At 39.4% G+C, this 115343-nt stretch carries 114 protein-coding genes, 2 tRNA genes and 1 pseudogene (2 of these 117 cut by a window edge); 72 read left to right on the forward strand and 45 right to left on the reverse strand.

Annotation, left to right across the window (positions count from 1 at the left end):
- Positions 1-1133 carry the beginning of a methionine synthase gene (gene metH / locus VB715_RS01385; RefSeq protein WP_323299404.1) on the reverse strand. 2449 nt of this gene lie to the left of the window's left edge, so only the first 1133 of its 3582 coding nucleotides appear in the window; it begins with the start codon at positions 1131-1133; the stop codon falls past the left edge of the window.
- 140 nt (positions 1134-1273) lie between these two features.
- Between metH and VB715_RS01390 the strand changes: the two genes are divergently transcribed.
- Entirely contained in the window at positions 1274-1690 is a 417-nt protein-coding gene (locus VB715_RS01390) for a DUF29 domain-containing protein (RefSeq protein WP_323299405.1), read from the forward strand.
- A 183-nt stretch (positions 1691-1873) separates the two neighbouring features.
- Positions 1874-2434 (forward strand): PEP-CTERM sorting domain-containing protein, encoded by a 561-nt coding sequence (locus tag VB715_RS01395; RefSeq protein ID WP_323299406.1) that lies wholly within the window; start codon positions 1874-1876, stop codon positions 2432-2434.
- Positions 2435-2556: 122 nt separating this feature from the next.
- Here VB715_RS01395 and VB715_RS01400 read toward each other — a convergent pair whose 3' ends face one another.
- Both VB715_RS01400 and VB715_RS01405 read right to left on the reverse strand, forming a co-directional pair.
- Positions 2557-2952 (reverse strand): type II toxin-antitoxin system VapC family toxin, encoded by a 396-nt coding sequence (locus tag VB715_RS01400; RefSeq protein ID WP_323299407.1) that lies wholly within the window; start codon positions 2950-2952, stop codon positions 2557-2559.
- Positions 2949-3173 carry a hypothetical protein gene (locus VB715_RS01405; protein WP_323299408.1) on the reverse strand — a complete coding sequence of 75 codons (225 nt, stop codon included), beginning with the start codon at positions 3171-3173 and terminating at the stop codon, positions 2949-2951. Before VB715_RS01405 ends, VB715_RS01400 begins: the two co-directional genes overlap by 4 nt.
- A gap of 214 nt (positions 3174-3387) precedes the next feature.
- Between VB715_RS01405 and VB715_RS01410 the strand changes: the two genes are divergently transcribed.
- The 7 genes from VB715_RS01410 to VB715_RS01440 all read left to right on the forward strand — a co-directional run bounded on the left by VB715_RS01410 (position 3388) and on the right by VB715_RS01440 (position 10520).
- Positions 3388-4059 carry a PEP-CTERM sorting domain-containing protein gene (locus tag VB715_RS01410; RefSeq protein WP_323299409.1) on the forward strand — a complete coding sequence of 224 codons (672 nt, stop codon included), beginning with the start codon at positions 3388-3390 and terminating at the stop codon, positions 4057-4059.
- Positions 4060-4186: 127 nt separating this feature from the next.
- The gene (locus tag VB715_RS01415) at positions 4187-4390 is read left to right on the forward strand and encodes a hypothetical protein (protein WP_323299410.1); all 204 of its coding nucleotides are present in this window, start codon (positions 4187-4189) and stop codon (positions 4388-4390) included.
- Positions 4368-4706: a type II toxin-antitoxin system PemK/MazF family toxin gene (locus VB715_RS01420; RefSeq protein WP_323299411.1), complete on the forward strand. Its 339-nt coding sequence runs from the start codon at positions 4368-4370 to the stop codon at positions 4704-4706. Before VB715_RS01415 ends, VB715_RS01420 begins: the two co-directional genes overlap by 23 nt.
- A 561-nt stretch (positions 4707-5267) precedes the next feature.
- Positions 5268-6035, forward strand: a complete 768-nt coding sequence (locus tag VB715_RS01425) for a DUF3887 domain-containing protein (protein ID WP_323299412.1) — start codon at positions 5268-5270, stop codon at positions 6033-6035.
- Positions 6036-6067: 32 nt separating this feature from the next.
- Positions 6068-7357: a phosphopyruvate hydratase gene (gene eno, locus VB715_RS01430; protein ID WP_323299413.1), complete on the forward strand. Its 1290-nt coding sequence runs from the start codon at positions 6068-6070 to the stop codon at positions 7355-7357.
- Between the two features lie 245 nt (positions 7358-7602).
- Entirely contained in the window at positions 7603-8916 is a 1314-nt protein-coding gene (gene rimO, locus VB715_RS01435; RefSeq protein WP_323299414.1) for a 30S ribosomal protein S12 methylthiotransferase RimO, read from the forward strand.
- Positions 8917-9077: 161 nt separating this feature from the next.
- The gene (locus VB715_RS01440; protein ID WP_323299415.1) at positions 9078-10520 is read left to right on the forward strand and encodes a DEAD/DEAH box helicase; all 1443 of its coding nucleotides are present in this window, start codon (positions 9078-9080) and stop codon (positions 10518-10520) included.
- Between the two features lie 86 nt (positions 10521-10606).
- Here the strand turns inward: VB715_RS01440 and VB715_RS01445 are convergent, their stop codons facing one another.
- Positions 10607-11503 (reverse strand): glycosyltransferase family 2 protein, encoded by an 897-nt coding sequence (locus VB715_RS01445; RefSeq protein WP_323299416.1) that lies wholly within the window; start codon positions 11501-11503, stop codon positions 10607-10609.
- A 303-nt stretch (positions 11504-11806) separates the two neighbouring features.
- Here VB715_RS01445 and VB715_RS01450 point away from each other — a divergent pair, with 303 nt between their 5' ends.
- The 6 genes from VB715_RS01450 (at position 11807) to VB715_RS01475 (ending at position 18402) form a co-directional block, all read left to right on the forward strand.
- Positions 11807-14824, forward strand: coding sequence for a plasmid replication protein, CyRepA1 family (locus VB715_RS01450; protein WP_323299417.1), 3018 nt, complete (start codon positions 11807-11809; stop codon positions 14822-14824).
- A 21-nt stretch (positions 14825-14845) separates the two neighbouring features.
- A complete protein-coding gene (locus VB715_RS01455) occupies positions 14846-15715 on the forward strand; it encodes a DNA adenine methylase (protein WP_323299418.1) in 870 nt (289 codons plus the stop codon).
- Positions 15716-15793: 78 nt separating this feature from the next.
- Positions 15794-16054: a hypothetical protein gene (locus VB715_RS01460; protein ID WP_323299419.1), complete on the forward strand. Its 261-nt coding sequence runs from the start codon at positions 15794-15796 to the stop codon at positions 16052-16054.
- 91 nt (positions 16055-16145) lie between these two features.
- Positions 16146-17069: a bifunctional riboflavin kinase/FAD synthetase gene (locus tag VB715_RS01465; RefSeq protein ID WP_323299729.1), complete on the forward strand. Its 924-nt coding sequence runs from the start codon at positions 16146-16148 to the stop codon at positions 17067-17069.
- A 121-nt stretch (positions 17070-17190) separates the two neighbouring features.
- Complete coding sequence (locus tag VB715_RS01470; protein WP_323299420.1) at positions 17191-17397, forward strand: cytochrome c biogenesis protein CcdA; 207 nt, start codon at positions 17191-17193, stop codon at positions 17395-17397.
- A gap of 78 nt (positions 17398-17475) precedes the next feature.
- Positions 17476-18402 carry a MoxR family ATPase gene (locus VB715_RS01475; protein ID WP_323299421.1) on the forward strand — a complete coding sequence of 309 codons (927 nt, stop codon included), beginning with the start codon at positions 17476-17478 and terminating at the stop codon, positions 18400-18402.
- 247 nt (positions 18403-18649) lie between these two features.
- Here VB715_RS01475 and VB715_RS01480 read toward each other — a convergent pair whose 3' ends face one another.
- Positions 18650-19123, reverse strand: coding sequence for a TspO/MBR family protein (locus VB715_RS01480; RefSeq protein ID WP_323299422.1), 474 nt, complete (start codon positions 19121-19123; stop codon positions 18650-18652).
- A 215-nt stretch (positions 19124-19338) separates the two neighbouring features.
- Between VB715_RS01480 and VB715_RS01485 the strand changes: the two genes are divergently transcribed.
- Positions 19339-20475 carry a GatB/YqeY domain-containing protein gene (locus VB715_RS01485; RefSeq protein ID WP_323299423.1) on the forward strand — a complete coding sequence of 379 codons (1137 nt, stop codon included), beginning with the start codon at positions 19339-19341 and terminating at the stop codon, positions 20473-20475.
- 63 nt (positions 20476-20538) lie between these two features.
- Here VB715_RS01485 and VB715_RS01490 read toward each other — a convergent pair whose 3' ends face one another.
- The 7 genes from VB715_RS01490 to fabG all read right to left on the reverse strand — a co-directional run bounded on the left by VB715_RS01490 (position 20539) and on the right by fabG (position 27633).
- Complete coding sequence (locus tag VB715_RS01490) at positions 20539-22329, reverse strand: ABC transporter ATP-binding protein (RefSeq protein ID WP_323299424.1); 1791 nt, start codon at positions 22327-22329, stop codon at positions 20539-20541.
- Positions 22330-22352: 23 nt separating this feature from the next.
- Positions 22353-23462 (reverse strand): transporter substrate-binding domain-containing protein, encoded by a 1110-nt coding sequence (locus VB715_RS01495; protein WP_323299425.1) that lies wholly within the window; start codon positions 23460-23462, stop codon positions 22353-22355.
- 72 nt (positions 23463-23534) lie between these two features.
- Positions 23535-23621 (reverse strand) — tRNA-Ser (locus VB715_RS01500).
- 64 nt (positions 23622-23685) lie between these two features.
- On the reverse strand, positions 23686-24840 hold the full coding sequence (locus VB715_RS01505) for an ATP-dependent 6-phosphofructokinase (protein ID WP_323299426.1): 1155 nt from the start codon (positions 24838-24840) through the stop codon (positions 23686-23688).
- 102 nt (positions 24841-24942) lie between these two features.
- Positions 24943-25953, reverse strand: coding sequence for a dihydroorotate dehydrogenase-like protein (locus VB715_RS01510; RefSeq protein WP_323299427.1), 1011 nt, complete (start codon positions 25951-25953; stop codon positions 24943-24945).
- A 371-nt stretch (positions 25954-26324) separates the two neighbouring features.
- Positions 26325-26813 carry a universal stress protein gene (locus VB715_RS01515; RefSeq protein ID WP_323299428.1) on the reverse strand — a complete coding sequence of 163 codons (489 nt, stop codon included), beginning with the start codon at positions 26811-26813 and terminating at the stop codon, positions 26325-26327.
- 64 nt (positions 26814-26877) lie between these two features.
- Positions 26878-27633, reverse strand: a complete 756-nt coding sequence (fabG, locus tag VB715_RS01520; protein ID WP_323299429.1) for a 3-oxoacyl-[acyl-carrier-protein] reductase — start codon at positions 27631-27633, stop codon at positions 26878-26880.
- A 158-nt stretch (positions 27634-27791) separates the two neighbouring features.
- Here fabG and asnS point away from each other — a divergent pair, with 158 nt between their 5' ends.
- Together asnS and VB715_RS01530 are read left to right on the forward strand one after the other, a co-directional pair.
- Complete coding sequence (gene asnS / locus VB715_RS01525; RefSeq protein WP_323299430.1) at positions 27792-29183, forward strand: asparagine--tRNA ligase; 1392 nt, start codon at positions 27792-27794, stop codon at positions 29181-29183.
- A 60-nt stretch (positions 29184-29243) separates the two neighbouring features.
- Complete coding sequence (locus VB715_RS01530; protein ID WP_323299431.1) at positions 29244-29618, forward strand: nuclear transport factor 2 family protein; 375 nt, start codon at positions 29244-29246, stop codon at positions 29616-29618.
- 147 nt (positions 29619-29765) lie between these two features.
- Here VB715_RS01530 and VB715_RS01535 read toward each other — a convergent pair whose 3' ends face one another.
- On the reverse strand, positions 29766-29981 hold the full coding sequence (locus VB715_RS01535; RefSeq protein WP_323299432.1) for a hypothetical protein: 216 nt from the start codon (positions 29979-29981) through the stop codon (positions 29766-29768).
- A 53-nt stretch (positions 29982-30034) separates the two neighbouring features.
- Complete coding sequence (dxr, locus tag VB715_RS01540; protein WP_323299433.1) at positions 30035-31231, reverse strand: 1-deoxy-D-xylulose-5-phosphate reductoisomerase; 1197 nt, start codon at positions 31229-31231, stop codon at positions 30035-30037.
- 107 nt (positions 31232-31338) lie between these two features.
- Between dxr and VB715_RS01545 the strand changes: the two genes are divergently transcribed.
- The 7 genes from VB715_RS01545 to uvrA all read left to right on the forward strand — a co-directional run bounded on the left by VB715_RS01545 (position 31339) and on the right by uvrA (position 39418).
- Positions 31339-31866, forward strand: a complete 528-nt coding sequence (locus VB715_RS01545) for a pentapeptide repeat-containing protein (protein WP_323299434.1) — start codon at positions 31339-31341, stop codon at positions 31864-31866.
- 136 nt (positions 31867-32002) lie between these two features.
- Positions 32003-32755 carry a pentapeptide repeat-containing protein gene (locus VB715_RS01550; protein WP_323299435.1) on the forward strand — a complete coding sequence of 251 codons (753 nt, stop codon included), beginning with the start codon at positions 32003-32005 and terminating at the stop codon, positions 32753-32755.
- Positions 32756-33100: 345 nt separating this feature from the next.
- Positions 33101-33382, forward strand: a complete 282-nt coding sequence (locus VB715_RS01555; RefSeq protein ID WP_323293257.1) for an HU family DNA-binding protein — start codon at positions 33101-33103, stop codon at positions 33380-33382.
- A 17-nt stretch (positions 33383-33399) separates the two neighbouring features.
- Complete coding sequence (cobD, locus tag VB715_RS01560) at positions 33400-34467, forward strand: threonine-phosphate decarboxylase CobD (RefSeq protein WP_323299436.1); 1068 nt, start codon at positions 33400-33402, stop codon at positions 34465-34467.
- Between the two features lie 263 nt (positions 34468-34730).
- Complete coding sequence (locus VB715_RS01565; protein ID WP_323299437.1) at positions 34731-35948, forward strand: ABC transporter permease; 1218 nt, start codon at positions 34731-34733, stop codon at positions 35946-35948.
- Positions 35949-35973: 25 nt separating this feature from the next.
- Positions 35974-36285, forward strand: a complete 312-nt coding sequence (locus tag VB715_RS01570) for an AtpZ/AtpI family protein (protein WP_323299438.1) — start codon at positions 35974-35976, stop codon at positions 36283-36285.
- A 244-nt stretch (positions 36286-36529) separates the two neighbouring features.
- Positions 36530-39418 (forward strand): excinuclease ABC subunit UvrA, encoded by a 2889-nt coding sequence (uvrA, locus tag VB715_RS01575; RefSeq protein WP_323299439.1) that lies wholly within the window; start codon positions 36530-36532, stop codon positions 39416-39418.
- A gap of 192 nt (positions 39419-39610) precedes the next feature.
- On the opposite strand, the gene VB715_RS01580 is transcribed toward uvrA, so the two are convergent.
- Genes VB715_RS01580 through ndhC form a run of 3 tightly spaced genes read right to left on the reverse strand, consistent with a single transcriptional unit; the run spans position 39611 to position 41306 of the window.
- Positions 39611-40144, reverse strand: coding sequence for an NAD(P)H-quinone oxidoreductase subunit J (locus tag VB715_RS01580; protein ID WP_323299440.1), 534 nt, complete (start codon positions 40142-40144; stop codon positions 39611-39613).
- A gap of 1 nt (position 40145) precedes the next feature.
- Positions 40146-40889, reverse strand: a complete 744-nt coding sequence (ndhK, locus tag VB715_RS01585) for a photosynthetic/respiratory NAD(P)H-quinone oxidoreductase subunit K (RefSeq protein WP_323299441.1) — start codon at positions 40887-40889, stop codon at positions 40146-40148.
- A gap of 54 nt (positions 40890-40943) precedes the next feature.
- Entirely contained in the window at positions 40944-41306 is a 363-nt protein-coding gene (gene ndhC, locus VB715_RS01590) for a photosynthetic/respiratory NAD(P)H-quinone oxidoreductase subunit C (RefSeq protein WP_323299442.1), read from the reverse strand.
- Positions 41307-41728: 422 nt separating this feature from the next.
- Between ndhC and dnaK the strand changes: the two genes are divergently transcribed.
- Together dnaK and VB715_RS01600 are read left to right on the forward strand one after the other, a co-directional pair.
- On the forward strand, positions 41729-43957 hold the full coding sequence (gene dnaK, locus VB715_RS01595) for a molecular chaperone DnaK (RefSeq protein ID WP_323299443.1): 2229 nt from the start codon (positions 41729-41731) through the stop codon (positions 43955-43957).
- A 91-nt stretch (positions 43958-44048) separates the two neighbouring features.
- Positions 44049-44933: a J domain-containing protein gene (locus tag VB715_RS01600; RefSeq protein ID WP_323299444.1), complete on the forward strand. Its 885-nt coding sequence runs from the start codon at positions 44049-44051 to the stop codon at positions 44931-44933.
- On the opposite strand, the gene VB715_RS01605 is transcribed toward VB715_RS01600, so the two are convergent.
- Positions 44930-45337, reverse strand: a complete 408-nt coding sequence (locus VB715_RS01605; protein ID WP_323299445.1) for a hypothetical protein — start codon at positions 45335-45337, stop codon at positions 44930-44932. The genes VB715_RS01600 and VB715_RS01605 overlap by 4 nt on opposite strands.
- Before the next feature lie 145 nt (positions 45338-45482).
- On the opposite strand from VB715_RS01605, the gene VB715_RS01610 reads away from it, so the two are divergent.
- From VB715_RS01610 to VB715_RS01655, 10 genes are all read left to right on the forward strand, one after another.
- Positions 45483-46685, forward strand: a complete 1203-nt coding sequence (locus tag VB715_RS01610; protein WP_323299446.1) for a response regulator — start codon at positions 45483-45485, stop codon at positions 46683-46685.
- Between the two features lie 141 nt (positions 46686-46826).
- A complete protein-coding gene (locus VB715_RS01615) occupies positions 46827-47189 on the forward strand; it encodes a response regulator (protein ID WP_323299447.1) in 363 nt (120 codons plus the stop codon).
- 27 nt (positions 47190-47216) lie between these two features.
- Positions 47217-47795 (forward strand): chemotaxis protein CheW, encoded by a 579-nt coding sequence (locus tag VB715_RS01620; RefSeq protein ID WP_323299448.1) that lies wholly within the window; start codon positions 47217-47219, stop codon positions 47793-47795.
- Between the two features lie 102 nt (positions 47796-47897).
- Complete coding sequence (locus VB715_RS01625) at positions 47898-51287, forward strand: methyl-accepting chemotaxis protein (protein ID WP_323299449.1); 3390 nt, start codon at positions 47898-47900, stop codon at positions 51285-51287.
- A 13-nt stretch (positions 51288-51300) separates the two neighbouring features.
- Positions 51301-51930 carry a DUF3365 domain-containing protein gene (locus tag VB715_RS01630; RefSeq protein ID WP_323299450.1) on the forward strand — a complete coding sequence of 210 codons (630 nt, stop codon included), beginning with the start codon at positions 51301-51303 and terminating at the stop codon, positions 51928-51930.
- A gap of 96 nt (positions 51931-52026) precedes the next feature.
- Positions 52027-55398 carry a methyl-accepting chemotaxis protein gene (locus VB715_RS01635; RefSeq protein ID WP_323299451.1) on the forward strand — a complete coding sequence of 1124 codons (3372 nt, stop codon included), beginning with the start codon at positions 52027-52029 and terminating at the stop codon, positions 55396-55398.
- A gap of 53 nt (positions 55399-55451) precedes the next feature.
- On the forward strand, positions 55452-58823 hold the full coding sequence (locus VB715_RS01640; RefSeq protein ID WP_323299452.1) for a hybrid sensor histidine kinase/response regulator: 3372 nt from the start codon (positions 55452-55454) through the stop codon (positions 58821-58823).
- Between the two features lie 56 nt (positions 58824-58879).
- Complete coding sequence (locus VB715_RS01645) at positions 58880-59404, forward strand: chemotaxis protein CheW (RefSeq protein WP_323299453.1); 525 nt, start codon at positions 58880-58882, stop codon at positions 59402-59404.
- A gap of 156 nt (positions 59405-59560) precedes the next feature.
- Positions 59561-60811: a polysaccharide biosynthesis/export family protein gene (locus VB715_RS01650; protein ID WP_323299730.1), complete on the forward strand. Its 1251-nt coding sequence runs from the start codon at positions 59561-59563 to the stop codon at positions 60809-60811.
- Positions 60812-60940: 129 nt separating this feature from the next.
- Positions 60941-63142 carry an ATPase gene (locus VB715_RS01655; protein WP_323299454.1) on the forward strand — a complete coding sequence of 734 codons (2202 nt, stop codon included), beginning with the start codon at positions 60941-60943 and terminating at the stop codon, positions 63140-63142.
- 9 nt (positions 63143-63151) lie between these two features.
- Here the strand turns inward: VB715_RS01655 and VB715_RS01660 are convergent, their stop codons facing one another.
- On the reverse strand, positions 63152-64780 hold the full coding sequence (locus tag VB715_RS01660; protein ID WP_323299455.1) for a CocE/NonD family hydrolase: 1629 nt from the start codon (positions 64778-64780) through the stop codon (positions 63152-63154).
- Between the two features lie 40 nt (positions 64781-64820).
- Positions 64821-65282: a YbjN domain-containing protein gene (locus VB715_RS01665; protein WP_323299456.1), complete on the reverse strand. Its 462-nt coding sequence runs from the start codon at positions 65280-65282 to the stop codon at positions 64821-64823.
- A 148-nt stretch (positions 65283-65430) separates the two neighbouring features.
- Between VB715_RS01665 and VB715_RS01670 the strand changes: the two are divergent.
- A pseudogene (locus VB715_RS01670) lies at positions 65431-65544 on the forward strand (TetR/AcrR family transcriptional regulator); the annotation flags it as partial.
- A gap of 47 nt (positions 65545-65591) precedes the next feature.
- Here VB715_RS01670 and accD read toward each other — a convergent pair.
- The 6 genes from accD to VB715_RS01700 form a co-directional block, all read right to left on the reverse strand.
- Positions 65592-66536 carry an acetyl-CoA carboxylase, carboxyltransferase subunit beta gene (gene accD, locus VB715_RS01675; RefSeq protein ID WP_323299457.1) on the reverse strand — a complete coding sequence of 315 codons (945 nt, stop codon included), beginning with the start codon at positions 66534-66536 and terminating at the stop codon, positions 65592-65594.
- Positions 66537-66579: 43 nt separating this feature from the next.
- Positions 66580-66807, reverse strand: a complete 228-nt coding sequence (locus tag VB715_RS01680; RefSeq protein ID WP_323299458.1) for a hypothetical protein — start codon at positions 66805-66807, stop codon at positions 66580-66582.
- A 68-nt stretch (positions 66808-66875) separates the two neighbouring features.
- On the reverse strand, positions 66876-67685 hold the full coding sequence (locus tag VB715_RS01685) for a prepilin peptidase (protein ID WP_323299459.1): 810 nt from the start codon (positions 67683-67685) through the stop codon (positions 66876-66878).
- A 7-nt stretch (positions 67686-67692) separates the two neighbouring features.
- Positions 67693-67935: a hypothetical protein gene (locus VB715_RS01690; protein WP_323299460.1), complete on the reverse strand. Its 243-nt coding sequence runs from the start codon at positions 67933-67935 to the stop codon at positions 67693-67695.
- A 212-nt stretch (positions 67936-68147) separates the two neighbouring features.
- Positions 68148-68303 carry a hypothetical protein gene (locus VB715_RS01695; protein WP_323299461.1) on the reverse strand — a complete coding sequence of 52 codons (156 nt, stop codon included), beginning with the start codon at positions 68301-68303 and terminating at the stop codon, positions 68148-68150.
- Between the two features lie 238 nt (positions 68304-68541).
- Positions 68542-68613: transfer RNA gene (locus VB715_RS01700), tRNA-Val, on the reverse strand.
- Positions 68614-68667: 54 nt separating this feature from the next.
- Here VB715_RS01700 and VB715_RS01705 point away from each other — a divergent pair.
- A complete protein-coding gene (locus tag VB715_RS01705; RefSeq protein ID WP_323299462.1) occupies positions 68668-69222 on the forward strand; it encodes a metal-binding protein in 555 nt (184 codons plus the stop codon).
- 40 nt (positions 69223-69262) lie between these two features.
- Here VB715_RS01705 and nuoK read toward each other — a convergent pair whose 3' ends face one another.
- The 8 genes from nuoK to VB715_RS01745 form a co-directional block, all read right to left on the reverse strand.
- Complete coding sequence (gene nuoK, locus VB715_RS01710) at positions 69263-69574, reverse strand: NADH-quinone oxidoreductase subunit NuoK (RefSeq protein ID WP_323299463.1); 312 nt, start codon at positions 69572-69574, stop codon at positions 69263-69265.
- Between the two features lie 36 nt (positions 69575-69610).
- Entirely contained in the window at positions 69611-70237 is a 627-nt protein-coding gene (locus VB715_RS01715) for an NADH-quinone oxidoreductase subunit J (protein ID WP_323299464.1), read from the reverse strand.
- Positions 70238-70377: 140 nt separating this feature from the next.
- On the reverse strand, positions 70378-70962 hold the full coding sequence (gene ndhI, locus VB715_RS01720; protein ID WP_323299465.1) for an NAD(P)H-quinone oxidoreductase subunit I: 585 nt from the start codon (positions 70960-70962) through the stop codon (positions 70378-70380).
- Between the two features lie 41 nt (positions 70963-71003).
- Positions 71004-72122 carry an NADH-quinone oxidoreductase subunit NuoH gene (gene nuoH / locus VB715_RS01725; protein ID WP_323299466.1) on the reverse strand — a complete coding sequence of 373 codons (1119 nt, stop codon included), beginning with the start codon at positions 72120-72122 and terminating at the stop codon, positions 71004-71006.
- Between the two features lie 218 nt (positions 72123-72340).
- Positions 72341-73576 carry an NAD(P)/FAD-dependent oxidoreductase gene (locus tag VB715_RS01730; protein WP_323299467.1) on the reverse strand — a complete coding sequence of 412 codons (1236 nt, stop codon included), beginning with the start codon at positions 73574-73576 and terminating at the stop codon, positions 72341-72343.
- Positions 73576-75033, reverse strand: a complete 1458-nt coding sequence (locus tag VB715_RS01735; RefSeq protein ID WP_323299468.1) for an MBOAT family O-acyltransferase — start codon at positions 75031-75033, stop codon at positions 73576-73578. Before VB715_RS01735 ends, VB715_RS01730 begins: the two co-directional genes overlap by 1 nt.
- An 86-nt stretch (positions 75034-75119) precedes the next feature.
- Entirely contained in the window at positions 75120-75524 is a 405-nt protein-coding gene (locus VB715_RS01740; protein ID WP_323299469.1) for an acyl carrier protein, read from the reverse strand.
- Positions 75493-77301 carry an acyl-CoA dehydrogenase gene (locus VB715_RS01745; RefSeq protein WP_323299470.1) on the reverse strand — a complete coding sequence of 603 codons (1809 nt, stop codon included), beginning with the start codon at positions 77299-77301 and terminating at the stop codon, positions 75493-75495. Before VB715_RS01745 ends, VB715_RS01740 begins: the two co-directional genes overlap by 32 nt.
- Positions 77302-78166: 865 nt before the next feature.
- Here VB715_RS01745 and VB715_RS01750 point away from each other — a divergent pair.
- From VB715_RS01750 to VB715_RS01765, 4 genes are all read left to right on the forward strand, one after another.
- Entirely contained in the window at positions 78167-78364 is a 198-nt protein-coding gene (locus VB715_RS01750) for a toxin-antitoxin system, antitoxin component, Xre family protein (protein ID WP_323299471.1), read from the forward strand.
- Positions 78351-78692 (forward strand): type II toxin-antitoxin system PemK/MazF family toxin, encoded by a 342-nt coding sequence (locus tag VB715_RS01755; RefSeq protein ID WP_323299472.1) that lies wholly within the window; start codon positions 78351-78353, stop codon positions 78690-78692. The genes VB715_RS01750 and VB715_RS01755 overlap by 14 nt, the downstream gene beginning before the upstream one ends.
- Before the next feature lie 12 nt (positions 78693-78704).
- Complete coding sequence (locus VB715_RS01760) at positions 78705-78944, forward strand: DUF4926 domain-containing protein (RefSeq protein WP_323299473.1); 240 nt, start codon at positions 78705-78707, stop codon at positions 78942-78944.
- A gap of 127 nt (positions 78945-79071) precedes the next feature.
- The gene (locus VB715_RS01765; RefSeq protein WP_323299474.1) at positions 79072-80118 is read left to right on the forward strand and encodes an LD-carboxypeptidase; all 1047 of its coding nucleotides are present in this window, start codon (positions 79072-79074) and stop codon (positions 80116-80118) included.
- A gap of 82 nt (positions 80119-80200) precedes the next feature.
- Here VB715_RS01765 and VB715_RS01770 read toward each other — a convergent pair whose 3' ends face one another.
- A complete protein-coding gene (locus VB715_RS01770) occupies positions 80201-80656 on the reverse strand; it encodes an ABA4-like family protein (RefSeq protein ID WP_323299475.1) in 456 nt (151 codons plus the stop codon).
- A 127-nt stretch (positions 80657-80783) separates the two neighbouring features.
- Here VB715_RS01770 and VB715_RS01775 point away from each other — a divergent pair, with 127 nt between their 5' ends.
- From VB715_RS01775 to VB715_RS01785, 3 genes are read left to right on the forward strand one after another with little or no spacing between them, the layout of a single operon-like run.
- On the forward strand, positions 80784-81218 hold the full coding sequence (locus tag VB715_RS01775) for an NfeD family protein (RefSeq protein WP_323299476.1): 435 nt from the start codon (positions 80784-80786) through the stop codon (positions 81216-81218).
- A gap of 33 nt (positions 81219-81251) precedes the next feature.
- Positions 81252-82223 (forward strand): SPFH domain-containing protein, encoded by a 972-nt coding sequence (locus tag VB715_RS01780; RefSeq protein WP_323299477.1) that lies wholly within the window; start codon positions 81252-81254, stop codon positions 82221-82223.
- Between the two features lie 34 nt (positions 82224-82257).
- Complete coding sequence (locus VB715_RS01785; protein ID WP_323299478.1) at positions 82258-83616, forward strand: mechanosensitive ion channel family protein; 1359 nt, start codon at positions 82258-82260, stop codon at positions 83614-83616.
- Here VB715_RS01785 and VB715_RS01790 read toward each other — a convergent pair.
- Positions 83613-85097 (reverse strand): site-2 protease family protein, encoded by a 1485-nt coding sequence (locus VB715_RS01790; protein WP_323299479.1) that lies wholly within the window; start codon positions 85095-85097, stop codon positions 83613-83615. The two genes, VB715_RS01785 and VB715_RS01790, sit on opposite strands and share 4 nt — an antisense overlap.
- A 96-nt stretch (positions 85098-85193) precedes the next feature.
- Between VB715_RS01790 and VB715_RS01795 the strand changes: the two genes are divergently transcribed.
- Together VB715_RS01795 and VB715_RS01800 are read left to right on the forward strand one after the other, a co-directional pair.
- The gene (locus VB715_RS01795; protein ID WP_323299480.1) at positions 85194-85874 is read left to right on the forward strand and encodes an MBL fold metallo-hydrolase; all 681 of its coding nucleotides are present in this window, start codon (positions 85194-85196) and stop codon (positions 85872-85874) included.
- 118 nt (positions 85875-85992) lie between these two features.
- A complete protein-coding gene (locus tag VB715_RS01800; RefSeq protein WP_323299481.1) occupies positions 85993-86373 on the forward strand; it encodes a hypothetical protein in 381 nt (126 codons plus the stop codon).
- Between the two features lie 89 nt (positions 86374-86462).
- Here the strand turns inward: VB715_RS01800 and VB715_RS01805 are convergent, their stop codons facing one another.
- Complete coding sequence (locus tag VB715_RS01805; protein ID WP_323299482.1) at positions 86463-87026, reverse strand: metal-dependent hydrolase; 564 nt, start codon at positions 87024-87026, stop codon at positions 86463-86465.
- Between the two features lie 220 nt (positions 87027-87246).
- Between VB715_RS01805 and VB715_RS01810 the strand changes: the two genes are divergently transcribed.
- Both VB715_RS01810 and gnd read left to right on the forward strand, forming a co-directional pair.
- On the forward strand, positions 87247-88311 hold the full coding sequence (locus VB715_RS01810) for an LOG family protein (RefSeq protein WP_323299483.1): 1065 nt from the start codon (positions 87247-87249) through the stop codon (positions 88309-88311).
- A gap of 355 nt (positions 88312-88666) precedes the next feature.
- On the forward strand, positions 88667-90088 hold the full coding sequence (gene gnd / locus VB715_RS01815) for a decarboxylating NADP(+)-dependent phosphogluconate dehydrogenase (RefSeq protein WP_323299484.1): 1422 nt from the start codon (positions 88667-88669) through the stop codon (positions 90086-90088).
- Between the two features lie 197 nt (positions 90089-90285).
- On the opposite strand, the gene VB715_RS01820 is transcribed toward gnd, so the two are convergent.
- Both VB715_RS01820 and VB715_RS01825 read right to left on the reverse strand, forming a co-directional pair.
- On the reverse strand, positions 90286-91770 hold the full coding sequence (locus VB715_RS01820) for a carotenoid oxygenase family protein (RefSeq protein WP_323299485.1): 1485 nt from the start codon (positions 91768-91770) through the stop codon (positions 90286-90288).
- Positions 91771-91839: 69 nt separating this feature from the next.
- On the reverse strand, positions 91840-93297 hold the full coding sequence (locus VB715_RS01825; protein WP_323299486.1) for a folate/biopterin family MFS transporter: 1458 nt from the start codon (positions 93295-93297) through the stop codon (positions 91840-91842).
- 117 nt (positions 93298-93414) lie between these two features.
- Between VB715_RS01825 and VB715_RS01830 the strand changes: the two genes are divergently transcribed.
- From VB715_RS01830 to VB715_RS01845, 4 genes are all read left to right on the forward strand, one after another.
- Positions 93415-94848, forward strand: a complete 1434-nt coding sequence (locus tag VB715_RS01830; protein WP_323299487.1) for an FAD-binding domain-containing protein — start codon at positions 93415-93417, stop codon at positions 94846-94848.
- 43 nt (positions 94849-94891) lie between these two features.
- Positions 94892-95665, forward strand: coding sequence for an SDR family oxidoreductase (locus VB715_RS01835; RefSeq protein ID WP_323299488.1), 774 nt, complete (start codon positions 94892-94894; stop codon positions 95663-95665).
- A gap of 64 nt (positions 95666-95729) precedes the next feature.
- Positions 95730-96260: an SH3 domain-containing protein gene (locus VB715_RS01840; RefSeq protein WP_323299489.1), complete on the forward strand. Its 531-nt coding sequence runs from the start codon at positions 95730-95732 to the stop codon at positions 96258-96260.
- 43 nt (positions 96261-96303) lie between these two features.
- Positions 96304-97071 (forward strand): GDSL-type esterase/lipase family protein, encoded by a 768-nt coding sequence (locus tag VB715_RS01845; protein WP_323299490.1) that lies wholly within the window; start codon positions 96304-96306, stop codon positions 97069-97071.
- A gap of 301 nt (positions 97072-97372) precedes the next feature.
- Here VB715_RS01845 and VB715_RS01850 read toward each other — a convergent pair whose 3' ends face one another.
- From VB715_RS01850 to VB715_RS01860, 3 genes are all read right to left on the reverse strand, one after another.
- The gene (locus tag VB715_RS01850) at positions 97373-97588 is read right to left on the reverse strand and encodes a PEP-CTERM sorting domain-containing protein (protein ID WP_323299491.1); all 216 of its coding nucleotides are present in this window, start codon (positions 97586-97588) and stop codon (positions 97373-97375) included.
- A gap of 119 nt (positions 97589-97707) precedes the next feature.
- Positions 97708-98892, reverse strand: a complete 1185-nt coding sequence (gene lhgO, locus VB715_RS01855; RefSeq protein WP_323299492.1) for an L-2-hydroxyglutarate oxidase — start codon at positions 98890-98892, stop codon at positions 97708-97710.
- 116 nt (positions 98893-99008) lie between these two features.
- On the reverse strand, positions 99009-99323 hold the full coding sequence (locus VB715_RS01860) for a DUF1825 family protein (RefSeq protein WP_323290324.1): 315 nt from the start codon (positions 99321-99323) through the stop codon (positions 99009-99011).
- A gap of 197 nt (positions 99324-99520) precedes the next feature.
- Here VB715_RS01860 and VB715_RS01865 point away from each other — a divergent pair, with 197 nt between their 5' ends.
- The 13 genes from VB715_RS01865 to VB715_RS01925 all read left to right on the forward strand — a co-directional run bounded on the left by VB715_RS01865 (position 99521) and on the right by VB715_RS01925 (position 111336).
- Positions 99521-99940, forward strand: a complete 420-nt coding sequence (locus VB715_RS01865) for an NINE protein (RefSeq protein WP_323299493.1) — start codon at positions 99521-99523, stop codon at positions 99938-99940.
- 22 nt (positions 99941-99962) lie between these two features.
- The gene (locus tag VB715_RS01870) at positions 99963-100502 is read left to right on the forward strand and encodes a ComEA family DNA-binding protein (RefSeq protein WP_323299494.1); all 540 of its coding nucleotides are present in this window, start codon (positions 99963-99965) and stop codon (positions 100500-100502) included.
- Entirely contained in the window at positions 100502-100960 is a 459-nt protein-coding gene (locus VB715_RS01875) for an SRPBCC family protein (protein ID WP_323299495.1), read from the forward strand. Before VB715_RS01870 ends, VB715_RS01875 begins: the two co-directional genes overlap by 1 nt.
- 381 nt (positions 100961-101341) lie before the next feature.
- Positions 101342-101599: a hemolysin XhlA family protein gene (locus VB715_RS01880; protein WP_323299496.1), complete on the forward strand. Its 258-nt coding sequence runs from the start codon at positions 101342-101344 to the stop codon at positions 101597-101599.
- Positions 101600-101886: 287 nt separating this feature from the next.
- A complete protein-coding gene (gene topA, locus VB715_RS01885; protein ID WP_323299497.1) occupies positions 101887-104538 on the forward strand; it encodes a type I DNA topoisomerase in 2652 nt (883 codons plus the stop codon).
- Between the two features lie 107 nt (positions 104539-104645).
- Positions 104646-105092 (forward strand): DUF29 domain-containing protein, encoded by a 447-nt coding sequence (locus VB715_RS01890; RefSeq protein WP_323299498.1) that lies wholly within the window; start codon positions 104646-104648, stop codon positions 105090-105092.
- A gap of 64 nt (positions 105093-105156) precedes the next feature.
- Positions 105157-105519: a hypothetical protein gene (locus VB715_RS01895; RefSeq protein ID WP_323299499.1), complete on the forward strand. Its 363-nt coding sequence runs from the start codon at positions 105157-105159 to the stop codon at positions 105517-105519.
- A gap of 6 nt (positions 105520-105525) precedes the next feature.
- On the forward strand, positions 105526-106053 hold the full coding sequence (locus VB715_RS01900; protein WP_323299500.1) for a hypothetical protein: 528 nt from the start codon (positions 105526-105528) through the stop codon (positions 106051-106053).
- 58 nt (positions 106054-106111) lie between these two features.
- The gene (locus VB715_RS01905) at positions 106112-106765 is read left to right on the forward strand and encodes a Uma2 family endonuclease (protein WP_323299501.1); all 654 of its coding nucleotides are present in this window, start codon (positions 106112-106114) and stop codon (positions 106763-106765) included.
- Between the two features lie 116 nt (positions 106766-106881).
- Positions 106882-108126: an ATP-binding protein gene (locus tag VB715_RS01910; RefSeq protein ID WP_323299502.1), complete on the forward strand. Its 1245-nt coding sequence runs from the start codon at positions 106882-106884 to the stop codon at positions 108124-108126.
- Positions 108123-108635, forward strand: a complete 513-nt coding sequence (locus tag VB715_RS01915) for a hypothetical protein (RefSeq protein ID WP_323299503.1) — start codon at positions 108123-108125, stop codon at positions 108633-108635. The genes VB715_RS01910 and VB715_RS01915 overlap by 4 nt, the downstream gene beginning before the upstream one ends.
- A gap of 80 nt (positions 108636-108715) precedes the next feature.
- Positions 108716-111070: an arylsulfatase gene (locus VB715_RS01920; protein WP_323299504.1), complete on the forward strand. Its 2355-nt coding sequence runs from the start codon at positions 108716-108718 to the stop codon at positions 111068-111070.
- 50 nt (positions 111071-111120) lie between these two features.
- Complete coding sequence (locus tag VB715_RS01925) at positions 111121-111336, forward strand: hypothetical protein (protein WP_323299505.1); 216 nt, start codon at positions 111121-111123, stop codon at positions 111334-111336.
- A 385-nt stretch (positions 111337-111721) separates the two neighbouring features.
- Here the strand turns inward: VB715_RS01925 and VB715_RS01930 are convergent, their stop codons facing one another.
- From VB715_RS01930 to VB715_RS01940, 3 genes are all read right to left on the reverse strand, one after another.
- A complete protein-coding gene (locus VB715_RS01930; protein WP_323299506.1) occupies positions 111722-112072 on the reverse strand; it encodes a DUF5615 family PIN-like protein in 351 nt (116 codons plus the stop codon).
- A complete protein-coding gene (locus VB715_RS01935; protein WP_323299507.1) occupies positions 112066-112404 on the reverse strand; it encodes a DUF433 domain-containing protein in 339 nt (112 codons plus the stop codon). Before VB715_RS01935 ends, VB715_RS01930 begins: the two co-directional genes overlap by 7 nt.
- 165 nt (positions 112405-112569) lie before the next feature.
- Positions 112570-113046, reverse strand: a complete 477-nt coding sequence (locus tag VB715_RS01940; RefSeq protein ID WP_323299508.1) for a PEP-CTERM sorting domain-containing protein — start codon at positions 113044-113046, stop codon at positions 112570-112572.
- A gap of 280 nt (positions 113047-113326) precedes the next feature.
- On the opposite strand from VB715_RS01940, the gene VB715_RS01945 reads away from it, so the two are divergent.
- The 5 genes from VB715_RS01945 to VB715_RS01965 all read left to right on the forward strand — a co-directional run.
- Entirely contained in the window at positions 113327-113479 is a 153-nt protein-coding gene (locus VB715_RS01945) for a DUF4160 domain-containing protein (protein WP_323299731.1), read from the forward strand.
- Positions 113433-113747 (forward strand): DUF2442 domain-containing protein, encoded by a 315-nt coding sequence (locus VB715_RS01950; RefSeq protein WP_323299509.1) that lies wholly within the window; start codon positions 113433-113435, stop codon positions 113745-113747. The genes VB715_RS01945 and VB715_RS01950 overlap by 47 nt, the downstream gene beginning before the upstream one ends.
- Before the next feature lie 633 nt (positions 113748-114380).
- On the forward strand, positions 114381-114656 hold the full coding sequence (locus VB715_RS01955) for a BrnT family toxin (protein ID WP_323299510.1): 276 nt from the start codon (positions 114381-114383) through the stop codon (positions 114654-114656).
- Entirely contained in the window at positions 114646-114921 is a 276-nt protein-coding gene (locus tag VB715_RS01960; RefSeq protein ID WP_323299511.1) for a hypothetical protein, read from the forward strand. The genes VB715_RS01955 and VB715_RS01960 overlap by 11 nt, the downstream gene beginning before the upstream one ends.
- Before the next feature lie 256 nt (positions 114922-115177).
- On the forward strand, positions 115178-115343 hold the beginning of the coding sequence (locus VB715_RS01965; protein ID WP_323299512.1) for a glycine zipper family protein. 320 nt of this gene lie beyond the right edge of the window; 166 of the gene's 486 nt are visible here — the first part of the coding sequence; the start codon lies at positions 115178-115180; the stop codon falls past the right edge of the window.

A 115343-nucleotide genomic window follows, 5' to 3' on the forward strand; every position in this document is an offset into this window, starting at 1 on the left:
CCTTCTTTTACTTGAGATTTAGCTAAAGAGACTAAACTATCCCAATCTTCTTTATTTAATAAAGTACGGCATTTTTTAGAACCACTGGCGTTTAATCTTTCACCAATAATTAAGAAGGAATTATCTTGAATATAGGGTTGTGTGCTATAAATTGAAGCAGCAGAAGGTTCATAAATCGGATGACGTTCTTTGGGCGTTAATTCTTGAGAAAGTTCTGATAATGCTTTAATATGATCAGGACGAGTACCACAACATCCCCCAATAATTTGTACTCCCAAATCTTCAATAAAGTGCATTAACGCCATCTTTAATTCTATCGGCGTTAAACGATAATGAGCTTGTCCCCCAACATTTTCAGGTAAACCCGCATTAGGAATACAAGAAACAATAAAAGGACAATGTTCCGATAAATATTTTATATGTTCCTTCATTTGTTCGGGACCCGTTGCACAATTGAGTCCCAAAATATCAATATTATAAGGTTCTAAAATAGCAACTGCTGCACTAATTTCTGTTCCTACTAACATCGTTCCCATCGTTTCCATAGTAATAGAAACCATAATCGGTAAGCGATCACCTTTCTTCTCAAAAACGGCTTCTACTGCGTTTAAAGCTGCCTTAATTTGCAGTACATCTTGACAAGTTTCAATGATTAATAAATCTGCACCCCCATCATATAACCCCTCTGCTTGCTCTATATATGCGTCTCTAAGGGTATCAAAATCAATATGACCTAAAGTTGGTAACTTTGTCCCTGGCCCCATAGAACCCGCCACAAAACGGGGCTTTTCGGGGGTAGAATATTCTTGGGCTAGTTTCTTCGCTAATTCTGTCGCTTTTTTGTTGAGATAATAAGCCTTATCAGCTAAATCATACTCTGCAAGGACAATAGATGTTCCCCCAAAGGTGTCCGTTTCAATCACATCTGCACCTACGTCCAAAAACCCTCTATGCACCTTCTCCACCGCTTCTGGTTTCGTATGCACTAAATATTCATTACATCCTTCATATTCGGGTCCCCCAAAGTCGTCTGCGGTCAAATCTTGGGTTTGTAAGGAGGTCCCTGTTGCACCGTCAAACACGAGTACAGGGCGTTTAGGACTTTTTAAGTAGTTGAGGAAGGTACTATTCATGGAGGTGAAAGAGTCGCAGATTAAGGATTGAGGTTTATTATAAAAAATATCTTAACTTAAGAAAAGCAGTTACATAAAATCGTTCTCTTATGTCCAACTAGAGGACATCAGAAAAAATAATTCTGACAGGAGTTTAACTTATGAGTCGAGTGATAAAAACAGAAACCTACCAAAAAGATTACTATCAATGGACTATAGAGCAAGTTAAAGCGTTAAGAGAGCGAAATTTAGACAATTTAGACTGGGAAAACATTATCGAGGAGATTGAATCTTTGGGACGTAGTGATTATAGTGCTGTGTCTAGTCTTCTGATGAGACAGATTGAACATCGCCTTAAAATCGACTACACCCCTTTAGAGGAATGTTATAAAAAATGGCAAGTTGAGATACAAGCTTTCAAAATCGGCATAAAACGCAAGATTTCACCCAGTATGAAACCTAAACTCTCACAAGACTTAGAGGAAATTTATCAAGATGCTGTTAGTCTAGTTGCCTTGGAATACGGTATTGATTTACCCGATCACTGTCCCTACAATCTCGAAGAATTGCTGTATTGATCAGATTTTCAACCTACATTATAGTATCTTTCCCTCTAACTATTGCGCTATAGTAAGACTCCCAAAAAGTCCTGTAAAACCCAGAAATTGGAAGTATTTATTAAGAAAACTGAATAAAGCTTGACAAAATGAGCGGGAGGGGGTGGGATTTGAGAGATTTTTTGGTAATTTCTCAAGAATTTCATGCTTAACAAACTTTTTCTGTCAACTGCCTTTGCTGGTGCAACTGTATTGTCTGTTGCTTCGGTTTTTGGTTCTGCTAATGTGGCCAATGCGGCAACCTTTGGGTTCTCTTTCAGTAATGTTAATGGTGCTGTTAACGGTATAGTTGAAGGAACCATTGAATTACCTGATGGGGATGGAACTTTTGCCGCTACTTCTGTTTTCGTTACTTCAGCACCTGCTGCATTGGGATATACTACCCCCTTTGATGTTTTGGCAAACTTTCCCTCAGTAAATGCAAATAGTTTTACTGTCGCTGGTGGCACAATTGATGCCTTAAACAGTTCATTTTTGGCTAGAAGTGCTACAGAGGCACTCGTTTTGAATTTTCCTGGTGTTGGTACTTTCTTAAACGTTGTCGGTACTGCTAGTACATTGAGTGGTGTTAATGACTCCAATAGTTCAACCCTTACCTATTCTGCCGTTCCCGAACCCCTAACCATTTTAGGTGCAGGTGCTGCTATTAGTTTTGGTACCGCTTTCAAGCGTAAATTAGCTCAAAAGAAAAATAAAGCAGCTTAGAGTTAAACGGGTTAAACGGGGTTAGATCCCCCTAAATCCCCCTTACAAAGGGGGACTTTGACTATTATTGGTGGGCATAATGGTATTATGCCCCTACGGAATATCCAAAGGATAATTCGTACTTAAAATGACATAAGATAATTCTTTAGTTCGGGATATTGGGGAAATAAGCCATCAATACTAGCTAATTTTGCTTGATATTCTAAGGCCGTACTCATAATTATGCGATCAAATGGGTCTTTATGAATAGGAGATAAATTAACTGCTCTCACTGCAATTTCTGGTGTCAAGCGTAACAATTCAATTCCTGAAGGCTCTAAAGAATCTATGAGCCATTGTTGAACATCCATATTGATTTCTAAACGACCTTTGTTATGAGCTAAAACAATTTCATAACAAGAAATTGATGACACTCCTACTCGCTCTGCTAATTGAATTTTCTCTATCCATTCTAAAGGAAACTGGTCAAAGCTTTCATTAATATACCAAAACCAAATATGAGTATCAAGAACAATCATTTAAGACATTCCCAATCTTCTTGATCCACTATAGGACTAACAATATCCCCTAATGTTTTCCCTTGACCGATTAAATGAGCAGGGGTTGTTCGCTTGGGAGTTGAGGACAATAAGCTTTCTTCTTCAATCACAATAATGGCACGAGTTGCCCTTACTTTGGGTTTTTCACCTAGCCACTTAATGTGATCGCCTTCTATGGTAACGTCATAACTTTTGAGCATGGCTGTTATTTCTCTTGTTAATACCTAGTGAAGTTAATTATAGAAGGTATAGTCGAAATTTCTGTCTCATTAACTATTGCGCTATAGTAACACTCCCAAAAATCCTGCAAACCACAGAAATTGGAAGTATTTATTAATAAAATTGAACAATACTTGACAAAATGAGCGGGGGGGTACAGTTTAGGGGCTTTTTCGGTAAGTTCTCAAGAATTTCATGATGAATAAACTTTTTTTGTCAACGGCTTTGGCTGTAGCCACCCTTGGGGTAAGTGCAATCGCTCAATCTGCCCAAGCAGGGGTAATCGTTCAACCTACTAGCGCATCTTCAAGTGGTATTGGCTTTGGTAGTCTTCCTCTATCAAATAGCATCAATCAGAGTGGTTTATCTTCGGGTTATGTCAATGGTATAACTGATTTTGATACTTATATTGCAGGTAATCCCACTCATTCAGGTTTCGGTAATGTAGCGCAAAGTTTTTTCAATCAAACAACAGGTGTTCTGACTTACGATCTTGGTAGTGTTTTAACAACCGCAAGATTAGCATACTGGGCAGGTGTTACTGCTAATGAGAATATCAGTAGTTTTGAGTTATTTTCCGATGATGATGGAAATTTTGGTAATGGGGGAACAACCTCTCTCGGAACTTTCAATCCCTCTACTGCAATCGATGGATCTGTTCAAGTTATTGATTTTACCGATGCGACAAGTCAGTTTATTCATTTGAATATTCTTGCTAATAATGGCGCCGTCTTCACTCAAATAGGTGAAGTTGCATTTGATCAAGGAGTTGCCCCCTCAGCGACAACCCCTGAACCCAGTACCATTGTAGCTTTAGCAATGGTCGGTAGTGGTTTATTATTGAATAAGCGGGTTAAACGGGGTTAGATCCCCCTAAATCCTCTTTACCAAGGGGGACTTTAATGATTATTAGTGGGCATAATACCATTATGCCCCTACGGGTTTTGGGAGATATGTCATAATAAATCAGAAATAATTGAACCTTAAATAACCCATGTTACAAACGATTTGGGCAACAGTAAAACAAGGAAAAATTGAACTATTAGAACCCTTTGAACTGCCTGAAGGGGCAAAAGTGATTGTTACTTTATTACCAGACGAAGATCAACAATTTTGGACAAATACCAGTCAAGTTTCCTTAGATGCTATTTGGGATAATTCAGAGGATGACATCTATGGCGAGTTACTACAAAAATGAGGTTATTCTCGTCCGTTATCCCTTTTCTGACTTATCTAGCACGAAAATTAGACCAGCAGTAGTTGTTAGTGTCTCCCATTCCTCCCAAGATGTTTTTATAACTCCCTTAACCAGCAAAACTCACTCCCTTCTTGATGGAGAATTTATCTTATCTGACTGGAAAAATGCTGGATTAAATGTAGAAACTGCCGTTAAAAGAGGAATTTATACTATTCATCAGAGTTTAATTATTAAAAAAGTTGGTCAATTTGTGAATGCTGATACAGAAAAATTAGAACAATCTTTGCGTATCTGGTTAGGGTTATCGTTGTCTTAGGGATGGTGGGGTAGTTTGTTTTTGAGTTAGGGAGTTAAGGGTTAATTCCTGTTAGTTTGGGGGCATAATGGTATTATGCCCCTATGTTTTTTTTGTAGGGGTTTAACACTGTTAAATCCTATCAAATTTCTTCTGGATTAATGCCTAATTCTCTTAATTTTACTGCTAATTGTTCAGCCCGTTGATGTTCATTAACTGAACCGTATTATCCGACAGAGGATTGCCATCTCTTTCAGGATAAATAATTTCTGATTTATTAAGGCTTTCTAGTTGAGAAACCATAGAATTAATTATTAAGCATTTAAACGGCTTGCTTTCATATTAACATAAACGAAATTAAGGCGATCGCCTGTTGTAACTATTGCGCTATAGTAACACTCCCAAAAATAAGCGATCGCCATTACCCCGACAAATCTGAGTCAATTGTTAAGGAACTTGGATAAATCTTTTTTCGTTCTAGAACTCAGGGACAATCCCCCGTAAAATAGACAGGGGCATTCCTAACCAGACAAAAACTGGGTTCAATATGATAACCGGATGGTTGAGGAGTATAAAAGTTAGATGAATTGGTCTTTAACACTAAAGCAAACAGGACTTCCCTTATTGGTTTTAACCCTAGTGAGTACCATTAGCGCATTACCAGCGAAAGCACAAACCAAGCTAAACCCTCCGCCTCCTGTTCAAGTGGTGCAGTCCGGTGATAAAGTAGATCAGGAGGCCTTAAAAAAGAAATCTGCTCAAGTCATTGAATTGTTGACTCAGGAAAAGTACGAAGACGCAAGACGTTTATTGAGCCGCGATTTGGCGATTGAATTAACGGCCGACCAGATGGCAGAGATTTGGGCGAATTTAATTGAGGTAACAGGCCCCGTCAAAAAAATTGTCGGTTATCGTGTCATTCCTACTATTAACGCCAATATTGTAGTAGTGGAAACGCAATTTAATAGTAAAACCGATGAATTTATCATCACCTTCAATCAACAAGGGGATATTGTCGGTGTTAATTTTCCCAATGTAGCCTCCGTTGATGAAATTGCCCAAATTGTTGTAAATGCTGTAGCCGCCAATGATTTTGCTCGGGCCAGAGGATACTTACACCCTACCCTCAAAACAGAAATTCTTCCCACGCGACTCCAAACCTCTTGGCAAAAAATTCAACAGGAAAGTGGACTCTTTGAACGCATAGACAACATAGATGTGCTTTCTAGTTCCAGCGTTGATCAATCAAATATTGTGGTGGTTGAGGCCAAATTCCAAAAGGGAATTAGAACATTTTTCTTTATATTCGATAACAATAGTCGAATTACTGGTATTGATCTTGCTCAGTAGTCTTATTTCCCTATTTTGGAGATAGTTAATCCATGCTAAACAAACCCGTCGTTTCCATTGAAGCCATTACCGCTAGAGAAATCTTAGACTCTCGCGGCCGTCCCACCATTGAAGCTGAAGTGCTGCTTGAAACAGGCGCGTTTGGTATCGCCCAGGTTCCCAGTGGGGCATCTACAGGAAGCTTTGAAGCCCACGAATTGCGCGATGAAGACCCCAAACGCTACGGTGGTAAAGGGGTTTTAACTGCGGTTCGTAACGTCAAAGAAAAAATTGCCCCCGAAGTCATCGGAATGGATGCTTTTGATCAAACCTCCATTGACCTGAAAATGATTGATCGGGATGGTTCTTCTAATAAGAAAGAATTAGGGGCCAATGCTATTTTAGCGGTTTCCTTAGCTACTGCTAAAGCCGCCGCCGATGAGTTGGCACTTCCTCTTTATCGTTATCTCGGTGGCCCCTTAGCCAATATCTTACCCGTTCCCATGATGAACGTGATCAACGGGGGAAGTCATGCCGATAATAACGTAGACTTCCAAGAGTTTATGATTATGCCTGTGGGGGCTGATTCTTTTGGCGAAGGACTCAGATGGGGTGCAGAAGTCTTTGCTTCCCTCAGTAAAGTGTTAAAAGAACGGAAATTGCTGTCTGGGGTGGGTGATGAAGGGGGTTATGCCCCTAACTTGGGATCAAACCAAGAAGCCCTAGATTTACTGATTGAAGCCATTGAAAAGGCAGGTTACAAACCAGGGGAACAAGTCGCTTTGGCCATGGATGTCGCCTCTAGTGAATTCTACAAGGAGGGACAATATGTTTATGATGGTTCAGCCCATTCTCCTCAAGAATTTATTGATTATCTAGCGAAATTGGTGGATCAATACCCGATTATTTCCATTGAAGATGGCTTACAAGAGGATGACTGGGATAGCTGGAAAATTCTCACGGATACTTTGGGATCTCGCATTCAGTTAGTGGGCGATGATTTATTTGTCACTAACCCCACTCGTCTGCAAAAAGGCATTGATATGGGGGTGGGTAATAGCATCCTGATTAAACTTAACCAAATTGGCAGCTTAACGGAAACCCTGGAAACCATTGCGTTAGCGACTCGTTATCAATATCGTTCGGTGATTTCTCATCGTTCTGGGGAAACGGAAGATACGACTATTGCTGACTTAGCAGTGGCCACTCGCGCCGGACAAATTAAAACAGGTTCTCTGTGTCGTAGTGAACGGGTTGCTAAGTATAACCGACTGTTACGCATTGAGGAAGAATTAGGCGATCGCGCTGTTTATGCCCCTAAAGTTGGACTAGGGCCTCAATAGTTACAGATTCATCATTTTTATGAGTATAACCCGCCTTTTCAGGTGGGTTTATTTTTGGTTCGCTCAAATTCTCAAAGAATTTTCCTCAAGGGCTTTTCTTCGGGAAGAAAATCTGTTAAGATAATTTAAGAGTACAAAAGGGGCAAGCCAGTATCCGACTCATTATTCTTAGCCAAAAGGCTATGCCAGAGGATTAGCTTGGTTTTTCGCCCCAGTGGAAGACAAGGGGTAAAACCAAATAATACATGGGCAACAAGCCAATTATAGCGATTTCCCACCTCGGTTGTGAGAAAAACCGCATTGATTCAGAACATATGCTAGGCTTGCTAACGCAAGCAGGATATTCGGTAGATGCTAACGAAGAACTAGCTGATTACGTCATTGTTAATACCTGTAGCTTTATTCAGGAAGCCAGAGAGGAGTCCGTTCGGACTTTAGTGGAACTAGCAGAAGCCAACAAAAAGATTATCATTTCTGGTTGTATGGCTCAGCATTTCCAAGGGGAATTACTCGAAGAGTTACCCGAAGCTGTGGCCTTGGTGGGAACAGGAGACTATCAAAAAATTGTTGACATCATTCAACGGGTGGAGACAGGGGAAAGAGTCACAGAAGTCTCTCAAAATCCCGAATTTATTGCCGATGAAACCATACCCCGCTACCGTACCACTAACGAAGGGGTGGCCTATTTAAGAGTCGCTGAAGGGTGTGATTACCGTTGTGCCTTTTGTATTATTCCCCATCTCCGAGGAAATCAGCGATCACGTTCCATCGAATCCATTGTCACAGAAGCCCAACAACTGGCCGAGCAGGGAGTTCAGGAAATCATTCTCATCTCCCAAATTACCACGAATTATGGCTTAGACCTCTATGGGGAACCGAAACTGGCCGAACTCATTCGGGCTTTAGGAAAAGTTGATATTCCTTGGATTCGCATTCATTATGCCTATCCCACGGGATTAACCCCCAAAGTCATCGCAGCCATTCAGGAAACGCCTAATATCCTACCCTATCTTGATTTACCCTTACAACATTCCCATCCTGAGATCTTAAGAGCGATGAATCGTCCCTGGCAAGGACAGGTCAACGATAAAATTATTGAACAACTCAAAACAGCAATTCCTGATGCCGTTTTGCGAACCACATTTATTGTCGGATTTCCAGGGGAAACTGAAGCACATTTTGAGCATTTAGTCAACTTTGTCGAACGTCACGAATTCGATCACGTGGGAGTCTTTACCTTTTCCCCTGAAGAAGAAACCCCAGCTTATGGGATGGCCAATCAAGTGCCGTCAGAAATTGCTCAAGAAAGATGTAATTATTTAATGGAAAAACAGCAACCTATTTCCCTTAAGAAAAATCAAGCTTATGTTGGTCAAACTGTGGAGGTATTAATTGAACAAGAAAACCCAAAAACAGCACAATATATTGGGCGTTCAGCCCGATTTGCTCCTGAAGTTGACGGGCTAATTTATGTGGAGGGAGAAGCCCAGTTAAATTCAATTATCCCCGTTCAAATTACCGATGCCGATATCTATGATCTGTATGGAAAAGTTGTCTAAATGACAAAATATCCGTCAGTAAAAACATCAGTGGAAACAAATCGTAACTTATGCTAGAATAAGCCAAAATATTAAGCAGTTTAAGGACCCTGTATCCTGATTCTAACTGCATTGCACTGATACTATTAACTTCAAAGTAAACTTACAACGTAACATTTCTTATGACCATTTCTTTCCAAGACCTAGGCTTATCTGATGTCCGCGCCAAGCAATTAGAAACCCTAGGGTTCGAGCAACCTACCGAAATTCAAACAAAAGCAATTCCTTTAGTTTTAGAAGGCCATGATATTTTAGGGCAGTCTCAAACAGGAACAGGAAAAACCGCAGCTTATTCCTTGCCTATCCTTGAAAAAATTGACATCAAAAATCCCAATGTTCAGGCCCTAATTTTAACCCCCACCCGTGAACTGGCCCAACAAGTAGCAGAAGCCCTCAAAGACTTTTCTACAGAACGCCGACTCTATATCCTAACGGTTTATGGCGGTCAGTCCATTGAACGGCAAATTCGCAGCTTAGAAAAAGGGGTGCAAATTGTTGTGGGAACCCCAGGACGGGTTATTGATTTATTAGAACGGAAAAAACTGGTCTTAGATTGCCTGCGTTGGGCCGTTCTCGATGAAGCAGATGAAATGCTCAGTATGGGCTTTATTGATGATGTCAAGACGATTTTAAAGAGAACTCCAGACAGTCGTCAGACAGCCTGTTTTTCTGCCACCATGCCCAGAGAAATTCGGGAATTAGTCAATCAGTTTCTTAAATCTCCTGTTACCGTTGCCGTAGAACAACCCCAAGCGGCCCCCACCAAAATTGACCAACATCTCTATGCCGTTCCCAGAGGATGGTCAAAACTCAAAGCTTTGCAGCCTATTCTCGAAATAGAATCCCCTGAGTCTGCCATTATTTTCGTACGGACGAAGCAAACCGCCTCTGAATTGACCAGCAAATTACAAGAAGTGGGTCATAGCGTTGATGAATATCATGGCAACCTCAGTCAGTCCCAACGGGAACGGTTAGTGCATCGCTTCCGAGACGGAAAAATCAGGTTAGTCGTAGCGACAGATATTGCAGCGCGGGGCTTAGATGTAGAAAACTTAAGTCATGTCATTAACTATGACTTACCCGACAACAGTGAAACCTATATTCACCGCATTGGTCGGACAGGACGGGCCGGGAAGACAGGAACCGCTATTTCTATCATTGAACCGATTGATCGTCGCATGGTGCGTCAAATTGAACGGCGTGTGCGTCAACAGTTAGAAACCAGCCAAATTCCCAGTCGTTCTCAGGTAGAAGCAAAACGTCTAGAGAAACTGCAAAAACGCATTAAAGATTCCTTGGCCGGGGAACGGATGGCTTCTTTCTTACCCTTAGTCCGAGAATTGAGTGCGGAATATGATCCCCAAGCGATCGCCGCTGCCGCCTTACAGATGATTTATGATCAAGATTGTCCCAACTGGATGAAGACTGATTGGGAAGTGCCAGATGCAACTGCGCCTAAACCCTTGATTAAACGTAAGTCTAACAAAAATAGCTCAAAGTATAATCGTAATCCTGAGCGGAGTGGCAGCGATCGCAAAATTGTCACCCATCAACCAGGACGTTAGGCAGTGAATTAAACGGCTGAAGTCCCTCAGACCTCCTGTTAGAATTGCAATTCTGGCAGGAGGTTAATTTATAACCAAAATTGGCACTACAAAGATAAGGATTCTGATTGATTAGAAGGTTCTTCCGTATTAGGATATTTAAGAGAATTAGGATAGGGTGACTCTAGATTTGTTTCCCTTAATTCATCGACTTTTAAGAGGATCAGATATTCATAAAAAGCTTGTAAGGTACACCAAGCAAATCCTGCTTTTCCGTCGAAAATTCCCCCTAAAATAAAATACATATAAAACCAACGAACAATCGGACGAAAAGGCATTCTTAGGGATAAATCTTTGAGGGCCCGTCGTCGTTCAACTTCGGTAGACCCAAAAAGTAATTGTTTCCAATTAACCCCTCCTTGTTGTAATTGATAAAGGGTTTCTTTCGCTTCATCAGTAGAATAACGATTATGTTTTTCTATCCAACGACTTAACCCTTTACCACAGGTATAATGAGGATAAGTTTCTTTGAGAAAACTCACAGGGCCGGTGTAAACTTCCCGTTCAGTGTGGCCATAGTCGGCAAACCAGACCTTTCCTTTCTCAAACAAACGCATTTGATAACGGGGATATTGGGTACTACGACGAATCCATTGACCCATGAAAATAACCCGTTCTGCCACATAATAACCTACAGCTTCTTTATGTTGACTCGCAGCGACACATTCAGCGAATAATTCAGGGGTCATGCGTTCATCTGCTTCGAGAATATAAACCCAGTTATGTTTGGTGGGGATGGTTTTTAGCATCCAAGTTCGTTGTTTTCCATGACTTTCAAACTTATGTTGTACAATTTGAACCGGATAACGTGAGGCAATTTCTAGAGTGCGATCGCTGCTAAAGGAATCGACGACAATGATATCATCCGAGAGGTCAATGACGGACTCAATGCACTCCGCAATATCAACTTGTTCGTTATAGGTGAGAATGTAAATAGAGATCATTAATGGTATGGCCAAAGATAATTAAGCTTAAGGGTTGGTTTTAAAAGATTTTACTGACAATCAGCCTATAAGTTTAGTGTATCAAGGTATTTAAAGTTTGTCTCCCAATTCCCTATGGATGTTTTCTATCCTTAACAGAACCCTCAGCAATTACCAGTATTTTCGATAATATCAACGGTAAGTCAATGAGCTAAGCAAAATAGTTCATTAGTATCTTCCATATTTAGAGTCTTTCTTCTAAGATAAAAGATCCAAACGCTACATATAGAGTTTGCCCTAATTTAATTGGAAGGAGAAGGAAGTATGAACCATCAACAAGAATGGTTAAATAGTTGTGTCGATGCACAACTGATCGCACTTAACGTCACCGCTTTAGCGGGGACTTCTCCTTCCGAATATTTGCTCTATTCTGAGGCACTTCCTCGACGAAATGATGGCAGAGTTAATGATACCATCTTAAAGCGTTATGAACACACAGAACAAGGGGGTTGGTGGTGTTCCGGTGTTGATGTGATCACAGGAAATGAAGACCTATGGGGGTGTTTTAAACCCGATCAGCCTCGTCTGAGTTATGATGCCCATAAACCGATTAAGTATGAACATCCGCCCCAAACTCCGACAGGAATTTTTGCCTTAAAAGTTCCATTGCACCTATGGGAACAATTAGGACAAAGGCATCAGGTTAATTTTACCTCAGAAATCATCGATGAGACACAAACCGATTTAGGATTTTGGCAATGGGTCATCGATCATCCTACTATTCCCCTTTGTATCACAGAAGGGGCCAAAAAAGCGGGAGCTTTATTAACGGCAGGTTATGCAGCGATCGCCCTTCCTGGGATTAATAATGGTTATCGTACCCCCAAAGATGAGGCAGGAAATCGCATTGGTAGGTCTCATCTTATTCCCCAATTACAAAAGTTGGCAACCCTTGGACGAACTATTTATATTATTTTTGATCAAGATAGTAAACCAAATACAATGAAAGCGGTTAATGCTGCGATTAAAAAATTAGGTTATTTATTAAATCAAACGGGGTGTCAAGTTAAAGTGATTACTTGGAGTCCTGATCAGGGAAAAGGGGTTGATGATTTTATTGTTAATCAGGGTCAAAAAGCTTTTGATGAATTATATCAAAAAGCCTTGCCTTTAGAGACTTGGAAAGCCAGAGAATTAACTCAATTAACTTATCCTGCTAATCTTGAGGTAAACTGTCCTTATCTTCAGCCTTTTCCTATTCCAAATACTGCGAAACTAATTGGCATTAAATCAGGGATTGGCACAGGAAAAACCCAAGTTTTAGAAACTATTGTTAACCAAGCGATCGCCCAAGATCAAAAAGTTTTAGTGATTGGTCATCGTATTAAACTGGTTGAGCAAATTTGTCAACGATTTGGCTTACCTTATATTACAGAAGTTCTGGAAAAGCCCTTAAGTAAAGAATTAGGTTATGGGTTATGTATTGACTCTTTACATGAAAATTCTCAAGCAAATTTTAATCCTAATGACTGGCAAGATGCCTTAGTTATTATTGATGAAGTTGAACAAGTAATTTGGCATGGTTTAAACTCGGAAACCTGTAATAATTATCGTGTTCCGATTCTTAAATCCTTGAAAACTTTAATACAAAATGTCTTAGGTGGTCAGGGAAAAATCGTGATTGCTGATGCAGATTTAAGTGATATTTCTTTAGACTATTTAATGACTTTATCTGGTATTAATTTACAACCATTTATTGTCAAAAACGATTGGAAACCCAAGCAAAAAGAAGCATGGGAAGCTTATAGTTATCCAGAAACAACCCCAAAACGATTTCTCAAAGATTTAGTTGAACATATTCGTCAGGGAGGTAAACCTTTTGTCTGTTTATCTGCCCAGAAATTAAGCAGTAAATGGGGAACACAAACCTTAGAATCTTACTTACAAAAACAATTTTCAACAGCTAAAATTCTTCGCATTGATTCTGAATCTTTAACCGATCCTACTCATGGTGCTTATCAATGTATAACTAACCTTAATGATGTGTTGGGTAACTATGATATTGTCTTAACCAGTCCTTCCATTGAAACAGGAGTTAGTATTGATCTCAAAGGACATTTTACCTCAGTTTGGTGTTTAGCTCAAGGAATACAAACTCCTACCTCCATCTGTCAATCATTAGGGAGAATTCGGGAGAATATTCCCCGTTATCTTTGGTTAGCATCTTATGGGTTTAATAAAGTAGGAAATGGCTCAACTTCTATTCCTAATCTTTTAACTTCTGGTCATCGGTTAACTCAGTTAAATATTCGGCTACTTCAACAATCTGATTTAGAATATTTAGATGATTTAGATACAGGATTTCAAGCAGAGTCTCTACTCTGTTGGGCAAAAATGGCCGTCAGAGTAAATGCTCAAATGATTAATTATAGAGACTCCATTTTAGGTATTATTCAATCATTAAATCATCAGATTAACCCACCCCCCAAAATCACAAAACTGTCGCAAAAACAAGATAAGAAACATGATTTGGTTAATGATTTAACCGAAACTATTGAGCAAGTACAAGAACAAAACTATCAAGCAGAATGTGAAGCAATCTCCAAAATAAAAGAGTTGAGTGATCAACAATATCAAACCTTAAAAAAACGGCTAATCAAAACAAATAAAGAACGTCGTGCGCTTAAAAAATATGATTTACAAAGACGATATTGTGTTCCTGTTACCCCTCAATTAGTGGCCTTAGATGATGATGGTTGGTATCAAAAACTCAGAATTCATTACTTCTTAACAATGGGACGTAATTATCTCGCAGATAGAGATACAATTGTGGCCAGAAAATTAATTGAACAAGGCCAAGGTGGCGTATTTTTACCCGATTTTAATGGTTGCCAACTGGGAGCAATTATTGGTACAATGGAGGTGTTAGGTATTCCAATTTTATTAAGGGATATTCAGCGACGACTAATTAATAGAGATCCTGATCTGATTAAACTATCAGAAATCGCTATTAATAACCGCAGTGATATCAAAACGATCATGGGAATTGGTATTGCCAAAAATGCCAGTCCCATTACAATTATTAGACGTTTATTAGATAAAATTGGTTATGGTTTGACCGGAATTTGTACTCAAAAGATTGAGCAAAAACGAGTTCGAGTCTATCAAGTTGTCACCCCCAATGATGGCCGAGAGGAAGTCTTTCAACAATGGTTATTAAGAGATCAAAAATCCCCAGGAAGTTCCGAACCTTGGTTTGAAGAATATCTTAACTTAAAAGTCAAAATTCAAGACTCAGAAACGTCAGTCAATCACATTCAATTAAGTTTAGACTTTTCTTAATAAATATTTTTGTAAAACACTATGATTAAAAGTCCTTTACGTTATCCTGGTGGAAAATCAAGAGCAATTAAACAAATTGAACAGCAACTTCCTCAAAATTTTACTGAATATCGAGAACCTTTTGTTGGTGGGGGTTCAGTCTTTATTTATCTAAAACAAATTAAACCTGATCTTAAGATTTGGATTAACGATTTAAACCCAGAATTATACTTGTTTTGGAAATTTGCTCAATCCAATTTACAAGAATTAGTAACAAACCTTCGAGAAATCAAATTAACCCGTACAGATGGCAAAAAACTGTTTGCAGAATTAACCAAGGTTGACGTAACAGAATTATCCGATTTTGATAGAGCAATTCGTTTCTTTATTTTAAACAGAATTACTTTTTCCGGTACGGTTGAATCAGGAGGATTTTCTCAATCAGCGTTTCATACAAGATTTACTGAATCATCAATAAACCGCTTAGAAAATTTAAAAAATATTCTCCCAGATATCTACATTACTAATTTAGATTATCGTGAAGTTATTAAGGAAAAAGTCAAAGATGTCTTTATTTTTTTAGATCCCCCTTATTTAGCAGCAACCAAATCTAGACTTTATGGAAAAGATGGAAACTTACATACTTCCTTTAATCATGGAGAATTTGCCGAGGCAATGGCAAAATGTTCACATCAATGGTTAATTACTTATGATGATTCTCCAGAAATCAGAAATTATTTTGAAAACTTTATGATTATCCCTTGGCAATTACAATATGGCATGAATAACTATCAACAAAAAACCGCCAGTAAAGGCAACGAGCTATTTATCAGAAATTATCAACTTAATGAGCACTTATCAGTTAAATTACCAGAGATCCAACAATTATCTTTAAACTTAAACAGCCATTAAAAAATGTAAATATTTAACAACCCTTCAATCTAGTTTGTTAGATTGAAAAGAGTCTTTAAAATCCCTAATTGAATTCCTATGTCGAGAATTAATCCCCATACCTTACAAATGCAGATTTCCCAAATGTTCGACCAAGGACAATCCTTTTTTTGCGCCATCAAAGTACAAGATTGGTTACGGGAACAAAATGAAGATCCCAATGCTTACGAGATCCTATTTCATCCCCAACCCACCCCCCCCAATGCTAAGGTCAAAACCCTGATTAGTATTGAATTACGGCGACGAGACGGACAAGAAGTTGATCCTTGGTTACAGGAAGAAATCAACCGCAGTTGTTAGTTAATTCTGTGAGATTTGGTACGATACGGGAAGCGATCACCAAAGCGGACGCTAAACTTGTAACTCCGAAACCATGTACAGTCAATCCAATCTGTGGGTAACTTCATCAACAACTGACGTATTCACCCCAACGGCGATCGCCCTAGGGAACTTTGACGGTATCCACCTTGGACATCGCCAAGTCTTGCAACCAATTTTGCAACGCCCAGAAGCTGAAATTTCCACCGTTGTGACTTTTACACCCCATCCCCAGGAATTTTTTAGCGGAAAACCGCGTCTACTGCTTACCCCCCTCACAGAAAAGGTTAAATTACTTCAATCTCTAAGTATTAAACAATTAGTACGATTACCTTTTGATCGAGAGTTAGCGTCCCTGAGTCCCCAAGAGTTTGTGGCCAATATTTTAGTCAAACAACTCCACGCCAAATATATTAGTGTAGGGCAGGATTTTCGCTTTGGTCAGGGACGTACAGGAACAGCCGACCAATTGCAGGAATTAGCCGCTAATTTTGGCGTATCCGTTCATATTACGACCCTAAAGACTTGTTCCCCCCTCGTTGATGACACCCTTCGTATTAGCAGTTCCCGCATTCGCCAAGCATTGGCCAGTGGGGACGTAATTCAAGCCAAAGAGATGTTAGGCTATCCCTATACCTTAAAAGGCATGGTAGTAACAGGCCAACAGGTAGGCAGAGTCATAGGTTTTCCTACGGCTAACCTGCAACTGCCCCCCGATAAACTCCTTCCCCGTCGTGGCGTTTATTGTGTTAGGGTTCAAGGAGAAACCGCCACAGAGATCAAGGGAGTGATGAATATTGGTAGTCGTCCCACCGTCAATGGTCAAGTTCCTACAGTTGAGGTTCATTTATTAGACTGGTCAGGGGATTTATATGGACAAACCTTAACTGTAATGTTAGAAAAATTTCTACGGCCTGAACAAAAATTTCCCTCTTTGGATGCACTGAAATGTCAAATACAAGAAGATTGTTTATTAGCTAGAGAAATTTTCGGATAGTTTACCCCATTTCATCAGAATTAACCCTTAAATGAACAATAATGATGATTGTTTGGAGACTGAACTAGATTTATCTAACTTCAAGGGAATTCTCATGTTGTCCTCAGTTTTCTGAATTTTAATGATTAACAGCTCATTGACAATGATTAGCTATGCCCTAGGTTATACTATGCTGATTTTCCTAGCAAGCTTGTTTACAGGACTAGCAAAACAAAGCAAACAGTTGTTACAACATTCCGAGACTATTATTCGCTTGGGTAGTGTGGCAGTGATTATGACAGGATTATATTACCTGTTTACCGGAACTCAATGGTTTGTGGGCGGTTAAATTGTCAACTGGTGAAGCTCTTGAGAGAAAATTGGGCAATCTAAGAATGAACCCTCAAACCAATGCAAGATAATTCCCATGAGAGATAGAATTGTTGCCCTCACCGATAATCTAAGTCGCACCATTGTGGGCAAAAAAGAACCTATTCGCCTCGTTCTCATTGCCCTATTAAGTGGGGGACACGCTCTCCTAGAGGACGTTCCTGGGGTGGGAAAAACCCTGTTAGCGAAATCCTTGGCCCGTTCTATTAATGGAAGGTTTCAGCGGGTTCAATGTACCCCCGACTTACTCCCCAGTGATGTCACAGGAACCAATATTTGGAACCCCAACAGTCGAGAATTTGAATTTTTGCCGGGGCCGGTTTTTGCGAATGTCCTCTTAGCGGATGAAATTAACCGCGCAACCCCTCGAACTCAGTCGGCCTTGTTAGAAGTGATGGAAGAAAAACAAGTTACCGTTGATGGTGAGGCCCGACGAGTTCCCCAACCTTTTTTTGTTATTGCCACCCAAAACCCCATTGAATATCAGGGGACTTTTCCCTTACCCGAAGCACAGATGGATCGCTTTACCATTTCCTTAAGTATGGGCTATCCTACTGCTGACGAAGAACTGAAAATGTTACAGAAACAACTTCATCGGGTGAGTACGGATGATTTAGAACCCTGTATTTCCTTAGAAGACGTACAAGAATTGCAAAGGTTAGCGAGTCTGGTTAAGGTTACACCCTCTCTACAACAATATATGTTAGATTTGGTGCGTGCAACCCGCGCTGATGATGATATTAGTTTAGGGGTGAGTCCTAGGGGTACAGTGGCTTTACAACGGGCAACCCAAGCTTTAGCCTTCCTCGAAGAACGGGATTATGCGATTCCTGATGATGTTAAATTTGTGGCCCCCCATGTTCTTTCCCATCGTCTGATTGTGGCCAGTGGCCGTCAACCGAAAGCGATCATCGAAAAATTGTTGCGATCGGTCAGTGTAGAACCGGAATTGATCGCCGCTTGATAAAGTAAAGGGGTGAGGATAAAATCTTCTTCTCACTCCACACTCAGGTTAATTAATCGTAAACAGATTTACGATGTCCGACTTTGATTACCAAAACGGTTAATTCATTATCAAATAACTCACAAATGATTCTATTTCAGGTGATAAATTAGTATTTTTATTCATAAACATATACTAGAATACTAACAACATGGTAACATAAAAAAATAATGAAAAGTGATCGCCCCATCACCCCATCACCCTCTCATCACGCATCCATCGGATTAAGGGCAATCATTTCCCAAGTAACATAAGTACCAATGGGACTCCACAATAGATAAGGCAATAATAAACCTACGGCCCATCCAGACACCGGCCAAATTAAACACGCTAACATTAACCCCCAGAAAAAACCCGTCCCCCCAATGATTGTCCCTACCTTTAAACTACGCAGTTTACACATCACAGGGGTATAGGCCATAATTAATACTTCTAAAAATAAATATCCTGCCATTAATAACCAAGTTTGAGGAGTTCCTGGATTTGTGATCCACACGACATAAGCAGAGTAGGCACCACAAATAAAAATAAATGTCCAAATAAAGGGAATTGCCCACTCAAAGGTTAACCATTGAGGACGACGTAAACGCATAAACCAGCGAATATCACTTGATGATAGACGATTGATTAAAATAGCAACTAAAAAGGTAATACTTCCAATTATTAACCAAGCAGGAATCATGATATCTAAACAATTAATGTGACAGAATGGGTTACATTGAGAGGAGCAGTCTCGCTCTGCGAGTGCGAAAGCATCGCCGCTTTAACTTGAGTAATGGCAATCATTAATCCATGAAATTCTCAGGTTCTTAATCTCGATTTTATCCATCGGTCTTAAGATACAAATTGTTTAAACAGACAACCCATATTTAGTCCTGTAAAATTGAGAGAAGCATAATGACTCAACCTAATCAGTCTAACGCAACCAGCACCAAGTTAGTGAAGGTGTTGAAAAAAACCATTAAAACTGTGATGACAAAGCAGGGGGTTAACCCATCAACTCGTAAGGGAAATAAAGAGTTAGATATTTTGGTTAAGCAATTGGCTAAACAACCTTTTCCTTCTGAAGAAGAAGCCAAAACTGCCGCTGAAAAACTGGGACGAAGTTTAGTTGAGTTGTCCCAAAAAAACGGGAAAACTTATTTAGACAAAGGAGTTGTGAAAAATTTTTCTTTACTCGGTATTTCATCTATTTTAGCTTCCTCTTCTCCGACAGAAGAAACACACACTATCACTAAAGTCTCTGTTACTCCCGTTGAAGCAGTAGAAGAAACCACTGATAAAGTTCCTGAAACTGCAGCAGAAATTATCTCGGAAACAGTTGAAACTGTGATTGAAGCAGTAGAAGAAACCACTGATAAAGTTCCTGAAACTGCAGCAGAAATTATCTCGGAAACAGTTGAAACTGTGATTGAAGCAGTAGAAGAAACCACTGATAAAGTTCCTGAAACTACTACAGAAATTATCTCGGAAACAGTTGAAACTGTGATTGAAGCAGTAGAAGAAACCATCGATGAAGTTCCTGAAACTACTACAAAAATTATCTCGGAAACAGTTGAAACTGTGATTGAAGCAGTAGAAGGACTCAAAGAAAGACTCACAGAAGATATTAAATTAGCCATGAAAGCGAGGGATAAAATTCGCTTAGAAACTGTGAGAAGTATCAAAAAAGTTGTTCTAGAAAAAGAGGTTGAAGTTCGTCCCAAAGGACAAGAAAAATTAACCCCAGAGCAAGAATTAGAAGTGTTATCACAACAAGCAAAACAGCGTCGGGACTCGATTGAACAATATCGTCAAGGGGGTAGAGATGATTTAGCTGATAAAGAAGCTCTGGAATTAGCAATTATTGAAACCTACTTACCTGCTCAACTTTCTGATGAAGAAATAGGGGGAATTATTGACCAAATTATTGCTTCATCTGGAGCAACTTCTCCTAAAGATATGGGAAAAGTTATGGGGCCAGTCATGAAAGAATTGAAGGGTAAAGCTGATGGCAAGAAAGTTCAAGAAATGGTAAAAGAAAAACTCAGTTAAATCCTGTTTAGTAGAGACGTGATATACAACGTCTCTACTAACTTTGACAGTTTTTTGATAATTTTAATGGATCATACCTGTTTGAACTTGCCACAAACCCGCATAAATTCCCTGCTTTTCTAATAGTTGTTCATGGGTTCCTTGCTCAACAATTTGACCATATTCCATCACATAAATACAATCAGAATGACGAATTGTAGACAAACGATGAGCGATGGCAATGGTTGTTCTATCCTGGGTAATATGTTCTAAAGAACGAGCGATCGCCGCTTCCGTTTCATTATCAACGGCTGAAGTCGCTTCATCTAAAATCAAGATCGGAGGATCTTTTAAAATTGCTCTAGCAATGGCAATTCTTTGTCTTTGTCCCCCTGATAATTTCTGTCCTCTTTCTCCGACAATTGTCTCATAACCTTGGGGTAATTTTTCAATAAATTCATGAGCTTCTGCGATATTTGCTGCTTTGATAACTGCCTCAAAATTGGCTTCAGGATTTCCATAGGCAATATTTTCTTTGACGGTTCCATGAAACAAAAAGACATCCTGACTAACTAACCCAATTGCTCCCCGTAAATCCCATAAAAAGATATCTTGAATATTGATACCATCTAAGGTAATTGTTCCTTTTTGAATTTCATATAATCGCAAGAGTAACTTAACTAAAGTGCTTTTGCCTGACCCCGTAGACCCCACAATACCAATGGTATGACCTGCGGGAATTTCTAAGGATAAATTTTTGATAATTGTATAATTTTCATGATAAGAAAAAGTAACATTTTTGAGAATTATTTCTCCTTGAATTTCGTCACTAGGCAGAGATAAATTGCCCGAATGAATTGTGATAGGTGTATCTAACAAATTCATGACCCGACTGGTGGAAGCCATTGAGCGTTGATATAGGTCTAAAGTTTGTCCTAATCTTGTTAAAGGCCATAATAAGCGTTGAGTTAAAAAGACTAAAACACTATAGGTTCCGACCGCTAATTTCCCATCGACTACTTCCATTCCGCCATACAACAAAATAGCAGTAAATCCCGCTAAAATAATAATACGAATTAAAGGAACAAAGGCAGCACTAAAAGTAATTGCTTGTTGATTACTGCGACGATAAGCTTCACTATCTTCCCGTAATCTTTCAAGTTCATAAGCTTCTGTTGTAAAGCTTTTAATGGTTGTAATACCACTTAAGTTATTAGATAAACGACTATTTAATAAACCTACTTTTTCTCTCACTTCTGCATAACGAGGAGCTAATAATTTTTGAAAAGTAATTGATCCCCATAAAATAAAGGGAATAGGTAACATAGCCATCCATGCTGTTCCTGGGGTTAAAATAAAAAAGGCAGCCCCAATAATTATAACTGTGGTGATAACTTGTAATATTTCATTAGCACCTACATCTAAAAAACGCTCTAATTGATTAATATCATCATTTAAAATTGATAATAACATTCCCGTATTACGTTCCTCAAAATAAGCTAACTCTAAATCTTGAAGATGACGATAAGCATCGAGTCTTAAATCATGTTGAATATTTTGTGCTAAATTACGCCATAAACGTTCATAAGTATATTGAAATAAAGATTCTAAACCCCAAACAATAATTGAGAGCAACGTTAAGACTAAAAGTTGTCCAAAAACATCTTTAACCCCTAAATGAGCAATCAGGGAATCTTGTTGTTTAACCACGACATCAACCGCAGCACCAATTATAGCAGGAGGAGCTAAATCAAAAATTTTATTGAAGACAGAACAAATAACCGCTTGCCAAATTAAAAAACGATACTTTTTTCCGTATTGTAAGAGACGTGGTAAAGGATATTTAGGGAGGTGATTTTTTCTCTGTTTTGACATTGTGTTTAATTTACTAATAATGTTTATTCTTGAGATACCCCTTGAATTTCTCTCTCGATAATTTCCTCAACTCTACCTGATTCTTTTAACTGAATTAGGGCAAGATTAATCTCTCGAACTAATTGACTATTTAAGGGTAAAACAAAGCCATAATCCTCCAAGGATATCGATAGATTAGCAATACGAAATGCTGCATCAGGATGCTGATATAAATAATACTTTAAAGCAGGAACATCAAACATAACGCCCTTAGCTTTACCCGATTTTAACCGTTCAATTGCTCCCTCTAAATTAGGAGATTCTAATAAACGCGCTTGATAATTTTTTGCCCATTCCGCCCCTGTTGTTCCGGTAACGACAGCAATTTGTTTTCCTTGAAGATCTTGCAGTTGAGTAAATTGTTCGGTATGATCTTGTGATAATAATAATGTCATCACAGTGGCAATCCCTGCTGTTAGAGAAGAAGCTGCCACCATAGTAATCAACATCCAGATACTCGTGACGGCTTTACCTGTTTTAGTCACAGGGGCTTTATCGCCATAACCCACAGTCGTTAAAGTTACTAAAGCAAACCAGATCCCATTACCAACTCCCCGAAAATAAGACTTAGGAAACTGTTCTTCATTGCGACGAGATTCTGCTATCCAAATTAAATTACCCACAATAAAAAGAATAACAAATAAACCACCCACAGAAGAAATTACTGCTACTTGAAATAAAGGTTTAATGCGATTCCAAACCGAGGGACTTTCCCCTGAAACTAATAAGCCAATTTGTGCCTTAAAATAGGGCTGAGTAAAGGTAACTCTTTTAAACCGAGCCGCCGTAATACTGATCGGCCCAATCAGAACATCTAGTTCCCCACTGGTAACGCGATTAATCCCCGTCTTAACTCCTGGTTGGGCAATGAATTGGTACTTAAGATTAGTATTGGCTGCCAATTCTTGCCACAGTTCAACACTAATACCTTTAAAGGTTTGATTTGTATAGCTCGAAAAAGGTGGAGAACCCACAACACCCACTTTTAGAGGGTATTTTACAGGAGGAGACTCAGATTGCACAACGGCCAAAGTTGATCCTGTTAAGGTCAGCCATAACGCCAAAGAGAGTAAACCCGTAGGAAACATGATCATTTTCAACTAAAAAGTGCGCTCTCTTATTGTGCCAGGAGAGTCTTGATATTTGAATTGTCCTGTAACGGGCTACGGAGAGGGAGGGATTCGAACCCTCGTTAAAGTTACCCCTAAACAGCATTTCCAGTGCTGCGCCTTCAACCGCTCGGCCACCTCTCCTAATGGGGTCACGAATATTGATTATACATCAAAGGTTATCTAAATTACCAGAGTTTTAAAATTTTTAGGGATCACCGAGATAAATTCCCAGCGATCGCGCGGTTTTCACCAGATAGTCTTGGGGGTCTACAGGTGATGTACACTGCTTTTTCTGGCGGCGTTCTTTAATGGTGGTCATAATAAATGATAGGCATTTGCTACTAACCTGGCCTTTTTGCCAAACGACCAAACGATCATAATGATTGCTTTCAATTAATTCAACGGCTTTAATGCCGAAAGCGGTTGCTAATAAACGATCCCAAGCTACAGGAGGATGACTCCGTTGTAAATGTCCTAAGACGGTGACTCGCATATCAACGTCTTTTAAGGTACAAAAGTCCTGATGTTTTTCATGACACAGAATCTGACTATATTCTTTGATTTGTTGCAGGAGATAATCCCCAATGTAAGACTCTTTCCGTTGATCTTGGGTTTTAACCCCTTCGGCAATGACAACTAGGGCAAAATGACGGCCAGACTCTCGTAATTTCAACAGGTGATGACAACAATCATCAATAACGTCTAAGGTTAAACAAGGGGTCAATTCAGGAATGAGGATAATATCGGCCCCGCCAGCAATCCCCCCCCGCAGGGCTAAATGGCCCGCATCTCGCCCCATTGCTTGCACAATCATAATCCGTTCGTGGCTGGCTGCGGTAAAGGTAAGATCGTATAATGCTTGAGTGACAATCTCGACAGCAGTGGTAAAACCGACAGAGAATTCTGTGGCCGGAACGTCATTATCAATGGTTTTAGGAATCGCTACAATATTCCAATTACCTGCTTTGGCTAAATCATAAATAATATCGAGACTGCCATCACCCCCAATCACAATTAAGGCATCGAGTCCTAAAATGTCATACCCTTTGAGAATATTGGCCTTAACGTCTGGGTTTTCGGGGTGGCCTTTACTGATTGAGCCTAAGACACTACCACTAAAAAATTGTAAAACATCTAATCCTCTAATTCTGCCTGGTAATTGATAACATTTCCCTGTGAGGATCAGATCATCTGGTAAACATTCCTCTTGGGCAATGTGCATAAAGCCATCTGTCCCGTAAGGAATGCCATAAACTGTCCATCCTTTTTGTTCTGAGGCTTTTACCACTGCCCGAATTACGGCGTTTAATCCAGGACAGTCGCCCCCACTGGTTAGGATACCGATACGTTTCGTTTGCATATTTTTTTCCTTAAGGGAAGGTTAAGAAAATTAACAAAATGGTTTTCGATTGCCAAAAGGTTAATCAGGGAAACGGCCATCCATGCTATCAAGTAAATAGGCTTAACGGACTTGCCAAATAGGGGCATAGGTTTGTAAGGCTTTCATATATTGGGCCCGTTCAAATGCGGTAGGATCAGGACAATGAAGTTGACTTAAACTTCCTTGCATTTGTTCGATAGACTCATATTCGTTTTCTTCCATCCAGTTCTGCATTCCTTCTTCTAGGGTGCTTAAATAGTGAATTCCATGGCGTAATAAAGCACTGACAACTTGGGTGATTTTTGCCCCTGCCATGACCATTTTTAGCACATCGGTTGCATTGTGAATACCACTGGTAGCGGCTAAGTCTATGTCAATTTTTCCGTATAAAATAGCAATCCAACGCATGGGAAGACGCATTGCTTGAGGGGTACTTAAAAGGACATTGGGATAAACTTCAAGGTTGCTTAAATCAATATCGGGTTGATAGAAACGATTAAATAACACTAAACCATCGGCCCCCGCTTCACTGAGGCGTTTTGCCATATTAGCGGTATTACTAAAATAGGGACTAATTTTAACGGCAACGGGAATATTTACCTCTGCTTTAACGGCCCGTAAAATCTCTAAATAATTCTGTTCAATTTCGCCCCCAGGAATGTCTAAATCTGTGGGAACATAATAAATATTTAATTCTAATGCGTCGGCCCCTGCTTGTTCAATTTGTTTAGAATAGTCTAACCAACCTCCCAAGGTAGAACCGTTAATACTCCCAATAATTGGCATATCTACCATTTCTTTTGCTTTGCGAATATGGTCTAGATATTCTTGGGAACCGACATGAAAAATTTCGGGTTCAGGAAAATAGGTTAATGCTTCTGCAAAGCTTTCGGTTCCATAGGTTAAATGATGATGTAATTCGAGTCTTTCTTGTCTTAATTGTTCTTCAAAAAATGAGTGAAGAATTACAGCAGAGGCACCGGAATCTTCCATGCGTTTAATATTATCAACATCTTCGGTTAATGGGGCGCAAGAACCTACGACAAGAGGCGATTTTAGGGTTAATCCCAGGTAGGTTGTTGTTAAATTCATTGTGAGTCTCCTGATGCAAAAATAATTTATTTTGTCTGATTTCGAGGAAAATTAAACTACAAAACTTTGGGCTTTTTTATGTATAAAAAGCTTGGTTTTACTAATTTTGTTTACAAGGCCTCATGACTATCTTATCAGTTTGTATGAGTCTTTTTCTCTTAGTTTATTTTCTTGTAAGATTTTGCAATATTTACTTAACAATATGTAGCTTTATTTTTTGTGGGGACAAGGCATTATTAACGAAGTCAGAAGTTTGTTTTTGTAACGGGTATTTATGTATTATAATCTATATTTTTATCTCTACTAACATTATCACCACTACCAGAATGGTGTTGAATATAATTATAATTAATAATTGTATCTTCTACTTTTTAACGAGAAGGTTGCACAATTAACGCAGAACAAGCGGCATGATGTAACACATAATTGCTGACACTTCCTAACAAAAATTCTTGCAGTCCAGAACGTCCTCGATGACCAATAACAATCACGTCAGCTTGCCATTCATGGGCAGTTTTACAAATTGTTGAACCAGGAACCCCCATAATCTGTTTAAATTCAGTTTTAATCCCGGCATCCGTAGCAATTTTACCATGAGATTCTAACATTTCAATACCAGACTTTTCAAAAGCTGTCCATTGTTTTCGCCAACTTTCTAAGGTTAAATCATTACCAGTAGCGGGATATAATTCTTTTAAATCAGAGGGAATAGGTAAGGGACTATTTTCTTCTTCACCTGACAGAACATGAAGCAAAAATAATCGAGTATTATCTTGCTGTTTTGCCAAAGATAACCCATGACTAAAGACAATTTCTGCCATTTCTGACATATCCAAAGCAACAAGAATTTTTTGATACATTGATTTATTCCCTCTGATAAATTTAAGTTTCTAAACTGATAGAAAAATCCTAGTTTTACCTTCCCTAAGCCATCACCATTCCCCCATCTACATTAAACACTTGTCCGGTAATATAAGCAGCAGCAGGGTCAGTGGCTAAAAAACGCACCATTCCGGCCACTTCGTCAGCAGTTCCCAAGCGTCCCAAGGGGATAAACTGAAGTAAATCGTCAGTTTTGACCTTTTCCGTCATATCTGTGGCAATAAACCCAGGGGCCACCGCATTTGATGTTATCCCACGACTGGCCAATTCTTTGGCCACAGTTTTGGTTAAGCCAATTACTCCAGCTTTGGCCGCGCTATAATTAGCTTGACCAGGGTTGCCCATTTGTCCCACCACTGAGGCAATATTGATAATCCGTCCACATTTTTGCTTTAACATGGGTTTGGTAACGGCTTTAATACAAAGGAAAACCCCTGTCAGATTAAGATTAATAACGGCTTGCCAGTCTTCGGGTTTCATCCGCATTAATAACGCATCACGGGTAATTCCGGCATTATTGACTAAAACATCGACCCGGCCAAACTTCTCTAAAGTTGTTTTGATTAGGGTATCCACATCTTCAGCGAGAGAGACATCTCCTTGAACGGCGATCGCGTCTCCACCCCCTTCTATAATTATTTTAACGACTTCTTCGGCGGCGGTACTAGAACGGGCATAATTCACTACAATTTTTAACCCTGTCTTAGCCAATTCTAAGGCCACTGCCCGGCCAATGCCCCGCGATGCTCCTGTAACGATGGCCACTTGTTCGGTTAAGGGGGGCTGAGTTTCTGCCATAATACTTCCTTTTTATCTTATCTACAAAACACCATCTTACGGGAAAACCTGACACCCCTTAATTTTATTGTGGAGGCGAACAGCCGTTCGCCCCTACTTTAACAGCTTATACCTGATAAAATAGCCATACAATGACTTCCTAATCATCCTAAACCACGATGCCAACGAAACGAATTCGAGACATTTTACGTCATGGTCAACCTGATGAAACCGTTACTATTCAAGGTTGGGTACGCACTAAGCGAGAATTAAAAGAATTTGCTTTTATGGAAGTCAATGATGGGTCTTCTTTGGGCAATTTACAGGTTGTGCTTGACACCAATCTTCCTAACTATGAAAATGTGGTTAAATCCCTTAATACAGGGTCTTCTGTGGAAGTTTCGGGCAGTTTAGTCCCCTCTCCAGGAAAAGGACAAAGAATTGAGTTAAAAGCTTCTACAATTCAAGTATATGGGGAAGCTGACCCCGAAACCTATCCTCTCCAGAAAAAACGCCATTCCTTTGAATTTTTACGCACCATTGGACATTTGCGATCGCGGACGAATACCATGGGAGCAGTGATGCGGGTGAGAAATGCCTGTGCAACGGCTATTCATAACTTTTTTCAAGAACGAGATTTTTTGTGGGTTCATACCCCAATTATTACGGCGAGTGACTGTGAAGGGGCAGGGGAATTATTTACCGTTACTAATTTTAATTTAAACAAACTTCCTCGTAATAAACAACAAGAAGTTGATTATGTTCAAGACTTTTTTGGTAAACAAGCTTATTTAACGGTTAGTGGTCAATTGGAAGCGGAAGTTATGGCCATGGCTTTTCAAAATGTATATACGTTTGGGCCAACTTTTCGGGCAGAAAATTCTAACACTTCCCGTCATTTAGCTGAGTTTTGGATGGTGGAACCAGAGATGGCTTTTTGTGACATTGAAGGGGATCAAGATTTGGCTGAAGAATTCTTAAAGTATATTTTTAAATATGTTTTAGAAACTTGTCCCGAAGACATGGAATTTTTTAACCAACGGATTGATAAATCTGTCTTAGAAACAGCTAACAATATCATTAATAATGAATTTGAACGCATTACTTACACCGAGGCGATTAAGTTACTGGAAAAATCCAGTAAACAGTTTGAATATGCCGTAGAATGGGGGATAGATTTACAGTCAGAACATGAACGTTATTTGGCGGAAGAATTGTTTAAAAAACCTTTGATTGTTACGAATTATCCTGCTGCTATTAAAGCCTTTTATATGCGTCTGAATGATGATCAAAAAACCGTAGCAGCGATGGATGTATTAGCCCCAAAAATTGGGGAGATCATCGGCGGTTCCCAACGGGAAGAAAGATTAGATGTGTTAGAAAAGCGCATCGCAGAAATGGGCATTATTTCTGATGATCTTTGGTGGTATTTAGACTTACGTCGTTATGGTACTGTTCCTCATGCCGGATTTGGTTTAGGCTTTGAAAGACTGGTACAATTTATGACAGGAATGGGCAACATTAGAGATGTTATTCCTTTCCCTCGTACGCCTTTGAGTGCTGAATTTTAAATCATAATTCCTAAGGTGGGCAATGCCCACCCTACATCTTGACTTACTATGGAGAAAATTATGTCAATAGAAGCCACAATTTCCGATTATTATAACAGTTTAGCATCCATGAATCCCCAAGGTTGGTTAAATACATTAGCTGAAAATGCGACTATTTATGATCCTGTAGGTAAACCCCCATTAAACCCTCAAGAAGACTCCCAAAAATTGTTTACTATTCTCACAACTTTTTACAGCAAATTTGATATACTCAAAGAGTCATTATTTGTTGTTAATAATGAGGCCGCCGTTAAATGGAAAATGACCGTTATTTCTAAAAATGGTAAGGAAGCAACTGCCGAAGGAATTACCACATTTAAACTCAACGAAGCTGGAAAAATTACCCAAGTTAAAGCTTATTGGGATGAAAACCAATTAAAATCACAATTAATGTAGGAGAGACGTTACAATGACAGAACCACCGAAAGAAAAGAACATTATTCCTATTAGTCCACAAACGGCGGTTTTAATTATTAGTCTTTTGATTTTGTTGCCTTTATTATTAACGGGATTTTTTGCCCATTAAAAATTTAGCCTAAAACATCATTTCTGAAAAAGTTGCTGAATACTTTGGGGGAGACTGGTAATTTCGTTCCATAATTTTTGGGGGCTAATACCAAATCCTAATTGTAATAATAAGACAATAACTGCAATAGAAATGGCGGTAGTCGCACTTGATTTAATAACTGTAAATAACCAGCGAAATACAAGAAAAGATACTAACAACGCTGCAATTAATAAAATTAGATTTGTTGGCATATTATTAAATCAAAAATTATAGAATAAGGGCATAATATATTATGCCCTACAGGTTATTTTAAAGAAACCACTTTAGGGACTTTTCCTAACCCCTCAGCCGCTATTAAAACCGTTTTTCTGGCCCATTGATCAGCCTCTAAAATGTCCGCTAAACTAGGACTTGAAGAATTATGAGAATTAAAGCGATCGCAGGTTATTTCAATAACGCGAGGAATGTCTAAAAAGGCAATTTTCTCTGCTAAAAATAAAGCCACAGCTTGCTCATTTGCTGCATTTAAAACCGCAGGCATCGCGCCCCCTATTCTTCCGGCTGAGTAGGCTAACTGCATACAAGGGTACTTATCATGATCTGGTTCTCGAAAGGTTAAACTACCCGCTTTTACCAAATCTAATCGTTCCCAATCAGTATAAATTCTTTCGGGCCAAGACAGAGCATATAATAAAGGAAGACGCATATCCGGCCAACCCAATTGAGCCAAAACTGAGGTATCTTGTAACTCAATTAAAGAGTGAATAATACTCTGAGGATGAATCACAATATCAATGTTATTGTAATCCATGCCAAACAAGTAATGGGCTTCAATAACTTCTAACCCCTTATTCATCAAAGTTGCAGAATCTACCGTAATTTTTTGACCCATTGACCAGTTAGGATGTTTGAGAGCATCTTGAACCGTAACATACTTTAATTGTTCCACCGGCCAATCTCGAAACGCGCCCCCAGATGCCGTTAAAATAATCCGTCTTAACCCCCCATCACGAACCCCTTGCAAACATTGAAAAATGGCAGAATGTTCCGAGTCTGCGGGTAATAATTTCACCCCATGTTTTTCAATTAAGGGTAACACCACTGGCCCGCCAGCAATCAGAGTTTCTTTATTAGCTAAAGCAATATCTTTTCCCGCTTCTATAGCAGCAATGGTGGGTAATAAACCCGCACATCCCACAATTCCGGTGACGACACTTTCTGCATCTCCATAGCGGGCCACTTCAGCCACCCCTTCCTCTCCGGCAAGAAGTATAGGAGAATAGTCTAGGGAAGCGATCGCATCTTTAAGATTTCCTAACTGACTTTCATCACAAATAGCCACAATTTCCGGGCGAAACTGCTTAATTTGGGTTGCCAATAAGTCTATATTAGAACGAGTCGCTAAACCCACCACTTGAAATTGTTCAGGGTATTGATTGACAATATCAAGGGTTTGGGTGCCAATAGAACCAGTAGAGCCGAGAATAGAGATTTTTTTCACAATGCCGCATCACTGAACTGGGGATCACCTCTCACTATAGGATTTTCGGGGCCATCTGCAAAGTCCAAGTATAATTGTATTAGCTAGGGGAATGAGCGCAGTAAACCATGAATTCTCAATATTTTTTGCTTTTTATTTGTTTAACCACTTTATGTTTAGGGAGTTGTTCTCAAATCGATCAAAATTTATATCGTCTGGAATTAGAAAGAGAATGTGTGAAGTGCAATTTAGCAGGGGTTAATTTAGCCAGAGAAAATCTTGGGGTTAAATATCGCATTCCTCGCAGCAATCAACCTTTGTCTGTTACACCTTTTGGGTTAGAAGAAGCAAAACCTGTTAATTTGACTCAAGCAAATTTGCAAGAAGCTAACTTTTTCCAAGCAGATTTATCGGGGGTCATTTTTTATGAGGCTAACTTACAACAGGCAAATTTAGAAGAAGCAGACTTGGAAAAAGCCCAATTAAAAGGGGCTAATCTTCAAGGAGCTAACTTACAGCAAACCAATCTCAAAGGAGCTAATTTAGAAAACGCCAATCTCAAAGGGGCTAATTTACAGGGAGTTACCCTTGAGGAGACTAATTTAAGGGGAATCATTACTGATAATCAGACACTTTGGTATGAGAAGCAAGAATAAGCAAGCATATATTTAACATTAAGTCTAGATTAAAAATCACCGCTTGACAGAGAGTTTTATCACAGTAATTTAAACCACTCCGTAAGTATACTGAGAGACATCAAGATCAAGTTTTTTAAATTCAGGAATACTTATCATGGCAAATCAAGAACAGTTAAGACTTTTAACAAAAAGTGTAGAGAACTGGAATCAATGGCGCGAACAAAATCCAGAGATTGTTCCTGATTTACAAAATGCCGATTTGAGTTATTTCGATTTAAGTCACGCTAATTTGAACCAAGCGAATCTAGAACAAGCAATTTTATTTCACACAAATTTAAGCAGTGCTTGTTTAGAAAACGCTAATTTAAGCTACGCTAATTTGACATCTGCTGTCTGTTTTAAAACCGTACTTTTTCAAGCAAATTTAAGTCATAGTTTATTAATTAATTCTGATCTAAGTAAAGCAAATCTTAGGGAAGCAAACTTAAGCAAAGCACAAATAATTAATGCTTATTTAGTTAATACCAATTTAGTTGATGCCAACCTGCAAGAAACTAACTTAACGCACAGTTATCTAACAGGAGCTAATTTGACCGGAGCTAATTTAGCACGTGCCGAGATTTGCGATGCAGAATTGACAGCCACCCAGATTAATAATATTAATATCACGACTATAATCCGTAATGAAGACTCTATAATCCCTAAAGTAATCGAAGAAATTTATCCTACAGTTACTGAAATTAGTAAACCAGTTGTTAACCGTCAAAAATCAATGTTAATGGTGGGAGATTTGGTCAATTCCTTTAAGGAAGAAAATTCATCCTGTTTTAGCATTTCAGAGCAGTTAAAATCATTAGAAATCCTTTGGATAAGAACTCAATTAGAGGCACTTTATCACGCTTCTTAATCAGGAAGATGTAGGCGTTAGGTATCATAAAAATTGGACAGTTTAGAAGCCACCCACGAAGTAGTTAGTTAAAGTAGTACAGAAAAATCATTCACACCCCTCAGAAAGATCATAAAAATTAAGAATCTGAGAAATATCTACATAAATTAAAGGTTACAGCGATCCATAAGAGACAAATTGGGCTTAGAATAATGCAGTGAAATATTTAGCCGATCAGGATTTGAGCGATCTACCCCAAGAAAGTTTCTCTGACAGGCTCACCCAACCCCTCTTTTTTATGGGCATCATCTCAGCAGAGAGACGGGGTAAAATACCTTACGATTAAGTAAATTAGGAGATTATCGGATGAATAAAGGCGAATTAATTGATGCAGTTGCTATGAAAGCGAATGTCACGAAAAAGCAAGCTGATGCGGTGATTAGTGCCACCATTGAAACCATCATGGAAGCCGTCTCAGGAGATGATAAAGTGACCTTAGTCGGGTTTGGTTCCTTTGAATCCCGCGATCGCAAGGCACGAGAAGGTCGTAACCCAAAAACTAATGAAAAAATGAGTATTCCTGCGACAAAGGTGCCTGCATTTTCTGCCGGAAAGTTGTTTAAGGACAAAGTCGCCCCTAAAGAGTAAATTATTAATCTCTCAGCATGAAACGACCTGTTCATGGTGGAAATTTAGTCTGGGCAGCCAAGCAAATTGGTTGTCCGGCTTCCTCAATCCTAGATTTTTCTGCCAGCATTAATCCCTTGGGGCCACCCCAAAGCGCATTAACAGCCATTCAAGAGGCTTTAAACAACCTTAATCATTATCCTGACCCTAACTATCAGGAATTGCGTCAAGCCCTGGCAGAATGGCATCAACTCTCGATTGAGTGGGTTTTACCCGGCAATGGGGCGGCGGAATTATTGACTTGGGTAGGTCGTCAATTAGGGGAACTTGATATCACTTACCTGATTACGCCAGCCTTTCAAGATTATTGGCGAACCTTACAAGGGTTTGGGGCGAAGATTAAAACTTATGAATTTAATTGGCAAGATCTCGCCCCGACTTTAACGTTCACAACCCTTCCCACAGCATCCGCCGGAATTATTATTAATAATCCCCATAATCCCACGGGAAAATTATGGAATAAAGCTGCTTTATTGCCCTTACTAGAACAATTTAAGTTAGTGGTGGTAGACGAAGCTTTTATGGACTTTGTACCACCAGATCAACAACAAAGTTTAATTCCTTGGGTGTCTCAATACCCTAATTTAGTGATTGTGCGATCGCTGACTAAGTTTTATAGTCTTCCTGGACTACGTTTAGGGTATGCGATCGCTCATCCTGATCGTCTCCAACAATGGCAAACTTGGCGCGATCCTTGGTGTGTCAATAGTCTAGCTGTCGCCGCAGGGATAGCAGTGATTCAAGATCAGGAATTTGAACAACAGACCAGGGAATGGTTATTATCGGCCCGAACCGCTTTATTTCAAGGTTTATTAGAGATTTCATCCCTTAACCCTATAGTGAGTCAGGCTAATTTTTTATTAGTAGAAACGACCTTGCCAAGTTCTCAATTACAACAAAAATTACTGCAAAACCATCGTATTTTAATCCGCGACTGTTTAAGTTTTCCCGAATTAGGCGATCGCTATTTTCGGATTGCTGTTCGTACCCAACCGGAAAATCAACGACTTATTGACGCTTTAACGCTTGAAAATTCAGAGGGCTGATGTTAATATGACATCGTGTCTTTGTGTCACTTCATCAACTTTTATACGGCTATCAACAATCCATCAATTCAGTAGTTCCCTAAACCCCGACTGAAGATGACTCTTATTGACTCCCACGCCTTTCACAACTTTGCGATCACTGTCGGCACTTCCCTTTTTATTGCCCTTTTCGCCTGGGCGTTGTGGTATGCTTCACGCATGGATTAAATTAAAATTAAACAAAACCCCTACACTAGACAATTGGGAAAAATTAGGGATCTGTTATGGAAATTGTTGATACCTGCAAAATGGCGATATCTGCTCTCCTATCCAATAAACTTCGGAGCAGCTTAACCATGTTAGGGATTACTATTGGTAATGCCTCTGTTATTGGGATGGTGGCAGTGGGACAAGGCGCACAAAAATTAACCGCAGCACAATTTCAGGCTTTGGGGCCGAATGTCCTCTTTCTCAGTTTAAGTTCTGCTCGTGTTCGTCGCAATCTTTCGGCAGAATCTAAACCCTTATTACTCGAAGATGCTCAAGCGATCGCTAAATTAGTCCCAACTTTAACCCATGTTGCGCCGGAAATTCACACCAGTGAATTGATTGTTTATCAAGATAAGATCTTTCAAAATTCTATTATTGGAACGACACCGCAATATCTCTTTGTTAGAAATTATCAACTATCTCAAGGACGTTTTCTCAACGAAATTGATGTCGAGCATAGTAAGCGCGTGGTTGTCTTAGGTGCAGACATTGCTCAGCGACTTTTTCCTCATAAAAACCCTTTGGGACAACCAGTTAGAATTAAAAATATGAGCTTTAATGTGGTTGGTGTTTTAGCCCCAAAAGGTTCGTTGTTTGATTCAGATCAAGACAACAATGTGATTGTTCCTTTAACGACTGCTCACACTCAACTACGAGGATGGCGTTCCCCTTATGGCATTAATCTAAATCTTATTGCGATGTTAGCAAAAGATCAAGATACAGTAAGGGCGGCTGAGTTTCAAGTTAAAAATTTAATTCAGTTGCGTCATTCCTTGAAAAATAGTAACGATGTAAAGCTTTTTTCGCAAAATGCTCTCTTAGAAACCGCTGATAAAACTAATGCTGGTTTGACTCAAATGTTAGGGGCGATCGCTGTTATTTCTTTGTTGGTGGGAGGTATTGGGGTGATGAATATTATGTTAGTTTCTGTCACAGAAAGAACCCAAGAAGTGGGATTAAGAAAGGCATTAGGCGCGACTGAACAAGATATTTTAGGACAATTTTTATTAGAAGCCATTTTATTAACAACCTTGGGCGGAGTGATCGGTATTGGGGTAGGAATTGGCGGTACTATTATAGCGAGTTCTTTCTTTTCTTTAGCCACCAGTATCTCCGTTGAATCCATTATTTTAGCAGTGGGAGTATCAGGAGGAATTGGCTTATTTTTTGGGGTATTTCCCGCTAAACAAGCGGCTAAACTTGATCCAATTGTGGCTTTAAGAAGTGCTTAATTTAGTTAATAGTTGGTTAATTAAAATGGATAAATCTGAGCTAGATAAAAAAGAAGATAGGACAAATTTGAGTCAATTTTATCAACAGGTTGAAACGAAGGCTAAACGAAAAATTAAGGCACGACACACTAAAAAAAGTATTTGGTTTGTGTTAGGAATGTTTGGTATGGTAGGATGGTCAGTAACTATTCCTACTTTAATGGGAATTGCGATCGGGGTTTGGATTGATAGTTCATTTAAAAGCCCTTATTCTTGGACATTAATGTTATTATTTGTTGGGTTAACAGTGGGGTGTTTTACCGCTTGGTATTGGATTGAAAAAGAAACTAAAACATAAAGAAAATTTGCTACAATTAACCTGATTAACTGCTAAGCCATCATGAGGGTTGATTTTTCTGCTTATTTAAAAGTTTCAAGCATCAATAAAGGTTAAATGATTTTAATTTTAAAAGTTAAGCGATTAAATTAATAATTTAAAGTTATCAATAACCCATCATCAGTCTTTTATCGAAGATAGTCGGAACTCTAACTCCCATTAAAAAAAGCGTTATTATAGTTAAGGATTGTTAAGCTTCGGGGATATGTCAGACAAAAACACCATTCGCATTCGTGGCGCAAGACAACATAACTTAAAAAATATCGATCTCGAACTGCCCCGCGATCGCCTCATCGTTTTTACAGGGGTTTCGGGTTCGGGGAAGTCTTCTTTGGCCTTTGATACCATTTTTGCTGAGGGACAACGGCGTTATGTGGAGTCATTAAGTGCCTATGCGAGACAGTTTTTAGGACAATTAGATAAACCTGATGTCGATACAATTGAGGGGTTAAGTCCTGCTATTTCTATTGACCAAAAATCAACCTCTCATAACCCCCGTTCAACGGTGGGAACGGTAACAGAAATTTATGACTATTTACGGTTATTATTTGGCCGAGCAGGTGAACCCCATTGTCCCCATTGCGATCGCTTAATTTCTCCCCAAACAATTGATCAAATGTGCGATCTGGTCATGGAATTACCTGATCGGACTAAATTTCAAGTTTTAGCCCCCGTGGTTCGTGGTAAAAAAGGAACCCATAAACAATTACTGTCTAGTTTAGCATCCCAAGGATTTGTGAGGGTGCGAGTTAATGGTGAAGTTCGGGAACTTTCCGATAATATTGAATTAAAGAAAAATCATTATCATAACATTGAAATTGTTGTGGATCGCTTGATAAAAAAAGAAGGAATGCAAGAAAGATTAGTAGATTCCTTAAGCACTTGCCTTAAACATGGAGAAGGATTAGCCACTGTTCACATTTTAGCAGAAAATGAGGAAAAAAACCAGGAAAATCTAGAAAATATTCCTTCAGAAATCATGTTTTCTGAGAACTTTGCCTGTCCCGAACATGGGGCAGTAATGGAAGAATTATCTCCTCGTTTATTCTCCTTTAATTCTCCTTATGGGGCTTGTCCTAATTGTCATGGATTAGGAAGTTTACGTCAATTTTCCCCTGATTTAGTGGTACCCGATCCCAAAGCTCCTTTATACGCTGCGATTGCTCCTTGGTCAGAAAAAGACAATTCTTATTATTTATCTTTATTCTATAGTATTGGACAAGCTTACGGGTTTGAAATTCAAACGCCTTGGAATAAATTGACTCAAGAACAACGAGAAATTTTATTATACGGCAGTGATGAACCTATTTGGTTTGAGCAAGATTCTCGTTCCGATGAAAGCAAAGGTTATTATCGTCATTTTAAAGGAATTTTAGCGATCTTAGACAATAATTATCAAGAAACTAGCTCAGAAGTTATTAAACAGAAGATGGAGAAATATATTGTTGATCAAACCTGTGATGTTTGTCAAGGAAAACGGCTAAAACCAGAAGCATTATCTGTTCGTTTAGGAGAATGCAGAATTAATGAGTTAACCAGTGTTTCTATTGATAAATGCTTGCAGAGAATTGAACAATTAAAATTAACTTCAAGACAACAAATAATTGGAGAATTAGCCTTAAAAGAAATTAAAAATCGTCTCCAATTTCTCTTAGATGTGGGACTAGACTATTTGACATTAAATAGAGGAACCGTTACCTTATCAGGAGGAGAAGCCCAAAGAATCCGTTTAGCGACACAAATTGGTTCAGGATTAACAGGGGTTTTATATGTTTTAGATGAACCGAGTATTGGATTACATCAACGGGATAATGGACGTTTATTAACTACTTTAAAAAAGCTCAGAGATTTGGGCAATACCTTAATTGTAGTCGAACATGATGAAGAAACTATTCGCATGGCCGATCATTTAGTTGATATTGGCCCCTTGGCAGGAATTCATGGGGGAGAAATTGTTTGTCAAGGGGATTTAAAGACCTTATTGAAATCCAAAAAATCTTTAACTGCTGATTACTTATCCGGGAAAAAAGTAATAGAAACCCCTGCCAAACGTCGGAAAGGAAACGGAGTTTCTTTAGGCTTAAAAAAATGCAATGCTAATAACTTGAAAAATATTGATGTAGAAATTCCTTTAGGAAAATTAGTCTCTATTACCGGGGTTTCCGGTTCAGGGAAATCTACTTTAGTCAATGAATTATTATATCCTGCTTTGCAACATCATTTAACTAAAAAAAATCCATTTCCTAAACATTTAGATGAGATGAAGGGACTCAATGCAATTGATAAAGTAATTGTCATTGATCAGTCACCTATTGGGAGAACACCTCGTTCTAACCCTGCAACTTATACAGGTATTTTTGATGGGATCAGAGAGCTTTTTTGTCAAACTGTAGAAGCAAAAGCAAGGGGTTACAAACCTGGGCAATTTTCCTTTAATGTTAAAGGAGGAAGATGTGAAAATTGTGGGGGTCAAGGGGTTAATGTAATTGAGATGAATTTCTTACCGGATGTCTATGTTCAATGTGAGGTTTGTAAGGGTGCAAGATATAACCGAGAAACCTTACAAGTTAAGTATAAAGGTCATTCTATTGCTGATGTTTTAAACATGACGGTAGAAGAAGCATTAAATGTCTTTGAAAATATTCCTAAAGCAGTTAGTCGTTTGCAAACTTTGGTTGATGTTGGGTTAGGTTATATTAGATTAGGACAGTCTGCTCCTACCTTATCAGGAGGGGAAGCACAACGGGTAAAATTAGCTTCAGAATTATCCCGTAGAGCAACAGGAAAAACCTTATATTTAATTGATGAACCCACGACTGGATTATCTTTTTATGATGTTCATCATCTCTTAAATGTCTTGCAAAGATTAGTGGATAAAGGTAATTCTATTTTAGTGATTGAACACAATTTAGATGTGATTCGCTGTTCAGATTGGATTATTGATTTAGGGCCAGAAGGAGGAGATAAAGGGGGAGAAATTGTTACTTTTGGCACCCCTGAAGAAGTTGCTAAAAATGCTAACTCTTATACAGGACAATATTTAAAAGAAGTTTTGAAACAATATCCTATTCAAGGGTCAGAAATTGCTAGTTAAAATAGCGTTAAATAATACTAATTTGCTAAAGTAGGGGTCAACGGCCGTTGACCCCTACAACATCAATATCTGTAGTCCAAGTTGATGAAAATGGTATAAAATAATTAATCCCTCAACCCTAAATTGTCCCCCCAAAAAATTCCCCCCAAACCAAAAACAGTTGAGGGGAATAATTATTAGTAAAAACCGACTTTAATAAGCATCTTGTAACTCGTAAAAATCGGGGGAAACATAATCTTTCCGCAGGGGCCAACCAATCCAATCTTCCGGCATTAAAATGCGTTTTAGATCAGGATGTCCGTCATAGACAATGCCATACATATCATAGCTTTCCCTTTCCTGCCAGTCTGCTGCTTTCCAAATCCAGTAAACTGAAGGAAGATGGGGGTTATCTCTGGGCAAAAACACCTTGACACGCACCTCTTCAGGGCGATCGCTATTATCTCCCACCTTAATCAAATGATAGAAGCTAACTAACTCTTTCCCTGGCCCCAAATCATAGGCCCCCTGACATTGCAAATAATTAAATCCATAAGCAAACAGGGCCGTAGACAAAGGAATCAGAAATTCTGGTGCAACCTTAATTAACTCTACCCCTAAATGATCCGGTTCCAGCAAATCATGATCAAAACCATTTTCCGTCAACCAACTAGAAACAGGACCAGCTTGAATAATGGCGGTTTCTTCCGTTTCTGGGGCATTTTCGGGAGTATTTTCATCAACCACTTTACACTTCCTCCTGCTGTTTTTGGGATGCTAAAGCGGGGGGAACTTCCATGCCGATCGCTTCGGTCAATTCCTTGGGAGGAGCTTGACGGGTTGCTGTGGCCAAATATTTCCCGGTCAAAATGGGAGGCACTGCCTTCATTTTGTGGGGGGTGCTATAGTAACGGTGGGTTTGTTCCATGACCGTGGCCCGTTCCTGAATCGTCTCATTAGAGACCTTTTTCCGCAGTTTGACGATCGCATCAAAAATTGCTTCGGGACGGGGAGGACACCCAGGAATATAGACATCCACCGGAATTAATTTATCGACCCCACGCACTGCGGTAGTTGAGTCGCTGCTAAACATTCCCCCAGTAATGGTACAAGCACCCATAGCGATCACATATTTGGGTTCTGGCATTTCTTCATAAAGACGCACCAAAGCGGGGGCCATCTTCATGGTAATCGTTCCCGCAGTAATGATTAAATCCGCTTGTCTGGGGCTAGAACGAGGAACTAGACCAAAACGATCAAAATCGAAGCGAGAACCGATGAGGGCGGCAAATTCGATAAAACAGCAAGCCGTTCCGTACAACAAAGGCCATAAACTGGATAAGCGGGCCCAGTTGTGGAGATCGTCAACGGTGGTTAGGATAATATTTTCTGACAAATCTTGGGTCACTTGGCTACGAGCAGCCGGGTTGAGGATTTTTTCGGTTTGTAGCTGCTCTAAGGCGGATAAATCGGAGGTTGGGTTCGGACTCATGAGAGATTAATGATAATCAATGTACAACAATTCTCAAGGGATAATTGCTAAGTTTCACGACCATTCTAACGCGCCTTTTCGCCAGGCATAAACCAAGGCGACAACGAGAATAGCGATAAAAATTAGGGCTTCTACGAAGGCTAACAACCCTAAGCGACTGAAAGCAACGGCCCAAGGGTATAAAAAGACGGTTTCCACATCGAAAACCACAAATACCAGGGCAAACATATAATAACGGATGTTGAATTGAATCCAAGCTCCGCCAATGGGTTCCATGCCACATTCATAGGTGGTGCGTCTTTCGGGGCCACCACCACTAGGACGCAAGAGTTTAGATGCCGTTAGTGCGAGAATAGGGACTAAACTACAGGCGAGTAAGAAGCCGAGTAAATATTCGTAACCGTTGAGGACAAACACTGTTTTTTACTAACTCCTCTAAAGATATGGATGATCGTACTCTATTTCTAGCTTCTATTAAACCGCAAACCTTGGCAAAATAACCCTAAGAAAGTGTTGTAATCATTACTTCTGTCTATAGCAAATATTAAATGTCTCAATGAAAAGACCATTTTTCTTATGAGTGATGATCGGGTTTATGTTGAATATATTTTAGGACATATTATTAAAAATCTGAATGTAGATGATTTTATCAAAAACAAATGTCTCATTAAGACTGAATAAAACTTTGCAATCACGCCCCCAGAGCTTCTGACTTTGAACGAAGCGATAACAACCCCACACAATTCGATACAATATTGTCAATGAGACACAATCAAGTTAAACTCTCGAAACGAACACCACCCACAACTGAATTGGAGTAGTTGGAGAAAAAAACACACATGGGCAAAGTAGTCGGCATTGATCTGGGGACAACGAATTCTGTCGTCGCCGTAATGGAAGGCGGAAAGCCAGTCGTTATCGCCAATTCAGAAGGAATGCGTACTACCCCTTCTGTGGTTGGTTTCAATAAAGATGGGGAATTAGTCGTGGGACAAATGGCAAGACGACAAGCTGTTCTTAACCCTCAGAACACATTTTATGGTGTCAAACGTTTCATGGGTCGTCAATATGCGGAACTTACCCCCGAATCAAAACAGGTTCCCTACACCATTCGTCGGGATGAATATGGCAATATCAAAATAAAATGTCCCCGTCTCAAAAAAGACTTTGCCCCCGAAGAAGTCTCCGCCATGATTCTCCGTAAGTTAGCAGAAGAAGCAGAACGCTATTTAGGAGAACCGATTACCGGGGCAGTTATTACCGTTCCCGCCTATTTTAACGACTCCCAACGACAAGCCACTAGAGATGCCGGAAAAATTGCCGGATTAGAAGTTTTACGCATCATTAACGAACCCACCGCCGCATCCTTGGCCTATGGGTTAGATCAAAGGATTTCTCAAAAAATCCTGGTATTTGATCTAGGGGGAGGAACCTTTGATGTCTCTGTCTTAGAAGTGGGTGACGGAGTATTTGAAGTGAAATCTACCAGTGGCGACACCCAATTAGGGGGAGGAGACTTTGATAAGCGTGTTGTAGACTGGTTAGCAGAACAATTCCTAGAAAAAGAAGGAGTAGACCTCCGCAAAGATAGACAAGCCCTACAACGTCTCACAGAAGCTGCTGAAAAGGCAAAAATTGAGCTATCTGGGGTCAGTGTCACCGATATTAACCTCCCCTTCATTACCGCCACAGAAGACGGGCCAAAACACATTGAAACCACCCTCACACGCCCTCAATTTGAAGAACTCTGTGGAGAATTGGTGAGTCGTCTGCGTCGTCCTATTAAACGGGCCTTAAACGATGCTAGATTAACCCCAGTGCAAATTGATGAAGTCATTTTAGTGGGAGGGGGAACCCGAATGCCCATGATTAAAGGGTTAGTTCGTAGCTTCATTGATAAAGAACCCAACGAAAACGTTAACCCAGATGAAGTGGTAGCTGTTGGGGCCGCCATTCAATCAGGTATTTTAGGGGGACAAGTGACAGATATCCTCCTCTTAGATGTGACTCCCCTCTCTTTGGGGTTAGAAACCATTGGCGGTGTCACAAAAAAATTAATTCCCCGTAATACAACTATTCCCGTCCGTCGTTCCGATATCTTCTCCACTGGGGAAAATAATCAAACTATGGTAGAAATTCATGTGGTACAAGGAGAACGGGAAATGGCCAGTGATAATAAATCCTTGGGACGGTTTAAACTGACAGGTATTCCCCCGGCCCCTAGAGGTATTCCTCAAGTCCAAGTGGCCTTTGATATTGATGCAAATGGTATCTTACAAGTTACTGCCCGCGATCGCACTACCGGAAGAGAACAAAGTGTTACGATTCAAGGGGCCTCAACCCTCAGCGAAGGGGAAGTTAACCGCATGATTCGAGATGCCTCTGAATTTGCGGAAGAAGACCGACAAAGACGGGAACGGGTCGAAAAACGCAATCGGGCCAAAGCCTTGACCGATCAGTCCTTACGACGATTAAAAGAAGTGACCCTAGACTTTGGCACTCAATTTACCAGTTCCTACCGTCGTCAAATCGAAGCCCTTAATACTGAAATTCTTGATAGTTTAGAAAAAGATGATGAACGCCGTTTAGATCGGGCCCAAGCCGACTTACAAGATGTTCTGTATGAACTCAATCGAGAAGTGCGTCTACAATACGATGACGAAGAAGATGAAGGCATCTTTGAATCCATTCGTCGTACCTTTACGGGTGATCCCGAAGACGACTTACCCTACAACCCCCGTCGTACAACCTATCGAGAGGATTACGGTTCTCCCCGTTATAATGAGCGTCAAGATTACGGTTCTCCCCGTTATAATGAGCGTCAAGATTACGGTTCTCCCCGTTATGAAGAACGTAGGGACACCCGTTCCCCCCGTTATGAGAAAAAATACGATGATGAATACGATGATTGGGGACAAGAACAGGTTTCTCGTTCTCCTTCCCGTCGCCCCCCTGCTGAACCCGAGGGATATTCCCAAAAAGACTCTGGGAGTTATTATAGCCGCGATCGCTCCCGTCGTATTCCCGCCGAAAATCAATGGGATGAAGATGATGATGATTGGTTCTAAGTATGGGACATCACCCTTTGTCCTTGTATGATAAGAATAATTGCTTAGACTGCCACCCTGACTATTTCCTATTCCCTTTGAAAACTGATATATGCAGCAAGTCCGTAACTATTATGAGATTTTAGGGGTTTCTAGAGATGCCACCAGTGAAGAGATTAAAAAATCCTTTCGCAAACTCGCTCGGCAATACCATCCTGATGTAAATCCAGGGGATAAAACAGCGGAAGAGAAATTTAAAAGTCTCAATGAGGCCTATGATGTTCTCTCCGACGAAACCAAACGGGCCGATTATGACCTCAAGCGGTTTGGCAAAGGGAAACGCCGTCCCTCTCGTGTACAGGAGAGAATTCCCCGTAACGGCAACCGCAACAATAACAATTATCGTCAAGAAGGGGATTTTTGGAAATTCCAAGACTTTGACCCTGGGAATACCAAACGGGCCAAAGTAGTCAACCCCTCGCGTACTGCACGAGATGTAGAAGCAAAATTAAATATTCCCTTAGAAAAAGCCTATCGAGGGGGAAGGGAACGCATACGCTTAGAAGATGGGCGATCGCTAGAAGTGGATATGCCCCCAGGCATGATCAGCGGTCAAAAAATTCGCTTGAAAGGACAGGGCCTTGATGGGGGCGATCTCTATCTTAAAATTACCATTAATCCCCATCCCTTTTTCGAGTTACAAGGCACTGATATCGCTTGTCAAATTCCCTTAACCCCCAGTGAAGCTATTTTAGGGGGGGCGATCGAAATTCCGACCATTGACGGATTAGTTAAAATGACCGTTCCGAAAGGAGTCCGCATGGGACAACGTTTACGGTTAGCCAATAAAGGCTATCCTGATGGATCGGGTAAACGGGGGGATCAGTTGGTAGAAATTCAGATTGTGATTCCCCCAGATCCCAGTGAAGAAGAATTAGCCCTTTATGAGCAAATTCGTGCTAAAGAACAATTTAACCCCCGTCAAAACTGGATTTAATAGCCACAATCGGCGGGATTAACCCGAATATTGGCCAAAGACTGACCGCCATTGCCACGATAATTAAAAGATAAAGCGACACCGTTTTCCAGTAATAATCCTACGGATTGATCACGACAAGTGTTAGAAACCAGGGCCATTTGTAGTTGTTTGAGTTCGTTGGCATTGGGTTTATTAGCAGAAACAATCGTAAAATTGTAATTGAGAAGTGAGCCAGGGCCGGCTGACACTGAATCCCAACGGGCCAGATCATTAATCATCATTGGTAAATTTTGATTAAGTTCTTGAGTCATTTGCTGCAACATCGCCTCAGAAATCAGCAAATTTTCGGCATAAATAGGCATAGCAGGAGTTGCGACAACACAAGCAGTCATTAAGCCAAAGATTGAGAGAATTTTTTCCATGGAAAAATTGCCTAGAAATTAACAGCACCATCTTTGAGATTAGGTTGCCCAAAAATCAGCCAGAATCTTGCAAATGTTATTTTTCTGGAAATTGGGGGAACCCTAGAACTGTAACTCTGAGATTGGTCACGCAACCGGATATGCAATGATGACTGCTCAATATCCCTCTAATAATCCCATTTCCATCCATGAATTTACAGCCTCTAAACAAGCTGGATTTTTTGACACTCTGAAACAACCAAGATTTAGCGGTCAATTAATATTGACCAATAGTAAAGGGGAACAATGGTTCTTCTATCTATATCTAGGGCGCATTATGTACGCCACTGGGGGTTCTCACCCCGTCAGACGATGGCGGCGACATATTGCTATGTATCTACCGCAAATTGCCTCCCAACTGTCTTCGTTACAACTAGATATTGCTAGTTTAGGAAATCAAGATTTCCGTCTCTGTTGGGAATATCAACTGCTGTGTTTGTGGGTAGAACAACAAAAAGTCAGTCGAGAACAAGCGGCCAGAATGATTCGTTCGGTCATTATCGAGGCATTATTTGATATCACCCAAACCATGGAAGTTACTTGTGAACTACGACAAGATAACTTACTCTCCACCCGATTAGTCTTAATTGATGCCGATCAACTAATTAATGAAGCCCAAAAACATTGGCAAGCTTGGCAAGGGGCCAAAGTCGCCGATCGCTCGCCTAATTCTGCTCCCATTATTCGACAGGCCGAACAATTACAACAGCGCACCTCCCCCCAAGTTTATCAAACCCTACGACAACTCCTCGACGGCAATCAAACCTTAAGGGATTTATCCGTGCGGATGAAGCGAGATGTCGTAACCGTTACCAGTTCCCTCTTGCCCTATATTCAAATGGGATTAGTGGAATTGATTAACATTGATGATCTGGCCCCTCCTGTTTCACCCCCCTCTACTGGATCTTTAGCGACGGGAGAAACTGCCATCGGGCCCCTGGTGGCCTGTGTCGATGATAGTCCCCTGATGTGTCAAACCTTGGAAAAAATCCTCACCGGAGCTAATTATCAATTTTTGGGCATTAATGATCCTCTAAGAGCGATCGCCATTTTGTTAGCCCGTAAACCTGCCCTGATCTTTTTAGATTTGGTCATGCCCAATGCCAACGGCTATGAAATTTGTGGCCAACTCCGCAAACTTTCCTTTTTCCGCAATACACCGATCATCATTTTGACAGGCAATGACGGCATTGTGGATCGGGTTAGGGCCAAAATGGTTGGTTCCACGGATTTTATGAGTAAACCCGTCAATCCTGAATTGGTACTCAGTGCCATTCGTAAACAGCTGAAACAAGAAAGTCCGACTTAAACCAAGTCGATAAATTGTCCTTTTGTAAATTTTATGCACCCAATCCATCAAAGCTGTTACTTTCCTTGAATTTCAGGGAATTCTAAAACTAGACAACCTGAATCTAAACATCTAAATAATTGGTTAAATGAGGTAAAAATTATGGGAACTGCCCTGGTTGTAGAAGATTCTTTGACAGAACGAGAAATTATTACTCAATATTTGAAACAAGCTGGCATTACGGTGGCTATTGCTACCAGTGGCGAAGAAGCCTTAGAAAAGCTTCTGGGCGATCTCCCTGATCTCATTGTCCTCGATGTGGTGTTACCGGGTCGCAGTGGGTTTGAAATTTGCCGAGAACTAAAAGCGGAAGCCCGGACTAGCAAAATTCCTGTCATCATCTGTTCCACCAAAAACACCGATATGGATAAGTTTTGGGGAAAAAGACAAGGGGCTGATGCTTATATTCCCAAACCCATCGATCAAGATATCTTTCTTAGCACCATTAAACAATTAATTCTCTAATCCTTTCCTCACCAGGAGTATTCCGTTGTGGTTTTTAATGGACTTCCCAAACCAACTTCCTCCAACTCCCTCCTAACTAGCCAGGCCTACAGCCAGAAGGTTTTAAGTGAACGCAACCAATTAGAACAATTCTTGCGATTTCATCTTGTACCGGACACGACCCTTCTCTTACCAGTGTCCCAACTAACTGAGGTCTTGAGCATTCCCCTGGGTCAAATTGTTCCCATTCCCCAGATGCCCCCTTGGGTGATGGGGGTGTATAACTGGCGGGGCGAAATTCTTTGGATGGTTGATTTAGGCGCATTACTAGGTCTTACCCCTCATGCTCGCCAAACTCAAGTCACTCCCATTTATCGGGCGATCGTTTTACAATCTGTGGCTGATTCCTCCACCGTGGCTAAAGTCCATCGCCAACTTTTAGGGGTGGTGGTAAGTCGCGTCGAAGATATTGAATGGTGTAACCCCTCAGAAATTCAATCCCCAACAGGTGCCTCTGTGACAGCTAACTTAGCCCCCTTTTTACGGGGCTATTGGTTACAACCTCAAGGAGATATGCTCATGGTTCTTGATGGGGAATCAATTCTCGCTGCTATGCCTAAACCCTAGATTCTATTAAAAGTGATTATGTAAAACGGTGAGGGAGTAAGGCGAAAATTTGCCCATTACCCCATTACCCCATTCCCCTGAAATTTTATTGAGGTTAATTTTATGTCTTCCCCGAATCCTAATCCTAGTTCTCTTGAGAACGAATTAACGCTGGAAAATAAGGAACTATCTACCATCCAGATTGAAACCGAGGTTTTTCCCCAAGAGAACGAATTGAAGCTTGAGGATGAGAAACCTTCTTATATTCAATCTCTACAATCTACCATCAAAAGAGACTTGTTTCCAGTGCAATGGTGGCGTAATCTTACCCTGCGGTCTAAAACTTTATTTGCTGCTACAGCCCTCAGCGTTAGTCCCGTTATTTTAGTTGGTTCTCTCGCTTATGGCGTGGCCAACCAGGTGATTCTCCATCAGACAAAACAGATGGAAACCATCCATGCTGTCGAATTGACAGAAAAAGTCAATCGCTTTATGAGAGATCGCTATTTTGATATTCAAGTTTTATCTAATTTAGAATTCTTGACCAATGCTCAATTAAGAAATACGATTAGGCCCCAAGATAAACAAAGGGCATTGGATCGGTTTATTAATATTTATCAAATTTATGACAGTATTGCTGTCTTTGATCTTCAAGGAAATGTGATTGCTCAATCTCAAGGCACTCCCCTTAAAAATCATCGAGATCGCAGCTATTTTCAACAAGTTATTAAGACAAATTCTCCCACCATTAGCCAACCCCTAATCTCTACCACAGAGGGAACATTTAATGTTTATTTGGCGGCTCCTGTGAAGGAGCAAGCCACAGGAAAAACCATCGGAGTCATTCGCGCCCGAATGCCCGTTGAACAGCTTCAACACATTGTTAATCACCATATTGTTCCTGGACAAGATTCTTATCTTATTAATAGTAATCAAGAAGTTTTTCTAGCCCCTGATGGAATGCAAGTAACTCAAATGAATACGGCGGGTAAAGTTGATGACAGACGCAAAAAATTTGAACATCAAGCTGTTAGTGCTGCGTCTCTATTCCCAACCTATGCAAAATTTACTAACAAAAAAGAACCCCTCGCTGCCCAAAGTTCAGATGAAATTATTGCCTTTGCTCCCTTCACTCCCCTAGAAAACCTACCCGACTTGGGCTGGAGTACCGTAGTTACCCTAGATCAAGCAGTTGCCTTTGCCCCTCAACGTCAACTACTATCAGCCCTCTTTTTCGGTACATTATTAACCGCAGGGGTCGCTGGAGCCATAGCCATCTTGCTCTCAGAACAACTCACCCGTCCCATTCGCCGCATTGTGTCTGGGGTTAAGCAAATTGGCGAAGGGGACTTAACCGTACAGATACCCCTCAAAGGTCATGACGAATTTGCCATCCTGGCAGATAATGTCAATCTTATGACCCGGCGGATTCATACCTTAGTCGAAAAACAAACCAATTCTACCAAACAAGCCAACCTCTTAGCAGAAATTGCCAGTAGTTTAATTGCTGATCGAAGAGCTTTAGAACTGATTTTAAATAACGCTTTGGACGGGGTGAGAGAAATTCTCAAAGTTGATCGAGTTGTGATTTATCAATTTAATCTTGATCAGACTGCCGTTATTTCTCATGAATCTAATAATCCTAGTTATCCTAGTGCTATAGAATTACAAATCAGCGATCGCTGTATTCCCCAAGACTTAATTAATGAATACAAAAAAGGGCGGTTTGTCGCTACAGACAATGTCCATGAAGCCGGATTCCATCCCGATCACCACCGCCTCATGGAACAGTTACACATCCATGCTAACTTAGTCGTTCCCATTCTCAGACAAGGGGATGTGTTCGGTTTGTTAATTGCCCATCATTGTACTAGCCCCCACCCATGGGAAAGCCAGGAAATTGGCTTTCTGCAACAAGTTGCTGAACAATTAACGATTACCTTAGATCGTCTTAGCTTGCAGCAACAAAGACGGGGAGACGCGAAACGGGCCCAAGTTTTGAGAGATATCACCGTCAAAGTTGCTGCGGCCTTAACCACCAATGATGTCTTAGAAATTGCCGTGGGAGAAATGCGTCGCGCTCTCAAAAGCGATCGCGTCATGGTTTATCGTTTTGATCCTAACTGGAAAGGAACAATTATTGCTGAATCTGTGGCCAACGAATATCCCGTGGCTTTAAACGCAGAAATTCTCGATCCTTGTTTTGCCGAGAAATACGTTGAAAAATACCAACAAGGCCGGGTTCAAGCTACTCCTGATATTTATAATGCTGGACTGACTGAATGCCATCTTAAACAACTTAGTCCCTTTAAAGTTCGCGCCAACCTAGTCGCCCCTATCATCTGTAAGGGCCAACTCATGGGGCTATTTATCGCTCATCAATGTTCTGGCCCCCGTCAGTGGGAACCTTCGGAAATCAACTTCTTCTCTCAAGTTGCAGCCCAAATTGGCTTTGCCTTAGAACGGGCAGATCTACTGGAACAACAACAAAAAGCGGAAGCAGAACAACGACAAGCCAAAGAACAATTACAACGACGGGCATTAGAATTATTAATGGAAGTTGATCCCGTGAGTCAAGGGGATCTGACCATTCGGGCCAAAGTTACCGAAGATGAAATTGGCACCATTGCCGACTCCTACAACGCAACCATTGAAAACCTGCGGAAAATTGTTACCCAGGTACAGAATGCCACAGGTCAACTATCTGATACAACCCATTCTAACGAATCTGCCATTCGCGGACTATCTCAAGAAGCCTTTAATCAGGCACAGGATGTTTCGGCAGCGTTAGATAAATTACAAGTCATGAACGAGTCTATTCGTGCCGTTGCTGCCAACGCGGAATTAGCTGAGGCCACCGTACAACAAGCCACCCATACCGTAGAAGTGGGAGAGGAAGCCATGAACCGTACGGTAGATGGCATCATGGCAATCCGCCAAACCGTTGCAGAAACAGCCAAAAAAGTCAAGCGTTTAGGGGAATCATCCCAGAAAATTTCTAAAGTCGTTAACCTAATTAGTAGTTTTGCCGATCAAACCAACCTTTTAGCCTTAAACGCTTCTATTGAAGCCGCCCATGCGGGGGAAGAAGGACGAGGCTTTGCGGTGGTTGCCGATGAAGTGCGATCGCTTGCCCGTCAGTCAGCCCAAGCAACGGCAGAAATTGAAACCTTAGTAGCCAGTATTCAAGCAGAAACCAATGACGTTGTCGCCGCGATGGAAGCAGGGACAGAACAGGTGGTGACGGGAACAAAATTAGTGGATGAAACCCGTAAGAGTCTCAACCAAATTACGGCGGCGAGTCTGCAAATCACTGAATTAGTTGAAGCCATCACCAAAGCAGCCATTGAGCAATCTCAAACCAGTCAGACTGTGACACAAACCATGACCCAAGTGGCGGCGATTTCCGATAAAACCTCTACCGAAGCGGCCCAAGTTTCTGACTCCTTTAAACAATTACTGGAAATCGCTCAATCCTTACAAGAAAGCGTCCGTCAGTTCAAAGTTAAATAAGGAGTCTCCTAAGATGATCCACACAATCATAACCCATATTCGACGATTTAAACTGCCTCTGCGCTTAGTTGCCCTGATGTTATTAGCTGTCACCAGTTGGTTTGTTGTTGTCTCTTGTAGTAGCCTCCAGGCAGGGCAAGGGGGAGGAAACTTAGCCCCAGATGTGATCGCTGACTATATTTATCGCATCATTAAATCCGAACGCACGGTTTACGGAAAATATGTGGTTCAGCGACTCAAAGATGAAAATGTACTGCGGGCCTCGGAACATTGGCAACAGGATAAATCTTTACCTCTACCCGCTCAAATGTTTCGCATGAGTTCTGAATTAGCCTCTGAAAATAGTCCTTTTAGCTATGGTGCTATTTCTCCTTGGAGTCTCAATGAAAACAACCAACCTAAGACTGAATTTGAGAAAAAAGCAATGGATTCGATCTTGCTCACAGGATTACCTTTTAAAGATTATCAAACCAAAGATGGTAAACGCTATTACTCAGCCCTCTATCCCGATAAAGCGATTTCTGCTGCTTGTATTGATTGTCATAATCAACATCCTGTTCACAAACAACGTTATCCCGACAAAGTCTTTAAAGTTGGAGACGTAATAGGAGGGATTGTAATCAATTTACCTTTAGATCAGTAAGTAATCATAAGTAATAAGTGTAACAAGTACAAAAATTATTACTTATTACTTATCACCTACCAATCATTAATTATCAAATAATCACTATCAACTATTATGCAGACTCCAATTATACCCACCTCTTCTTCAGAACCCACGCCCCCAACTTCGAGATCCCCCAACCCCCATCTAATGGCTACCGACAAGGCTAGTCAAGCAAAAACTACCATCAGCCAGGTGAAACCCCTCAAAAAGTTTTACGATTTGCCAGTCAATTGCAAAACCCAAGTCATTACCGCTTTAATGTTTGCCGCTTTAGGGGGTTTAATTGGATTAGGATCAACAGCCTTAGTGGGAAGTTTACGGGCCCAATTATTGAATCAGACTAAATCTCAATTGGCTGTCACCGAGCTTAATTATAATAATAATTTACAAGAAACAGGGTTAGTATTTAGCTCCCAAGCAGAAAACCCAACCATTATTGAAGCAGTTAAAACCTTAAACCAAGGACAGTCATTACCTCCCGATGTTCGCCAACAAATTAACACTATTCTCAAAAATGAACAAGAACTCCGTCAACTAGAATATGCCACCTTTGTCGGCAAAGATTTACGCATTATTGCCAATGGAAATGGTAAAAATATCGGACAAACTTTTAATCCTAATAACTTAGTCAGTCAAGCTATTGAACAGCAAAAGCAAATTCGTACCAATGAATTAATTAGTTGGGATGAACTCACAAAAGCCAAAATCCCCTTACCAGCAGGAATCACTAGCCAAGATGCCCTAATTCTCTATACTATTACCCCAGTTAAACTACCAGGCAGTCAAACCGTGATCGGAGCCTTAGTCTCAGGGGATATTGTTAACGGAAATTCAGACATCGTTGAGAAAACCGTTGAAGCGTTCCAAGGGATAGGCTATAGTGCTGTGTATCTCTACAATCCCGACAGAGATGAATTTACCGTCGCTACAGCTTACGAGGGAACCGAACTCAGACAATCCAGTTTTAACTTACCCCTTCTTAATAAATCCATCTTAAAAAATGCTGTAGAAGCCAAAGGACAAACCGTTTACCAGCGCACTCATTTAGATGGCCATGCTTATACCCTGGCGACTAAAACTTTACCAAATTACAATGGGCAATCAGTCGCCGTTTTAGTTTACGGTGATCCGGAATTTGATTTAAACCAGATTCTCAAACAAGGCTTAATTTTGCAATTGGAGCTATCACTTGCTATCCTCACCCTAGTTGTGGTGGTAGTAGCAGTTATTGTCCAAGCTATCACAAAACCCCTGCAACGACTACAGCGAGTCACTAAAGAATTTGCTGAAGGCAACTATTGCGCTAGAGCAGAGGTTGTTTCTGAGGATGAAATCGGACAATTGGCGACTTGTTTTAATCAGATGGCCGACAATATTGCTGCTAATGATCGTCATCTTCGCCAAAAAACGGAAATGTTTCGCTTTTTAGCCGAACTTTCTCCCCCACAAACCATTGAGCCAAAATCCCTAGAAGATTGGTTTAATCAGGCCTTGACCGAGGCCAGACATCTCATTAAGGTTGATCGTTTATTGATTTATCGTTGGGACAATGAAGACAAGGGGCGTATTGTTAACGAGTCCGTAGCTCCTGGTTATTATTGTCTTAGAGAGCAAAAAGAGGACTATGCTCTAGTCCCTTCAGCCTTGTTAAAAGAAAATTCAGCAAATGCTTTCGATGGCACTGAGATAACCTCAGAACCTGAATTCAAGCAATTGCTGGAACGTTTAGAAGTCCAAGCTAATCTTATTATTCCTATTTTCAATCAAAATAAACCCTTTGGCTTTTTAGTCGCTCATCACTGTGCTAATTCCCATCAGTGGCAAGAAACCGAAGTTGACTTCCTTAAACAGTTTGTTAACCAAATTCAAGTCACCTTAGAGCGGGTAACGCTTACCCATCAAGAATCCTTAGAATCAGGATTAGCTCATGCTTTAAAAAATATTACCCTGCAAATTGCCAAAGAATTTTTAGCGGATAATTTGTTTGATCTTGTTGTTCAAGGCAGTCGAGAAGCCCTCAAAACAGATCGGGTCATTATTTATAGTTTTGATGAACATTGGCAAGGAACGATTATTGCGGAATCCGTTAACCCCCTTTATCCCCAAGCTTTGGGCAAACAAATCCCTGATCCTTGTTTTGCCAAGTCTTTTGTTGAACAATATCGTCAAGGTCGTGTCAAAGCCCTTGATAATATTCATAAAGTGGGGTTAAATCCCTGTTATCTGAAACAGTTAGATGCTTTAGAAGTTCAGGCTAATTTAGTTACTCCCATTTTAATGGCCGGGGAACTCATCGGCCTCTTAATTGCCCATCATTGTGAAAGTCCTCGTCCTTGGCAACAATCAGAAATTGATTTCTTGACCCAAGTTTCTCTACAAATTGGGGTAGCCTTAGAACGGGCTAACCTCTTGGATGAACAAACAATGGCACAACAACAACAACGGGTTGCCAAAGAACAATTACAAGCAAGGGCCCTGGAATTATTGAAACAAGTTGAACCCATTAGTCAAGGCGATTTAACCGTTCGGGCCCAAGTGACTGCCGATGAAATTGGGACGATCGCTGATTCTTATAATTCTACGGTGGAGAGTCTACGGCGCATTGTTCGTCAGGCCCAAACTGCTGCCCAAGAATTCTCTCAAACTACGGAAAATAATGATAGTTTAATTCAGTCTTTGGCGGGTGAAGCTTTGCGTCAAGTTGAACAATTGACCTTAGCGGGCGATCGCTTAACGGCCATGACTCATTCTATTAATTCTGTGGCGGAAAATGCCCAAGCCACTCAAACCGCTTTCCAGCAAGCCAGTCAAAGCGTGGTAGCAGGGGAAAACGCCATGAATCAAACTGTTGCGGGGATGATGGCTATTAAAGAAACGGTGGCAGAAACAAGTAAGAAAGTACAACATTTAGGAGAATCTTCCCAAAAGATTTCTAAAGTTGTTAGTTTGATTGGTCGTTTTGCGGCTCAAACCCACTTACTCGCTTTGAAAGCCTCCATTGAAGCGGCTCGGGCCGGAGAAGAAGGACGAGGTTTTGCGGTGATCGCTAATGAGGTGAGAACCTTGGCCACAAGTTCAGCCGAAGCAACTGCTGAAATTGAAACCTTAGTTAATAGTATTCAATCAGAGACAAAAGAAGTACAAGAAACGATGCAAACGGGAACTCAACAAGTTTTAATGGGAACCCAATTAGTGGAAGAAACTCGTCAAAGTCTCAATCAAATTACTGTCGCCAGTCAGCAGATTAATCAGCTAATTAAGTCTATTTCTCAAGCTGCGATCGAACAGTCAAGCAATTCTGAATCAATGAATGCGGTGATGGTGGAAGTTTCTTCTATTGCCGAAAATACTTCAGTTTCTGCAACTCAATTATCTGATTCTTTCCAAGAAGTTCTTTCCCTGGCGAGCCAACTTCAATCGAGTGTAGAGCAGTTTAAAGTTTAGTTATTATCAATCCCTTAACCCCTAAACCCCGTCCCCTATTCCCCATCCCTAAAATGCTGAATCCTGACATCCGCGATCAAGCTTATCAATTTTTTATCGAAGAAGCCCCTGAACTTCTCCAAATCATTGAAACAGGTTTATTAACCCTAAAAGAAGAGCGTAGCACACCCAAAGTCCATGAAATTATGCGGGCGGCTCATTCAATTAAGGGTGGGGCAGCGAGTGTCGAACTAAATACCATTAAAATCCTGGCTCACCGGATTGAAGATATTTTTAAAGCTTTATATGATGAGACGGTTGAGATTGATAATGATGTAGAAAGTCTTTTATTACAAGCTTATGATTCTCTAAGAAATCCTCTCATCCAGCAAATCGAGCAGGGCAGTTTTGATGAAGAAGCAGCCATAACAGCAGCAATGCCTATCTTAGAAGCCCTTGAAAGCCTTTTAGGGGATAGCATGGCTCAAGGGGATCAATATATGCCATCTTCGGCAGATTTAGGGATTGATATTGTTTCTTCGCTGTTTGAGGTGGATGTAGCCCAGGGGTTAGAACAGTTACAGACGGCGATCGCTACTAATAATAACGCACAAATTGCTCAAGAATTACGCAATCAGGGGGATGTTTTTCAGGGATTTGCCGAATTATTGGGTTTACCAGGGTTTGGGGCGATCGCGCAAACTGCGCTCACAGCCTTAGATAATAATCCTGAAGCGGCTTTAACCATTGCGAATTTGGCCTTAAAGGATTTTCAAGAGAGTCATCATTTAGTCTTAGTAGAAGGCGATCGCATTTCTGGGGGTCAACCTTCTGAGGATTTACTAACATTAGCCCAAGGACAAATCCTCAATCCAGTTAATACTACCCCAACTCAAGTACATACCGGACAAATTTTCTCCTTAGATGATTTATTTCAGGATGATTTTGAGGACAATGCAACAGCTTTCCCCTATCAGATAGTAGAAAATAATCTAGAATCTTTGGAAGTCACGGAGGAAGAGTCTTTCCCTTTAACTGCTTTAGAAGAAGAATCGAATTTCTTCGATGCACCGCCGTTAGATGATGTTTTTGGCGGAACCTTAACCAGTTTAGAAGAAGAAGACTTTTCTGATGTTCCTCTCTTAGATGATGTATTTGGTGAGGCTATTTCCCTCACAGAAGCATCTGATGATTTTTCTTTTTCCTCTAATTTAGATGATGTATTCGGTAATCTTGAAGAAACCTCATCAGAATCTTTATCATTAGATTTAGATGAGACTGAAAGCCGAGAAAATATTGATAACTTCATCGAATCTGTTGAGGATATTTTTGATAAATTACCTCCTTTAGAAGAGCAATCTATACCGTCTAGCCCAGTTCAAAAATCAAAATTTACCACATCTAGCAAGTCTTTTCATTCCACCCGCTCAAAACGCACTTCAAAAAGCCGTTCAGGAACAACAACTAATTCAGAAAAAGATGGTTCAGAAAAACAAAAAGCAGCCGGATCTAATCTTTCCGTTAGGGTTGATTTTAACCGAATCGAAAAGATGAATAATTTGGTTGGTGAATTAGTAATTAATCGTAATAGTTTATCCCTACAGAATGATCAGTTACAAGGAAGAGTTAAAGAATTACTTAATCGGTTTAGTTATTTTCAAAAAATTACAGGAACCCTACGACAACTTTCTGATCAAATGTTAGTTGCACCTGAACGTTATGGAGCAATGAATGTCCCGTTAAAACCGACAAAACAAGGAAGTAATCTAGCAACAGATTTTGATTCTTTGGAGATGGATTCTTATGGCACTGTTTATTCTATTGTACAAAGTTTAGTTGAAGAAATGATGCAATTAGAGGAATCAGTCGATGATATTGTTTTATTTGCGCGGGCCTCTAATCAAACCTTAGAACAACAGCGTCAAATGCTCACTAACCTCCGAGATGAATTAATGTGGGCAAGAATGCTACCATTAGGGGAAGTGTTAAATCGCTTTCCTAGGGTGTTACGAGATCTCTCTAATAATTATCATAAACCCGTTAAATTAAAGTTAACAGGGACAGGCGTATTAGTTGACAAAGCTGCTTTAGAAAAATTATATGATCCCTTACTTCATTTATTACGAAATGCCTTTGATCACGGCATTGAACCCCCAGAAATTCGGCGACAATTAGGCAAACCAGAACAGGGACAAATTGAAATTAGAGCTTATCATCAAGGCAATCAAACCATTGTGGAAATACGAGATGATGGGAGCGGTTTAAATTTAGAAAAAATTGCTAAAAAAGCGGTAACTGTTGGTTTAGTAACACCAGAACAAGTGGCGGTGATGTCTAAAGAATTCCTACAAAACTTAATTTTTGAACCAGGATTTTCGACAGCTACTCAAGTAAGTGAATTATCAGGGCGTGGGGTTGGTTTAGATGTTGTGCGAGAACAATTACAAATGTTAAAAGGAATGGTTGCTGTTAGTTCAATTTCAGGCAAAGGAACAACATTTACCCTCCGTTTACCCTTAACCTTAACCATCGCCAAACTGTTAGTTTGTTTGATTCATCATGAGGGCCATGGCCAAACCTCAGCAGTCGCCTTACCATCAGATAGTATAGAAGAAATTATTATGCCCGAAGCTGAACAAATTAAAAAGTCAGGGAATCAACGCTTTTTAAGTTGGCAGCGTCAAATTATTCCCATTTATCCCTTAAGTCGTCTGTTAGACTATCGTTGTCCCTTTCCTGAAGGCTTTACCAGTAAGGCATTACAGGGGATATCAACTCCTCAGGATTGGGGTTTACCCTTACTAATTCTCCGACAAGGGGAACAACTTTACGCCCTAGAAGTAAATCGTTTGGTAACAGAACAAGAATTAGTCATTAAACCCTTTGGTCAAGCGATGGCTTCCCCTGCTTATACTTATGGATGTACGATTTTGGGGGATGGAACCTTAATTCCGGTTATCAATGGTAGTACCTTAATAGAACAAACCCTAGATCCAGTTCATACTTATGGGGAGACTGCTGAGATTATCCGAGATGTAGGACGGGTTGAACCCTCAATTCCGGTGCCAATGGTTCAAAATCCCACCGTTTTAGTGGTAGATGACTCAGCCGCCCTCAGACGAACTTTAGCGTTAACCTTACAAAAAGCAGGGTATCGGGTTTTACAAGCTAAGGATGGGCGAGATGCCCTTGATCATCTGCAACAGAGTTCAGCAATTAACCTGGTAATCTGTGATGTGGAAATGCCCAATATGAATGGGTTTGAGTTTTTAGGGCAACGTCGTCGTGATCCTGAATTAATGAAAATTCCTGTCGCTATGTTAACCTCTCGCAGTAGTGAAAAACATCGTCAGTTAGCAACCCATTTAGGGGCCAGTGCATACTTTACTAAACCTTATATTGAGCAACAGTTCTTAGAAACAGTGAAAAATATGATTACTCAGTAGGGAGTGAGGATGTGACGAGACAAATTTCCCATTACCCCATCACCCATTAACTAATTATGACCAACCCAACGATGACTTCCTCTTCCCTGGCCAGTCTTGACCCCTATTCAGGAAAAACCACCAACCTCCGTCGTAAATTGCTTATTTTTCAAGTTGGTAAGCTTAATTTAGCCTTACCTGTGGAATTTGTGCAGAAAATCCTACATTATAGGCCGATGGAGGGCAGTGGAACTACAGCCGTTGGTTTGATTCATCTTGACGATCAAGAAATTACGGCGATTGATCTTCATAAACGCTTATTTAAAGTAAGTCAAACTCAAGCATCAGGACGACAGTTTCTTATCCTGGCGAAAAATAGTATTGATGAGCAATTTGGGATTCTTGTGTCCCAAACCCCTAGCTTAGTGGATTTGCCCCTCTCCCAAATTCGGACATTACCGGATTCTTATCGGCGTGCTGATACCTTGGATATGGCCAGTCATGTAACAAGGGTGCAACAAATGGAGCAACTGTTAACGGTATTTGTTTTAGATGTTGATCGTTTAGTGCCACCCATCGGCATTGGAGATTTTGTTTTTTAAGCTAGAATGATTTTAGTTTGTTCCTGCTCCTCACTCCTCAAAAAACCTGAAGAATTGCTATATTAGCAAGGACAATTGTTTAATCCCAAAATTCTCTGTATCCAGGTTAAACAAAATTGGTCAATTGTGGTGATGAGTAAAGTGAAAACAATGAACATGAGAATTACGGAGATTCTTTATCCACCGATAAAGACAGCCCTGAATCCGCGATTATGGGCTTCAGTTGTTTATGGTATTTCTAATAGCCTAGTCTTTTGGAGTTTCGCCCAAGGACTATTCGTCCCAGCAAGTTTGGCTCAAGGTTCCTCAAAGAAGTCCTCAGAACCATTTTGGGTATCTCAGTCTCCTCCTCCTACCTTCAGAAACGAGGATATCCCACCGGAAAACTCTGGGCCGCCATTATTTGATGTGAATACATCAGAACAGTTTAATCTCTATCGATTGGCGATCGGAGATGTAGTAAATGTTAGTGTTCGAGAGTTTCCTGAGTTCAATTTTGGTGGAATTATTGATCCTGAAGGCAGAATTCGGGTTCCCTTTCTTGGACAAATTTCTATCGTCGGCCTCACATTAGATGAGGTAGAAACAAAAGTTGCTTATGAGTTGGGGCAGCGTTATCTTCAGGAAGAACCAGAAGTCATTGCCGTACTCGGACAACCTCGTCCTGTTCAACTGACCATCTTAGGAGAAGTTACCCGTCCTGGCTATTATTTTTTTGGCCCTGGTGTCACCATCAATAATGTGATCACCTCTGTTGGGGGCAGTACCCCAAAAGCTGATTTGCGTTCAGTCATTGTGCGTCGTTCCTTGGTAGATGGAACTTTACTCGAAGAAAGAGTCGATTTGTATACACCCCTAATTCAAGGGAAACGTCTCCCAGAGTTTCGTTTACAGGGAGGGGATACGGTTATTGTCTCTCAACTGCCCGTGGGACAAAAAGACTACGATCAGACCCTCATTGCTAAGACAAATTTGGCTCAACCAACGATTATCGTTCGTGTTTTAATCCCTACCAATCCCATTGGATTAGCGGTGCGTAACTTATCCCTTCGTAATGGTAGTACCTTCTTAGATGCAGTTGCCACCTTACCCCCAAGTATTCCGTTGATTACCCAAGAAGAAGTAACCCTCTTGAGATTTGATCCAGAACAGGGCAAAGTTGTTACCCAAGGACTCAATCCCATTGGAACCGTTGAAAATTTAGATGTGACGCAATATGTTACTCTACAAAATGAAGATGTTATCGTTGTCAGTCGTACCTTGTTAGGAAAAGTGTTGGGAGCCTTTCGGGTTATTACACAACCGATTCGGGATTTATTGGGTTTTAGTAATTTTATTATTGGACTGCCCAACACCAACTTTGATGGCAACAATAACAACAATAACAATAACAATTTTAGATTCTAAAAGATTCCTTCATAGGGAAAAAACTTCATGGGATAATATAACTTGATTATGCAAATTATTGTGAACTTTCTTCTTTAGTTAAACAACGGTTTAAAATAGTAACATCTATAACTTATATTCTTAAAATCTATGGCTCCCCCTATTGTTAAACGATTTGCTATTTCTTTTCAACAAAATTACTGGCTAGGATTGTTAACGATGCTGGCAGGTTTTGGCATTTCCGGCATTGTAGCACTACAACCCCCTGCCCCCCCACCATCCCCTACTTATAAAGCCGCGGGACAATTGACATTTTCCGAACCCCCTCCGGCCTTTACCACCACCGGGACGGAACTCCAGGCACAAGGACGGTCAATTAGTAAAAATATGCTGTTGTCCGAACGAGTTGTTAGGAACGTGATGGAGCAATTAAAGCTTAAACCGGATGAAATAGTCAAAATTCGGGACAAAACCCTACAAATTCAAACCCCTGAACCCGCAAAAAAAGGTGAAACCCCATCTTCTATTATTTCTTTGGAGTATACCGATCAGGAATCTCCCACGAGGGCAACTCTGATTTTAGAAACCTTTATGAAGGAAATGGTAGACTACAGCCGTTGGCTTAATACCTCTGAATTACGAAGTCGCATTGAGGCTCTCAGTAAACGCTTAGATCAAGTGCAAAAGGATCTAACCGCGGCTGAAAATCGCTTTTATCGTTATATCTCTCAAGAGGGTTCGGATTTATTAGCCATTCAAGATGGTAGTCTTTTTAGTGGGATTACCAATAGTCAACAAAGACAAAGAGAGCTACAATTAGCTCTCCAAGAAGTGGAAGGTAGGATCAATAATCTCATCAGTCAATTAGGGTTAACACCAGAACAAGCATACACTTCAGTCGCGTTGAGTGCCGATCCTTTATTAGCCAATTTACGGGCCCAAATCTTGCAAACAGAATTACAGTTGGAGCGTCTGCAACTCGACTTAAAGCCTGAACATCCCACCATTGTTAGATTACTGAAGCAAAAACAAGTCAACGAAAAGTTATTCCAAGAGAGGGCCCAAGAATTAATGGGCGCGAGGAATTTAACTCCTGTCCCTCTCGCTCAAATTCGTCAAGATAGTAGTCTTGATCCCAGTCGGCAACAATTAGCCAGTCAATTGTTAGTTTTACAAACACAACGGGCGGGTTTATTTAAACAATTACAATCTGTGGTTAAAACGGAGCAACAATTACGGGAACAGTATGAAAAGTTTCCTGATAAACAGTTGCGGCAAGCAAAACTGGTACAAGAAGTGGAATTTCAACGGATTGTTTATCAAAATATTTTAACGGCTTTAGTGGATGCTCAATCGGCAGAAGCAGAAACTGTGGGCAGTCTCTCTGTTGCTATTCCGGCTACTTATCGACCAGCGGCCCCAACGGAACCCACCCAGATAAATCGTTTATTGATTATTGCAGCCGGTGGTGGTATCGGTCTTGTGGCGGGTTTTGGGGTGATTCTCTTGCTGGCGTTACTGGATGATCGTTTACATACTCCCCAAGAAATTCGAGATGCTTTGGCTGATCGAGAGGTTCCTTTGTTGGGACAGTTACCGTTTATTTACAGTTCTTTATATCGAGAGGATCTCAGCCCGATTTTATTGGAGGGAGAGTCGGGAGATCTCAGTTTTTATGAACGACTTCGCAGTAATTTACGCCGTTTGGGGTCGGATGCGTCTAAGGTGATTCTGATTACCAGTATCGCCAATGAGGAAGGAAAAAGCGCGACGGCCTACAATTTGGCGATCGCTTGCGCCCATGCGGGAAAACGGACGTTACTGGTGGAGGCTGATCTGCGGGCCCCGTCTAAAGCGGAATGGTTAGAGGTGACACCTGATCCTAATGCGAGTTTAGAACCTTTGCGCTATTATGGCGATCGCAGTGATGCCATTGATCTTGTGCCTGGGGTGGCTAATTTATACGTTTTACCGAGTCCAGGGCCCCAACGTCAAGCGGCCGCAATCATTGAATCGAGTGAGTTACAATTGCTTCTCAAGGACGCAAGGGGGCGGTTTGATATGGTGATCGTTGACACCCCTTCTTTGTCTCGTTGTAATGATGCCCTATTATTAGAACCCCTGAGTGATGGACTGATGTTAGTCACCCGTCCAGGGGCAACCCGTTCTAGTTTATTAAATGAAGCGATCGACCAATTATCGGATGCAGAGGTTCCCGTGTTAGGGGCAGCCATTAATGCGGTTGAGGATCTCGTTCCTCCAACGCCAGAGGTTCCTGATCTTAATGGTAATGGGGCGGCTCAATTTGTTGAAGATATAGAAGAAATAGATAGTCCCGTCGGGGTTAATTAAGGAAATTCTTTAACTGCTTATAGGTAAACTAATTTTAGAGGGTTTATCTGGCCGACTTGTCACAGTTAAGGTGATAATTTTTGCTTCGATCAATCGTTCTTCTTTGGGTAATTTTCCGGTTCCTGTATTCAAGGAATAAGCTGGAAAACAGGCCCCACTTAAACTTAAGCGAAGACAATTTCCTTTACTAATTCTCATACAAGTTGCTTGTAAAGCAATTTTGTGAGGTAATTCATCAGAATCTACTCTCATATAGCCCTGACTAAAATTATCGACTTTTCCATCAGGAAATACCTCAGATAAGACAGCACAAATATCAAAACTTGGGGCATCTGCTATACAATAAATCTCTAAAAAAGGCTCACCAATAATTTCTAAATCTTCAGTTAAGGGTTGAGAAGTATAGGTCAAAACATCAGAACGACTATCTACACTAGAGCGATCAAAAGATCCTGATGGAATACTAGCATGACCTCCCAAAGAAGGAACAGGTCGCCACGGATCGTGAACTATAATATCCATAGATATTGCCTTGGGAACATTGTCGCTTAATTGTCCATCATCCTCTCGAATACTAGCTAATCCTTGACTGAATAAATAATAATAATGATAGTTGTTAATCGGGAAATTATCAAGGGTTCTCCATTTATCACTTCCCATTTCAAATAATAGCACAGAATCGAAATTTAAGGGAGAATTATCTTGATATTTTAGGAAATAATTAAACCAATTAATTTGATATTGATCAATAAAACTAATGGCTGATTTTGTATAATTAATTGAGCCGACTTGTGGACTCCAGGGAAGATGTCCCCAAGGGCCAATAATCAGATGTTGAAGAAGTTTACTACGAGTTTTCATAGCTTTATAAAGATTCAATGTTCCTCGTAGATAAGGATCAAACCATCCCCCAATATGTAACATCGGTAAATCTAATTTATCGATGAAGGTTTTCGGAGATAATTTTGCCCAATAATCATCAGGATAAGGATGATTTAACCAGTCATGATAAAAAGAATCAGGGGCAACTTCTTTAAGTAAATTAGGATAGGCTGGAATGGGATCATATAAAGGTAAATTATGAGAAGCTGCATAGAGTTTTTGAAAAGCAATTGTATCCCCTTGTAATCTAGCAGTTTCTGCGGCTAATTGTATTGCCCACCCTAAATTTGTCTGTAAACAAAAAGCCCCATTTTCATAACCCCAATCACTATATAAATCATAAGCAATCATGGCCGGACAGATAGTTTTTAGTGCTTTTGGTTTAGTCGATGCCGCAGATAATTGAGTCATTCCTTGATAAGAAAAGCCGTACATTCCCACGTTTCCCGTACTGCCTGGTAATTGAGAAACCCAATTTATAGTATCTAAACCGTCCTCTATTTCATCAGCAAATAATTCAAATTCTCCTTGAGACGTGCCTCGACCTCTGACATCTTGAATAACCACAATATACCCTTGGGCAGCATACCATGCGGGGTGAGCATAAACTACGGTAGAAGCAATTTTTCTGCCGTAGGGTTGACGCATCAATAGGACAGGAAAAGGCTCAGAACTTTGGGGACGGTAAATATCAGAATCAAGGCGAATTCCATCCCTTGTTATCAGGGATAAGGTTTCTTGTTTAATCTGAAACATGATCTGTGAAGAGTAAGGAAAATATTAATTTTGATCTTGCTTAACTTCCCCCAAATTTTTCCTTAAGAATTTCATGATTATCATCAGCAATGGTAGCCACTAAAGTGATAGCGCGAGAAATTTCGACTGGGGATAAATCAGCAACAGCGCGTTGAGTTAAAACAACCACTTGCTCATTCATGATACCGAAACGAGTTTCTAAGGTTTCTGCCCAATTCATTTCTAATAATTTCCGCATCAACCCCGGTTCATCTTTAGCAGGAAGGGTTAAAACAGGGGACCAAACTGTTAATAAATCTTCGTCAGTTTCTCCTGTTAGTTGAACATAAGTTTCTACACTACCGTAGTTAAATTTCCAGAGATGTCCTTGTTGATTCTGATAAACCATTGCACTATCATTTTGTTGTAAACTGCCGATAACAGTTTCTATTACGTCTTGATGAGTGCCATGGGTGCTGGTAAAATTATCTGCTAAGGTCGGTTCAGTGGTTGAATAAGTCATCGTTTATACCCAATCCTTGGTTAATCAATTAGATTTTATTCTTATTATCTCCTGACAGGGGAGTCAGAAGACAACATTTTATGAAGATATTCTAGATCAGTCTCCAACATAGGAGAAAATAGCCATAGTTGTTGCTACCCCTTTAAAATTGGGAATGTTTGCGATCGCGGGGTTATCTTCTGAGACAATTATTGCTCCCCAACCATCTCCTAAAGCGTTACAAGATATAGCGGAAGGTATTTCAGATATTTTTTTAAAGTAAGGCACATTTGCCTGGCTAAAACGCATTTAGGATGCGTCAATAGCCTATTATCCTTGTTGAGCATCTAATTTCAACAAAACATCTTCCTCTTGATGTTTAACATGAACATTCAAAGGTTGAAGAACGGGAAAAAAGGGCTGATGTAAACTAATTAAAGAGGCTAAGGTTTTCTTTAACTGAGTACGAGGGACGATCGCATCTACAAAGCCATGTTTTAATAAATACTCCGAGGTTTGGAACCCTTCCGGTAACTTTTCTCGTAAGGTTTGTTCAATTACCCGTCGTCCTGCAAATCCAATCGTCGCATTCGGTTCCGCAATAATAATATCACCTAACATCGCAAAACTGGCTGTTACCCCTCCCGTTGTCGGATGAGTTAAGACTGGAATATAGAGTAATTTTCGATTACGATGGCGTTCTAGGGCCCCTGAAATTTTGGCCATCTGCATCAAACTTAACATTCCTTCCTGCATTCGCGCCCCACCAGAAGCACAAATAATCACCACAGGTATGCGTTCCTCCGTTGCGTGTTCAATGAGACGACAGAGTTTTTCCCCCACCACAGACCCCATACTGCCTCCCATAAAGCGGAAGTCCATCACCCCTAGGGCCAAGGGTAAACCATCAATTAACCCCGTTCCCGTTTGTACCGCATCGATCAGACCTGTTTTTTCCTGAGTGTCCTTAATGCGATCGCTGTAGGATTTGCGATCATAGAATTTTAGGGGATCAGTGGGTTCTAAATGAGTATTCAGAGGTTTCCAAGTCTTATCATCAATTAATTGAGCAATTCGTTCATCGCTTTCTACCCGAAAATGATGGCCACATTCCGTACAAACCAATTGATTTATCTTGAGGTCTTTGGTATAAGTTAAAGCAGTACAGGCTTCGCACTTTGTCCATAGGCCATCGGCAATTTCCCGTTCTTGCTGTTGTTGTTGAATGGGGGGTTCTGACTTTTCTTGTTTAGCAAACCAATCAAATATAGACATAGATCGATAACAATATTAACGATAATTTTGAGGGAGGATTTTGTTAATCTTCTTCCGGCGCACTTAATAATAACAATGCTGTCCACTGATCAGGTGAACAAACTTGTAGGGCTGCCTGAGATCCTTGACCACAATAGATCCCAATGCCAATATCAATGACACGGCTAGGAATATCATAGGCGGCTAGGAGTTGCTGCATTAATTCAGCTTCCCAACGGGCCCTTGTAGTTTTTACGGTAATCCAAGCCACAGAATTCATTTTATCAGTCATGATGATGATTAACTTAAAAGTCAGAAGTTATTCATTCTTGATCGCCTCTATAAAGATAAGCGATTTGCTTAGATCATGGGGAAGAAAATTCTGATATAAGTGGATACAATGGTTTGCCCCCAAAATAGGGTTAAAATTGCTCCCAAGGCTAAGAATGGGCCAAACGGAAAGGGATCTCCGCGATCGAGTCTTCTCAATAACATTGCCCCACCCCCAAATAAGGCCCCGATACCACAGGCCAAAAAACTGGTGAGTAACAAATATTTCCAGCCTAACCAGGCCCCAAGCATGGCCGCTAATTTGGAGTCACCTCCCCCTAATGCTTGTTGTTTTAAAATAATCGTGCCACCAAATCCAATCAAATCAAATAGCCAAATTCCCAAAACTGCGCTACCAATACCCGTCATCAAGTAATCTGCTGTTTGATTCGTTTGCCAACCGATCACCCCTTGAAAGATTAACCCTAAAACTAACCCAGATTTGGTTAAACTTCCAGGTAAGGTCATGGTATCAAAATCAATCATGGAGAGGGCAACTAACCAACTAACTAACACCCAATAACCGAGAGTGACTAGGGTAAATTGGAATTGCCAAAAGACCAGACAAAATAGAAGGGCTGTTGTTGCTTCTATTAAAGGATAGCGTATAGAAATGGGGGCGTGACACCAACGACAACGGCCCCGCAACCATAACCACCCCAACACGGGGACATTTTCGGTTTTTCCGAGACGATGTTCACATTTAGGACAACGGGAAGGGGGGTGAATGAGGGAAAGTCCCGCAGGTAAGCGATAGATAACGACGTTAAGAAAGCTACCAATACAAGCACCGAAGGCGAAAACAAAGGGGAGGGTGATACTAGCAATGAGTAAGTCCATATTTGTGTTAACCTTGGTTTTCTTCAACTGTTAAGATAAGTGGTTGACATACTAAAACTACATTATCGCCTTTCCCTGCTGATTCGGGTTCAAACTTTAACAGATATTGATGAAGTAACGGCAGGAATTTTTCAACAAAATAAACTTCTAATAGAAATCCTAAAATACTTTTAATACCTTCGTGACTTTCCCACAAATCCCAGCCTATCCTCCTCCTTAACACCAGAATTGCTGATTTGGCTATAATCAAAACAGACTTGATGAAGAAGCGTTATGTTAACTAAATATATTGCTACAGCGATGCAAAAAGCAACTTATGAGTTGCTAGAGGATGGAACTTTTGGCTCTCCCGACATCTTGGTATAAAATGTATAATCAGCTACAATACTTAAGATGGTGGGTTACGACGCGGATTAAAACTTATTAGTTTTTCATCAAAATCATAGCCGCGTCTAACCCACCCTACGAATTATAAGCTTTACTTATCACCACAAGTACGGGAGAGCCAATTTCAATTCCAGATTTTTCAGTAATAATATATTGATTGATAACTCCGCCGCTAATATCTCCCTGAATACCCTTAAAATCTCCGCCAATTTCTGAATAATAGGTTTTCATGTTTTTTGGCTAGGAAATTTATTTTGTACAACTACTTAACTTCATTTTTTGAATAGCAACCTCTTTAAAATCTTCCTTAACATTAATATTATACTTACCTTCTTTTACTCCTTGAGGATCTTTTATTTGATACTCCGACTAACTATAATATGGTTCAATATTAAGCGATAACACTTAATATTTGAAAGACCCAAATCTGTAATTAATGACAGATTTGGGTCGCTTTTATCTATAATTATGGGCGATACTGGACTTGAACCAGTGACAGCCTGCTTGTAAGGCAGGAGCTCTACCACTGAGCTAATCGCCCGAACTCATGCTTTACTAAGATAACACATATTGCTCAAAATACAAAATTTTTTTTATGCCTTCTGGTCGCACCCACGATCGCATTACGGTTTTAAGCTTACCTGGCCTCGCTTTGGTAGGATATATCTTCACCCGTCGCTTTGACTTAATTCTTTGGTTTAGCGGGGCTTATTTGTTCAGTGGGTTGATGTTTGGCCCAGATCTCGATATTTACTCCCTTCAATATAAACGATGGGGAATTATTCGCTGGATTTGGCTACCCTATCGCTCTTGTCTCAAACATCGTTCTTTTTTCTCTCATGGGTTTTTGGTGGGAACCCTGCTTAGGGTGGTTTACCTATCTACTATTGTGATGATTCTGGCTATATTTGGGGTTGCGATCGCCCAACTATTTTGGGGGTTTCCTTGGAATTGGCAAACTTTTAGTTATAATACCCTGACTTTAGTGACAACGGACTATGGTTTAGAAGCGATCGCCCTTTGGGTTGGGTTAGAGTTAGGGGCCATGAGTCATAGTATCAGTGATCGCCTGGGAACAGCAATCAAACGTTCTCAAAAAAAGACTAGATCTCGTACTCCTAAACGGAAAAAAATAACCCGACGAAACTAATCTCATCGGGGAAAAAAGAGGGCAAAACTTTCTCAGCCTTTTACCATTTTAGCAAATTAAATTGCTCCATGTCCGTTGTTTCTCGGTTACGATAAATCGCCAAAACAATCGCTAAACCGACTGCTGCTTCTGCTGCGGCAACGGTAATCACAAATACGGTAAAAACCTGACCTTTAATGCCAACTGGATCAAGAAAATTAGAAAATCCGATTAAATTAATATTTACCGCATTTAATAATAATTCAATGGACATTAACACGCGAACTGCATTGCGACTGGTCACTAATCCATAAATTCCAATACAGAAAAGAGCAGCAGCCAGTAATAAACAAAACTCCAATTCTACTTGCATAATACCTCGTTTTCACTCAACAAAATTAGGATTTTCTTAGTCTGAAGATTTAGAAGCAGTTAACTCTCTTGCTTCTAATTCCGTGAGACGTTCGGGTAAAGTCAAGGAAGTAATTACCCCTTCTTGAGTTGTGGGCAAAGTATCAGGAATAAAGTCACGACGGGCCAGAATAATTGCCCCTACCATGGCCATTAATAACAAGACAGAAGCTAATTCAAAAGGCAGGAGAAAATCACTAAAGAAATGCTTTCCAATCTCCACAACTGTATTCTCAATCATCCCTGGTGCATTAGTTTCGATTGACCAAGGGGTAATAAAAATCATGGTAGCCAGTAAGACAAAAATTCCCCCACAAACTAAGGCTGTTGCTGCCTTGCGTATCCAGCGTCGAGGTACAGTTGAATAATCTTGTTTTTTGTTCACCAACATGATAGCAAACAAGATTAAAACATTGACGGCTCCCACATAAATTAACACTTGAGCCGCGGCCACAAAATCAGCATTTAAGAGAATATAAATTCCTGAAATACTGAGAAAAACTCCCCCTAATAAAAAAGCAGAATAAACAATATTAGAGAGTAAAACAACGCCCAAGGCAGTAGCAATTACTAACCCGGCTAAAATTGCAAAAGAAACCACTTGAACGCCTTCTGCCAAATTCACTATCTTTGATGCTCCTTTTTTTCAGTTGATAGTTAATAGTTAATAGTTGATAGGTCATAGGATTTTAGATGTTGCATTTATGTTCAATTTCCAAGCTAAAATCTTTGGGTCATTGTTAATTCCTATCAACTATCTCGCCCTTAAGATTTCGTCTCTTCGATAATGTCTTCAGGACGTTTCCCTGAGCGTTGACTTCCTACGGGTAAATCATGAGGATCAAGAACCCCTTTCGGTAAATATCCTAACTCTCGTAAGGGAGTCACCATCGGGTCTTGAGTCACTTTATAGGGTAAGCGTCCGAGGGCAATATTATCATAATTTAATTCATGACGATCATAGGTTGCCAGCTCATATTCTTCCGTCATGGATAGACAATTTGTGGGACAATATTCAACACAATTGCCACAAAAAATACAGACCCCAAAATCAATACTGTAGTGTTTGAGTTCTTTCTTTTTCAATTCCTTATTAAATTCCCAATCGACGACAGGAAGATTAATAGGACAGACACGAACACAAACTTCACAAGAAATACACTTATCGAATTCATAGTGAATTCTGCCCCGATATCTTTCCGAGGGAATTAACTTTTCGTAGGGATATTGTACAGTAACGGGACGACGACGCATATGATCAAAGGTGACAGATAAACCTTCGCCGATATACTTAGCCGCCTCAACCGTACCTTTGGCATAATCGCTGACTTGTTTGAGAATCTTGAACATAACGGTTATTGACTGAGTCGTTAACAACAAACAGAGAATAATTAACCACCAAATGCCACAGGAAACGCTAATTTTAGGGCGGCAGTTAATAATAGATTAACAAGAGAAACGGGTAAAAGGAATTTCCAGCCTAAATCTAACAATTGGTCAATTCGTACGCGAGGAACCGTCCAACGCATGAGAACGGCAATAAAGATGAGAAAATAGGCTTTAAGTACGGTCATAGTAATGCCCAAAGCGGCAGTAATCACCTGTAACCAAGAACTGGTTTCACTCACCCCTAACCAACCTGCTAATTTATCTAGGGGAACGGGAAATTCCCAACCTCCCAAATACAGGACGGCAAAAACGAGGGCAGATAACACTAAGTTAACGTAAGAAGCCACATAAAATAAGCCAAACTTCATCCCTGCGTATTCTGTTTGGTATCCGGCCACAATTTCTTCTTCTGCTTCCGGTAAATCAAAGGGAAGACGTTCGCATTCTGCCAAAGCTGCGATCCAAAAGATCACAAATCCCACAGGTTGCCGCCAAATATTCCAGCCTAAGATACCGTAACCTGCCTGTTGTTGGACAATATCAATGGTGCTGAGACTATTAGACATCAGGACGATCGCCAAGACAGCAAACGCTAAGGGAATCTCATAACTGATCGATTGTGCCGCGGCCCTTAACCCACCTATCAGGGAATACTTATTATTAGAAGCATAGCCAGACATCAATAAACCAATAGGAGCAATACTGGATAAAGCAATCCAGAGGAAAATTCCTACATTGAGGTCAGTAATGATTAAATTTTGACCAAAGGGGACGATTAAATAGGAAAGAAAGACAGGTAATACCACTAATACCGGCCCCAATGTAAATAACCAAGGATCAGCTTTGGCGGGAATAATGTCCTCTTTAAACACCAATTTAATGCCATCGGCCACGGGTTGCAACACTCCGAGAGGGCCGGCATATTCAGGGCCAATGCGTTGTTGGGCGGCGGCGGAGATTTTTCGTTCTAACCAAACCACCACTAATACCCCAACTGTTGCCCCAATAATCATCAAAAAGGAGGGCAAAGGAATCCATAAAGCCTTTGCGACTCCACTAGAAAGCCCTAATTGTTTGAGGGATTCGATAAAACTTGCTTGTAGGTCAATTCCTGTGTTCATCTTGTTTAATACAGGTTATAAGTTCAGAATTTCCATAGGGAAAAGGCGAAGGAATCTAATCCATTCGCTGGTTATATAGCATCCTTGCTTAGTATATCGTTGTCTGCTGGATAGTCCCGTAAGTTTTATATAATTTCCTGCTATGGGAGATATGGCCAAGACTCATTAGTGGAATTTTAGAGGATTGGAAAGGAGCGATTTGAGAACCCGTTGCTATATTAACTAGATTTTTGAGACAATAATTGAGTAATTCTCCAACGGAAAAAACGACGGATTTTTAAGCCAATTTTCTGCACAAAATTTCTTAATACCTGGAGTCGATGACGCATCGTTGGTAGACGGAAAATATAAGCCAACCTTCTGATCATTCCCCCTAATTGTCCATCAATATTTAAAAAGAAACTAGACACAATGGCTGTTCTACTTCCTAATGTTAACATATCCCCTAAATGGAGATAATGAAAAGATTTTAAAGGTTTTCCTTCAATGGCAGCCGCAATATTCTTAGCGGCACAACTTGCCTGTTGATAAGCGACTTGAGCCGTGGCAGGAAGGGGCTTATTTTTATTACTTATTTGAGCTAAATCTCCTAAGGCAAATACCTCTGGATAATCAATTAATTGTAAACTCGGATTAATGAGAAGTTTATCACCACCACTATGTTGACAATTTAAGGTTTTAATTACTTGTCTTGATTGGGTTCCTGCCGCCCAAATCACGAGATCAACTGGCAAACTTAAATCTTGTTCAACGTGGGTTAAATGAAGAGAATCTGCGGTTATTTCATTCACATCTGTGGTCAAATATAACTGCACACGACGGGAACCTAAAGCACGATAGGAAGCTGAACGAACTCCTTGAGAAAACCCTTTTAAAATTTGATTTCCCCGTTCTATTAATAAAACTTCGGCCCGTTTTCCTAAACGATCTGCTAACTTACAAGATAATTCTACGCCATTGGGGCCACCCCCAATTACGGCCACTCGTAAATATTTCCGTTGTGAGGTTTCTAAGAGATGGATTTTAGCTTGTAACCTTTCCACATCTTCTAAGGTACGAAAGGTTAAAGCATGATTTTTTAAACCTGGAATATCCGCCCAACGGTTTTGGGTTCCTAATCCTAATACTAAATAATCATAACTCAGAAAATCATCATTGTCTAATTCAACATTACGACTATCAAAATCAATTTTTTTGATAGTATGCTGACAAAACTGTATAGGGGTTCCTGCCAACAATTTTTGATAGGATGGGGCAATTTCCCACCGTTGTAATTCCCCTGTAATTAATTCGTATAATAAGGGAGTAAATAAAAAGCGATCATTGCGTTCGACTAAAGTAATGCGCCATTGACCTGATTTTACTTGAGGAAAGTGGCTAAGGTATAAAGCAGTATATAAACCGCTAAAACCGCCCCCTAAAACGCAAATATTGATGACATTTTTGTTATTCATTAGAATTCAAAGTAAATAAACTCTGATGGTGTGTTGGCCGCTAAGAGAATTGTTAAACCCAATAAAACAGGTGATAACCACCGAGACAATAATAAATCATATTCAAATTTACCTTGCCAAACAGCGATTTGTTCCATCACAAGAATAAAGGTTGATAATGCGAGGACAAAAAGCAGGGCTAAGGTTTCATTAATACTATACGACCCGAAGACAGCTTGCAAGTTATTTAAAGAATAAGCACTAGGAGTCACTAAAGTCTGTAATTTAGTTAACAGTCGGTGGCTATTCGTTTCCATAAAGAACAGACATCCTAATGTTACTGAACTAAAGGTCAAAAACCAAGAGACAACTTGTGGACGGGGAATATAGTTACCCAGGAACCCGTAAAAAGGGCGGCCTAGATATCTCAATACTAACAATAATGCGCCGTGATAAGCTCCCCAAATAATAAAATTCCAAGCTGCACCATGCCAAAATCCTGATAAGGTAAAGGTTAAAAATAGATAGAATGCCGCCCATTTTTTATTAGAACCCATTAAGGGCAAAAAGACATAATCTCGGAACCATGTACTTAAGGTAACGTGCCAACGTCGCCAAAATTCATTGATACTTTGGGAAGTATAAGGAGCTAAAAAGTTAACGGTTAATTTAACTCCTAAAAAGTAAGCAAGACCAACAGCAACAAAACTATAACCTGCAAAATCAAAGTAAATTCTTAGGGTAAATAATAAGGCAAAAAACCAAACAATCCAAGCATTATCTGCAATTTTTAAATCAATATAAGGAGCGATATTATCGGCTAAAACAAATTTCATAAAAAAGCCGAGAGATATCCATTTCAGTCCTTTTTCAAAGTTCTCTATGGTAAATTTGAAGCGAAAAGATTCAATTTGAGGTAATAAATCTTTACGACGCTCAATGGGACCAGCAACAATTTGAGGAAAGAAAGAAACGAAGTTAACATAATCAATAAAGCCAATGGCTTTCTTTTTCCTAGCTGTGGAAGAATCTACGACAAAAGCAACCATTTGGAAGGTATAAAATGATAGCCCAGGCGGAATTCGATTACTAACAGGAATAGGCGATAATTGTTGCCAGTTTTGAGGAATATTGATCAATAAACCGACCACATCTTCGACAAAAAAGGTAAAATATTTAAAATAGGCTAAAATAGCGATATCAATAATAATAACAGTGGTAGCAATGGCTTTGGCTTTTATTCCTTGACAGCGCAGCATCCAAGCAACCATCAAGTAATTAAAAACAAGCTCGGCAATAAAAATAATGAAACTTGGGCGGCTAGCATTAAAAAATAAAAGAAGAGATAAAGCAAGTAAGCCAATACTATCAAAAAAACCTCGCCATAGATTAGAAGACTTAGCGAGGAAGCGAACCGTAAAAAAAGGAACACTAAACAGGATTAAGATCCACCAAAATGAAAAATCAGAGTAGTTCATAAATAACTTGAATCCATAGATCACAAACCAGGGTTAGTTAAGTTAAATTCCTTACTAACCCCGTTTATAACTCTCTATCTTATCCTTTATTTGAATTTTGCAAAGAGGTTTCCCCAACCTTTTTTCTCATTATTGTTTTCTGGGGTTTTGTTAACGGGAGTTTCCACTGCTTCTGTGTCTATCTTTTCTAAAGCATCAGCAAGCTCATAATTTTCCTCTAAATACTGAGCCGCTTTTTCAATGGTAGAATGATCCCAAAATAAGGTATCTGGAAGATCCAAATCCAACCAATCTTCGAGATCGCCGACTAAGGTAACAGCATCAATTGAGTCTAACCCATAACGGGTTAAGGGTTCACTGACTTGAATCGTTGTTGCATCAAGAGACAACTGCTCAGATAATTGCTGAATCAGCCAATTTTGAACAGTTTCGACAGGTTTTATGGCAGTATTGGGTTCATCAAGCTTTAAGCTGGAGCTTTGAAGTTGCATGGGGGCGATCCTCTGTTATTTGTGATTGAGCAAGTTGAAAAGGAACAATTGAAAAAAGTTTGTCTTCTTTACACAGTTTTAGCAGTTCCTCAGCCGTATTGGCGACATAAGCATCAGAAATGCTATAGGGTAAGGGTCTAATCATGCGTAAAAGTCGATGTAAACTCAGCACTAACCATTCCCCTTTTGCAAAAAATTCGCCTAAAATTGTCCGATTATACAGCCACATCTGTAAACAGCAGGTAGCTGCATGAAGGATACAATATTTTTTGGCAATTTCAAACAACTCTGGAGACTGATCATGACCATATTCAAATTTTGAGTTCGTAATTAACTCATCATGGTCATTTAATTCCTCTAGAATTAAGTTACCCAAACCCATGAGGTTTACTAACACATCCTCATCCACATCAGAAGTTTCTTTTAACGCTTCTAACTGTTGTAGGGCAATTTCTAACCCCTGTAACGGATCATCCACACCACGGCCAAATAATTCTAATTTTTCGGGTTCAAATTGAGGAACCTGTTTTGCTAGGGAAAAAATGGTTTCCAGTCGCTTTTGTAATTTTGCGATCGCCTCTGGTTTACGACGGGCCCGATATTTGGTTAATTGACGAAATTGTAAGATTAAGGCGTGTAAATTTACCACCGTACTGCCATCAAACATACTAATGATGGAGTTATCTCGCAGCACCTTTTGAAAAATGCCATAATCATGTTCATCCCGCATATAAAACCGTGATCCCAGCACTGTATAGACGCTGTTGATCATGGTTTCTAACTGGGTTGTGACAAAGTATTTTGTCACCGAGGCCCAAACGCTAAATTGTTCGGGGATAACATGAAATCCTCTGGCGGCCCCAATAGTTTCGCAATCACAGATTAAGATATCTAAAAAGGCATCTACCAGAATTTTACGAGGTTGGGGGATATCAATGACCTTTTTCCCGTAAACAACCCGATTAAGCGCAAAATTTAAGGTAGTTCTTAAGGCTGTATCTGCTGCACCTAATGAAAAAGCAGCGCAGAAGGTACGAGTCACTTGAAACCCTTTTAAGGCAAACTCTAACCCGTCTCCTTCCTCTTTAATACGCATGGAGTCAGGAACAAAACAATCTTTAAATCCAATCCCACTCATATCCGATGCACGAATACCGTGGGTGAGAATTTTAGGTAAATTGTAGTAATTATCAGGGTTTAATTCTCGTTTATCGACCATAAACAAGGTTAAACATTTTGGACCCCCTTCGGGATCAGTTTTGGCCAAAATATAGGATATTCCTGAGATGGTAGCGCGATTAATTGGCCATTTTTCCCCATTGAGGATATATCCTCCTGGGACTTTTTTAGCGGTTAAATCACCCCCAACGAGATCACTCCCATGTTCTCGTTCAGAATAGCCTAAACACATTGCCCCATTCTCATCTTTGATAAATTGGGCTAACTTTTGCTTTTGTTCATCTGTGCCGGCCATCCAAGTGATAAAAGACCAAAATAGGGTCGTAAATGCGATCCCGATAGTTTGATCTCGACGGCACAAGACACGAACAAAGGCTAAAAATTCCTCAAAAGAGGTAAACTCCCCACCACACTCCGCCGGAACATAGTAATGTTGCAATTTCCAATTGTAAAGCCATTCTATCTCTGAATGAGGAAATTCCTCTTTCTCATCGATAGCTACGACTTGCTTGAACGACATTACATTCTCAGGAGTCAAGGGATCTCCTAAGTCTTTGTCAAGTCTTTGAGCAACCCAATATTGCTTGAGTTGATCCATGACGCGCCTCCTTAGGTAGTTTTGTTTACGGCTATTCCCTAGGGCTGATAACCTTCACAAAAATTAATCGTAATTCTAACGGGTTTATGTAAACAAAGCAAGCCTTTTTGAAATAAGAAGTCAGATGTGTTAATTGGTAAGGGTTTAAAGCTCGATTATTCGTTATTATTCATCCGTTATCAGTCAAATAGTGAATGGGTAGTTAGACGGTGATAATTTAGGTTGTTACAGGTATCTAAAAATGCGTCGTAACCCACCATGTTAGCTATTCGGTTAAAATAGATATAAAATAATCAAAAAAGTTAGGATAGTTAACATCATGATTGACCCCATTTCATTGACTTCTTTGGCGAGTTCTATTGTCGGTTTTGTCTTTACTAATGCTTCTGCTACGGTAGTTGGAAAAGCAACGGAAGCAACTAGGAAATATCTATAATGCTGATACTATTAATATTCATGGAAAGCAAGATTGATCAAGGTCAACTAAAAATATATAATAGGCTAAAGCCTAATTCTAGCAAAACAAAGTCCGCCTTCGCGGACTAAATTATAGGTTGGGTCGGCAACCTTTGTTTGTATAGTTTAACTCTTCAGAGTTAACTAAAAATTCATAATAGGCTAAAGTCTAATTCTAGCAAAACACCTCTTGGTGGAGGCTATAAAAATCTTGGAAAATGTGTTAGGAAAAGACCATACTTCGACAATTAAAGTTACAAATAATTATCAGAAAATGCTGAATGAGATGGGTTAGGAGTTAGGAGTTAGGAGTTAGGAGTGATAATTTTTTGTAGGGGTTTAACACCGTTAAACCCAAAACACCGTTAAACTCAAAACCAAATCCTAATTATTTCTCACCATTAAACCTATGACAACCCATAACCAGATCGCCAATAAATTAATTAAGAAAATTGAAAACCTTTCCCCCGAAAAAATTAAACAAGTTGAACAATTTATTGATTCATTAAATGAAGACAACCTGACAGATATATACAGTAAATTTTCTGAACCCGTCCTTAACAAAATCTGGGATAACCCAGAAGATGCAGACTATGACAACTTATAAATTTGGAGATATTTTGCTAGTTCCCTTTCCTTTCACTGATCAAACGTTAAAGAAAAAACGACCAGCCGTTGTTATTATTTCCAGTCCTTACAATCAACAAAAACCAGACTTAATCATTATGCCAATTACCAGTCAAATTAAGTTACCCTTAACCTTGGGAGAATTACAAATTATAGATTTTTTATCCGCAGGACTCATTAAACCTTCTGTGATTAAACCTATTATATCTACTATTGAAAAAAGCTTGGTCATAAGAAAATTAGGTCAATTAAAAAACATAGATTGCCAAAATTTTAAAAATATTATTCCTGTTATTATAGAAAATTAAATAGGAAATATCATGCAATTACCTCTATTCTCAGAAGTTAGATTAACAACCGACTTACCTAATTATGATTTAAAAAAAGGATGTTTAGCAATTATTGTTGAGCATTGTCAAAATAAACAAGAAAAAGGTTATTTATTAGAAGTATTAGATGAGAATAATCAAGGATATACTGTAATTGCAGCTACTTATAATCAAATTGAACCAATAGAAAATCAACAAGGGTTATATTTAGCAACAGATATTAGGGCATAAGAAAACACAGAAAATCAAGATTGGTCACGTTTAGCAGCAGAACAATTTTTTGCTGATTATAGCAAAGAAGATGAAATTTATAATCAAAAAATATGGTAGACTAAATCAAAAAACTATATTATTTTAAATGCCCCTAAATCGCCGTCAATTCTTAACCGCTTCTCTCGCAAGTTTAACCCTTTTGTCTTCCCTTTCTCCAACCATGTTAGCCGCTAATTCTCCCATTATTAAACCCCGAAAACTCAAACCAGGGTCAGGGGTTGGGTTAGTGAGTCCTGCGGGAACAACTTTTATTAAACAAGACATAGATATTGTTCAAGATGCTGTTAAATCGTTAGGTTTAGTGCCTTATTTAGCACCCCATTTATTAGATCAATATGGTTATTTAGCGGGAAAAGATCAAGACCGTGCTGCGGATATAAATCAATTTTTTACCGACCCTAAAATTGATATTTTATTACCCATTCGTGGCGGTTGGGGTTGCGCTCGAATGCTTCCTTATTTAGATTTTAATTTAATTAAAAATAACCCTAAAATTATCATCGGATTTAGTGATTTAACCGCCTTATTAATTGCTATTTATGCTAAAACAGGATTAGTGACATTTCATGGCCCTAATGGGTTTACTTCTTGGCGACCCGATCAAGTAAATTCCTTTAAAGAAACATTATTTTTAGGGGAAAAAGTAACCTTTAAAAATCAACCTGATGGGGAAGATTCAGATCGGTTAATGCAGGTCAAAAATCGCATTCAAACCATTACACCAGGAACAGCAAATGGTAAATTAATCGGGGGAAATCTTTCTGTTTTATCGGGAATTATTGGATCTCAATATGTCCCTAGTTTTAAAGGACATATTCTATTTGTGGAAGATGTGGGAGAAAATATTTATCGTATTGATCGCTTACTCACCCATCTTAAAATTGCCGGAGTATTAGATAGTTTATCAGGGTTTATTTTTGGACAATGTGTTAACTGTTCCCCCGATGGAGATTATGCCTCTTTAACCTTAGAACAAGTATTAAACGATCATATCAAACCGTTAGGAATTCCTGCTTGGTCTGGCGCACAAATTGGTCATATTGAACCTGTATTGACTTTTCCTATGGGGATAGAAGTTGAGATTAATTCTAATACCGGAACCATTAATTATTTAGAATCTGGGGTTATTTAATTTACCCCCCTTAAAAAAGGGGAAAAATATTCTAATTTTGCTGCCTTAAATGATTAGGTATAAACTTGAATATACAAAATCTCTATGACGTTGCACTTACTTGAACATCTTCATTTTTAAAGAACTTTAATTGTATCCAAGAAGTCAGGATATGAGACAGTAACCCAATGGGTCCAGCTAATAAACAAAAAATGAGAGAATGAATTGTCCAAATACCTTTTGTTTTGCCGTCTAAATAAATGTATCGTCCCGTAAATAAATCTAAAACAATAAAATGAACCCATCCCGTTAACATGACAGGTTCTTGACTAAAAAGTTGTGCTAAAATAGGCAATGTAGGGTTAGAAAATGCTGCCGCAGATTCGGGGTCAAGACTACCGGAAAACAAATAAATATATAACCCCGCTAAAGGAACAAATGGGAGATAGGAAGTCATAACTTTTTGGGTGATTCCCCATTTCGGTAAAATAACCATTAATAACCAAAAAGGTAAGACATAAACATTGGCCAGGTTGAACAATAGACTCAAATCAAACATTGTAAAATTTCCTTAAGAAACTTGTTTTTTAACCATCTTAGTGTAGCGCATCTCGACAGAAAGGTTATCATAAAATCAGACAATCCCCCTAGTCTAAAATTCCCAATCCCAACGTTAACATCCCGTTATGGTTAGTCCGTCTTTACTTTGGCTAATTGCAGGTGCTACACTTTGCTTGATGGAGGCAATATTTCCCGTGGCCTTTGTGGCCTTTATGATGGGAATTAGTGCCATTATTGTTGCTGCGATCGCCTTAATGATTCCCTATTTTCCTCTCCAGGTTATTTTGTGGTTAGGTATATCTACTTTTTTTGTGGTAGGTTCTCGGCGATTTGTTCCTAGGAAAAAAGCCTTAAATCCCAATTTTGGTGATGCAGAAGAAGGAGAAACCTTAACGGAAATTGAACCAGGAAAAACGGGGAGAGTTTTGTATGAGGGTAATTCTTGGCAGGCCATTTGTGCTGATGATAAGATAGGGATCTCCTCTCATCAAAAAGTTTATATCGTGACACGAAAAGGAAACACTTTAATCGTTTTACCAGAATTTTTACCCAAAGCTTAAAACGAATCATGAAATTTTTAAGGAGGTTTTAAAATGGGTCAGTTTTTCTTCTTAGTTATTCTAGCATTAGGCGGTTCTGCCGTCTTTGGTTCCGTTAAAATTGTCAATGAAAAAAATGAATATTTAGTCGAAAGATTGGGCAGCTATAATAAAAAGTTGGGGTCGGGATTAAACTTTGTTGTTCCCTTTCTTGATCGGGTTGTTTATCAAGGGACAATTCGAGAAAAGGTGATTGATATTCCTCCGCAATCTTGTATTACTAAAGATAATGTTTCTATCACCGCCGATGCTGTAGTTTATTGGCGCATTATGGATATGGAGAAAGCCTATTATAAAGTAGAAAATCTCCAATTGGCTATGGTCAATCTAGTCTTAACCCAAATTCGTTCAGAAATGGGTAAGTTAGAACTTGATCAAACCTTTACGGCCAGAACAGAAATCAATGAGCTTTTATTGAGAGAATTAGACATTTCTACAGACCCTTGGGGAGTGAAAGTTACCAGAGTCGAATTAAGGGATATTGTACCCTCAAAAGCCGTGCTAGATTCCATGGAATTACAGATGGCAGCAGAACGAAAAAAACGGGCGGCAATTTTAACTTCTGAAGGGGAAAGAGACTCAGCTATTAACTCGGCCCAAGGACAAGCAGAATCACAGGTTTTACAGGCAGAAGCCCACAAAAAATCTGAAATTCTCAAAGCAGAAGGGGAACGTCAACAACAAATTTTAAAAGCCGAAGCGGTAGCAAAAGCGGTGGATATACTCTCACAAAAATTAACTTCAGATCCAAATGCTCGTGAAGCTTTACAATTTTTATTAGCCCAAAATTATTTAGATATGGGGGTAAAAATTGGTAGCAGTGAAAGCAGCAAAGTGATGTTTATGGACCCGCGAAACATCCTTTCTACCTTAGAAGGAGTACGTTCTGTGGTTGGGTTTTCAGCCGAGGAAAATCAAACTTTAGCCCAAGAATTAGACAAAATAGATCGTCATTCTGCTGAATAAGTTTTTTCCGGGGATTTCTACAGTTTCTAATGTGATGAAAAAATATTGGCAAGCCTTAATCATTTTTGTTTTAGTGACTTGTCTGATTGTTTTAAGTAATTCATTAGCTTATTCTCAGAAAAGTCCTAACTCTGAAAACAAGTCAAATGATGGCTCAGTGGTTTTCAACAATGAAACCCTCTTTGTTATCCAAGAAAAATTTGGGCCAGCTTCCCAACAACAACGAGCCAAAGAAATCAGTAACAGAATTGAAGGAGTGGCTAAAGATTTCTCCATTCCTCTTGATTCTTTTCAGGTAGCAGAAGTCGAGGGAGTAGAAATTGTTTCCTCAAAAGATACAGTCCTGATTGGCATTACAGAAAGCGATGCCAAGGCAGCAGGTAAAACGCAAAAACAGTTAGCCGCAGAATATCTACAAAAAATAAAAACTTCTATCGCTCAATATCGAAAAGAACACAGCCTATTGAGATTAATTCAAAACTGGTTCTCTCACCCAATTGTAATTAAGCTGATTATAATTGCCATTGGCATTGTTTTGATTAATGTCATTTTCCGCTATCTGAGCCGTTCTCTGCCCCGCTATATTACCGATTCCGATATTAGCTATTACCTCCGCAAAGTCATCACCTTCATCGGCTATTTAGCAATTGTTCTGTTTGTTACGATTGTTTTTAGCGATCGCCTGGGACAGTTAACCGTAGTCTTTGGGGTAATTGGTGCGGGGGTTGCTTTTGCCCTCCAGGAAGTCATCGCTAGTATTGCTGGTTGGCTTGCCATTTCCCTCGGACAATTCTATAACCCAGGAGACAGAATTCAACTGGGGGGCATTATGGGGGACGTAATTGACATCAGTATTTTGCGAACTACGGTCATGGAAATTGGGGCTTGGGTAAAAGCTGACTTGTACAATGGCCGTATTGTCCGCATTGCCAATAGTTTTGTCTTCAAAGAACCTGTTTACAACTATTCGGCTGATTTTCCCTTTGTCTGGGATGAAATTGTCATACCTGTCAAATATGGGAGCGATCACCACTTAGCCAGAGAAATTCTCCAGCGAGTAGCAGAAGAAGTCGTCGGAGAGTACGTCCCTCATGCTAACACTCACTGGAAAGAAATGGTACATAAGTATTTGATTGAAAATGCCAGAGTTGAGCCGGCCGTTACCCTGGTGACAACTGACAACTGGATGGAATTTACCCTACGTTATGTCGTTGACTACAAATCCCGACGGGTGAAAAGAGATCAACTTTTTACCCGCATTCTCGATGAATTCTTGATGACAGGCGATCGCGTTGCCTATGCTTCAACCACATTCCACCTGGTGGAAACTCCGGTATTTGATGTCAGAATAAACCGTGACAGAAATGGCCAGGAAGACCGAGAAAACGATTAAATACTCAACCAATTAGCGATCGCCCCAGGTAAAGGCAATAAAATTGAGAGTAACAAAATCAAGGAAAATAACCCTAATAAATCCCGTTTATTATCCAATTCCGTTACATCATTCAGGGCCGGTTGATCAGAAACAGGCATTAAGAATAAAAGGATCGCCCAAATTAAGAATTCCGGTCGAATCATGGCCAAAACTAACATAAAAATTCGAGTTAATTGCCCCACAATAATCGCAGTTCGTTGCCCATACATAGCATGGATAATATGCCCCCCATCTAGTTGTCCCACAGGCATTAAATTCAAGGCTGTAACAATTAATCCCACATATCCAGCCACTGCTAAAGGATGAAGATGAACTGCTTTTCCCGCCAAAAAACTACTCCCTAAAACCAATTTTGCCAAAACAGCAAAAAGAAAGGAAAATCGTGGATCAAGGGCTTGAAAATCCAGGAGAGTTGATGCTTCATTCATAGGAAGAGAAACCACCTCTGAGAGAGAAAGTCCCCACAACAATAACGGAACTGTTATAATGAAACCCCCCAACGGGCCAGCCACCGCCACATCAAATAAGGCTTTACGATGGGGAACAGGAGATTTCATTTGAATAAAGGCCCCAAAGGTTCCTAAGAAGAAAGGAATGGGAATAAAATAAGGTAACGTGGTGGCAATTTTATAACGAACCGCAGTAAAATAGTGACTTAATTCATGAAGACCGAGAATGGCAATTAATCCTAAACTATAAGGCAGTCCTTGCAACAAGACACGGGAATTTGCTTCCATCATTTCCCTAGAAACTCCGGCCATTTCAGCCCCAACAAAGGTCGTTGTTAATAAAGTAACTAATAATAACCCCAAAGCAAAGAAAGGACGGGTTAAGGGTTTTTCGGTGTCCTTTTTCTCAGATTTTGCCCAAGGATTTGGAACTAAAGCAAAAAAGGGACTACCGCTTAAACCTTCTTGAAATAGAACTAAAAAGCGATCGCCAAATACCTGTTCAATATTTTTCTTAATTGACTTATAAGCTTCTTCTGGTGCCGTCCGTAACTTGCCTCGACAGAGAATGGCCTGGGGACGATAATCTAAATTTTGTAGGTAATAGACTGCCCAAGGAAAACAATCTCTTAAGGACTTTTCTTCAGTGACTGTGATGGGGCGAAGTTTTTGGGATTCTTCAGTAGATTTCTCTGTGTCTTGGGAATCAACTGCGGCTGAATTTTCCTTAATATTTTTGTCTGAGGTGGTAGGTTGTCCGAGTCGAATTAACCAGACATATACTGTAAAACAGATAATTAGGGGCGCAACCACTAATAATAAGGGTATCGGCTGGTCTTGACCCACAAATTCATACCAAATTGTCCAAACGAAAGCTGGCATCATCATCACCAACCAAATTATCCAGACAGGGGTACGGGTAATGGGAGCGACACTGCGCTGAACGAGAAAGTATGTAATTGCGCCTAAAATAATTAAAAGTAACCACATATTGAATAATTCAGATTGTGTTAGGGAGTATGCTCAATCAAAGCAATAATAGAGAGATAGCACCTATTCTCTATTGTAGGTAAGTTTTCAACATAAATGAATCCAAAAACCGTGAAAGCCTCTAAACCCCCTCGTCTGTTGTTAGAAGGATTATTTGCTTTTCCTCCCAATCGAGAGATTTTAGGGGGAACGGCTTATTTTATTCTCGAAAAGACAGGTAATATCTTGATAGATTGTCCTTTCCTCGATGAAGATAATTGTAGCTTTTTACAGCAGCAGGGGGGCGTTAAATGGTTAGTAATCACCCACCGGGGGGGGATCGGTCAATCAGTCAAAGATTGGCAAAAACGCCTTGACTGTGAGGTGGTTATCCAAGAACAAGAAGCATATTTGTTGCCAGAAGTCCCTGTAACGACCTTTGAGACGGAAATTGTCTTAGGGGATAACATCACTGGTATTTGGACACCTGGCCATTCTCCAGGGGCTTCCTGTGTCTATTGGAACCATCATCAGGGGGTTTTGTTTACCGGACGGCATCTTCTACCTGATAATCAGGGACAAATTACCCCTTTACGCTTAGGGAAAACCTTTCACTGGTTTCGTCAGTTGCAAAGTGTGGCCCAATTACGCGATCGCTTTTCCTCAGAAACCCTCAATTACCTCTGTCCTGGGGCAAATACAGGATTTTTGCGGGGAAAAGGCTTGATAGATAACGCTTATCAACAGTTATTAACTCTAGACTTGGAAAAGCTACGTCAGCAACCAACCCGTTTTTAGTGGGTTCTGAAAAAATTCAGACTTTCATTACTTTTGCTTAACTTTGTAACAAATTTTGATAAGATTTAATATATCGCAATATTTTTCTTCAGAAAATCATTTAGGAGAGCAAACCCCAATGGCAGGATTTTTCGGGCTGTTTAGTGGTCGTAAGGCCAAATATGTTGATGAAACGGACACGGGTATTCCCGAACCGGAAAATAAGGAGGCCTTCTTCTTGAGTGATGATGATGCAAAAACTCTCGGAAACGTCGAGTTTATGCGTAAACCCAATACCATTAAGCGCACATTTCCCAAGCGTCCAGGGGGTAAAGGTGGCGAAATTGTCCAGGAAGTTTCTTCTATGAAAAAGAAAACATCTGAAGATAATGGCGTTGCCATGAATACCAATGGGGCTAGTTCTTCCCCTCAACCCACTGAGGCAGCTAAAGAAGAGCGTCGTCAAGGTGATAATAGCATGGATATGTTCCGTCAAATGGCGCGGAATATTAATAAGTAATCAGCCACCAAAGATACCCTGTGGGGGCCGGTTTATCTGACATATTGGTTAGAATTAGCGAATTGTTAGATAAACTCGCCCCTACATTCTTATTTGTTTCCAGAGAAACCTAATTTATTTTTAACCAATTTTTTAACGCTTAAAATAATTAAAAACAGCAAAGGAATAACAACTATTTCTTGTAGAATCGTTAAGACATTACCAAAATGCCAAATTCCATCAGTCGCATTTAACCCACCTAAAATTGTAATAGGAAAGGAAAAATAAGAGAAATTAAAAGGGAAAAAACATTGAACCCCAGCCGGAGGATATCTATCATAGGCTAACATATCCAAAAAAATATGACTAAAATAAAGACCCATCAGCCATGAGATAAAAAAATAGCGAGTTTTATTGCTTATTTTCAAACAATATCCCACGAAAATACTAATCAGAATTCCCAAGAAAAAACTATGAGTAAACTGACGATGTAATGCACTAATATTCTGAAAAAAAACATAACCTAAAATAAAATCAATGTCAGGTAAATTGGCAAAAATAATCCCTGTTGTTAATAAGGCTTTTGCTGAAAAATGTTTAGAAAAATCAGGATAATGACGAATTAATAAGAAACCGCCTATTCCAGCTAAACTATGTCCGATAGGTGAAGACATTTTGACAGTAGCATTTAATGAAAGCATAACAAAATTAATTTAGTTATGTCAACTTTAAGCTTATGCTATGGCTATTGATCGATCAATGTATTTTTAAACACCCTTATATTCATCATCCGATCGCAACTTAGGTAAAATAGAAGTAGTCTTCAATACAATCACCCTTTCCAGTCGCTTAACCTAATCGATAACGTCAAACTTCTAACTTTTTACTTAAATTATGACCTTATCAACCAATAATAACCAATCATCCTTAGTTTCAGACTTAGAAACCCTGATCAAAGATTTACCCAACCATCAACATGGTAAATTGATAGAGCGAGCATTAGGAGTCTTATTACGCATTGCGGATGAAGAAGTTGAGCGTTTAGACTGGAAAATCCTCACCACTACCCTAGAAGACTTAGAAAAGGGGTTTAAGGTATTTCATCCCTATCGTCACACTCGTAAAGTTACCATTTTTGGGTCAGCCCGTTTATCCCCCCAAAGTTCAGAATATCGTCTGGCGGTGGAATTTGCCCGTTATATAACCCAATTTGGCTTTATGGTACTGACAGGAGCAGGGGGTGGTATCATGCAAGCAGGGAATGAAGGAGCAGGGAGAGAGCATTCTTTTGGGTTAAATATTGAGTTACCTTTTGAACAAGGGACTAACCCTTTTATTGCGGGGGATGATAAATTAATTAAATTTCAATACTTTTTTACCCGTAAGCTTTTCTTCTTAAAAGAAAGTGATGCGGTGGCTTTATTTCCTGGGGGGTTTGGGACACAAGATGAAGCATTTGAGACATTAACCTTATGTCAAACAGGAAAATATGGGCCCTCTCCTTTAGTCTTAATAGATGAACCTGGGGGAGACTATTGGAAAACCTGGAACGAGTATAATTATAGCAATCTATTAGCCAGAGGTTTAATTAGTAAAGAAGATTCTAGTCTTTATACAATAACTGATAGTTTAGCCACTGCTTGTAATGTGATTCGTGAATTTTATTGTGTTTATCATTCGATTCGTTATGTAGAAGATTTATTAGTTATGCGTCTCAACTCAGAATTAACAGATGAACAAGTTGAACAACTTAATGAAGAATATTCTGATATTTTAGTCAAAGGAAAAATCGAAAAAAGTTGCGCTTTACCTGCTGAAATAAAAGACGAAACTTCTAATCTTCCCCGTCTAATTTTATACTTTAATCGACTGAATTCAGGAAGATTATATAAAATGATCAATCAAATTAATAAATTTGGAACTTGTTTACCCATTGAACCCCATCCTGAATGGAAATAATTAATGAAGTCAGAAGTTCCACAGCGTAGCTGCGGCGCGAATGGACAGAAGTCAGAAGTTCTATTCTTTGAGTTTTTTTAGGGTTGATACTAAAATTTTGATGATTTCCTCCCTTGTTCCCAAACCTCACAAGTGTTGATTGTTTTTGAATATCAACTAATTTGTCCATTTTATTGGCTCAATTTTAGTATAATCGATCACTTTTTCCTGGGATTAGTTAAGATTCTCTGTAGAGAACCCAGGTTAAGCAAAAGATAGGGTTAAACTAATCAGCGTGTTCCCTAGACACACTTCAACAGTCAAACAAGACCGTTAATTCTCTTTATAAGACACCCGTAGAGTTGGTAGGAATTATATGACAAAGCGAACCTTTGGCGTAATCGGCTTGGCGGTAATGGGAGAAAACCTCGCCCTCAACGTCGAAAGTCGTGGTTTTCCCATTGCTGTCTATAACCGTACAGCAAGCAAGACAGAAGAATTCATGAAAAACAGGGCCCAAGATAAAGACGTAAAAGCGGCCTATTCTTTAGAAGAGTTCGTACAACTGTTAGAACGTCCCCGTAAAATTTTGGTAATGGTACAAGCGGGAAAACCCGTTGACGCTGTTATTGAACAACTCAAACCCCTCCTTGAAGAAGGAGACATGATTATTGATGGCGGTAACTCCTTATATGAAGATACCGAACGCCGCACAAAATATCTCGAATCTACTGGTTTCGGTTTTGTGGGAATGGGTGTCAGTGGTGGTGAAGAAGGCGCGTTAAAAGGCCCTAGCCTTATGCCTGGAGGCACTAAAGCGGCTTATAAAGAATTAGAACCCATTTTAGTCAAAATTGCGGCTCAAGTCGATGATGGCCCCTGTGTTACCTACGTTGGCCCTGGGGGTGCTGGCCATTATGTGAAAATGGTTCACAATGGTATTGAGTATGGCGATATGCAGTTAATTGCAGAAGCCTACGACATTATGAAAAATGCTCTCGGCCTCACTAATACTGAGTTGCATGAAGTCTTCACCGAGTGGAATACCACCGATGAACTCAATTCTTTCTTAATTGAAATTACTGCCGATATCTTCAAATATATCGACCCCGAAACCAATACCCATCTGATTGATTTAATTCTCGACTCTGCTGGTCAAAAAGGCACGGGACGTTGGACAATCATGAGTGCCTTAGAGTTAGGAGTTTCCATCCCTACTATGTATGCTGCGGTTAACGCAAGGGTGATGTCTTCTTACAAAGCGGAACGGGTAGCGGCTTCTAAGCAATTACCAGGCCCCACCGTCAAATTTGATGGCGATGTTAAAGCTTTTGTCGGTAAAGTACGGGATGCTCTCTACTGCTCTAAAATGTGTTCCTATGCTCAAGGGATGGCGTTAATTGCTAAAGCCTCTGCTGAGTATTACAATAACGAAGTTAGCTTACCTGAGTCTGCCCGTATTTGGAAAGGCGGTTGTATCATTCGGGCGGGCTTCTTAGATAAGATTAAGAAGGCATTTGTAGACAATCCTAGTTTGCCTAACCTGTTGTTAGCTCCTGAGTTTAAACAAAGTATTTTAGACCGTCAAGAAGCTTGGCGCGAGGTGCTAGTATTAGCCAATCAATTGGGAATTCCGGTTCCTGCCTTTAGTTCTTCTTTAGACTACTTTGATAGCTATCGTCGTGCTGAGTTACCTCAGAACTTAACTCAAGCGCAACGTGATTACTTTGGGGCCCATACTTACGAACGGACTGATAAACCAAGAGGTGAATTCTTCCACAGTGGTTGGTCTGCTTAATTCCCTTTAATTAATGAACTGAATTGTTAACCCTTCTCGTTATTGAGGAGGGTTTTATAGTAGTAGGGTGGGCAATGCCCACCTCACGTTATGATTAGTAAAATACCAATAAGAATAGGGTAAAAACAAAAACATTATTGTAGGGGTCAACGGCCGTTGACCCCTACTTTTTTCTGTCACGTAGTATTATTATTTAACTAAATAAACACTTCATCTGTCCAATTCCCATGTAAACCGTAAGGAATATGATGTTTAAGATGTAAGGTAGCAATGGGACTTTTTTCTAAGTTTTCGCTATCCAAAATCACGATATTAGAACGATGTTTACTACCATCATAAACCATCACCAAAACCCATCCTTCATCTTCACGAGTTGCTTGGGGTTTCGGTACAAAAATAGGTTCGCTGACATACCCACTAGGAGCAAAAGAATGTAACTGTTTTTCTCCTGTCACTAAATCTAGTTTAAGAATGCCTTGTAAGGGGGCATTTCCCTGAGAATTATGAGCAGTTCCCGTGAATAAATAACGATAATTTCTGCCTACCTTTTCAGGGTTTACAGAAGGAAATTCACAACAGCGACTTTCTATCATTTTACCCTGAATTGTATTATCTTTTAAATCAATTTTAAACCGCCATAATTGTCCAGGATCTAAATTTGAAAAATCAACTTGTTTATAATCTCTATCTGGTTGAATTTGGGGAAGAGAATCATAACAAATTGAATCTAAATAAATGTTGTTTCCTTCCTCAAACGCATTAGCATGATGAAACACAAAACCTGCTTGAGTTTCCATGATTTTGATGTCTTCATAAGGTGGAGTTCGGGGAATAATGATGAGACTACTAGACTTGTTGGGATGAAAATTAACGCATTCTCCAGCACCTTTAAACCCTAAAAAATAGGGTAGTGGATTAAAAGTGACAGGGTTTTGTAAAAAGAGGCAATAATGGGGGGTAATAGCGAAATCATGAATAAAAGAAAACCCAGGAATAATATGGGAATGACGACGTAATAACTTACCGTTGGGTGCAAATTCATAGATAGTTATTTTACTAGAAATTCCTGGTTTAATCGAAAAATTAACTAAACAAGCTTGCCCATTATCTAACTTACAAGAAGGATCAATCCAAGGATGGGCAGAAATAGAATCACCAGGATTTAATGTTCCTTCTAAATACTCTAACCCAAAGGTTTCTAATGTTGCTGGATCAAGTCGATGGGGTTCTGCTGCTTCCCAAAGGGCAAGTAATTTTTTACCCCAATAAATGACATTTGTATTAGCAATATTTTTAACTTTAACATCCAGAAAATTATTCAACCATCCCCCAGGTTTTTGTGTCCCAAATACGCCCCGATAAATCATTTTACCTGCTGCCTGTTCTTCGACATACCCTTTAGTCTGAACAAAACGGTTACGAAAATGAACCTTTCCCCCAGGCAAAAAAGAAATTGCACAAATCATCCCATCGCCATCAAAAGGATGTTTTAAAGGCGTTCCTTGAACCTCCAATAAACCAGGGCCATTCCGAAATAAAGTACCTTGTAATTCATCAGGAATTATCCCCTCAATCTCATCAATCCAATAATTATATTCATTCGGTTGAGACTGATAACCTTGTTGCCATTCTTCACAATTATAAGGCTGATTTTTCGTATTATTGACAATTGAAGTAGTCATGATTGATAAAAAGTGAGTATCTTACTAAAGAACTTGTTATTCTAGTTACTTTTTAGAATGATATAAAACTTATCCCTGTTGTTTTGTTGTTACAAAATCAGGTAATAATTCTGGTATAATTGAATCGGAAGGAAGACTTCCTAAAGGATGATTTTCATAAACTTCTACAAGATTAATACTATCCTGTTTGGCTTCTTTTTCTTGAGTTTGGGGATCAGTATTTGGCAACCAACCCAAGAAAGGTAACGGTAACAAGGTGGATAAATTAGTAATAACAACTAATAACCAAAGACGCTCAAAGTTAGCTTCTGTTACCCCTAACCAATGGGTTAATAATGCTCCTAATTCATGGGATAATAAGTTAGATAAATTAACAATGGACATTAATAAAGCAAATAAGGTCGCTTCGATGCCTTTTGGACATAATCTTGCCGACAAAACCAAGATAGGCATAAAAGCAATTTGACCGGCAACTGTTAGGATAAGACTATCTCCTAAACTAAACCAATGATCGTCAATTCCCAAAGCACGGTTAGTATGGGTAACTAATAATAACATCGTCATCCCCAACCCCGAAGAAATAACAATACTCCATCCTAAAATCTGTCTGAAAGAAACAGTTTTAAGAAATCTTTGATAGACCCAAATTCCGACCAATGCCGCTACACTGGTAACAAGACGAACTCGTCCTAGAAATTCTGCTTCAAATCCTAACTCATTGGTGGTAAAATAAAAAAATGCAGAGTCAGCATTGGGGGTCATTTGCCACAAAAAAACAAAGGCAGTTGGTAATAAAATTGACTTCTGTTTAATGGCTTGCCAAACCAAGGTTATTTGCTCTTTAATAGGAGAATTATTAGCTTGAAAAACTTGATCATTATTATCAACTGGAACTTCAGCAATGAACCAAGCAGAAAGACAAACAATCACAGGAAAAATAGCGGTAATTTCAAAGACAGTTTGATTACTAAACTGTTGCAATAACCATCCACTTAAATAAGCTGTAATTAACCCCCCAACCGCAGATATTCCCCAGGTTAATGACTGTAATGATCCCGCTTGTCCCAAAGACTCTTTGCGGGCCCGTTCTACCACTAATGAGTCTACAATAACATCACTAAGGGCGACCGAGATGGAGGTTAACAGCAGGGTGAAAGTAGCTAACCAAGCATTGGTAACAACCGTTGCTAACATTATCCAAGATAAACTGCCGAGTATCCCTGAAAGGATGAGATAGGGGCGACGACGATAGCCAAAAAGGGGTAAACCGTCGGAAAGAAAGCCAAAAACAGGTTTTATCACCCAAGGAATGGCAGCTACTCCAATTAATGCCCCCATTTGGGCGGGATTTAACCCTAAATCGTCCTTGAGGAAGAAACTAACCGCTAAACGGGCTAAACCGAGGATTCCTTGCACAAAATAGACGCTAAGGATGGCAAATAGTTCGGGGGTGGGATCATTCCCGAAGAAAATCGTATGTTTTAGGGTATTTTTAAGATGTTTTAAGTTGAGGAGGGCAGAACTCATGAAGATAAATAAAGTTTTGTTACTTTATCTATCATAGTCCATGATCGAGATTTGAGTGAAGAGTTAAGGCATTTTAGCCCTAATTATTAATGATAGATTGAAAAAAAGGTAATTATTATGACTGATTTAGTGATTTTTTGGCATCGTCGTGATTTACGAATTTCTGATAATATTGGACTCGATAAAGCCTATCAACAGAGTTCTAAATTAGTGGGTTTATTTTGTTTAGACCCCAATATTTTAGGCAGAGATGATATTGCTCCTGCTAGAATCAGTTATATGCTTGGTTGTTTGGAAGAATTACATAAAACTTATCAAAAATTAGGAGGTCGTTTATTAATTTTTCAAGCCCAACCGACTCAATTAATTCCCAAATTAGCTGAAGTTTTAAACCCTAAAACAGTTATTTGGAATGAAGATGTAGAACCCTACAGTAAAGCACGCGATCGCCAAATAATTGAAGCTTTAAAAGAGAAAAGTATCAAGGTAGAAACTTATTGGGATCAACTATTACATAAACCAGGAGATATTTTAACGAAAAGTAATAATGAGCCTTATAAAGTTTATACTCCATTTTGGAGAACTTGGATAAAAGAAAAAAAAGCAGCTATTTCTGAGTCTATCAAGAACTTAGAAGGGTTAACTGATGAAGAAATAAAAATAGTTAAAAATCTAGGATTAATTGATTTACCAACAGCCAAAGACTTAGGTTATGTATGGGATTACCCTTTGATTTTAGCACCAGGAGAAAATGCAGCAAGAGAACAATTAAATTATTTTTGTGAAGCCGCAATTTATAATTATCAAGAGCAGCGAAACTTACCTGCAATAGAGGGGACATCTCAACTCAGTGCTGCCTTAAAATTTGGGGTAATTGGTATTAGAGAAGTATGGCAAGCTGTCCTTAATGCCTATGAAAATAGCCGCAGTGATGAAGCAACAGAAAATATAGAAACCTGGCAAAAAGAATTAGCTTGGCGTGAATTTTATCAACATTGTTTATACTTTTTTCCTGAATTAGCTGAGGGGCCATATCGAAAAGAATTTAAACATTTTCCTTGGAATAATAATGAGGAATATTTTCAAGCATGGTGTGAGGGAAAAACCGGATATCCTATTGTTGATGCTGCTATGAGACAGTTAAACGAAACGGGATGGATGCACAATAGATGTCGAATGATTGTTGCTAGTTTTCTGACCAAAGATTTAATTATAAATTGGCAATGGGGAGAAAAATATTTCATGCAGAAATTGATTGATGGGGACTTATCTGCTAATAATGGCGGATGGCAGTGGAGTGCATCAAGTGGTATGGACCCGAAACCATTACGCATTTTTAACCCTGCTAGTCAAGCCCAAAAATTCGACCCAGAAGCTGAATATATTCGTCAATGGTTGCCAGAGATAAGTTCTCTTGATACCGAATATTTAGTCACAGGTAAAATTCCTCCTCTAGACTGTCATTCTTGTGGTTATCCTCAACCTATTGTAGACCACAAACAACAGCAAAGGGATTTTAAGAATAGGTATAAACAGATTAAAAATACTTAAATATGGTATGATTAGGAAGTATTAATTACATGAGAATTTAAAGATGTCAAAAACCAATGTATTAGTAACAGGTGCAACGGGAAGAACTGGCTCTATTGTTCTTCAAAAATTACGTCAATTTCCTGATGAATTTGCAGCTATTGGCTATGGTAGATCTGAAGACAAAATCAAAGAAATTTTTGGGTCAACAGAAGGCTTTGTTATTGGGAGTATTGCTGATCAATCCACTCTAAAAACAGCATTAAAAGGCTGTAATTCTTTGGTTATTCTAACAAGTTCTGTCCCTAAAATGAAAGCCCCACCCAAGGAAGGGGAACGCCCAGAGTTTGAATTTGAACCTGGTGGAATGCCCGAAGAAGTTGACTGGATAGGGCAGAAAAATCAAATAGATATTGCTAAAGAAGCTGGCATAAAACACATTATTTTAGTAGGTTCAATGGGGGGGACAAACCCTAGTCATCCCCTTAATAAGTTAGGCAATGGTAATGTATTAATTTGGAAGCGCAAAGCAGAAGAATATTTAATACAATCAGGGTTAGATTATACTATTATTCGAGCAGGAGGTTTAATCAATGAACCAGGGGGAAAACGAGAGTTAATTGTGGGGAAAGATGATAATTTATTAACCAATCCTCCTAATGGTATTGCTACAGTAATTCCCAGAGATGATGTAGCAGATTTAGTGGTACAAGCATTAAGAGAATCTACGGCAAAAAATAAAGCCTTTGATGTTATTTCTAAACCAGAAGATGCTCCTGAAGCTGTTATTACTCAGGATTTTTATGCTTTATTTTCTCGGACAACTGGGGGTTTATAATAATAATAGGTGAGCATTATCTATGCTCACCAAATAATAAACTTATCACTGGAGATTAACTTAAATGTCGATATTGAGACGATACACACAGCTAATTTTAATAGGGTTTACCTTGATGCCTATCAGTTTTTGGGGATTAGGAATTAATATACCCACAGTCAAAGCACAATCTATCAATCAAGCAGTTATTTTTGATCCTCCTTCCAATATTAGATTATCTCCAAATGGAAATGTTTTATGCTCGATAAAAGTTGTTACTTCGATTAATATTTACGGTTCAAAAAATGAATGGTATATCACTGATATTTGCGGACAGATGGGATATATTCATCAGAGTCAAATTCGTTTTCAATCAAACTCACAAGGGACATCTGAATCTGTCTTTTGTGAAGTGATTAATATTAAAACAGGTCAATTGGCTCTGCGTTTTACTCCCAATGGGGAATCAAGGGCTGGACTTAATAATGGTAATATTGTTCAGTTCCTATCTCAACAAAATACTTGGTATAAAGTTAAGGTTATTAAAGGGCCAAATAATCAAGTCAATGGATTAGAAGGTTGGGTAAATTCTAATTATCTTTCTTGTTATAATTAGAGCTTTTTATTATAATATTTTTGAAATAAGGAAATTGTAGTGTATGAGCAACAAAACGAGAAATCTATTATATCTTTCTCTTTCTATCAATTTTATTTTTGTCATTTTAACGACTACATTCCTTATTAGAAAAGGGGGAATTTATTACTTAGCTAAAAAATTACAATCTTTAAATTCAATAAGGCAGCAAACAGAATTATCATCAAAAAGTAAACCTCGTCGTCAAACTTATCAAGGAAGATACTATCAAGCAAAAAGTACAATTTTTCAACAACTGCCTAACTCTAATCAAGAAATTATTTTTCTAGGAGACAGTTTAACTGATCAAGGAGAATGGTCAGAAATTTTGCAAAATTCTAAAGTTATTAATCGAGGAATTAGTGGGGATACAACCGAAGGTGTACTTAATCGATTTGATGAAATTATAGCAGCGAAACCTAAAAAAATCTTTCTTATGATTGGCACTAATGATATCTGGAATGAACAGAAAACCGTTGATGAAATTATCATTAATTATCGTAATATACTGAATATAATTAAAACTCAAAGTCCTCAAACAAAAGTTTATATTCAAAGTCTCTTACCTGTTAATAACCTTAAGTATAATATTAAGATTAATAATGATGATGTATTCTTGGTTAACGATAATCTCAAAAAACTTGCCCAAGAATTTAATTATCAATATATAGATTTATCTTCCAGTTTTCTTGATACTTCAAAACAACTTAATCCTAATTATACCTATGATGGTGTTCACCTCAATGGTAAGGGTTATTTACTCTGGGGAAAACTTATTAAAAACCATGTTTAACAGAAAATTTAATAGTAATTGTTAAGCTACTCCATAATCCGTAACTAAGGAAAATAGTGATAGAATTCTCGTCTGTGTAAAATGGGAATCACAACTGCTTTTTTGTTGCCATTTTCATCGGTTAAATATTCAATTTCCAGCATTTTATACCTCAGCATTATCATTGATTTTATTATAGCGATCGCTTGCCCAAATTTTTCCTTTAAATAAGTAGGGGCAATTCATGAATTGCCCCTACAGGATTTCTGACTTATCTAAAATGTATTTAAAATGGGTTTTAGCTTACTGCCCATCCTAACAGTTATTTCTTTAATTTCTTCAAGGCAGAATTGACACCCAAACCACCCAATGCTAATAATCCTAACAAGGAACCGGGTTCAGGAACAGGGGTAGGATCAGCAACAGGAGTAACTTCTATGGCTGACCATTGCAGAACATCATTCCCATCAACATTCATATTTGTAACAGTAATGGTTTGTCCTGCAGCAACAGTAAACTGATTACTAAAGTTTCGCAAACCATTGCTGAAAGGTGAATTTTCTATTTTTTGTTAGTATTTGTTCGATTTTTGTTGTGATTACTAAATTCATAACTTATAAGTTATAATCAATAGATACAATAATTAATTATTAATTATTATTCAGGAATTTGTGCCACGATATATTTACCAATTTCTAAGGATGCAGTAGCAGCAGGAGAAGGGGCATTACAAACGTGCATTGCCTGTTCATTTTGGATGATTAAAAAGTCATCCACTAACTTACCATCTGCTTTTAAAGCTTGGGCCCTAACCCCTGCTTCACAAGGTATAATATCATCAGCCGTAACATCAGGAATTAATTGCTGTAAACTATTAACAAAAGCTGCTTTGCTAAAAGAGCGAATTATCTCTTTTATTCCCTCATCTGCGTGTTTTGCAGCTAACTTCCAAAACCCAGGATAAGTCATTACTTCAGCAAATTCTTTTAAGTCAAAATCTGTCTTTTTATAGCCTTCTCTTTTCAAACTTAATACCGCATTCGGCCCCGCATGAATACTCCCATCAATCATCCGAGTAAAATGTACCCCTAAAAAGGGAAATTCAGGGTTAGGAACGGGATAAATGAGAGTTTTGACCAAATAACGTTTTTCAGGCTTTAATTGATAGTATTCACCGCGAAAGGGAACGATTTTCGCTTGGGGGTTCACCCCGTCTAATTCGGCCATGCGATCGCTATATAATCCCGCACAATTAATAATAAATTTAGCTTCAATTTCCCCTTTTGTTGTTTCTAAAATCTTACTTTGTTTGGTATTTTTAATCTTAATAACCTTAGTATTAAACTGAATTTCTCCACCTTGTTGTTGAATTAATTCTGCATACTTTTGACAGACTTTTTTATAATCAGCAATTCCCGAAGTGGGAACATAAATTCCTCCTAAACAACTTACATAGGGTTCTTTTTCTTTAACTTGTTCAGAGGATATTTTCTTAACCTGTAACCCATTTTCTAAACCCCGTTGATAAAGATTATCTAATAAAGGCAATTCTTGTTCTTTAGTAGCAACAATTACCTTACCACATACCTCATGAGGAATATTATATCTTTGGCAAAATTCTACCATAGACTGACTTCCTGCGCGGGTAAATTTCGCTTTAAAACTACCAGGTTTATAATAGATACCAGAATGTATTACCCCACTATTATGACCTGTTTGGTGAGCAGCAACTTCTCCTTCTTTTTCCAGAACAATTAAAGATAATTTAGGGAACTTTTGTCCTAACATCATTGCTGTCGAGAGTCCAATAATACCCCCACCAATAATTGCAAAATCGTACATTTGATCATCCATAAAAAATGATTTAATTGCTATTAGTCCACTATAATCTATTAGTAGGAGTATTGTCGATAACAACACTCCCTTAACCCTAGACTAAACATTCTTAGAATACAGTATTATTGGATTTCAGATTTCATCCTTTCTAACGTCATATTCATTTGATCAAACATTTGTTGTGGTGTCATCCCAAATTGTCCTAATTGAGTTTTTAACTGTTGAACTGTCATTTGGGCCATAAAATCTTCTGATAACTCAAAGCGTTTCATAAAGATTTTGTAACGCTCCATGAGTGCTTCCATTTGGTCAATGAAAATCTTTTTACCTTCACGATCAAATTTACCATATTCACCCCCCAATTGCATCAGGGATTGATAATCTTCAAACAGATGTTGAGCTTCTTGCTGGACGACTTCTGAATCAAAAAATCCCATTGTTATCTCACTTTTTAGTAAAATTAGGTTAACTTACTCGATGTCATTAACTGACGGTTATTTTATTGTAAAGTAGTTAAAAGTTCCTGAAAACTACGGTTTACCGAATAATCCTAACAATTTGGGAACTCCTACCCTCGACCATCGTCAGTTAAACTAGACTGAAATTGTGAACTTGACTGTTAGACTCAAACCCCATGTCACCCTTGGAAAAGCTATTCAGCCAGCCAAAAAACCGTAAAATGGGGATTATTCTGGCTTTACTGTCTACCATCATACCTTGGCCCATTGCAGGAATCCATAAATTTTATTTAGGACAACCTGTGTGGGGTGTCATCTATTTTTTGCTTTGGAATACCCCCATACCTTCTATTGCTTGTGCGATCGATGCTGTTTGGTATTTTGTCCAAGGAGAAGAACAATTTAATGCTCAATTTAATGGGTTGTCTTCCAATCATGCTCAACAATCTTATCTTAATTCTAGCAAATTAGAACCGATTCAAGTTGGGGTAATTTCTGAAGCATTGCGAGAGTTAGATAAGTTACGGGAAGATGGGTTAGTCTCTGATTATGAATTTGAACAAAAACGCCGTCAACTATTAGATCGCATTTCTTGATTATTACTTTTAACTTAAACTCATGACTTTTTCTGCTTGGGCTAAAAAATTAAATCCCCAAAAACAAAGAATTCGTCAGCAAATTTTGAATGATCCTTATTATCGCTTTGCTTCTTTAGAAGAAGTAGCGATCGCGGCTGAATTAGGGATTAAAATTGAAGTGAGTTGTGGCAATGTTGATGATTTTTTGAGATTACCAGGAATCTCTATTCATCAAGCTCGCAATTTAGTAGAATTGATTAACAGTGGCGTTGAAATTTTATGCTTAGAAGATTTGTCTGCTGCTTTAAATATCCCCTTACAACGTCTTAAAGCTTTAGCACCTATTTTGTCCTTTTGCTATTACGATCCAGATAGTTTACTAACCCCCCAGAAAATTAATATTAATACAGCAACAGTTGAACAACTTCAAAATATTCCTTCTCTAGATAATTTTATTATTCAAAAACTTATTAATAATCGTCAAGAATATGGGAATTATAAAAACTTAATTGACTTACAAAAAAGATTAGGTTTAAACAGTCAAATTATTTCCCAATTAATGCACTATCTTCAATTCTAATGTTAACTTTTAAACGAAGCACTCTAATTAATGCCCCCATCGAAAAAGTCTGGGAATTTCACGAACGCCCCGATATTTTAGACATCTTAACTCCTCCTTGGCAACCCGTGCAAATCATCCGACGAGAAGGTGGTTTAGGGGTTGGTGCAGTTTCCGAATTTAGGCTAATTTTAGGCATAATTCCCATTCGTTGGATCGCCCGTCATACTGCTTGTGAAAAACCATATTTTTTTGTCGATAAACAAGAAATTGGCCCCATGAAATCCTGGGTACATCGTCATCAATTTACGGATGAAAATGGGAAAACACGCTTAACTGATGAGATACAATATGAAATTCCTGGGGGTATAATTATAGAGTTTCTAATTGGATGGTGGGTAGATTCTCGCTTACAAGAAATGTTTCGTTATCGCCATGAAATAACTCAAAAAGAACTTACGGAACAACCCCACCCGTAGGGGTAATTCATGAATTACCCTTACAAAAAGCGGTTCTACCGAACTTGCCATGTAAAATTAATAAATGAATACAGGCTAAAGCCTTATTCTATAAGCACAAAGGCTGTCTACACAGCCTAACTTTCAGCCTGGGTAGCCAGGCTTAGTTCCTATCGCTTAACCCGATCGGGTTTAAGCCTGTAATTTTTAATCGTTTTACATCCTAGGTTCGGTAGAGGCCAAAAAGCATAAGTTAGATAAACCAACCCTGATTCTTACAAATGTGATAAACGGTTCTACTTTGTCGATAACAAGGCAGCAAGCCATGACCCATAATAAAAGCAGCCCCCTAGCGGTAATTAGGGGATATCTCGAAAAATGATTCTAATCGGAGTTTAACTCATGAGCGAACCAGTTACAGTCACCTACTCCTTAGAGGAAGTCCTGAAGCGCATTGAGGGCAAGCTAGACAAGATGGATGAACGCCTCACTAATTTAGAGGTAGGACAGGCAAAAATAACCGAGAAAGTCGAGGGGATAGATAATCGACTAAAAGCGGTTGAGGGGACTCAGAAAAATCAAGTTTGGGCATTAATCCTTCTTTTAGCCGGGGCGATCGCCACAGCCGGAGCTAGATTATTTTTCGCTGCCAATCCCTGATCCGATACCGAAAGAGTTAGCGACGATGCCACCTTTAAAAAAATCATGGGCTAACCTTTGTCACATAAGAAAATTCTTCTTAAATTAAGGATTGCTTTAGGAAACCTCATGCTAAGTTACCTAACAGAAGGGGTGAACAAACCCAGCAAAAATCTCTATTATCGTAAATAGAGACTAAACTCTATACTTGAGTGTCTCCATTATCATCAGTATGGATGAGCTAAGATCGAATAGATCAAGTAGCTCACCGACGATCTGCTAAACTTGCCTGATTATTGTGAACAACTATGTCAACCCTCGTTATTGTTGAATCACCAACCAAAGCCCGTACCATCAGAAATTATTTGCCCCAAGGATATCAGGTGGAGGCATCTATGGGCCATGTGCGTGATCTCCCCGCCTCAGCAGACGAAATTCCGCCATCCTATAAAGAGAAGGAATGGGCTAATTTAGGGGTAGATGTGGAAAATGGCTTTGAACCCATCTATGTTGTCCCCAAAGGCAAGAAAAAGGTCGTTCAGGGTCTAAAAACAGCCCTCAAAGGTGTAGACGAATTAATCCTGGCCACTGACGAAGACAGAGAAGGAGAAAGCATCAGTTGGCATTTACTACAATTATTAAAGCCCAAAGTCCCCATCAAGCGGATGGTTTTTCATGAAATTACCCGCGAAGCCATCCAAAAAGCCTTAAAAAATTGTCGGGAAATTGACGAAAATTTAGTTCATGCCCAAGAAACTCGCCGCATTTTAGACCGTTTATACGGTTATACCCTCTCACCCTTACTCTGGAAAAAGATCGCTTGGGGATTATCTGCTGGACGAGTCCAATCAGTTGCCGTAAGATTATTAGTACAAAGGGAACGGGAACGCCGCGCCTTCCTCTCAGGGGGCTATTGGGATCTCAAAGCCCTATTAGAACAGGAAAAAAGTCCCTTTGAGTCCAAATTAATCACCCTGGCCGGCAAAAAAATCGCCATAGGCAGTGATTTTGACCCCAGTACCGGAAAAATTACCGAAGGACGGGATGTGGTACTGCTGAATGAAGCAGAGGCAAACGCCCTTAAGGAAAGATTAGACGGGAAACCTTGGACAGTCACTAAAACTGAAGAAAAACCCACCACCCGCAAACCTTCGCCCCCCTTTACAACCTCAACCCTACAACAAGAATCTAACCGCAAATTAGGCATCTCAGCGAAGGATACCATGCGGACTGCTCAGAAACTCTACGAAGAAGGCTATATTACCTATATGCGGACAGATTCGGTTCATCTGTCCGATGAAGCCATTAACGCCGCTAGAAACTGCGTTGAACAGATGTATGGCAAGGAATATTTAAGCCCCAAACCCTGCCAATATACCACCAAGAGTAAGGGGGCCCAAGAGGCCCATGAAGCCATTCGTCCTGCGGGGAACCGTTTCCGTACCCCCCAAGAAACCGGGTTATCAGGCCAAGAATTCGCCCTCTATGACCTAATTTGGAAGCGTACCGTCGCTTGTCAGATGGCTAATGCGCGATTAACTCAAATTGTGGTTAATTTAAAAGTAGAAGACGCAGGGTTTAGATCTTCTGGCAAACGCATTGATTTTCCAGGGTTTTTCCGCGCTTATGTGGAAGGAACTGATGATCCAGATGCTGCCATAGAAGACCAAGAAGTGATTCTTCCTCCCTTAAAACAGGGGGATCATCCTAATTGTAAAAAATTAGATGTCTTAGGTCACGAAACCCAACCTCCGGCCCGTTATACGGAAGCATCCTTAGTCAAAACCCTAGAAAGTGAAGGGGTAGGCCGTCCCAGTACCTACGCCAGTATCATTAGTACCATTATTGATCGCGGTTACTCCCAAATGCGGAGTAAGGCCCTGGTTCCCACTTTTACGGCCTTTGCGGTGGTGAGTTTATTAGAAAACCATTTCCCTGACTTGGTAGATATGAAATTTACCTCGAAAATGGAGCAAACCCTGGATGAAATTGCCACAGGGGAGTCCCAATGGCTTCCTTATCTGGAAAAATTCTATTTAGGACAAGAAGGGTTAGACACTCAGGTAAAAGTCCGGGTTGATGAAATTGATCCAGGGGTGGCTAAAGCCGTTATTTTAGAGAATTTAGACGCTAAGGTTAAAATTGGCAAGTTTGGCCCCTATATAGAAGTTCAACAAGGAGAAGAAGTGATTACTGCTTCTATTCCCATGGATCTCACGCCATGCGATCTGACCCCTGAACAGGTAACAACCTTACTGAAACAGAAAACGGAAGGCCCTGAAAAACTAGGATTACATCCTGAAACTGGGGAAGCGATTTATCTGTTAATTGGCAGTTATGGCCCCTATGTGCAGTTAGGGGAAGCAACGGAAGAGAATAAGAAACCAAAACGGGGTTCTTTACCCAAGGGTGTCAAACCTGAAGATGTCACCATAGACATGGCCGTAGGGTTGTTAGCGTTACCCCGTTTACTCGGAAACCATCCCGAAACTGGAGCGAAAATTAAGGCCAGTTTGGGACGGTTTGGCCCCTATGTGGTACATGATCAAGGAAAAGAGGGCAAAGATTATCGTTCTTTGAAAGCTGAGGATGATGTTTTAACTATTAGTTTAGAACGCGCTTTAGAATTACTGGCCCAACCTAAAAAGGGAAGGGGAGGGGGTCGTGGTACGAAGAAACCCTTACGAGAATTAGGGGTTCATCCTGATGATAAAGAACCCATCAATATTTATGAGGGGCCCTATGGGATCTATATAAAACACGGTAAAGTCAATGCAGGACTTCCAGAAGGTGAAACGGTAGACACGATCACTTTAGAAACTGCTTTAGACTTATTAGCGGCTAAGGCAACTACGCCCAAGAAAACTACCCGTAAGTCTACGACAGGGACGAAAACCACCAAACGAACCACCAAAGCGAAAACGAGTCGCAAAACTTCTGCAACGACTGATGAAGATTAGATTGAAATCCCGACTTTTATTTCCAGACGGAGAGGGTCGGGATAGCTTTATTTAGATGAGAATTTTAATATCTTAGGGGTAGATTTGTCTGGAGGAAATTGAAGGATATGAACCCAATTATTACTAAACTTTCTCTATACGAACAAGATTTTTTCCTGTGGTTAGAAGATACAGCAACTAAGTTAAGAGAAGGCGAATTCAGCGAGATTGATCTTGAGGCATTAACCGAGGAAATTGAAGCTTTGGGACGTTCAGAAAAGCAGGAATTAGAAAACCGTCTAGAAGTTTTATTAGCCCATCTTCTGAAACGAATTTATATTGATAGTGCTTACGATAATCGGGGTTGGGAACTTACAATTGCCGAACAAAGACGCAGACTCCGCCGTTTACTCAAAAAATCCCCAAGTCTTAAAAGATATTTTGAACAGGTATTTGAAGAAATTTATCAAGATGCTCTTTCTCTGGTAAAAATGGAGTATAAAAAAGTTATTTTCCCTGATACTTGGCCATTTAATAGTGAATTTGAAGCAATTTTGACAGAAAATTTTTGGTAAATAATTAGAACAAAATTTGCTAAGATTGTTAAACAACAACTAGATAATCCCAAATCATTAATTTATGTTACAAAAACTTGATAAAATCTTTCTTTTAGCCACTGGAATCATGTTAACATTACCGAGTCTTCTGCCTAGTGTAGCTCAAGCACAAAATCAAGATCCTTTACCCGCAGAAGTCGTCAATGCAATCGCTCAAAAAACCATAGCTAAGTTTAATAATTCTTCTTGTCAAGATTTAGCCGCTTCTATGGCAAAACATAACCCAAGCAGTGGTCAACCCGCCAGTTTAAAGGATCAATTAACGGCTCGATTTATTGAAAAATTGCGACAAGATCCCCAATTAGCACAAGAATTTTTTGCCCAAATTTCCACCCCAGTTTTAACCAAGTTATTTGAGTGTGGTTTAGTTCCTCCTCAAGAGTAAAAAATTATGCAAGCATTGAAGCATGAAATTAAAAAAATTGGCTCTCTTGCCCTATTTTTTCTGATTGGATTTGGTTATATTCTTGTAGTAATGAAGCTCTTTTTAAAAGAGTATTCGATTGACACTTATGTCCTCTCAAAAGCAATTATTGGGTCATTAGTGGCCGCTAAAGCAGTAGCGATTATGGATGCCACTCCCTTGATCAATCGTTTTGAACAAAGTCCTCGTTATCTGAGGATTTTGTATAAAACCTTTGTTTATACCTTGGCTGTTTTAATCCTGGGAATTATTGAACATCTGCTTCATGCTTATCATCAAACAAAAGCGATTGTTCCTGCTTTCAAAAGTTTCATAGCCTCAGAAAATTTCTATCAGTTTCTGGCGGTTATGTTATGTATTGCAATTGTCTTTTTAATGCACAATATCTTTAAAGAAATTGACACCTATTTTGGCAAGGGAAATCTCAGTAAATTTTTCTTTGATACCCCTGAATTTAGACCTAAAAACTCAAGGGTTCTTAAAGACAAAGATTAAAGGATTATCGAGCTAGATTTGCCTAGAATGTTGATAACACTACTCCTATTTCACTAATATGGTTGCGTTCCCTGTAACATTCCCCATCAAAACCCTGAATTTATCCCCTGGCAGTCATGCACTCATTGAACAGGTTAGCTGGGAAGACTATGAGGCCTTGCTAGAGGAATTAGGAGGCGATCGCCGTATTCCTCGTATTAATTACTGTCATGAAACCCTAGAACTCATGTCCCCTTTACCCGCCCATGAACGTCCCCATCGTATCATCGCCTATATTGTGACAGCGATTTTAGACGCTCAAAATAGGGATTGGGAGGATTTTGGTTCAACTACCTTTAAGAAACCCAAAAAAGCAGGACTAGAACCCGATACCTGTTTTTATATTGAGAATGCACTACAAGTTCGTAGCCTTCTTCGGATGGATATGGCGATCGATCCACCGCCCGATTTAGCTATTGAATCTGATGTTACCTCAAAGACGACGATGGACGCATATCAAGTGATAGGAGTACCAGAGGTTTGGATTTATGATAATAATCGCCTGAATATTCATCTTTTGCAACAAGAAGGTTATGTGGAAACAGCAAACAGCCTAATTTTTCCTGATATTAATGTCGTGCAAATCATCCCTAAACTCGTACAAAAAGCCTTTGATCAAGGAACCAGTCAAATGTTGCGGGAATTTCGTCTTTCACTAAGTAAAGATAGTTAAAATATGCTATGATATTAAAACACTATTTAGAGGTTGTTAGGTTTTCTTTCTTTATCTAAAATGATTGATAATCTTAGAAAAAAGAAAGTAACTGAATATAATAAATAAAATTAATTATGAGCCAAATAAAAGTTAAAAATTTCGGTTCAATTAAATCAGGCTTTGCAGAAAATAACGGATTGATGGATATTCGTAAAATTACTGTTTTTATTGGTAATCAAGGAACAGGAAAAAGTAGCATTGCTAAATTAATTTCAACATTAAGTTGGTTGGAAAAAGCTTTATATGTTGAAAATTTAGAAGAAAAATATATCACAAATTATAATCGTTTTGTTAGTAAATATTGTGGCTATCATCTTTTAAACAATTACTTCTCATCTGATACTGAAATTCAATATCAAGGAAATGCCTATTCTTTTAATTTTAAGCAGGGGAGATTAAATATTTATAACAACAAAGATACTCTTTTTTATGAAAAATATGTTGTACCTAAGATTATGTATGTACCAGCAGAGCGTAATTTTTTTAGTGTTGTAAAACAGCCTGAAAAAATAAAAGGCTTACCAGAATCATTATATACTTTTTGGGAAGAATTAGAACGATCAAAACGAGAATTATCTGAACATTTAACGTTACCAGTAGGTAATGTAAAGTTTGAATTTGATGATGATCAACAACAATCATATATTTTAGGAAATGATTATAAATTAGAATTATCAGAGACTTCAAGTGGTTTTCAATCTTTTGTTCCTTTGTTTTTAGTTTCTAGAAATATTGCTTTATCAATTGACAAAAAACAAGAATACTCTCAAACTGAACTCAGTGGAGAAGAGAAACAAGTATTACAAACAAAAGTACAAAAAATCCTTTCTGATGATAATCTTGCTGATGAAGTTAAGGAAGCCGCATTAAAACTGTTATCTTCCAAATATCGCCCTGAATGTTTTTTAAATATCGTGGAAGAAATAGAACAAAATCTCTTTCCTACATCTCAAAAAGATGTATTTTATAAATTGCTAGAATTTGCTAATTTAACAAAAGGCAACGGACTAATTCTTACTACTCATAGTCCTTATATTATCAATTATCTTACATTAGCAATAAAGGGATATCAGGTTTGGCAAAAAATTTTATCCTCTCCAAACGCTGAGTTACTTAAGCAACAATTAGAAAAAATTGTTCCTGAAGCTTCTTGTATATCTGAAGAAGATGCTATTGTATATGAGTTAACAGAACAAGGGGAAATCATGAAACTTCCTACCTATGAAGGGTTGCCTTCTGATGAAAACTATCTTAATAGTTCATTAGCAGAGACTAATCAACTTTTTAATGATTTATTAGAAATTGAAGAACAACTATGATTATAAATTTTTTTGAGGAGCGTTGTCAGAGCAAAACAGATCAGCCTAAATTTGGACTTTGTGATGATCCACCTCCGTCAAATACTCCTGCTTATATTGATATTGATGTTTGTAATGAACAAAAAAAATGGATTGCTATCGTTGAAAATCCCAATAAGATAGAGGTGATATTTACTGCTATTGATAATTGTATTGAAATTAGAAGAGCAAATGGTGAAATGGATAATCGTTGTGATGGAATGCTTACTTATCAAAATAGTATTATTTTTATAGAGTTAAAAGAAAGATCTTACAGAAATAGTATTTGGATAGATGAGGGAGAGCAACAACTTAAAAATACAATTCATCGTTTTGTGGAAAATTATGATATCGCTAATTATAGATCTAAAAAAGCATATATGGCTAATAGAAAAAAGCCAAGTTTTCAATACTCACATAAACAGAAAATGCAAGAATTTAAGAACAAAACTGGTTTTATATTAATAATTCAGAACACTATAAAAATCTGATCATCTGTATAAAAAATCAATTATTACCCAAGATGATTTAAAATTAGAACCAAAAGCTTTTCAAATAACAGGTTAAATCTATGTCTCTCAATGAATACAAACCCGGAACCACTTTCCCTGGGGTAATAGGACGAACCATTGATAAATCTAGTCCTGCTTGGCCAGAACCTTTGCGGGCAAAACAAGGCACACCCAATGTCTTATTTATCGTACTTGATGACACAGGTTTTGGTCAATTTGGCTGTTATGGCAGTCCCATTAAAACACCCAACCTGGACGCATTAGCCGCTAATGGACTACGCTACAACAATCTGCACACGACGGCCTTATGTTCCCCTACCCGTTCCTGTATTATGACGGGACGCAACCATCATTCTAACGCCATGGCCTGCATTACAGAAGGCTCAACGGGCTATCCTGGGAGTAATGGTAATATTCCTTTTGAAAATGGTTTTCTTTCCGAAATATTACTGCAAAAAGGTTATAACACCTATGCGATCGGCAAATGGCATTTAACCCCCTCAGACCAACTGTCTGCCGCCGGCCCCTATGATCGCTGGCCACTAGGTCGTGGTTTTGAGCGTTTTTATGGCTTTTTAGGGGGAGATACCAGTCAATATTATCCTGCTCTTATTTATGATAACCATACCGTCAGCCCTGAAAAAACACCCGAAGAAGGCTATCATTTTACTGCAGACATAACCGACAAAGCGATTGGTTTTATTGCAGATTCTAAGCAAGTTGCCCCAGATAAGCCATTTTTCATGTATTTCTGCCCTGGTGCAATGCACGCCCCCCATCATGTCCCTAAAGAATGGGCCGATGCTTACGCAGGACAGTTTGATAAGGGTTGGGAAGCATACCGAGAGGAAACCTTTGCCCGTCAGAAGGAAATGGGTATTGTTCCCCCTGATGCTGAACTCTCCCGTCATGATCCCGATGTTCCGCACTGGGATTCACTTTCCGATGATGAACGGAAGTTATATGCGCGGATGATGGAAGTTTTTGCCGGATTTTTCACCCATACAGACCATCATATCGGTCGTTTAGTGGATTTTCTTAAAAGTATCGGGGAGTTTGAGCATACGATTATTATGGTGATTTCCGATAATGGGGCAAGTTCGGAAGGGGGACCCCAAGGTTCAGTTAATGAAACCCTCTTTTTTAATAATGTACCCGAATCCCTCGAAGAAAATCTTAAAGCATTGGATAAACTAGGGGGCCCCGAAACCTTTAATCATTATGCTTGGGGTTGGACTTGGGCAGGAAATACCCCTTTCCGTCGTTGGAAAAGAGAAACCTATCGGGGGGGTATTAGTGACCCTTTGGTTATTCATTGGCCGAACGGGATTAAGGCAAAGGGCGAAATTCGGACTCAGTACGCCCATGCCATTGATCTTGTACCAACAGTGCTGGAATTACTCGAAATTGACCCCCCAGAAACCATTAAAGGGGTGACACAATCTCCCATTGAAGGAGTCAGCTTTGCCCATACCTTTGATGATGCTAATGCACCGACAAAGCATCTGACCCAATATTTTGAGATGATGGGACATCGTTCTCTATATTTTGACGGTTGGCGGGCAGTTTGTCCTTGGCCGGGGCCTTCTTTTACGGAAGCAGGGAAACCCTTTGGCGTTCCTATCTCCAAGGATACCTTAACCGAATTGGATAGCCATCATTGGGAACTCTATCATATAGATGAGGATTTTGCTGAAAATCATGATATTGCGGCAGATAATCGCCCTAAACTCATTGAAATGATTGCCACTTGGTATGTGGAAGCGGGTAAATATAAGGTGTTACCTATTGATGGACGGGGTGTACAACGACTCGCAGAAGAACGTCCCCAAATCGCCCTTGCTCGTACTCGTTATACTTATTACCCCAATACTCAGGATGTTCCTGGTAATAGTGCCGTCAGAGTCTTAAATCGTCCCCATAGTATTACTGCCGACGTGGAGATTCCCCAAGGTGGCGCAGAAGGGATATTACTAGCTCATGGGGGCAATGATGGGGGTTATTCCTTTTATGTCAAAGGGGGCAAGTTGCACTGGGTTCATAACTATGTCGGGCGATCGCTCTATCATGTTGAATCAGTGGAATTAGTTCCAGAAGGCAGTCATCAGTTACGGTTTGAGTTTGAAATGACGGGACAACCAGATTTAGCAACAGGAAAAGGTGCGCCTGGTCGCGCTCAATTGTATATTGATGGTAAATTGGCGGGACAAATAGACGTTCCTGTAACCATTCCTCTCAATATCGGGGTTAGCAGTGGGTTAAGTTGTGGTATTGCCATCGGTTCACCTGTAACGCCCGATTATGAGCCGCCTTTCAAGTTTACGGGTAAAATTCATAGTGTCATCGTCGATATCAGTGGGGATTTGATTCACGATAAAGATGCAGAGATGCGGATGATTATGGCGCGACAGTAGGCATTAAAACCTTTCCCACCCTTCCCCTTTCTCTATAGTAGGGTGGGATCATGTTGGGTTTCGTTTCCTTCGACTATCGCGGTTATCGAGCGGTGTCGAGACTTGTACTGAGCTTGTCGAAGTATACAGGACATCGCCTCAACCCAACCTACACTCGTCAGCGATCGCTATCTCATGGTGTTGCCAGAGGACTCCCGTTAAATTTCTCGGTAAAAAAAGACTCACAGAAATTTACGGGAGACGGGGCTTTTAAAGGGCGGAAATAGTTCCGCCCGCAGCCCCTCATGAATGGCAACCAATATATTAATCCGACCGATTTTGGTTGATTTAGTGCTACAATCATTATCACCCAGTGACCACTAATGTGGGCTAGGTAAAACAAAAAACGAAAAAGAAGTACCAAGAAAAATCAAGAGTCAAAGTATGGGGTTTTAACCACTAAATCTCTGGTTATGTAAAACTTTGAGAGATTAGAATAATCTGATACTTTTTGCGGTCGGGCAGCCCGTGTTCACAGATAGAAACCAGAAAACATAAAAAGCTTGTGGAGTCGGTTTGACGGGGGCTTAAAAGTAATTTTAAGCCTAGTTAAGAGGCAATCTGAAAGAAACAAGAATCTCCCGTTACAATCTTTGATTTAACGGGAGAGTGTCAAAGAGGAAGATAATAGATTTGTCCTTCTAATTCACCTTCTAAGCTACAATCGACAATGATTAAAATATCTTCTATTATCCTTTTAATACTTGCATCCGTCCTTACTTCAATCACACCTGGCATAGATAAACCTTGGATAACGCGCTCATAAGCAAATTGAGTAATGGTTGCCACATCATGGGTGAGTAAAATACAATTTTCATTGGCTGCCCAAGCTAAAATAGATGGGTCATCTTTACCTGATAAACCAACATCTTGAACTCGAACAAGATCAAGACTAGCTCGAAGGCGCAATAGTCCTCTAACAATAGTATTATCAAAGTTTTCGTCTGCTAATAGCTTTAACATACTTGTTGGTGAGTTTTACGAGCTATTAGTCTGTCACGCAACCCTTGGGGATCAAATTTCGCCTCATTGATCCTGCGAATTTCTTGTGCTTGTTGTTCTCGTTGCTGTAAATAGGTTTCAACTTCGGGTTGATGGTTGAGATAGAAGGCGATCGCACTATAAATATCGGCTAAACTCAGAGAAGGATAGCGATAGGCAATTTCTTCGGCGGTTGTACCTTGTTTAAAGACAGTAATAACGGTATCAAGAGTAACGCGAGTTTTCCCAACTCGAACTACACCTTCGGGGGTCATTTCTAGAGGGGCGATTTCAGAAACTATGGTTAATTCCATAAGGCGCGAGATCAATAGATGTTCACTTATTCTATTTTAATTTATCAATAGGTAGTGTTGGGTTTCGTTTCCTCAACCCAACCTACAAGATCGGGCGATCTCACTGGATAGCCATCATTGGGAACTTTATCATATAGGACATCGCCTCAACCCAACCTACACTCGTCAGCGATCGCACTTTTTTTGCTTTTTCATCACACCACTAGCCCCTAGTCCTCCCAAGACTAATAAGCCTAAAATAGAGCTAGATTCTGGGGTAGTTTGGGCTGGACTAGCTTGTAAAAGACCTCTATTCTCTCCTGGATTGACCGTAAATCCTTGACGTGGTAAAAAGGGGGGTAATTGACTGGGATCTTGTTGATAATCAGGGATGATTTGAGCAGTAAGATAGGTAGTAAAAGGGGTAGTCCCTTGATTGGTTAACCCGACTGTATCACCCTGACATTGAGTAATGACACCTAGACCGTTTGGGTCGCGAGAACGATTAATGGCCATTATTGGTGTACCACTTCCTTGCGTGTTACAAATAAAACCACCATTACTGTTTGGCGTTAGTGCGGTAGGGACTCCATTCTGAAGAACATAGAGGGTATTTGTTATATTAATATTTGTCTCACCAACAGGGTCTTGAATCTCTGCCAAAAATAAAACTGGGGTACCGGCCAGAACTGAACCACCAAAATAACTTGCGGTAACAGAGTTAGTTCCGTCTCCCGTAAATGACGTAGCAGTAAATGCGGAAGAACTTAAAGCTATTCCAGTTAGATTTCCTCTGTCTATTCATTTTCTTAACCTTTTAAGTGAATGTGAAAAAGTAAACTATTTGATCGTTGTCCCACAATTATAGGATAAATTTGCAGTGCGATCGCTTCTTGTCGATGATGGGGCGAAGCGATCGCTTACAATAGAGGGCAAGCTTTATATGATTCAAACAGGTGAAGTTTGTGGTCAAATGCCCAAAAGAGGACTAAATTTAATATGGGAGTGGCTTGATTTACACCAATCTGAACTATTGGAGAACTGGGAAAATGCACGTCAAAGAAAACCTATTAAAAGAATCGATCCCCTTCCATAAAAAAGATCTATTGCTTCATGTTGTCTCTGTGGAATATCTAGATAACTATCAATTAAAGCTAACGTTTAATAATGGAATAGAAGGGATTGTAGATTTAGAACAAGAATTGTATGGAGAAATCTTTGAACCATTGAAAGATAAAAGTTTATTTCAAAAGGTATTTGTAACTAGTCGGACTATAGAATGGTCCAACGGAGCAGACTTTGCCCCTGAGTTTTTATTTGAAATTGCTCTCGACAAGCAATCTGTTAGTAAGTCCGACCTGTAATCCAGATAGTGCGATCGCTGATCTTGTAGTATGGTAGGGTGGGATAATGTTGGGTTTCCTTACCTCAACCCAACCTACACTCGTCAGCGATCGCACTATCTATAATTTTCCGATTTTATGATAATCAATAGGCTTTTTTACAATTAATTGACAATCGGGACTATCAAAGCGTCTCCTACTTTTTCATGTCCAAATTTATGATTTTTTAAAATGCACATTTTGCCATCTACAATGTATTTAAAAAAATTACTAATTTTGAATCTAATAGTCATCTCTATTAGCCCCTGATTTCATACTACTGTTATGTTACTTTTTTGAAGTGCGGAATGTGGGTTAGACTATTAACGTAGAGGTAGAGACGTTGCAAGCAACGTCTCTACAAGGGTTGAAGGATTTTCAATAATCAGTTTTTCAAAACAGGATTTGGTATCATATCCCTTGGCCCACCCTACAAGAACTGATGGATAAAGCATAATACCAGGACATGAATTGGCACCACGTCCTGATTAATTAAATTAATTTAATGGCAAATAATTAAGCTTTCTTGGATTTCTTCTCAGCTAATTTACGCTTGAGAAGGGAATGTTTTATGCTAGAATGTATGGTGGTTAAATCTCGCCAAGTGAAAATGACTTGAAACTAGAGTTTGAATGGGATGACAAGAAAGCTAAAGCAAATCAAACAAAACATGGTATTTCTTTTGAAGAAGCATCCACAGTATTTGATGATCCCTTATCTATAAATTTCGATGATCCTGACCATTCTACAGGGGAGAATCGCTATCTTATAATAGGTTTATCAGATCAAGGTAAATTTCTATTTGTTTCTTATACAGATCGAAATAACAAGATTCGTTTAATTAGTGCAAGATTAGTTACACCAAAAGAAAAGAGATATTATGAACGATAAAATCCAAGATGAATTAGAAGATAATTTACGAGAAGAATATGATTTAAGTCAACTTAAAAATCCTGTTCGCGGCAAATATTATCAACAGTATCGAGAAGGTCATAGTGTTACTATCCATTATGAAGATGGCACAAAAACTATCGAACATTTTCCATCGCAAAATGATGTAATCATTCTTGATCCTGATGTCAAAAAATATTTTCCTAATTCGGAATCTGTTAATGCTACTTTAAGAAGTTTAATTAAATTAATTCCTCAACAATAGCTAGTAGGCTGGGTTGATTAAAAAATCAGCAATCACTTCTGATCTGAGAATCAGCGTAAACAAATTTATTAGCATCGCGCTATATTTTTACGGTTGATCAAGTTGATCGAGGAACTTTTAAAGAGTATTGCCAGTCGTTAAGGCTTGAAAAGTTCTTGTTTTAATTTGAGAGAAAGGTGATTTGTTGTTTTTAATAGATATCTTTCGCTCTCTTCAAAACTATTTTTATCCACAATAATCCTCAAGAAAGTATCTTATGAAACGCATTATTAAAGGGCTGAGTTTAACGCTTGTTAGTTCTGTTTTGTTTACTGACTTAACACTTGCTCAATCTCTCCCTCCCGAACCCTTTGCTTACCCCACCAAAGAACAAACACCCGAACAACAACAACAGGATCATTATGCCTGTTATTCCTGGGCAA

The sequence above is a fragment of the Crocosphaera sp. UHCC 0190 genome (assembly GCF_034932065.1).
Taxonomy (GTDB): Bacteria; Cyanobacteriota; Cyanobacteriia; order Cyanobacteriales; family Microcystaceae; genus UHCC-0190.

Bases quoted from the DNA above. Each gene is read 5' to 3' on its own strand.
- VB715_RS01390 (WP_323299405.1), top strand. From the start codon at position 1,274: ATGAGTCGAGTGATAAAAACAGAAACCTACCAAAAAGATTACTATCAA.
- VB715_RS01395 (WP_323299406.1), top strand. From the start codon at position 1,874: ATGCTTAACAAACTTTTTCTGTCAACTGCCTTTGCTGGTGCAACTGTA.
- VB715_RS01400 (WP_323299407.1), bottom strand. From the start codon at position 2,952: ATGATTGTTCTTGATACTCATATTTGGTTTTGGTATATTAATGAAAGC.
- VB715_RS01405 (WP_323299408.1), bottom strand. From the start codon at position 3,173: ATGCTCAAAAGTTATGACGTTACCATAGAAGGCGATCACATTAAGTGG.
- VB715_RS01410 (WP_323299409.1), top strand. From the start codon at position 3,388: ATGATGAATAAACTTTTTTTGTCAACGGCTTTGGCTGTAGCCACCCTT.
- VB715_RS01415 (WP_323299410.1), top strand. From the start codon at position 4,187: ATGTTACAAACGATTTGGGCAACAGTAAAACAAGGAAAAATTGAACTA.
- VB715_RS01420 (WP_323299411.1), top strand. From the start codon at position 4,368: ATGGCGAGTTACTACAAAAATGAGGTTATTCTCGTCCGTTATCCCTTT.
- VB715_RS01425 (WP_323299412.1), top strand. From the start codon at position 5,268: ATGAATTGGTCTTTAACACTAAAGCAAACAGGACTTCCCTTATTGGTT.
- eno (WP_323299413.1), top strand. From the start codon at position 6,068: ATGCTAAACAAACCCGTCGTTTCCATTGAAGCCATTACCGCTAGAGAA.
- rimO (WP_323299414.1), top strand. From the start codon at position 7,603: ATGGGCAACAAGCCAATTATAGCGATTTCCCACCTCGGTTGTGAGAAA.
- VB715_RS01440 (WP_323299415.1), top strand. From the start codon at position 9,078: ATGACCATTTCTTTCCAAGACCTAGGCTTATCTGATGTCCGCGCCAAG.
- VB715_RS01445 (WP_323299416.1), bottom strand. From the start codon at position 11,503: ATGATCTCTATTTACATTCTCACCTATAACGAACAAGTTGATATTGCG.
- VB715_RS01450 (WP_323299417.1), top strand. From the start codon at position 11,807: ATGAACCATCAACAAGAATGGTTAAATAGTTGTGTCGATGCACAACTG.
- VB715_RS01455 (WP_323299418.1), top strand. From the start codon at position 14,846: ATGATTAAAAGTCCTTTACGTTATCCTGGTGGAAAATCAAGAGCAATT.
- VB715_RS01460 (WP_323299419.1), top strand. From the start codon at position 15,794: ATGTCGAGAATTAATCCCCATACCTTACAAATGCAGATTTCCCAAATG.
- VB715_RS01470 (WP_323299420.1), top strand. From the start codon at position 17,191: ATGATTAACAGCTCATTGACAATGATTAGCTATGCCCTAGGTTATACT.
- VB715_RS01475 (WP_323299421.1), top strand. From the start codon at position 17,476: ATGAGAGATAGAATTGTTGCCCTCACCGATAATCTAAGTCGCACCATT.
- VB715_RS01480 (WP_323299422.1), bottom strand. From the start codon at position 19,123: ATGATTCCTGCTTGGTTAATAATTGGAAGTATTACCTTTTTAGTTGCT.
- VB715_RS01485 (WP_323299423.1), top strand. From the start codon at position 19,339: ATGACTCAACCTAATCAGTCTAACGCAACCAGCACCAAGTTAGTGAAG.
- VB715_RS01490 (WP_323299424.1), bottom strand. From the start codon at position 22,329: ATGTCAAAACAGAGAAAAAATCACCTCCCTAAATATCCTTTACCACGT.
- VB715_RS01495 (WP_323299425.1), bottom strand. From the start codon at position 23,462: ATGATCATGTTTCCTACGGGTTTACTCTCTTTGGCGTTATGGCTGACC.
- VB715_RS01505 (WP_323299426.1), bottom strand. From the start codon at position 24,840: ATGCAAACGAAACGTATCGGTATCCTAACCAGTGGGGGCGACTGTCCT.
- VB715_RS01510 (WP_323299427.1), bottom strand. From the start codon at position 25,953: ATGAATTTAACAACAACCTACCTGGGATTAACCCTAAAATCGCCTCTT.
- VB715_RS01515 (WP_323299428.1), bottom strand. From the start codon at position 26,813: ATGTATCAAAAAATTCTTGTTGCTTTGGATATGTCAGAAATGGCAGAA.
- fabG (WP_323299429.1), bottom strand. From the start codon at position 27,633: ATGGCAGAAACTCAGCCCCCCTTAACCGAACAAGTGGCCATCGTTACA.
- asnS (WP_323299430.1), top strand. From the start codon at position 27,792: ATGCCAACGAAACGAATTCGAGACATTTTACGTCATGGTCAACCTGAT.
- VB715_RS01530 (WP_323299431.1), top strand. From the start codon at position 29,244: ATGTCAATAGAAGCCACAATTTCCGATTATTATAACAGTTTAGCATCC.
- VB715_RS01535 (WP_323299432.1), bottom strand. From the start codon at position 29,981: ATGCCAACAAATCTAATTTTATTAATTGCAGCGTTGTTAGTATCTTTT.
- VB715_RS01545 (WP_323299434.1), top strand. From the start codon at position 31,339: ATGAATTCTCAATATTTTTTGCTTTTTATTTGTTTAACCACTTTATGT.
- VB715_RS01550 (WP_323299435.1), top strand. From the start codon at position 32,003: ATGGCAAATCAAGAACAGTTAAGACTTTTAACAAAAAGTGTAGAGAAC.
- VB715_RS01555 (WP_323293257.1), top strand. From the start codon at position 33,101: ATGAATAAAGGCGAATTAATTGATGCAGTTGCTATGAAAGCGAATGTC.
- cobD (WP_323299436.1), top strand. From the start codon at position 33,400: ATGAAACGACCTGTTCATGGTGGAAATTTAGTCTGGGCAGCCAAGCAA.
- VB715_RS01565 (WP_323299437.1), top strand. From the start codon at position 34,731: ATGGAAATTGTTGATACCTGCAAAATGGCGATATCTGCTCTCCTATCC.
- VB715_RS01570 (WP_323299438.1), top strand. From the start codon at position 35,974: ATGGATAAATCTGAGCTAGATAAAAAAGAAGATAGGACAAATTTGAGT.
- uvrA (WP_323299439.1), top strand. From the start codon at position 36,530: ATGTCAGACAAAAACACCATTCGCATTCGTGGCGCAAGACAACATAAC.
- ndhK (WP_323299441.1), bottom strand. From the start codon at position 40,889: ATGAGTCCGAACCCAACCTCCGATTTATCCGCCTTAGAGCAGCTACAA.
- dnaK (WP_323299443.1), top strand. From the start codon at position 41,729: ATGGGCAAAGTAGTCGGCATTGATCTGGGGACAACGAATTCTGTCGTC.
- VB715_RS01600 (WP_323299444.1), top strand. From the start codon at position 44,049: ATGCAGCAAGTCCGTAACTATTATGAGATTTTAGGGGTTTCTAGAGAT.
- VB715_RS01605 (WP_323299445.1), bottom strand. From the start codon at position 45,337: ATGGAAAAAATTCTCTCAATCTTTGGCTTAATGACTGCTTGTGTTGTC.
- VB715_RS01610 (WP_323299446.1), top strand. From the start codon at position 45,483: ATGATGACTGCTCAATATCCCTCTAATAATCCCATTTCCATCCATGAA.
- VB715_RS01615 (WP_323299447.1), top strand. From the start codon at position 46,827: ATGGGAACTGCCCTGGTTGTAGAAGATTCTTTGACAGAACGAGAAATT.
- VB715_RS01625 (WP_323299449.1), top strand. From the start codon at position 47,898: ATGTCTTCCCCGAATCCTAATCCTAGTTCTCTTGAGAACGAATTAACG.
- VB715_RS01630 (WP_323299450.1), top strand. From the start codon at position 51,301: ATGATCCACACAATCATAACCCATATTCGACGATTTAAACTGCCTCTG.
- VB715_RS01635 (WP_323299451.1), top strand. From the start codon at position 52,027: ATGCAGACTCCAATTATACCCACCTCTTCTTCAGAACCCACGCCCCCA.
- VB715_RS01640 (WP_323299452.1), top strand. From the start codon at position 55,452: ATGCTGAATCCTGACATCCGCGATCAAGCTTATCAATTTTTTATCGAA.
- VB715_RS01645 (WP_323299453.1), top strand. From the start codon at position 58,880: ATGACCAACCCAACGATGACTTCCTCTTCCCTGGCCAGTCTTGACCCC.
- VB715_RS01650 (WP_323299730.1), top strand. From the start codon at position 59,561: ATGAGAATTACGGAGATTCTTTATCCACCGATAAAGACAGCCCTGAAT.
- VB715_RS01655 (WP_323299454.1), top strand. From the start codon at position 60,941: ATGGCTCCCCCTATTGTTAAACGATTTGCTATTTCTTTTCAACAAAAT.
- VB715_RS01660 (WP_323299455.1), bottom strand. From the start codon at position 64,780: ATGTTTCAGATTAAACAAGAAACCTTATCCCTGATAACAAGGGATGGA.
- VB715_RS01665 (WP_323299456.1), bottom strand. From the start codon at position 65,282: ATGACTTATTCAACCACTGAACCGACCTTAGCAGATAATTTTACCAGC.
- accD (WP_323299457.1), bottom strand. From the start codon at position 66,536: ATGTCTATATTTGATTGGTTTGCTAAACAAGAAAAGTCAGAACCCCCC.
- VB715_RS01680 (WP_323299458.1), bottom strand. From the start codon at position 66,807: ATGACTGATAAAATGAATTCTGTGGCTTGGATTACCGTAAAAACTACA.
- VB715_RS01685 (WP_323299459.1), bottom strand. From the start codon at position 67,685: ATGGACTTACTCATTGCTAGTATCACCCTCCCCTTTGTTTTCGCCTTC.
- VB715_RS01695 (WP_323299461.1), bottom strand. From the start codon at position 68,303: ATGAAAACCTATTATTCAGAAATTGGCGGAGATTTTAAGGGTATTCAG.
- VB715_RS01705 (WP_323299462.1), top strand. From the start codon at position 68,668: ATGCCTTCTGGTCGCACCCACGATCGCATTACGGTTTTAAGCTTACCT.
- nuoK (WP_323299463.1), bottom strand. From the start codon at position 69,574: ATGCAAGTAGAATTGGAGTTTTGTTTATTACTGGCTGCTGCTCTTTTC.
- ndhI (WP_323299465.1), bottom strand. From the start codon at position 70,962: ATGTTCAAGATTCTCAAACAAGTCAGCGATTATGCCAAAGGTACGGTT.
- nuoH (WP_323299466.1), bottom strand. From the start codon at position 72,122: ATGAACACAGGAATTGACCTACAAGCAAGTTTTATCGAATCCCTCAAA.
- VB715_RS01730 (WP_323299467.1), bottom strand. From the start codon at position 73,576: ATGAATAACAAAAATGTCATCAATATTTGCGTTTTAGGGGGCGGTTTT.
- VB715_RS01735 (WP_323299468.1), bottom strand. From the start codon at position 75,033: ATGAACTACTCTGATTTTTCATTTTGGTGGATCTTAATCCTGTTTAGT.
- VB715_RS01740 (WP_323299469.1), bottom strand. From the start codon at position 75,524: ATGCAACTTCAAAGCTCCAGCTTAAAGCTTGATGAACCCAATACTGCC.
- VB715_RS01745 (WP_323299470.1), bottom strand. From the start codon at position 77,301: ATGGATCAACTCAAGCAATATTGGGTTGCTCAAAGACTTGACAAAGAC.
- VB715_RS01750 (WP_323299471.1), top strand. From the start codon at position 78,167: ATGACAACCCATAACCAGATCGCCAATAAATTAATTAAGAAAATTGAA.
- VB715_RS01755 (WP_323299472.1), top strand. From the start codon at position 78,351: ATGACAACTTATAAATTTGGAGATATTTTGCTAGTTCCCTTTCCTTTC.
- VB715_RS01760 (WP_323299473.1), top strand. From the start codon at position 78,705: ATGCAATTACCTCTATTCTCAGAAGTTAGATTAACAACCGACTTACCT.
- VB715_RS01765 (WP_323299474.1), top strand. From the start codon at position 79,072: ATGCCCCTAAATCGCCGTCAATTCTTAACCGCTTCTCTCGCAAGTTTA.
- VB715_RS01770 (WP_323299475.1), bottom strand. From the start codon at position 80,656: ATGTTTGATTTGAGTCTATTGTTCAACCTGGCCAATGTTTATGTCTTA.
- VB715_RS01775 (WP_323299476.1), top strand. From the start codon at position 80,784: ATGGTTAGTCCGTCTTTACTTTGGCTAATTGCAGGTGCTACACTTTGC.
- VB715_RS01780 (WP_323299477.1), top strand. From the start codon at position 81,252: ATGGGTCAGTTTTTCTTCTTAGTTATTCTAGCATTAGGCGGTTCTGCC.
- VB715_RS01785 (WP_323299478.1), top strand. From the start codon at position 82,258: ATGAAAAAATATTGGCAAGCCTTAATCATTTTTGTTTTAGTGACTTGT.
- VB715_RS01790 (WP_323299479.1), bottom strand. From the start codon at position 85,097: ATGTGGTTACTTTTAATTATTTTAGGCGCAATTACATACTTTCTCGTT.
- VB715_RS01795 (WP_323299480.1), top strand. From the start codon at position 85,194: ATGAATCCAAAAACCGTGAAAGCCTCTAAACCCCCTCGTCTGTTGTTA.
- VB715_RS01800 (WP_323299481.1), top strand. From the start codon at position 85,993: ATGGCAGGATTTTTCGGGCTGTTTAGTGGTCGTAAGGCCAAATATGTT.
- VB715_RS01805 (WP_323299482.1), bottom strand. From the start codon at position 87,026: ATGTCTTCACCTATCGGACATAGTTTAGCTGGAATAGGCGGTTTCTTA.
- VB715_RS01810 (WP_323299483.1), top strand. From the start codon at position 87,247: ATGACCTTATCAACCAATAATAACCAATCATCCTTAGTTTCAGACTTA.
- gnd (WP_323299484.1), top strand. From the start codon at position 88,667: ATGACAAAGCGAACCTTTGGCGTAATCGGCTTGGCGGTAATGGGAGAA.
- VB715_RS01820 (WP_323299485.1), bottom strand. From the start codon at position 91,770: ATGACTACTTCAATTGTCAATAATACGAAAAATCAGCCTTATAATTGT.
- VB715_RS01825 (WP_323299486.1), bottom strand. From the start codon at position 93,297: ATGAGTTCTGCCCTCCTCAACTTAAAACATCTTAAAAATACCCTAAAA.
- VB715_RS01830 (WP_323299487.1), top strand. From the start codon at position 93,415: ATGACTGATTTAGTGATTTTTTGGCATCGTCGTGATTTACGAATTTCT.
- VB715_RS01835 (WP_323299488.1), top strand. From the start codon at position 94,892: ATGTCAAAAACCAATGTATTAGTAACAGGTGCAACGGGAAGAACTGGC.
- VB715_RS01840 (WP_323299489.1), top strand. From the start codon at position 95,730: ATGTCGATATTGAGACGATACACACAGCTAATTTTAATAGGGTTTACC.
- VB715_RS01845 (WP_323299490.1), top strand. From the start codon at position 96,304: ATGAGCAACAAAACGAGAAATCTATTATATCTTTCTCTTTCTATCAAT.
- lhgO (WP_323299492.1), bottom strand. From the start codon at position 98,892: ATGTACGATTTTGCAATTATTGGTGGGGGTATTATTGGACTCTCGACA.
- VB715_RS01860 (WP_323290324.1), bottom strand. From the start codon at position 99,323: ATGGGATTTTTTGATTCAGAAGTCGTCCAGCAAGAAGCTCAACATCTG.
- VB715_RS01865 (WP_323299493.1), top strand. From the start codon at position 99,521: ATGTCACCCTTGGAAAAGCTATTCAGCCAGCCAAAAAACCGTAAAATG.
- VB715_RS01870 (WP_323299494.1), top strand. From the start codon at position 99,963: ATGACTTTTTCTGCTTGGGCTAAAAAATTAAATCCCCAAAAACAAAGA.
- VB715_RS01875 (WP_323299495.1), top strand. From the start codon at position 100,502: ATGTTAACTTTTAAACGAAGCACTCTAATTAATGCCCCCATCGAAAAA.
- VB715_RS01880 (WP_323299496.1), top strand. From the start codon at position 101,342: ATGAGCGAACCAGTTACAGTCACCTACTCCTTAGAGGAAGTCCTGAAG.
- topA (WP_323299497.1), top strand. From the start codon at position 101,887: ATGTCAACCCTCGTTATTGTTGAATCACCAACCAAAGCCCGTACCATC.
- VB715_RS01890 (WP_323299498.1), top strand. From the start codon at position 104,646: ATGAACCCAATTATTACTAAACTTTCTCTATACGAACAAGATTTTTTC.
- VB715_RS01895 (WP_323299499.1), top strand. From the start codon at position 105,157: ATGTTACAAAAACTTGATAAAATCTTTCTTTTAGCCACTGGAATCATG.
- VB715_RS01900 (WP_323299500.1), top strand. From the start codon at position 105,526: ATGCAAGCATTGAAGCATGAAATTAAAAAAATTGGCTCTCTTGCCCTA.
- VB715_RS01905 (WP_323299501.1), top strand. From the start codon at position 106,112: ATGGTTGCGTTCCCTGTAACATTCCCCATCAAAACCCTGAATTTATCC.
- VB715_RS01910 (WP_323299502.1), top strand. From the start codon at position 106,882: ATGAGCCAAATAAAAGTTAAAAATTTCGGTTCAATTAAATCAGGCTTT.
- VB715_RS01915 (WP_323299503.1), top strand. From the start codon at position 108,123: ATGATTATAAATTTTTTTGAGGAGCGTTGTCAGAGCAAAACAGATCAG.
- VB715_RS01920 (WP_323299504.1), top strand. From the start codon at position 108,716: ATGTCTCTCAATGAATACAAACCCGGAACCACTTTCCCTGGGGTAATA.
- VB715_RS01925 (WP_323299505.1), top strand. From the start codon at position 111,121: ATGTTGGGTTTCGTTTCCTTCGACTATCGCGGTTATCGAGCGGTGTCG.
- VB715_RS01930 (WP_323299506.1), bottom strand. From the start codon at position 112,072: ATGTTAAAGCTATTAGCAGACGAAAACTTTGATAATACTATTGTTAGA.
- VB715_RS01935 (WP_323299507.1), bottom strand. From the start codon at position 112,404: ATGGAATTAACCATAGTTTCTGAAATCGCCCCTCTAGAAATGACCCCC.
- VB715_RS01945 (WP_323299731.1), top strand. From the start codon at position 113,327: ATGATTCAAACAGGTGAAGTTTGTGGTCAAATGCCCAAAAGAGGACTA.
- VB715_RS01950 (WP_323299509.1), top strand. From the start codon at position 113,433: ATGCACGTCAAAGAAAACCTATTAAAAGAATCGATCCCCTTCCATAAA.
- VB715_RS01960 (WP_323299511.1), top strand. From the start codon at position 114,646: ATGAACGATAAAATCCAAGATGAATTAGAAGATAATTTACGAGAAGAA.